This window comes from Streptomyces sp. NPDC058295, from assembly GCF_042880655.1.
In the GTDB taxonomy this organism is placed as follows: Bacteria; Actinomycetota; Actinomycetes; order Streptomycetales; family Streptomycetaceae; genus Streptomyces; species Streptomyces coriariae.
On the sequence record NZ_JBHVYO010000025.1, the window covers coordinates 1 to 114,565 of the forward strand.

The following is a 114,565-nucleotide window of genomic DNA, read 5'->3' on the forward strand; positions in this document are numbered from 1 at the left end:
GGTCCGCACTGTGGGTGCGGACCCCGCCCGGCCGGGTCGGTCACCGGAGGATCATCCGGCGTTCTTGCGGTAGGCGCGCATGGCCAGCGGGAAGAAGACGGCGATCACACCGGCCATCCAGGCGAAGGTGCCGGCCAGGGAACCGGCGACCGGGCCGCCGTTGAGCAGGCCGCGGACCGTGTCGGCCACCAGGGAGACCGGGTTGACGTCGGACCAGGCCTGGAGCCAGCCGGCCATGTCGTCCCGGGGGACGAAGACGTTGCTGGCGAAGGTGAGCGGCAGGATCAGGATGGTCATGAGGCCCTGTACGGAGGCGGGGTTCTTGATCAGCATCCCGAGGTACACCGAGATCCAGGAGAAGCTGAGGGCGAAGCCGACGAGCAGGGCGAGCGCGGCGAGCGAGGCGACCGGGCCGGTCTCCACGCGGTAACCCATGACCAGGGCGAGGATGACCAAGGTGCCCAGGCAGACGACATAGCGGACGATGTCGGCAAGGACGGCGCCGATCAGCGGGCTGGAGCGGGCGATCGGCATGCTGCGGAACCGGTCGAAGATCCCGGTACTGGCGTCCGCGCAGAGCGAGGCACCGATGCCGACGCTGGCCTGGAAGACGGCCATGACCATGACGCCCGGAGTGACGAGCTGTAGGTAGCGGTCGGTGTCACCGCCGGACATGGCCTCCCCGAAGAGGTAGATGAACATCAGCAGGCTGATGATCGGGGTGAGGATCACGTCGACCAACTGGATCGGCGACTTCATGAACTTGGTGACGCCGCGGCCGGCGAGGGCGAGGCTGTGCCGGGCGGTCTGCGCGAGGCCGATACGGCCGGGGAGCTCGGCGTGGGCGATGACGGGCTGGGCGCTCATGACGGGGTCCTCTCGGGAATGTCTGTGCGGAAGCAGCGGAAGCAGGGGAGCCGGGGGAGCTCGGGGAGCCGGGGGCTCAGACGGCGACGGGCTGGTCGCCGGTGACAGCGGGCGCGTGTCCGGTCAGAGCGAGGAAGACCTCGTCCAAGCTGGGCAGCCGCAGGCCGAGTTCGTCGGCGGTGATGCCGACGCCGTCCAGGCGGCGCGCGACCGCGGCGACGATCATCGGGTCGTCGGCGGGCACGGTGAGTACGCCGGAGTTCCGGGCGGGGGCGTGTCCGGTCAGCTCGGCGAGCATCGCGGCGACCTGCGGCACATCGGCGGCCACAGTGGGCCGGACCTGGAGGATCTGGCCGCCCACGCGGCGCTTGAGCTCACCGGGGCGGCCTTCGGCGACCTTGCGGCCCTGGTCGAAAACGGTGATGGAGTCGGCGAGCTGATCGGCCTCCTCCAGGTACTGGGTGGTGAGCAGCACCGTGGAACCGTCGGCGACCAACTGCCGTACCACATCCCAGACTTCCTGTCGGGCGTGCGGGTCCAGACCGGTGGTGGGCTCGTCCAGGTAGAGCACCTGGGGCCGGCCTACCAGGGAGGCGGCCAGGTCCAGACGCCGTCGCATTCCGCCGGAGAAGGTGGCGATCGGCTTGCGTGCCGCCTCGGCGAGGGAGAAGTTCTCCAGGAGCGTGGTGGCCCTCGCCTTCGCATCGCGCCGGGACAGGCCGAGCAGCCTCCCGATGAGCACCAGGTTCTCGGCGCCGGACAGGCTCTCGTCCACGGAGGCGTACTGACCGGTCAGCCCGATCAGTTGCCGGACCTTGACCGGGTCCTTGACGATGTCGTGGCCGCCGACGGTGGCGTGTCCGCCGTCGGGGCGCATCAGCGTGGCCAGGATGCGCACGGTGGTGGTTTTGCCGGCTCCGTTGGGACCCAGGACGCCGACGATCTTGCCGGCCGGGACCTCCAGGTCGACGCCGTCCAGGGCGGTGAAATCGCCGTACTTCTTGACCAGTCCCTCGGCCCGGATCGCGTACGCCATGTTCAACAACTCCTCGTCAGGTCCTCGTCGTTCTCGATGACCATGACGATGCCGGACCCGGCTGACAGCCCGTGGACAGCACGCTGACACCGGTCGCCGACGCCTGTCAGGCGGTGTCAGGGGATTTCGCCGGCATGTGGTGCGAAGCGTGGGTTTCGACGTTGCGCGCACACCTCGCGTCGAGCGTCCCGACAGCGGGTGACGGGTCTCCGGCGGCCGCACCGGCCGGGAGCGCTGCTGGCAATGGTGTGAGCAGGGCCGCTCACAGGCGGGTTCGGCGGCGGACGGAGAGGACGCGCAGCGTCAGCGCGACGGCCAGGAGGATCCAGGCCGCGATGCCGTATGCCCACGCCGCCTCGTCCCGTACGGCGCCGACGGAGCTCCAGATCGCCCAGACCGCCAGGACGACACAGAGAGCCGTCCACGCGATGTCCGAGATTCGGGTACGCAGTTGAGCACGTTGCCTGGTGCCGGGCTCCAGATCGCCGAGTCCGGACGATCCGGGCGCCTCCCGCGGTGTCATGCGTCGCCTCCTTGCCGGTGTGCGGTGTGGTGAGCGCGAGCGGGGATGTCCTCGCCGTCGAGGGACGCCTGCATGGCGCGCAGGCGTCGATGCTGGAGGTTGCCGTTGCCGACACTCCAAGCGAGGAAGACCACGGTGAGCAGGGTGAAGCCGATCGTCTGCCTGGGGCCCGAGGTGAGGGCCACCAGTACCGTCACGGTGCAGAACAGGACCGCGAGGAACACCAGGGCCGCTACGCGGTGACGCGTGCGGTGCAGACGCTGTGCGACCAGAGCGCGCATCGCTTCGCGCTCGGCCGGGTCGACGGGCACCTCACCCCTGCGCAGTTTCCCGTCCAGCGAGACGAGGCTGTTCGTGCTGCCGCCGGCGGCCTTCCTTTCCCGGCGGCGCCCGACGAGCACGACGACGATGCCACCGAGGGAGACGAAGGCGGTACGCAGCACGACCGAGAGTGCCGAGCGCCCCGGGTACAGGAGCATGACCAGGGCGCTGGCGCAGAGGATCGACAGCACGAACTGCAGCCACAGGTGTTTGCCCAGAAAGGCGTTGACACGTTCCACAGTTGACGGCTCCTTCCGTGTGGATTCGCCCGTCCGCGTACCCCGGCTCGGTTTACACAATCCGGCAAGTCGAGTCGGTGAAACGGAAGTTGACGGTCCGATAGGTGGGCCTGGCCGCGCTGTGGCGGAAGGGCTCGGGCTGCCGGACCACCGAACCATTGACCGACGGCCCGCGTGAACGCTTCACGGTCAGCGGCTCGATCACCGGCCCAGGCGGCGCTCGAGGGTGTACGGAGCGACAGCCTCCGACAAGCCACCGACGGGACTCCACGGCTACGCCGCCCGACCAGCCCGGACAGCGCACCCCGCCGCGGATCCACGGATCGCACCGATGCGGCAGGAGCCACACACGCCGCGATCAGTGCGAGGAGCGGACCACCCGCCTGCCCCAGGCGCCTGACGACATCCGGTGCGTGACGAGAGCCGAAGTCCGGTCGGCCCTCGGCCTCCCTGGCTGACGGCGGCTCAGGCGGGACAAGCGGAACCGTTCTGCGGGCCCCTGTTTGAGCGATGTGTGGCGTATCACGCCACCAGAGGCCGCCCAAGTTGTCTGAATCACAGCGTAAATGTCCATTTAGCGTCCATGCTCGATGGCGACAGCGACTCCCGGAAGGGAGCCCATCGGCATGGGCGTCAAGCTCCAAAGTGGCCCATGGCGCAGCCCTCGTGACGTTCCTCCCCGTTCCCTTGGAAAGGTGCCCAACATGGCCGCTTACCTCTCTCCCCCTGCCGTGATACACGGCGAGCACGCCGTGGAGACCAGCCAGATCGTGGCGGAGGTGCGCGACCGGCATCCGCACGCGGCGTGGGCGCCGCGGATCGACGGCATCGCGGCCAGTACGGGCATCGAGACCCGCGGGTGGATGCTGCCGCTGGAGACCGCCGTCGCGCCCGGCAACGGCAGCGGCCTGCGGGATGTCGGCACCGGGCCCGCCCAAGAGGCGCTGACGCGCGACGGGTTCAGCCGGCAGGAGGTGGACCGTGTGATCGCCGCTCTCGAAGCGATACCCGCGCCGCAGACCGTGCAGGAGCGCACCGCGCCGGCCTGGGAGGCCGTGCAGGCCTACGGGGAGCGTGCGGCGCGCGGTGCCCTGCAGATCGCCGGGCTGGACGCCTCGGACATCGACTGCCTGATCACCAGTCACTCCACCACCCCGGCACTGCCGGGCCTGGACATCGCTGTGGCCAACAAGCTCGAGCTGCGCGGCGACGTGATGCTGCTGCCGGCCACGCAGTGGGCCTGTGTCGCGGGGACCCGCTCCCTGGCCCTGGCGGCGGATCTCGTGGCCGCGGATCCCGACCGGGTGGTCCTGGTCGTGATCGCGGAGGCGCTGAGCACGACCTACCAGCCCGCGGACGACACCATCGAGTCCCTGATCGTCCGGTTGCTGTTCGCGGACACCGCGGTCGCCGCGGTGGTCACGGGCCGTCCGAGGGACGAGTCGGTGCTGCGGCTGGACGCCGCCTGGCACCACACCCTGCCCGGCACCCAGGACCTGCACCGTCTGGACACGCGGGCGGACGGCACCCACTTCGTGATGGACCGGCGCGGGCCGCGCGCCGTACAGGAGACGGTCACCGCGATGTGGGAGTGGCTGCGCGTCCGTTACCAGGACGACCCCGACTCCTGGCACCCCGACGTGCTGCTCGCGCACCCCGGCGGTACCCGGGTGCTGGAGTACATGGAGCAGACGATGCCCGACGCGTGGCCGTCGGGACTGCTGGACTACAGCCGGGACAGCTACACCAGCGGCAACCGCGGAGGCGCCGCCGTGTTCGACATCCTGCGGCGGGCGCACGACGCCGGGCAGAAGTCGGGCAGTCGCGCCGTCCTGTACGCGGCGGCACCGGGCCTCACCGCCACCGCCCTGGAAGGGGAATGGCTCTAGAGCGAGCCCCTGCCGCGCTCGCGCACCCGGGCCGCGCCCCGCACCCGCGGCCGCGTCACCTCGCGACCTCCGCCCAGACCACCTTGCCGGTGTCCGTCCACCGCACCCCCCACCGGGTGGTGAGCCTGTGCACGATGTGCAGGCCACGCCCGGCGTCATCGAGGAGATCGCCCCGGCCCAGACGTGGCCTGCCGTTGCCGGTGTCGCCCACCTCGCACAGCAGTCCGTGACCCGACCTGATCAGTCGTACCGTGATGGGGCCGGCGGCAAAGCGCACCGCGTTCGTGACCAGCTCGCTGACCAGCAGCGTCACATCGTCCTGGGTGTCGCTCCTGCTGTCCCATTGCCGCAGCAGCGCCAGGACATGCGCGCGGGCACGAGCGGGCGCGTCTGCGCGAGCGGGCAGCCGCCAGGTCGCGGTGTCCCCCTTGCGGTAGCCGATCATGCGCGCGAGCAGCAGGGTCACATCGTCGCGCTGGCGCACCGGCGCCAGCGTGGAGACGACATGCCGTGCGGCCTGCTGGAGGGTGTCCCAGGGGTGCACCGTGGCCACGGTGTCCGCCAGCCTGCCGATGCCCTCGTCGATCGACAGGGCCGGATCCTCCACCAGGCCGTCGGTGTAGAGGGCGAGCAGGGAGCCCGGGGGCGCGTCGAACGTGTGCACGTCGAACGGCTCCCGCAGCGCGAACTCGGCGCCCAGGCCGGGGTGGGGGCGGACCCCGAGCGGGCCCCCCTGCCCGTCCGGAAGCACCAGGACCGGTGGGAGATGGCCGGCGCTGGCGAGCGTCACGTGGTGGCTGACCGGGTCGTAAAGGGCGATGCAGCAGGTGGAGCCGAGGGCGCTGTAGCCGGCCGTCAGCCCGGACTCCGCGTCGTCCAGCAGCGTCACGGTCTCGTCCAGGTGTTCGAGCACCTCGTCGGGTGCCAGCCCCGCGGACAGCAGCGCGCGGGCCTCCATGCTCAGCTGGCCCATGGTCGCCGCGGCGCCCAGGCCGTGCCCGACGACGTCACCGACCACCAGCGCCGTGCGCCCGTCCGGCAGTGGAAAGCTGTTCACCCAGTCGCCGCCGACGCCCGCGCTGTCGGGGGTGGCGGGCTGGTAGACGCTGGCGATCTCCACGGTGTGGCCGCCGGTCCGGGGCAGCAGCCGACGTTGCAACGCCAGCACCTGCGTGTGCTCGCGCTGGTGCTGACGGGCCAGGTCGACGTGATGAGCGGTCCTGGCCACCAGTTCCTGCAGGTCGAACAACTCGCCGTCACGGAAGGGGCAGTCCTCCCGCCGCCAGACCTCCGCCACGCCCAGCACGACGGGCGGCGCGCTGTCCAGCACCAGGGGCATGCACGCCACACTCGCCGACCGGTCACCGGGCACCAGGGCACGGATCACTCGCGGGCTGCCGAGCAGCCGCTCGACCGCCTTCCGGTCGGGGATGACGATGGCCTGCGGGGCGTCGTCCCGCAGCACCGCCTGCGCCAGCAGGCGACTCGCGTCGCTCGGAAGGTCGCCGCCCGGCGTCACGTACCCCTCGGGCCATGCCCGGTCCGGCACCAGGGCCGCCCGCCGCAGCCGGATGCGCCCCTGCGCCTGCTCGGTGACTCCCTCGCCCGTCCACACGGCGAAGTCCAGGTCGACGGCGGCCACGTCTCCCCAGGCCAGCAGGGACTCCGCCAGTGACTGTGCGGTCTCGCCGATGTCCAGCGAGGTGCCGATCGCGGTCTCGGCGGCGTACAGGTGCAGCCTCCTGGCCATGGCGATCAGGGAGACGGTCAAGCCCTCCTGAGGCGCCGCGGCGGGCAGGATGCTCAGCGAGACCACCAGCTCCGACCCGTCGGCGCGCCGCAGGCGCTGGATCCGCGCGACGTGCGCCTCACCGATCTCCAGGACCTGCCGCAATCGCCGGGTGACCGTCGGTACGTCCCCGGGAGGCAGGAGATCGGCGAACAGGGTCCCGGCCCCGGCGTCCAGACCCGCGAATACGGCGGCGTCCAGATTGCTGCGGGTGATTCTCAGCTCCCTGTCCAGGTTCACCACGCCGAGAATCTGATCGTGACGGTCGTCTGCCGGGCCGTCGGCTCCGCGTCGGCCGGAGGTGCGCTCGCCCTGCGCGTTGTCAGGACCGGCGGCCGCTGCCGCTCCGCCGCGCGGGACGTAGCGCCCCAGGGCGCTGCTGACCAGCTCGAACGGCGACGAGGACGAGGGCGACGGCGTAGAGTCCATGCGGCTCTCTCGGCAATCCCCGGCACAGCACCGGGGCCGTACTCGGACCCGTGCGATGAGGCCCCGAGATCCCTGACCGCACACTTCATTGAATAACACCGGGGGTCGCTTCGCCCACCAGTGGATCGCGCGGATCGCTCGGTGAGCGCCGGGCGCAAGGAATCCCGCGGCCGGTGAGGCCGTGCTCACGATGCCGGGGGAGAGGAGGGGGCGTCACCCGCCTGTACTCGACGACCGCCGCCGGTGACGGCCGGTCCGAGTCCGCTGCACAGGCGCGAGCACAGGAGCAGGATGAGCGCGCAGGCCGGCCCGGTCGGCGTCGACCCCCAGCCCGATCCCGCCGCAGGATCTCGGTCGCCGCCGGCTGGTGAGCGTTGCCCGCCCCCGCGCTCCGTCGCCGTACGAGCGCTGATGTTGTCGCGTGACCCGGGCGGGCTCGGCCTTCCGCCGAGCCCGCCAAGCCGGCTCCGTACCGGAGCGGGATTCGTGTCACGCCGTCAGCGCTGCAGTGTCAGCAGACCCGGGCGGTAGGGCAGGAGGCCGTAGTCGCCGCCGGAGCTGGGGCTGCGCCCCTGGTAGAGCAACTGCAGATTGCAGGGATCGACGGTCATGGTCTGATCGGGGCTGGTGCGGATCAGTTCGCCATGGCTGATGTCGTTGGTCCAGGTGGCACCACTGTTGGCCTTGCCGGCGAAGGGATTGCTCTCGGTCGCGGCCTGGGGTGTCCATGAGCCGTTCAGACTGGTGGCCGTGAACGAGCGGAAGTAGCGGCCCTGCGAGCCGATCGCTTCGACGATCATGAGGTAGCGGTTCTGGCCCTGCAGCTTGTAGACCTGAGGGGCTTCGAACAGGTTGTTCGTCGTATCGCTCATGATCACTGTCGAGGTCGTGCCGAAGCTGCCCGGGAAGTTCCCGATCGGCATGCCGGCCCGGTAGATTTTGCCGTTGTCGCCGGCGAAGAACAGGTACATGTTCGTCCCGTCACCGATGAGCGTCTGGTCGATGGGTCCTGTTCCGGATCCGGAGATGCTTCCGGAGAAGAGCACCTGCTGGGACGACCAGCCATTCGGGTTGGTGGGATCGCTCGACGTCCGGTAGGAGAAGGCGGTCCCGCCCCACTGGTAGGCGAGCACCCAGATGTTCTTCGGCGCGAAGTAGAAGAGCGTGGGCGCGACGGTGGAAGCCGACATCGTGTTCTGGCCGGCCGAGGCCATCTCCGACCAATTGGTGAACAGGCCGAAGTTCATCGAACCCCAACTCGTCCCCGTGTCGTGCGTCGTCGCATAGACGAGTTGCCTGCCGTTGTAGGGGACGACGGTGAAGTCCTTGAGCGAGACCCACCCCGACTTGGGCTGCGCCAGCGCGCCCGTCGATGTCCAGCGGTATGCCGACGGAAGATCGCACGGGCCGGAGGTGTCGCCGCCGACCTTGACGAGCTGCCACTGCTGGTTGGTGCCGCCCCAGTCGTCGTACTGGACGACGTTCGCGCTGTCGGCGGTGGAGGCGCCTTGCACTTCGAGAGCCTTGTTGCTGTGGCGCGAGATGAGCCTCACGTAGCCGTCCGAGCTGTCGGCCAGCCGCCACTGCTGGTTGGTGGCGTTCAGGTCGGTCCACTGGACGATCGAGCCGCCGTTCGCGGTGGACCAGTTGTAGACGTCCAGCACCTTGCCCGAGTGGCGGGACTTGATGCGGTAGTAGCCGCCCCCGGAATCGACGAACTGCCACTGCTGCTGGATCTGATCGTTCCTGGACCACTGGGTGATGCGGGCGCCGTCGTCGGTCGCCAGGTTGTAGACGTCCAGGGCCTTGCCGCTGTTGCGGTTGACCAGCACATACGAGGCGTTGGGGTCTACGGTCGCGGCGCCGGCGGGCTGGGCGCCGAGGAAGGTGGCCACGAGCAGAAAGGGCGCGAGGACGGCGAGTAAGCGTCTCAGACGGACCGGGGACGAGGGGCGAAACCACATCAGAGGGCCTCCTTCGGGGAGCGGGGTGAGGTGACCCCGATGAACCGCGGAGCGGACGTGCCGGGGGACAGGGATAATCTCGAATGTTTCGAAGAATTCCCGGATGCTTCGACGCCACAAGCTAGGAATGTGGGGCCCTCTGGTCAAGGCCTGGCGCCGATCTGTCCACAAACAGCGCTTCCCTTCGGGCTTGCCGAGCTGTCGCGCCGACGGGAACCTCTCCGGAGTTCGCGGACGCAGCTCACCAGTCCAAGGCGTCCGCGGGGAGGGGAGAAACCGGGTGGCAGCGTCCGCACACTCGGCCTGGCCCGCCCTTGCGGGCATCCCCGACAGTGGCGCCGAGGTTGCGTATTCCGGCTCACCAGGTTTCCGGAAGTTTCGGGCCAGGAATCGAAACTTCTTCTGCGAGGAGTATTGACGATCCATCGTCAACACCTCAATCATCCCTGTCTGAGAAACCGGCCGCAGTTCGATATACCGAACAGTGTCGCCCCGGGGCCATCTGTGCTGCCGGGTTCCGGTCCGCCCGCCCGTCTGCCGAGTGGGAGCGGCCGACGCATTCCTCTGCGCTTCAGTCCTTCCGTGATCTCTACCTTGGAGGCACAGTCATGGGCTCGTATGCCCTTCCCGGACCCGATATCCGCCGGAAGATCCGCGGCCTGCTGTTGGCGCTGCTCGTCGGCGCCCTCGGTACGGTCGCCGCACTGGTCGCGCCGCCGACCGCCCACGCCGCCGAGAACACGCTCGGCGCCGCGGCTGCGCAGAGCGGCCGGTACTTCGGCACCGCCATCGCCTCGGGCAGGCTGGGCGACTCGGCGTACACGACGATCGCGGGCCGTGAGTTCAACTCGGTGACGGCCGAGAACGAGATGAAGATCGACGCCACCGAACCGCAACGGGGCCAGTTCAACTTCACCGCCGGTGACCGCGTCCACAACTGGGCGGTGCAGAACGGCAAGCAGGTGCGCGGCCACACCCTGGCCTGGCACTCCCAGCAGCCCGGCTGGATGCAGAGCCTCAGCGGCAGCACCCTGCGCCAGGCGATGATCGACCACATCAACGGCGTGATGGCCCACTACAAGGGCAAGATCGCCCAGTGGGACGTGGTGAACGAGGCCTTCGCCGACGGCAGTTCGGGAGCCCGGCGCGACTCCAACCTGCAGCGCACCGGCAACGACTGGATCGAGGTCGCCTTCCGTACCGCGCGCGCCGCCGACCCGGCCGCCAAGCTCTGCTACAACGACTACAACGTCGAGAACTGGACCTGGGCCAAAACCCAGGCCATGTACGCCATGGTCCGGGACTTCAAGCAGCGCGGCGTGCCGATCGACTGCGTCGGCTTCCAGTCGCACTTCAACAGCGGCAGCCCCTACAACAGCAACTTCCGCACCACCCTGCAGAACTTCGCCGCCCTCGGTGTCGACGTGGCCATCACCGAACTCGACATCCAGGGCGCCCCGGCCACGACGTACGCCAACGTGACCAACGACTGCCTGGCCGTCCCGCGCTGCCTCGGCATCACCGTCTGGGGGGTGCGCGACACCGACTCCTGGCGATCACAGGACACGCCGCTGCTGTTCAACGGCGACGGCAGCAAGAAGCCCGCCTACACCGCCGTCCTCAACGCACTCAACGGCGGTACCACCACGCCCCCTTCGGGTTCCGGACAGGTCAAGGGCGTCGGGTCGGGCCGCTGCCTGGACGTGCCCAGCAGCAGCACCACCGACGGCACCCAGCTCCAGCTGTGGGACTGCAACAACGGCACCAACCAGCAGTGGACGTACACCGCCGCCGGTGAACTCAGGGTCTACGGCAACAAGTGCCTGGACGCCGGCGGCACCGCCAACGGCACCAGGGTCCAGATCTACAGCTGCTGGGGCGGCGACAACCAGAAGTGGCGCCTCAACTCCGACGGATCCATCGTCGGCGTCCAGTCCGGCCTCTGCCTCGACGCCGTCGCGGCCGGCACCGCCAACGGCACCCTGATCCAGCTCTACTCCTGCTCGAACGGCAGCAACCAACACTGGACCCGCACCTGATGGGACCTGCCACCAACGAAGGAGTGAATCGATGACGACCTACGGTGCGGCTCCCGCCCCTCCACCAAGGCATCGCTGGTGGTCCCGGATCGCCGCCGTGGTGGCGGCGGCCCTCGCGATCGGCATGCTCGCCGTGGTGAACCCGGCACCCGCCGAGGCGGCGACGGTGGACACCAATGCCTGGTACGTCCTGGTCAACCGCAACAGCGGGAAGGCGCTGGACGTCTCGGACACGTCCACCGCCGACGGCGCGCGGGTCAGCCAGTGGACGCGCCACGACGGAGCCAACCAGCAGTGGCAGTTTGTGGACTCCGGCGGCGGCTTCTACCGGCTCAAGGCGCGGCATTCGGGCAAGGTCCTCGACGTGGCCGGCGCCTCGACCGCGGACGGTGCCGCGATCCAGCAGTGGGCCGACCAGAACGGGGCCAACCAGCAGTTCCGCCTGGCGGACTCCGACGCGGGCCACGTCCGGCTGATCAACCGCACCAGCGGCAAGGCGGTGGAGGTGCAGGGCGCCTCCACCGCCGACGGCGGCAACGTCGTCCAGTACTCCGACTGGGGCGGCGCCAACCAGCAGTGGCAGATGGTCAAGCTGTCGTCCGGTGGCGGTGACGGCAGCGGATGCGGCAGCGCCCCGACTCTGGCGAGCGGCACGCACACGATGCAGAGCGGCGGCAAGAGCCGCAGCTTCATCCTCAGGGTCCCCGCCAACTACGACAACAGCCACCGCTACCGGCTGATCTTCGCGTTCCACTGGCGGGGCGGAACCGCCGGCGACGTCGCCTCGGGCGGCACGAGCGGAAACGCCTGGTCCTACTACGGCCAACAGGAACAGTCGAACAACGGCGCTATCCTCGTCGCCCCCCAGGGCCTCGGCAACGGCTGGGCCAATGCGGGCGGTGAGGACATCGCCTTCGTCGACGACATGATCCGGCGAATCGAGGGCGGCCTCTGTGTCAACCCGGCACAGCGTTTCGCCACGGGGTTCAGCTGGGGCGGCGGTATGAGCTACGCACTCGCCTGCAGCCGGGCGAACGTCTTCAGGGCCGTCGCGGTCATGTCCGGAGCCGAGATCAGCGGGTGCGGCGGCGGCACCCAGCCCATCGCCTACTTCGGAATCCACGGCGTCAGCGACTCCGTGCTCAACATCGCGCAAGGGCGATCCCTGCGCGACAGATTCGTCGGCAACAACGGCTGCACCCCTCAGAGCCCGCGCGAGCCCGCGTCGGGCAGCCGAACGCACATCACCACGACCTACTCGGGCTGCCGTGCCGGATACCCCGTCCAATGGGCCGCGTTCGACGGAGACCACATACCCGGTCCGGTCGACGGCTCCGCCGGCGAAAGCGGCGTCGCCACCTGGACCAAGGCAGCGATCTGGAGGTTCTTCGCACAGTTCCAGTGACCCGCCCACACCACGGAGTGGAGCCAGGACGGTCCTGGCTCCACTCCGTCGACGTCTGGGCAGTGCGGCGCATCGGCTCGGTACAGCCGTGGATGAGTGGGTTGTCCGGGCCGACTCTCGCCCCTGACCCGGTACCGGTACCGCGCCCGAGCGGTCCGGATCAGTAGCCGTAGATCATCTTGTAGGCGACCTCGGGGAGGAACTGTCCGGCTGAGGAGCCGCTTCCTACTCCGCAGTTGCCGTCGGACTCGCCCGGGACCTTGATCCACAGAAGCATCTCGGCGCCTCCCCCCAGCCGACTGGGGGTGCCGATACGGCGGCCTGAAGGGTTGCACCACTGGCCGTTCGAGCCGTTGCCGTTACGGCTGGTGTCCACGACGAACGGCTTGGTGTAGCCGTACCGGGCGTTGAGTTCACTGTTGACGGCGTTGCCGTACGCGGTGTTCTCGGCCGTGGTCAGATAGTTGGAGACGTTGAGCGAGAAGCCGTGGGCCTGTCGGAGGCCGGCTTCGTGGAGGCGCCGGGCCATGGTCGCCGCGCTCTCCCAGGCCGGGTTGCCGGAGTCGAGGTAGACCCAGGTGTGGGGAGCCTGGCGGTTGAACTCGGCGAGCGCGCCGGTGAGCATGGCCTCGCGTTCGTCGATCTGGGCCTGGTTCATGCAGCCGTAGTCCCCGAGGGAGTCCGGTTCGAGGACGACGACGGCCGGGCGGTTTCCGATCCCGCCCGCGAACTGGGCGATCCAGTTCGTGTAGGCGGACGGCGAGGAGGCTCCGCCCGCGGAGTGCCCGCCGCAGTAGTCGCGGTTGTAGATGTTGTAGGCGACAAGGATGGGCAGCTTGTCCCGGGCGTCCGCGGCGCCCACGTACGCGCCGGTGGCGGTGCCGATGGTGCCGCTCCAGGAGCCGAGCCAGCGGGCCGTCGGGGTGTTGGCGATGGAGGCGTTGATCGCGGGCGCCCGGCCGTCGCCGGGGTTGGCGGTCACCCACCGCTTCGCGCTGGAGTCGGGGTCGACATAGAACCCGTTGGTCATGGTCGTCGGGTCCGCCGCCTGGGCGGACGGGGCTGCGGCGAGTGCCAGCGGCAGCGCGAGGAGGGCTGATGCCAGGGCGAGCAGTCTGCGGCGCACGACGGTACCTCGGTTCTCTGACGGGGATGTGTCCGATGGTCGGTGGTGAGCGTGGGGAGCACTCCGTCGGGAGTGCTCCCCACGGAGCGGTCGGTCAGCAGGTCGAGTTGGTCTGGGTCAGGAGGCCGAGCCGCCACGGGAGGAGGTTGTAGTCGCCGCCCGCGTTGGGATTCAGGCCCTGGTAGAGGTACTGGAGGCGACAGGCCGGAATGGTGAGTGTCTGGTCGTAGCCCGCGCGGATCATCTCGCCGTGGCTGATGTCCCGGGTCCAGGCGCCCGCGGGGAAGCCGACGTTGTTGGCCCGGGCGAAGGGATTGCTCTCGGATGCGGCGAGCTGCGTCCAGGAGCCGGCGAGACCGGGGGCGGTCCAGGAACGGAAGTAGCGCCGACCGTCGGATCCGATGGCCTCGACGAGGAGCAGATACTGGTTGCTGCCCTGCACCTTGTACACGTTGCTCGCTTCGAACAGCGCGTTCTTCGAGTCCTGCAGTGCGATGACGGTGTTCGTGAAGCCGTTCGGGAACTGGCCGACGGTCGTCTGCGAGCGGTACAGGTGTCCGTTGTCGTCGGAGGAGAACAGGTAGCAGTTGGCGCTGTCGCAGATCACCCACATGTCGACCCAGTAGCCGTTGCCGATGTTCTGCCGGATGATGTCCGGCATCGACGAGTAGAAGTTGCGCGGGGCGCTCCACCCGTTGGGGTTGCTGATGTCGGGGTTGGTGGAGTACGAGGCGTTGCCGGTCTGGTAGACGAGGTACCACAGGCGCTGCGGCGCGTTGTAGAAGACCTGCGGCGCGGCGCGGTAACCGGCGCCGATGGCGGTGCGGTCGAGGTAGTGGTGGGTGGCCGAGCCCGCTTGGGACCAGTCGCTGAAGTTCAGGTAGACCAGGTTGTAGCCGGAGGAGCTCGCGGTGCTGGCGAACACGTGGTACTTGCCGTTGTAGTAGACGACCGTCGGGTCCTTGATGCCGGCGATGTTGTGCGTCGCGTCGGACTTCGGCGCGATCAGCTGACCGCTGGAGCTCCAGGAGTAACGGCTGGGCAGGGCACGCGCGTCGGGGGTGCTGCCCGTGGTCGCGGGCGCGGCGGGGGCGCTGCGTGTGGTGGCGGGCGTGCCGCCCAGTGTGGTCAGCGCCGTGTTGTACGCCGACTTCTTGTTGCCGTTGCGGTCGAACAGCAGCGGGTTCTCGCTGCTGCGCCAGGAGTCGCTGTCGCGGATGCCCCAGACCGTGATGCCGGTGCAGCGCGCGACGTTCATGCAGGCCCTGACCGTGTTCGCGTACGCGGTCGGTGACGCCTGCGCGATGTCCAGTTCGGTGATCTGGACGTCCACGCCGAGGGCGGCGAAGCTCGACAGCGTCGTCTGGAAGCTGCCGGGGGGACCGCCGGCGCCGAAGTGGGCCTGGAGGCCGACGCAGTCGATGGGGACACCGCGTGCCTTGAAGTCGCGCACCATGCGGTAGACGCCCTGGGTCTTGGCGGCGTTCCAGTCCTCGATGTTGTAGTCGTTGTAGCAGAGCTTGGCCGCCGGGTCGGCCGTACGGGCCGTACGGAACGCCTGCTCCAGGAAGCCGTCGCCCAGTACGTCCCGGAAGACCGAGCTGCGGAGCTGACCACTGGAGCCGTCGGCGAAGGCCTCGTTGACCACGTCCCAGGAGTGGATCCGGCCCTTGTAGTGGTTCATCACGGTGGTGATGTGGTTGTTCATCACGCCGCGCAGGGTGCCCGCGTCCCTGATCGAGCCGACCCAGCCGGGCAGTTGGGAGTGCCACACCAGGGTGTGGCCACGCATGCGCTGACCGTGGGACGACGCGCGGTTGACGATCTGGTCTCCGGGGCCGAAGTTGAACGAGCCGCGGGACGGCTCGATCGTGTCCCACTTCATCTCGTTCTCGGGTGTGACCGAGTTGAACTCACGGTCCAGGATGCGGGTGTATGTTCCGTCGCCGAGCCGGCCCGCGGCCACGGCAGTTCCGAAGTACCGTCCGGACTGGGCCGCCTGGGCGCCCAGGGTGGAGGCCCGAACGGTGCCGGACCCGTCGGGCGCGTCGGGTGCACCGGTCGCACCGGTCGCACCGGTCGCGGTCCCAGGTGTCGCCAGGACGGTCGCGGCCAGCAGGCCCAGGACCGAGGCTCGGCGACAGCCGAGCCGTTTCAGCGGGTTCATGGTTCTCCTCGTGGGGTGGGTGGGGGGGTTGCCTGGTGCGATCGGTGGGCCTCGTCAGGGCGTGGTCAGCTCGAACCGTGTGAAGCGGACCGCGCCGCCGAGTGCCTGGGTGGCGTGGTTGAAGAGGGCGAATCGGTAGCCCATGAAGAACCGCCAGTCGTTGCCCAGCGAGAAGGCCGGCCCGAGGCGGGTGAAGGTGGTGCCGTCGGTGCTGTAGGAGAAGGTGCCGAGGCGTCCGGTGCCGGGTCGAATGTCCGCGTTCGCGCGCAGCCAGACGCGGCCGCCCGAGACGGCCGCGCTCGCGACCTCGGTGCCGGTGCCGGTGGTGTTCCAGTCGGTGTCCATGGTCAGCCCGTTGACCATGGACACGCGCGTGCCGGTGCCGTCGCGCCTGATGCCGATCCATGCGGAGGAGTCGCGCAGCAGTGCGAGTCCGGCCCGGTCGCCGTTGCGCATCTCGGTGTGGTCGAGCTGGACCGTGGCGGTGGAGGTGGGGCCCTGGATGCGGTGCGTCAGTGTGTTGCGGGCCCAGTAGAGGTCGTCAGTGACGGTCGCGGTCCGCAGGATCAGGCCGTTGTTCACCGACCACCTGGTGTTGTCCGGGTTGTGGTTCCACTCCCATTTCGGTTTGAGCGTTGTGCCGTCGAAGGTGTCGACGCCGGTCATGGGGGTGACCTGGCGGGGTGGAGGGGGCACGGTCGGGCCCGGATACGAGGTGCCCCATGCGCCGTTGACGAGTTGGACGACCGGCCAGCCGTCCGCGGTCCAGGTGACCGGCGCCAGCGCGGGCATCCGGCCACCGGGGTACGCGTCGACGAAGGCCAGGTAGTACCAGGCGCCGCTCCGCGTCTGCACCAGCCCGCCCTGGTGGGGGACTCCACCGCCGGCGATCGGCCCGGGCAGGTCGAGGAGGACCTGCCGCATCGTGTAGGGACCGAAGGGGCCGCTCGACGATTTGAGGATGTACTGGCCGTTCGCGGGGCGGGTCAGGAAGATGTAGTACTGCCCGTTGATCTTGTAGAAGCGGGAGCCCTCGAGGGTGCCGACGCTCGACGGAGTGGTGAACACCTGCTGCGTGCGGACCTGGTTGCGGCCGTCGGGCGAGAGCTGGGCCACGCTGATCGTGGTGTTCCCGTACGCCACGTACAGGGTGTCGTCACTGTCGACGAGCAGTCCCGCGTCGTAGTAGGGCGTGCTGATCGTCGTGAGCCGGCTCCACGGCCCCTCGGCGGCGGTGGCCGTGTAGACGTACGTCCTGGCGAAGTCGATCTGGCCGAGCCAGTAGAACGTCCTGTTGCTCGGCCTGTAAGCCAGCGACGACGCCCAGATGCCCCGGACATAGCCGCGGGCACCGTTCAGGTCGTATTTGGCACCGAAGTCGAGCACGGGCACCGAGTGACCGGCGATCTCCCAGTTGACCAGGTCGTACGACCGCAGGACGGGTGCGCCCGGCGAGTAGTGCATGGTCGAGGCAGAGGCGTAGAAGGTGTCACCGACGCGGATGACGTCGATGTCCGCGAAGTCCTGCCAGATCACCGGGTTCGTGAAGGCCGCCGCGGTCGCGACGGCCGGCCCCTGGGTGGAGGCGGCGCCGTGGGCCGCTGTCGGAGGGAGCAGGGCACCGGCGGCCAGGCCGGTGGCGGTCGTCAGTGCGCGGCGACGGGACAGCATGTGATGAGTCCATGACATTTGCACAGGTGGCGTTCTCCTTCTGTGGCCCAGCCGTCGGGGGAGGTTGGAGTTGCCCGGAGGTGCCCTGCTGGTTCGCGTGAACGGCCGTCCTGCATACGAAATCTCGAACAGGGATCGGCTTGTCGAGCATTCTGGATGATAGAAGGCGGAGGAATCTCGTCAATCCTTCGCGCATGAATCGTTGAATGCTTCGAAACATTCGAAACCTCTGATGCGTCGTTATCGCAGGCCAGTTGTCCGGATGGTGCAGATGAGCCACTTCCGGGCGTCTGTATGGCCAGATCGTGGAGGTGATTCGACGATGGGGTTGACATGTTCGATCGCCTCCCTAGTATCCGAGAGGCCTTGAATTTCCGACTGGTTAACGAAATTTCGAACCGACCTTCTCTTCTGCTTAGTGTCATGGACGTGACATCGATCTTCCTGTCGCCCGCCCTTGACGCCCTTCCGGAAAGGGAGCACCTGGTGCCCAGACGATCAAGAGGACGACTGCTCCATCTCCTCGTTGCGGCCGCGTTGACGCTCACCGCGGCCGTCACGGCTTCCGCTCACTCCACCGCCTCGGCCGCGCCCGGCAGCCCGGCGCTCACGCCACCACTGGGCTGGAACAGCTGGAACAGTTTCGGGTGCGGGATCACGGAGGCTCAGGTCCGCCAGGCCGCCGACGCGATGGTGTCCTCGGGCATGCGGGACGCCGGCTACCGGTACGTGGTCGTCGACGACTGCTGGTTCGACCCGCAGCGCGACACGGCAGGCAACCTGCGGGCCAATGCGACCACGTTCCCCAGCGGGATGAAGGCGCTCGGGGACTACATACACGGCAAGGGCCTGAAGTTCGGGATCTACCAGGTGCCGGCCGAACGCACCTGCGCGCAGACCAGCGGCGCCTATCCCGGGTCGACGGGCAGCAGGGGACACGAGGCCCAGGACGCCGCCACGTTCGCCTCGTGGGGGGTCGACTACCTCAAGTACGACTGGTGTTCCTCCAGCGGCACCCGCGACGAGCAGGTCGCGCGGTTCACGCTCATGCGCGACGCCCTGCGCGCCACCGGGCGGCCGATCGTCTACAGCATCAACCCCAACAGCTTCCACGCCATCACCGGCGCCACGTACAACTGGGGCGAGGTCGCCGACCTGTGGCGGACGACCGAGGATCTGCTCGACATCTGGCAGAACGGCAACACCAACAGCTATCCGATGGGCGTCGGCAACGTCCTGGACGTCACCGCGCCGCTGGCGGCGCAGTCGGGTCCCGGACACTGGAACGACCCGGACATGCTGGTCGTGGGCCGTCCCGGCCTGTCGCTGACCGAGTCCCGCTCGCACTTCGCTCTCTGGGCGCTGCTGGGTGCCCCGCTCATGGCCGGCAACGACATCCGCACCATGTCCGCCGACGTGAGCGCGATCCTGCGCAGCCCGCGCCTGCTGGCGGTGAACCAGGATCCACTGGGCGCGGGAGGGCGCAGGGTGCGCGACGACGGCAGTGCCGAGGTGTTCGCCAAGCAGATGTCCGACGGTTCGGTCGCGGTGGGCCTGTTCAACCGGGGAGGCAGCACCGCGACGCTCTCCACCACCGGGGCGCAAGTCGGCCTGTCCGGCGGGCCGTTCACCCTCACCGACCTGTGGACCGGCGGCACGTCGAGCACGTCCGGCCAGATCTCGGCGAGCGTTCCCGCGCACGGCGTGGCCGTGTTCCGGGTGAGCGGTGGCAGCCCGCTGGCCGGCACCACCTCGCGGCTGCGCGGCAACGCGTCCGGCCGTTGTCTGGACGTGGACAACGCCTCCACCGCTGCCGGGGCCACGGCACTGCTCTGGGACTGTCATACGGCCGCCAACCAGCTGTGGACCACGTGGGCAGGCGGCGAGATCCGCGTCTTCGGCGACAAGTGCCTGGACGCCTACGACCAGGGCACCGCCAACGGCACCCGGGTCATCACCTGGCCTTGCAACGGCCAGAACAACCAGAAGTGGACCGTCGGCTCCGACGGGTCGATCCGCAACGTCCACGCCGGGCTGTGCCTCGACGTCGACCGGGCCGGCAGCACCAACGGAACCCCGCTGGTCCTGTGGAGTTGCAACGGCCAGGCCGGCCAGAAGTGGACCCGGGCGTGAGCACTCGCGGCTCCGGTCCGGCGCCGCCATGTCGTACGCGTTCGCCTGTTCGCCCGGGACCCGCAGGACGGGGCCGCAGGTGACAGCGGATCCAGGACCTGGCTGCCGGCCGAGGTGGGAAGTTCTTCACACAGTTGAAGCCCTCCGACCCGCCGCCGGGGACGGTGACTGTGCCGAAGTGAACCGGCGTTCCACCGGGCGTACCGCCCGCGGGCGCATCCCCCTGTCGACCCACGGACTGTTGGGCGACGGACTTTCCGACGCCGGGCCGTCGCGACCACATTGTTGGTTAGGGTGACAGGCAGAGACGGAGTCCGATGCCCCTGACCAGGGCCATGGACAGGCCGGCGAGCCCTTTCCGGCAGTGCGCAGCCCGTACATCCGACGATCCGGCCAGGTCGGCCGGCGGTAGCGGGCAGTGCTCGGGGACGGGGCATCGCGGCAGCGGCGCAGCGGCGGGTGACACGGGGTCCGCCCCGACGGGAGGGCGCGGTGCATCGCAGCTGCCGGATGGACAGCGACGGCGTGCGGCGGGTGCCGCACGCGCTCGTCGGCCCGGGCGGTGGCGGCCACGACGAGGGCCTGGAGCAGGGGAGACGGGAAGCCGCCGCGGGTCGACCGCACGCGGTGGCCGGGTGACCGGCCGTCCGGCGCCGGCTGTGCTGCCCCCATCGCTGCGCGGGCGGCTCGGGCTGATCGGGGCCCTCGCCGCGCTGGTGGTCGTCGCGCTCGGGGTCCTGTACGCCGGCCACAGCGAGCCCGGCAGGGTGGACAGGTGGATCATCCGGCCGACGGCGGACAGCGTGCGGCCGCCGTGGCGGCATGTCGCCCTGGCCACGGACTTCTTGGGAGAGCCCGCCGGAGCGGCGATGCTGGTCGTGGCCGCCGTGACGGCCTGGCTACTGCTTCGGCGTCCTCGCGCGGCGGTGCTCGTCGTCGGCGGCGTCGGCATGTCCGTGGTGACGGCGACGCTGCTCAAGTCCCTGGTGGGGCGGACCATCCACGGCGACGGCAACCTGTCCTACCCGAGCGGGCACACCGCCTTTCTCACCGCGCTCGCCCTCGTGGTGGCGCTGCTCACGGCCGGCCGGCTCGGCCTCGGCAGGACGGGCGGCACGGTGCTCGTGCTCGCCGCGGCGCTGGTCGCCGGCGCCGCCATGGGCTGGGCGCAGGTCGCCCTGGGCGCGCACTACCCGACCGACGTCCTCGGGGGCTGGTGCACCGCGCTCGCGGTGGTACCGGCGACCGCGTGGCTGACCGACCGGACCGCCGACCGGCTGAGCGCCGGGCGGGCCGACCGGTCGGCCGATCGGATGGCCGACGCCGGTCGGCGGGAGCGGCGCTGACCTGACGTGATGTGACGTGACGTCACATCACGTCAGGTCCCCTCACGCCAAGCGGCGGAATACGGGTTTCACCGGACGTCCGGCCAGCCAGGGGGTGGGGTCGGCGGCGTCCAGTGCCTTCCGGTACACCGCACATGCCTGGGCGACCACGTCGACGGTGCGATCGATGTCGGCGTCGTCGAGCGCGCTGCTCACCACGAACGACGGGGCCAGCACCCCGCCCGCGAGGAGCCGGCGCAGGAACAGGGTGCGGTACCGCTGCGACGGCTGTCCGTGCTCGTCGAGGGTGGCGAAGACCAGGTTGCTCGGCCGGCCCCGGACGACGATGTGGTCGCCGACTCCCATGCCGGCCGCGGCGTCGCGGACACCGGCGGCCAGCCGCTCGCCGAGGGCGTGCAGCCGCGCGGTGACACCCTCCTCGACGTAGGTGGCCTGGACCGCCATCGCGGCTGCCAGGGAGTGCGTTTCGGCACCGTGCGTGGTGGACAGCAGGAACACCCGGTCGCCGGAGTGACGCAGCCCGCCCAGCTCCATCAGGTCGCGGCGCCCGGCCAGCGCGGAGACGGCGCATCCGTTGCCCAGCGCCTTGCCGAACGTGGAGAGGTCGGGGACGACGCCGTACAGGCCCTGGGCGCCCGCCTCGGACCAGCGGAAGCCGGTGATCATCTCATCGAAGATCAGTACGCAGCCGTGCCGGTCGGCCAGCGCGCGCAGGCCGGCGAGGTACCCGGGCGGCGGCTCGGTGTGGGTGGCCGGTTCGAGGATCAGACAGGCGACCTCGTCCCGGTACCGGGTGAGCAGCTCCTCCGTGGCGGCCAGGTCCCCGTAAGGGAACGCCACGGTGAGCTCGTTGGTCGCCGCCGGAATACCGGCGGACATCGGCGTGGTGCCGATGAACCAGTCGTCGACGGAGAAGAACGGATGGTCGCCGCAGAGGGCCACCCGCGGGCGCCCGGTGGCGGCGCGGGCGAGGCGTACCGCGGCGGTGGTGGCGTCGGAGCCGTTCTTCGCGAACTTCACCATCTCGGCGGTCGGCACCGTGGCCAGGAAGCGTTCCGCGGCTTCGACCTCCACGATGGACGGCCGGACGAAGTTGCTGCCGCGGTCGAGCTCGTGTCGCACCGCCTCGACGACGCGTGGGTGGGCGTGGCCGAGGCTGACCGACCGCAGACCGGAGCCGTACTCGATGTAGCGGTTGCCGTCGATGTCCCACACGTGGGCACCGCGGCCGTGGCTGATGACCGGGGCCAGGTCCTCGGGGTACTGGTCGTCGCCCTTGGCGTAGGTGTGCGCGCCCCCCGGGATCAGGGCGTGCAGCCGCTCGTTCGCCCGCCGCGACCGGGGCAGGAGGAACTCCGCGCTCTCCTCGGTGTCTTCGGTGTCCACGCCGGCCCTCACTCTTCTCTCTGCTTCAGGACCTCGGCGAGGCTCGGCGCCTCCCGGTCCCGCTGGGACATCGAGGTGGCCGGCAGCGGCCAGGGAATGGCGAGCTCCGGGTCGTCGAAGGCGATCGTCACGTCCTCGGCCGGATCGTGCGGGCGGTCGATCCGGTACGAGGTGTCGGCGGTTCCCGTCAGCGCCTGGAAGCCGTGCGCGCATCCCGCCGGGATGTACAGGGTCGTCTGCGTCTCGTCGGACAACTCGAAGAAGGCCCGGTTGCGGTAGGTCGGCGAGTCCGCGCGCAGGTCCACGACGACGTCGAAGATCCTCCCGTACGAGCAGCGCACCAGCTTGGCCTCGCCGGCGCCGGAGCGCAGGTGCAGGCCGCGCAGCACGCCCCGGACCGAGCGGGACAGGCTGTCCTGGACGAAGGCGTCCGGGTCGAGGCCCACCGAGCGGACCACTTCGGCGTCGAAGGTACGGCAGAAGAAGCCGCGCTCGTCGGCGTACGGCGTCGGCTCGAACAGGTACGCGCCGGCGATCGCCGGGACTTCGGTCGCTTTCATGGAGCCTCTCGCAGGGCGTGGTCGTGGGCGTGTGCGTGGTCGGTTGCCGGGAACAGGGCCGCGGTCAAGGCGGTGAACTGGTGCTGGAGGCGCCGGGCGGCGGCCAGGTTCCGCTCGGTGAGGGTGCGTCGCAGCTCCGCCGACTGCTTCTCCACCGCCCGGAACTGTTCGAGCAGCCGGTCGGCGTCGACCTCGCGAGCCGGATGGCAGTACGCGCCGAGACCCATCTGGGCCATGAGCGCGTCGCTCTTCGCCGCATAGCTGAGTGCGAGCGTCGGTGTGCCGACCTTCAGCGCGCAGACGAGGTTGTGATAGCGGGTCGCCACCACGGTGTCGGCTGCCGCGATTTCCTTCATCAGGTCGGCCAGCGAGGCGGCTTCGGCAGCGGTGACCAGTGGCGAGTCCACCGCGTCGAGGATCGCGGCGACCACCGCCGCGTCGCACTCGTCGCCGGTGAGCAGCCTGACCGCCCTGCCGTCCTCGACCAGCGCGCGGACGAACCGGGTCGTCCCGTCGAGGTAGCGCCGGTGGATCTCCTCGGCCCGGGCGCGGTCGTCGTCACCGCCGTGGAAGTCCATGACGCCGACGCAGACCGGGCCCGGCACCGGCGGGGGCGCGCTCGCCTGCGGCGTCGGCAGGGCGAAGGCGAGGTCCGGGTAGACCTCGTCCCGCGCGGTGTCCACGCCCATCGCCCGCATCGCGTCGCGCGACAGGGCGTCCCGGTAGGACCGGTAGGTGGCCAGCCGCGCCGACCAGCGCACCAGGGTCCGCGTCGGCCGGTTGCCGATCGCGGCGGCGCCGACACCGACCAGCGCGACCCGGGTGCCGAAAAGCCGGCCGGTCGCGCAGAGCAGGAACAGTGAATAAGGGAAGCCCCACGGCCGCAGCGGCAGCGTGGCCTCCAGCACGCCCATGCCCGGCACGATCACCACGTCGTGCCGGCGCACCCAGGCAGCGGTACGAAAGACGTCGACGAGTTTGCCCAGGCCCTTCCCCCCGATCGCGCCGGCCCGTGACGCGGTCCGGTACTCGCCGCGGTACCAGTGCAGCCGCGTCGCGGGGATCCCGAACCGGGTCGTCACGGCCTCGGGTCCGCCGCACAGCGCGTCCACGGCCGCCTCCGGATGCGCGGCGCGGAGGTACCCGAGCACGGCCTCGAGCGACCCGTCGTTGCCGAGGTTGCCCGACCCGAGCAGGCCGAACACCCCGACGCGCACCGGAGTCTCGTCCGCGGACGTCATGCCCGCCTCCCCTCGCGGCCCGCGACGAGGGCGTCGACGGAGACGGTGAGCACGCCCGGATCGACCGGGGCACGGTCCTCGACCCGCTCACCGGCGCCCGGCCGGACCCGGCTGGTCATCCACGCGCCCAGGTGCCGGTAGCACGCGCGCCGGTCGGCCGGGGACAACGGCGCCCGTCGGATCGCCGAGACGAAACCCCAGACGTACTCGGCGAGCAGCCGGGGCGTCGGGTGCAGCGGGCCCGCCCGGCGCGGGTCCAGGTTGACGCACCGGGAGCGCTTGGAAGGGTTCGCCCGCTCGGCGCGGGTGGGGTGGTCGCGCCGGAAGTACAGCAGCTCCGGCACCTGGTGGAAGGCCCCGTGCAGGGTGATCTCGGCGACGAACGTGCGGTCCGCGTGGTGGTAGCTGTCGTGCGGCTTCACCCGGCGCAGCACGTCGGCCCGCATCACCCCGTAGAAGTCGTCGCCACCGGGCTCGAACAGCAGGCTGCGGAAGCGCTCCGGCGCGTGCGGCGAGTCGGTGGCGAGCCCGTACTCGTAGGGCACCTTCACCTGGCCGTCGCCGTCGATGACCGCCTGGCCGCTGTGCGCGAGGACCACGTCGGGCCGCTCGTCCAGCGCCTCGACGCAGCGCCGCAGCAGGTCACGGGCGTACAGGTCGTCGTGCGAGGCCCACTTGAACAACTCGCCGCGGCACTCGGTGAAGACGTGGTTGTGGTTCGGCGCGGCACCGATGTTCCGGGGCAGCCGCAGGTAGCGGATGCGTGAGTCCTTCGCGGCGTACCGGCGGCAGATGTCCTGGGTCCCGTCGGTCGAGGCGTTGTCGGAGACGACCAGCTCGAAGTCCTCGTACGTCTGGCCGAGCAGGGCGTCGAACGACTCGGCCAGGTACTCCTCGCCGTTGTACACGGGCAGGCCGATGCTCAGCCTGGGTTGCGCGGTCATGAGGTCCTCACTTCGGGAATGGGGTGGTGATGGCGCTCACGCAGGGCGGATCGCAGGTGCAGCCACCACACGGCCGAGCTGCAGACGGTCGCGGCGGCGACGCCCCAGGCCGAGCCCACCGTGCCGGCCACGGCCGCCCCGCCGAGCCCGCCGCCGACATAACACGAGGAGGCGAACAACTGGCTGCGCAGGCTGCGCCGGGCCGCGCCGAGTGCACGCAGCCCGGCCGCCGCGCCGGTGCCGAGACCGGCGCCCGCGACGCCGAGCGTGGCCGGCACGATGAGCTGCGAGGCGGAGCCCCAGACGTCGCCGAGCACGAGCTCGCCGAACCGGTCCGGCACCAGCAGCAGCGCCGCGCCCCAGAGCAGCGCGGCGACGGCCTGCCCGGCGCCGAGCAGGAGGCAGAACTTGGCGAGTCGGTGCGGGGCCCGCCGCAGCACCCGTGCCGCCTCCGCGACGGTCACCAGCGAAAGACCCATCAGCACGGCGAGGAACGGGCCGAGCAGCAGCTCCGCGCCCCGGACCGCACCGACCGCGCCCACCCCGACGATCGCGCCGAGCCCGTACGCCCGCAACTGGCTCGCGCCGCTGACGCCGACGTTCTCGACCAGGTACCGGTAGCTGAGATCGCGCTGCTCGCGCAGCCACTCGCGCGCCCCGGCCATCCGGGGCCGGATGCCGGACTGGAACCAGCCGTACACCGCGGCCACCGCGGCGGACACGCCCCACGCGAGGACGAAGGCGGCCACGGTGCCCACCCGGGCCGCCACCACCATGGCCGGAACGAGCGCGACGCCCCACACGAGGTCGTTGACGAACGCCTTCCGGCCGTCGCCGGCGGCGAAGAACGAGTACCGCCAGGCATCCTGCAGCAACAGCCCCGGCAGCATGACGCCGAGGCAGGCGAACGCGGGCCCCACACTGCCGCCGAGGGCGAGGCCGACCACCAGACACGCCGCGCCGATGGCGGCGCCGACGTCGAGCGCGGTACCCGACGACCGGGCCACCGCCCCGCGCCAGGCCGCGTCCGACACGCCGCTGAAACGCACCACGAGCGGGTCGGTGGCCAGCCCCCGGGACACGCTGAGCACCACGCCGTAGGTCACCCAGGCCAGGCCGAACACGCCGAACGCGGTCACGCCCAGCGAGCGGGCCACATAGATACCCACCGCGAAGTTGGTCATGCTGGAGGCCGCCTGGTCGGCCAGTCCCCAGGACAACCGGCCGACGACGGCCCGCCGGGCCGATCCGGCCGGCCTCGTCGTCTTCGCCCCCTCGGTGGTCATCGGCGTCATGCCTTGATCAGCCCGGCGCCGTGCAGGGCGTCCGCCGCGGCGGCGACGGCGCCGAACGGCAGCCCGGACCGCTCGGCGACGTCCAGCAGACTGTGCTCGCCGTCGGAGAGGTTGAGCACCCAGAGCATGGCCATCTGCGCCTGCTTGGTGTCGCTGCGGCCGCCGAGCGCGTCGTACAACCCACGCCGCCCCAACTGCGGCTCGCCGTAAGGGCTGAGATTGACGTACCGACGGTTGCGGTCAAGGACGTCGAATGCCTCGCGGCAGACGGCGAGCGTGTCCGCCATCGCCTCCGGGGAGACGAAGTCCAGGTTGTCCGCCGAGGTGTGGTACTCGGGATAGCCGGCGTACGGGGTCCGGCTGAGCGAGCCCACGCCGAGATCGAACCCGGGCGAGCAGAACTGCCGCTCGTCGTAGCCGTACGGAGTGAACTCGGTGATGTGGTGCGGGCGTTCGGAGGCGGGCAGTACATGTCGCAGCACCCGGTCGATCTCCGCGTCGCCTCGCCTGCTCTGCTTGTACGTCAGCCGGCCCCGGTCGCCGGCGCAGGCCAGCACCAGACCGTGCTTGACCCGCTCCACCCGCTCCGCGTTGCGGGCGAGCCAGGTGATCGCCCCGATGGTGCCGGGCGCGAAGATGAACCGGTAGGTGTAGTACGGCGTCTGCTCGGCCAGCGCCCGGGCCAGGAACGTCGCCACCGCGATGCCGGCCAGGTTGTCGTTGGCCAGCGACGGGTGGCAGACATGGCTCGAGACGATCACCTCTTCGGGGACCTGCCCAGGAACCACATGCTCGGCATAGGTGAGGTGACCGTCCGCGAGGGTGGAGTCGATACACACCTCGTAGTCGCCGTCCGGCAGCGCGTCCAAGGTCTCCTGGGCCAGGCAGAACCCCCACTCCGGCTTGTAGTAGCTGGTGCGGTACGGCACCCAGGCCGGGTGGTCCGGCAGGGTGTGCAGATGTCCACGCAGCTCGGCCAGCGGCATCGTCGCCGACACCGGCACGCTGTAGCCGAGCACATGCAGGCTGGACGCGGCGAAGTCGACGACCCGGTGACCGGAGGCGTCGGCGACATACGCGTCGCGGATGTTCCACTCCTGCGGCACCGTCCAGTCGAGCACCTGGGTCCCGGTCGGCACCTCGTGCACCTGCAGCGGGACGTACTCGTCGACGATCTCCAGGGTGGCGCGCACACCGTCGCCCGTGATGCTCCGGCACAGCGGGTACAACCGCTCCACCAGCGCGTACATCTGCTCGCCGGCCGCGGTCATCGGCGCCACCGCAGGGTGTCGTCGACGGCGCCGGCGTCGGACGCCGCGCGCAGCACGGCCAGCCGGGTGAAGCGTCGCTCGAAGTCCTCCCGGGTCAGCCCGTGTTCGCGGTAGGCGTCGGCGAGTTCGAGCGCGCCCTGCTTCACCGTCCACTCGCAGTCGAAGCCGGGCACCGCGGCACGGAACCGGGAGAAGTCCACCCGGTACGACCGCGGATCGGCGCCGTTCTCCCCGGTGATCACCACCTTCGCGCCGGACACCGCCTCGGCGACCTGGTCGGCGATCTCGGCGACCGTGACGTTGTTGACCTCACTGCCGATGTTGAACGCCCGGTCGTGCACCGCCTCGCGCGGCGCCGTCAGCGCGGCCGTGAAGGCCCGAGCGATGTCGCCGGCGTGCACCAGCGGGCGCCAAGGCGTGCCGTCGGAGAGCACCAGCACCTCGCCGGACAGGAGCGCGTGGCCCACCAGGTTGTTCAGAACGATGTCGGCGCGCAGCCGGGGCGAGTAGCCGAAGGCGGTGGCGTTGCGCATGTACACCGGACTGAAGTCGCCGTCGGACAGCGCGTGCAGGTCGTCCTCCACCCGCACCTTGGACTCCGCGTACGGCGTCACCGGGCGCAGCGGGGCGTCCTCCGCCACCAGGTCGTCCCCGCCCGCGGCACCGTAGACGGAGCACGTCGACGCGTACAGGAAGCGCCGCACTCCGGCGTCACGGGCCAGCCGGGCCAGCCGCACGGAGGCGTGGTGGTTGATGTCGTAGGTGAGATCCGGCGCCAGCGAACCCAGCGGGTCGTTGGACAGCGCGGCCAGGTGGATCACGGCGTCCACCCCGGCCACGTGCTCGGCCGTGACATCCCGCAGGTCCACCCGATGCCCCTGCGGGTCCGCGGGCGGCGGGCCGAGGACACAGTCGGCGAACAGGCCGGCGTCAAGACCGACGACCTCGTGCCCGGCGGCCGCGAGGACCGGGGCCATCACGGTGCCCAGGTAGCCCTGATGTCCGGTCAGCAGTACGCGCAAGGTTCATTCCCCCAGGTCGAGAGTGAGTTTGGTGACGGCGAACGCCTCGGCGTAGCGCGCGTGGCATTCGATACCGCGAATCCGGGCCAGACCGAGGAAGGCCTCCCGGTCGTACCAGGGCCGGTGCCGCTGCGAGGGGTAGTGCTCCTGCAGCAGCCGGACCTTCTGTTCGGCGATCTCCGGCGACAGCGGCTGGTACACCGTCGGACGGCCGAGATCGCCGTCCCACTTGACGATCTCGTAGCCGAGCACGAGATGGTCACGGAATGCGGTGGGAATCAGCTTCGCCAGACCGCGGTGATCCTGGTGCGCGTCAGTGGTACGCGGGGCCAGCACGAGATCCGGCTCGGTCTGCCCGCGAAGCTCCTCGACCGCCGCCTTGGCCTCCTCCCAGTGCGCCGGCAGCCGGCCGTCCGGCAGCTTGTGCACGGTCAGCCGCAGGTCGGCACCCGGGCAGAAGGCGGTGAGCGCGGCCTGCTCCTCCTGCTCGCGCTCACCGCCACCACCGGAGAGCACCAACGCGTCGACCCGGACACCCGGGTGCGCCAGGCACAGCGTCAGCAGCGTGCCACCGGCGCCGATGGCGATGTCGTCGCAGTGCGCGCCCACCGCGACGATCCGGTCAAGGCTCCCGGCCCCGAGCCGGATCACGCCCTCGCTCCGGAGCCGCCCCTGGCGACGGCCGCGCTCGCTCCCGCGCCGTCCCGTTCCCACACGGCCCACGGGCGGTCGCCCCGGGCGTAGGCGTCGTCGAGCGCGGCCCGCTCCTTCACGGTGTCGGTCGGCTTCCAGAAGCCGCGGTGCTGGTGCGCCACCAGCCGCCCGTGCTTGGCCAGTTGGCCGCATCCGTCGGCGACCAGGTCCCCGTTCTCCGGGATGTGGTCGAAGATCTCCTGGCGCAGCACGAAGTAGCCGCCGTTCTCCCACAACGGCAGTTCGCTCACCGCGGTGATGCCCCCCACCAGACCGTCCTCGCCCAGGTCCACGCAGTGGAACGACGATTGCGGCGGCACCACCATCATCGACGCACCGGCGTCACGCCGGGCGAACCGGTCGATCATCTCCGGCAGCGGGGCATCGGTGAGCACGTCGGCGTAGTTGGCGAGGAACATCTCGTCGCCGTCCAGATGGTGCCGCACCCGGCGCAGCCGCTCCCCGATCGGTGACTCGATGCCGGTCTGCGCGAACGTGATCGTCCAGGAGGCGATGTCGGTGGAGAGCAACTCGGTCTGCCCCTTGCGCAGCACGAAGTCGTTGGACGTCGTCTCCTCGTAGTTGAGGAAGAAGTTCTTGATGTGGTGAGCCCCGTACCCGAGGCACAGGATGAACTCCGTGTGCCCGAAGTGCGCGTAGTAGCGCATGACATGCCAGATCAGCGGTCTCGGGCCGACCATCGCCATCGGCTTGGGCACATCGTCGGAGGCACCGTTGCGCATCCGCATCCCGTAGCCGCCGCAGAACAGAACGACCTTCATGCCTTGACCTCGACAATGCTCAGTTCCGGTATGGGAAAGACCAGTCGGCCGCCCCAGTCGTGCACGAAGGACAGCTGCTCGACCAGCTCGGCCCGCAGGTTCCACGGCAGGACGAGGACGTAGTCCGGTTCGTCGGCGGCTATCTGCTCGGGCGACAGGATCGGGATGCGGGTGCCCGGGGTGAACCTGCCGTGCTTGTAGGGGTTGCGGTCGACCGTGTACGGGAGCAGGTCGGGCCGGATGCCGCAGTGGTTGAGCAGGGTGTTGCCCTTGCCCGGGGCGCCGTAGCCGACGACCGTCTCGCCGCGCTCGGCCGCCTCGATGAGGAACCGCAGCAGATCCCGGCGCACCTTGGCCACCCGGGCGGAGAACTCGGTGTACCCGGACAGCTCCTGCAGCCCGGCGGCCTTCTCCCGGGCCAGCACGTCGGCCACCCGCCCGGTCGGCTCGCCGGCCACCTCGGCCGGCCGGGCCCACAGCCGGATCGAGCCGCCGTGCGTGGGCAGCAACTCGACGTCCACGAGCGTGAGTCCGCCGCTCGCCAGCGCCCGGGTCGCGGACGCGACCGTGTAGTACTGGAAGTGCTCGTGGTAGATCGTGTCGTACTGGTTCTCCTCGATCAGGGTCAGCAGGTGCTGCACCTCGATGGAGACCCAGCCGTCGTCGGCGACGAGGGCGCGCAGCCCCTTGGTGAACCTGACGACGTCGGGGATGTGCGCGTACACGTTGTTGGCCACGACCAGGTCCGCCGGGCCGTGCTCGGCGCGGACGTCGGCGCCGATGGCCGGGTCCAGGAAGTCGGTGCGCGTGGGCACACCCGCCTCGCGCGCCGCCGCGCCGACGTTCACCGAGGGCTCGACGCCGAGGCAGCGGATCCCCCGGTCCACCACATGCCTCAGCAGGTAGCCGTCGTTGCTCGCGACCTCGACCACGAAGGCGTCGGTCTCCAGACCCAGCCGCTGCACGGTGTCGGTGACGAACGTGCGCGCGTGCTCCACCCAGGAGGTCGAGTAGGAGGAGAAGTACGCGTACTCGCTGAACGTCTCCTCCGGCGTGATCAGCGGAGGTATCTGCGCGAGCCAGCAGTCGGTGCAGACCCGCAGGTGCAGCGGGTACGCCGGCTCCGGCCGGTCCAGTTGGTCCGCGGCGAGAAAGCTTTCGCACGGCGGAGTCGCCCCCAGGTCGACGACGCTCTCCAGCGCCGCCGAGCCGCAGAGTCGGCATCGTGTCATCTGCTGCCCCCATCCCGCTCGCGCGGGTGTCCCCGCCGCGAGCCAGTGCTGTTGTCCCCCATCGGCGACGGGCTGTCCCCGCCGCCGGACCGACCCGCGAGCGCGGTGCGGTACCCCTCCACCAGGCGCTCCAGCCCGACGGCCGGGCTGAAGTCCTGCTCGTAACGGCGCCGGGCCGCCTGGCCCATCTCCCGGTTGCGGGCCGAGTCGGTTGTGATCCGGCGCAGGCAGGAGGCGAGCGAGGCGGGTTCGCCCGGCCGGTGCAACAGCCCGGTCGCCCCCTCCTCGACGAGTTCGACGAAGGCGCCGTGACCGGCGGCGACGACCGGGACCCCCGCCGCCATCGCCTCCACGACCACGAGCCCGAAAGCCTCCAGCCACGTGGAGGGAGCCACCACGGCGACCGAGCGCGCGATGGCCTGCCGGCACTGCGCCGAGTCGTACAGGCCGACGTACCGCACGTCGTCCCGGCCCGCCGCCCAGGCGGCCACCTCGGCCTCCAGCGGCCCCGTGCCGGCGATCACGAGCGGTACGCCCACACCGCCGCAGACGGCGATCTCGTCCCACGCGGTCATGAGCAACCGCACGCCCTTGGCCTCCGCGAGCCGGCCGAGATAGAGCAGATGCTCGCCGGTGCCCGTCCGGCGGGCGTCCGGGTCGGGCACGAAGTTGTGCTTCACCGCCAGCCGTTCGGCCGGCATGCCGGACCGCACCAGGACGTCGCGCTGTGCCGCGGAGATGCAGAAGAAGCGCTCCACGCCGGACCACCACCGCCGCCGGTTGACCGACAGGCTGACCGCGAGCGGCACCGTCGCCAGCCGGGAGCCGCGGTAGCAGCCGTGCCGGACGGCGGGCAGCGGCGTGGATCCGACGCACTCGGTGCACGGCCGGCCGTCCCGCTGGAGTGTGCCGGGCGGGCAGACCTGGGTGTAGTTGTGCAGCGTGGCGACGGCGGGAACGCCCGCGTCGGCGCAGGCGGCCAGCACCGCCGGCGACAGGAGCGGGAAGACGTTGTGGATGTGCACCACGTCCGGCCGTTCGGTGCGGAGCCGGGCGGCGAGCTCCGTGCGGACCGCCGGGTTCCACGGCACAAGCAGCGGTATCGCGGCCTTGCTCAACAGGGACCGGGCGGCGATGTCGTCGCTGCGCCGCTCGAACGTCTCGACCCGGTGGCCGGCCCCGCGCAGCAGCGCCACCTCCTGGTCGACGACCTTGTTCTCCCCGCTCGGCTGCGCCGAGGCGTAGCGGTTGTGCACCACAAGGACGTGCATGCTCAGGTCACCTCCGATCTTCGGGCCCCTCGCGGGATGGGTCGTCCGGGGACTTCGGGCGTCGTGAGGGGGGTGGCCGCGGCAGGAGCCACCAGCAGCGAGGCGGCCACGGTGAGATGCAGCAGATACGGCGAGGCGTCGCCCAGTCCGGCCTCGGTGTAGGACGCGATCGCGCAGTAGCTGATGAGGAAGATCGCGCAGGCCCTCGACAGTGACGGTGGCCGCAGCAGCGCGACACCGCCCAGCACGATGATGATCGCCGCCACCAGGGCGACGCCGGTCATGCCCTGCTCGTGGTAGACGGCCAGCCAGCTGTTGTCGATCGGCAGCCCGCCGAACGACTTGTCGCCCAGGCCCGCGCCGAACAGGTACTCCGAGGTGGTGCGGGGTGCCGCCAGCAGGGCGTGCCAGACCTTGGCCCGGCCGGTGAGGCTGGTGAAGTTCTCCTGGCTCTGTCCGCGCAGGAACCACGCCTGCAGCGCGGAGCCGAAGCCCACCGCGGCCACGGCGGCGCACACCACCGCCCAGGCGAAGAACCGGCGGGCGGCGGCGCTGGTCAGGACGAGCGAGCCGATCGCCAGCGCCAAGCCGACGAGGAGGCCGAGCGTGGCGGTCCGGGTATGGGTCAGCGCGAGCAGGACGAGTGCCGGCACGATGACCACGGCCGCGCTGGCCCTGTCGGTCCGGCGGCCCAGGACGAGCAGCACGCTGAGCCCGATGATCACCGCGGCGTACTGGCCGATCTGCGGCGGGGTGAGTGGCCACAACGCGCCCACCAGCCGCCCGCCGTAGAGCTCGGGCATGGCGGCGCCCGGTGAGATGATCGCGCCGGCGGCCACCGACCCGAGGACCACGAAGTAGATCCTGATGTGGTGCCGGACGAAGGTCAGGCCGCCGTCCCACCAGCGGCTGAGCAGCCACAGTGTGCCGACGAAGAGTGCCAGGCGGGCGCAGCGGAACAGCGCGCCGAACCCGGACTCCAGGTCCGCGCTGGAGATCACGCTCGGCACCAGCAGCAGGGTGAGCAGGAAGCCGAAGGCGCTGGCTCGGATGCGCAGCCGGAGGTTGACGGCGAGCGCCAGCGCGAACGCGGCGACGAGCGCGCCCATGGTGACCATCTGGATGAGGGAGCGGGGCAGCGGGATGATGGTCTTCGCCCCGGCGGAGCCGAGCGTGTTGAGGATCAGCAGTCCCCAGACCGTCCCGACGATCTTCGACGTGTGGTCTGTGCGGTCCATGTGGTCCATGTGAGCCGGGCTCATCTCAACCACCGTCCCGTGCGCGGAAGGTGCTGCCCATGTCCTGCTGGTACGGCGTGCCCTGCCACTGCACGGAGTCGAGTATCCGGCTGGGGTCGTGGGCTACGAATTTCCATGGTCCGAGGTAGACGTTGTCGTGCCAGCGGTTCTGCTGCTCGCGGGTGATCGCCTCGGCCACCCGTTCGCCCTGGTACGGCGACCAGTCCGGATAGGTGCCGTAGTTGGCCAGCACCGCCATGCGGTCGCATCTCACCGTGCAGTCCACGACGGCCTTGTCCAGCACGAAGCGGTTGCCGTGGATGTCCACCCGCTGGGTCTTCCACCGGCAGTCGGTGTAGAGGGGTGCGGTGGCGATCGCCGGCTGTGCGCACCGGTCGGTGTTCTTCACCAGCAACGTGCAGTCACCGGAGGAGGTGTTGGCGGGGCTGTTGCAGAACCGGTCGGCGTTTTCCCAGAGGGTGATCCCGGACCAGTTGTTCTCCAGTACGTTCCGGTAGATGTCGATCTTGTCCGTGCGGGCTCGGATCCGTGGTTCGCCGCCGGACTCGGACAGATAGATGGTCGCGAAGGGGAAGTTGTCGCCCCGGTCGGCGTATCTGCGGCCCTCGACCCAGTTGTTCCGCCGGATGGTGTTCTTCCGGATGACGGCGTTGTAGCTGGTCTCGTAGATCAGCGCGGCACCGTCGTTGGCCTCGAGCAGGTTGTCCTCGATGCGGAAGTCGTTGTTGTTGGTGTCCGCCCATAACCCGGCTCCCCGGTTGTCGTGCACCCAGTTGCCGCGTATGTCGGCGCCGTCGACGGCCCAGAACTTGACGCCTCCGGTGCAGCCGCAGCCGGGCCGCCGCCGCTCCCAGTCGTCCTTGTTGTTGCCCACGATCTCGTTGCCCTCGACCACCAGGCCGCTGATACGGCCGGAGGCCTTGTACGCGTTCATGCCGTACTGACCGTTGTCGCGCAGGCAGCTGGCGCTGACCCGCTGTCGGGCACCGGCCATCAGCCCGGCGCCGGAGTTGTTCTGGATCGTCGCGTGCTCGATCACCCACCCGTCGGCCGAGTCGTGGTTGACCACGCCCTCGTCATGGGGCGCGACGAAACCCTGCACGGTCAGGTAGCGGAGGGTGACGTCGGGAGCGGTGCCGCCGAACGCGTACTGGTTGGTCTTGTGGCCGTCGAGTACCGCGCCGGGCGCGCCGAGGTAGGTGTCCCCCTTCTTGGGGATGACCTGGGCGTAGCGGTCCGGTTCGAGCCTGTGCGTGCCAGGTCGAAGCCAGAACGTCGTGTTCGGGGGACTGCTCTTGGTCTTCGCGGCCAGGTCTCCGGCCACCGCGGGGTCGACCGTGACCGCGCCGGCCGGTGCCTTGGCCGGCCCGGCCGCGGGCTTGGCGCACACCCGGGCCACGGACGTGGCCGGCGTCGAGGTCGGCTTCGGCCGTGCGCCCGACGTGCTCTCACAGCCGGTCGCCGCCAGCAGGGTCAGCGCCAGCGGTGCCGCCGCCAACGCCCAGTGCCGCCTCTTGATCCCCACGCGCCCCCCCTAGCCGTGGAACCTGAGGACGGTGGTGAACCCCACCGCGCCGTCGGCGAATCCGGTGCCGACCAGCGTGGTGGTGGGTTCCTTGCGTCCGAAGCCGGGGGAGTACCAGCCCAGCGGCGGGTCACTCTCGCCGCGATGGGCCCGCCAGTTCAGCTGTCCGGGCAGGTCGAGCGCCGCGGAGCGGTCCTCGCCGTCCCGGGTCCAGGCGAGCTGTGCCCGGTTCCCCGCCAGGTCCGCGGTGATCGTCGGACCGAGGTGGAACGCCAGCCGGACGGCGCGGCGCGGGCCGCGCACCTCGTCGACCACTCTCAACTCCTGGCTCGCGTAGGTCAGTTCGACCCGCCGACGATGCACGGAGCGCTGGTAGCCGTCGTGCTCGGCGCACCAGCGGGCGGTTCCCCCGGTGGAGGCGTCGGAGGCCTCGGAGGTGTCCACGGCCAGGACGCGGCTGCGCGCATGCCGGGTCCACAGGAACGGGCCGCCGGAGACGGACTGGTCACCGCCGTCGAGTTGCAGGGTGTTGTGGCCGAGGGTCGACCGGAAGTAGTGCCGCCACTCGGGCTGGCCGTGGTAGCAGTACGTCCCCGGGTCGGCGAGCACGTCGACCCCGTCGTGCCGGGCCTCCACGGACAGCGCGTCCGCGTGGGCATGCGCCGCGATGGACAGGAATCCGTGCGGACCGCCGTCGCAGCGGCACCAGATCTCTCCCGGACCGCGCAGGATGGTCATGCCCGCGTCGGCGAAATGGGCCGGCCGGGTTGCCGGGCGGGACACGGCCGGTGCCGTTGCGTCCTTCGGGTACGGCCGGATGAGCGCGGCCAGCAGCGGGGTGCGCACATCGGTGCCGGTCACCGTCGGCCACCAGGCGAGCCGGCCGAACACGGCGTCCCCGGTGGCCAGCAGCGAGGCCCAGCGGTCGGTGCCCTCGCCGTCCACGATCAGACCGTGCCCGTCGTCCGCGTCGCCCTGGCGCGGCGGCCGTAGCCGGTTGTCCACGACGGCCGCGAGCGCGTCGGTCATCCGCAGCAGTACCCGCCGGATCGACGCGGGGACCGGCACACCGGCGGCATCCGCCTCGGCCGTCGCGGCCAGGCCGAGCTCCAGCACCAGTCCGTGGTACTCGGTGGCCAGCTCGCGGTTGAGGCCGGAGTCGAAGGTGTTGCCGCGCAGTTGCAGCTCCAGCGACCGCAGCGCGTCGGCTCGCCAGCGCGCCGAGGAGGGGAACCATCCGAACGCGCAGGCAGCGGCGAACTGCCCGGCGGCCTCGGCGATGATGTGGTTGTTCGCCGAAGACCCCCGGCTGGGGAAGGCGGCCAGCCAGCGCTGGTGGTGCCAGATCTGGCGGAGCGCCACCGGGTTGTCCTCGAACAGGCCGGCTACGCCCGGCCAGTCGTCGAGCAGCCGCCGGATCCACACCCAGGACAGCAGCCGGATCCCCAGCTCGATGCCGCTGGTCCAGTGCACCCCGCGCAGCGGGGCGTTGCCCGCCCACCACGACCGCAGGTGCTCCGCCACCCGCTCGGCGTAGCGCTCGTCGCCGGTGACCGCGTAGGCGGCGGCGAGCACCGTGAGGTACTGATGCCGGGACAGCTCCCAGATCTGCTTGATGTCCCCGACCGCGTCCTCGTCGCGGTACGGCACGTCGAAGGCGTAGCCCCATGGAGCCCGGCGTCCGGTCTTCGGGTCGTACCACCAGTCCGGGTCGGCCAGGTCGTCGCGCTCCACCCCGAAGAACTCGGCGTGCCCGGCCATCAACCGGTCCGCCTCGGCGACGAGACGTTTGACGGCGTCCGGTGGCACCGCGGCGATCGTCCCCGCGGGAAGTACCGCGGTGAACCGGGCGCCGGTCACGCTCGGGCTCTCCGGCCGCGCCGACCGCCACCGACGCCTGCGCACCGCGTCGCCCGCCCGGCCGCCGACCTCCCGCGGCCCCATCCGGGACAGCCTCCGCAGGTACCAGCCAGGACTCCCCGAGTTCACGGTCATCGCGCTCTCGCCAACGTCACCGGCGCGCCACCGGCCAGGCCGGTCTGCACGGCGAGGGTGGCCGCCGTGGTGGCGACCAGCGACTCCAGCGGCACCGGCATCGGCCCGCCGGTCCGCACGGCCTTGACGAACGCGGCCAGCTCGGCGGACTGGCCCTTGTCCCGGGCCTTGGGCAGCCGCGAGCTGACCCACCGCTTGCGGCTGCCGTCGTAGACAGCGGCACGGACGAAGTCGTCGAGCCGCAGCACCTTGCCGTCCGCGACCAGGTCCAGCGTCTCCTTGGGGAAGCCGGCGGAGCCGGTGGTGACGTAGCTGATGGTGGCGGTGGACCCGTCCGGGTAGCGCAGCACGACCTGGAGGTCCTCGTTGCCGGAGGCGGCGACCGCGTACACCGAGACCGGGTCGGCCTGAAGCAGCCAGCTCGCCGTGTCGATGAAGTGTCCGCCCTCACCGGCGAACCGCGAGCCCTCGGCGCCCTGTTGGAGGTACCAGCTGCCGTGCTGCAGCCGGCCCGCATTGACCAGGTAGCGCAGGCTCGCCGGGCCGCTTCGGCTGCCGAACCGCTGCCTCGCCTCCTGCAACAGCGGCGCGAACCGGCGGTTGAAGCCCACCTGCAGCCGGTCGTTGCCGGACTCCTCCACCGCCGCGAGCACACCGGCCAGCTCGTCCTCGGTGAGGGCCAGGGGCTTCTCGACGAACACCGCCTTGCCGGCCAGCAGTGCCCTGCGGGTCAGTTCGGCGTGCGAGCTGTGCCGGGTGACCACGAACACCGCGTCGATGGACTTGTCGCCGAGCACGGCGTCGAGATCGGTGGTCGCCTCGGCGAAGCCGAACTTCCGCTGCGCGTTGGCCGCGGACAGCGCCGTCGTGGTGACGACCGTCGACAACGCGACGCCTTCGCGCTGTGCCAGGTGCGGCAGCAGCATCGACGTCGCGTAGTTCCCCGCGCCGACGAACGCCAGCCGCACCGGCGCCTTGGCGGGCCGGGCCGGGGCGGACGCTCTGGCGCCGCGCGGCACCGCGGGCACCGCCACCGCCGGGGGCTCCGCCTCCTGCGTCTGTCCGGGGTAGCGGAACAGCACGGCCACGGCCTTCAGCTCACCGTCCTTCAGGCGCTGGTACGTCTCGACGGCGTCGTCGAAGTCGGCGATGTGGGAGACCAGGGGCTCCACGTCGACGCTGCCGCGGGCCACGAGATCGAGGAAGCACGCCAGGTTGCGGCGCTCGGTCCAGCGCACATAGCCGATCGGGTAGTCCCGCCCCTCGAGCTCGTACTCCGGGTCGTAGCGCCCGGGGCCGTAACTGCGCGAGAACCGGACGTCGAGTTCCTTCTCGTAGTACGCGTTCCACGGCAGGTCCAGGCGGCACTTGCCGATGTCGACGACCCGGCCGCGGTCCCGGCTCAACCGGGCGGCCAGTTCGACGGGCTGGTTGCTGCCGCCGCCGGCGGCCAGGTACACCTGATCCACGCCGTGCCCGCCGGTGAGTTCGGCGACGGCGACCTCCACGGCCGCGGACGCGGGATCCCCGCAGGCCGCGGCGCCCAGGCGTTCGGCGAGCTCGCAGCGCACCGGGTCGGGGTCGACCCCGACGACGCGGACTCCCGAGGCGGCCAGCAACTGCACCACCAACTGCCCGATCAGGCCGAGGCCGATGACCAGCGCCACCTCGCCGAGTTGCGGCTCGCCGCGGCGAACACCCTGCATCGCGATCGACCCGACGGTGCCGAAGGCCGCGTGCCGCGGCGCGAGGCCGTCCGGTACCGGGGCGTAGAGGTTCTTCGGCACCCAGTTCAGCTCGGCGTGCAACGCGTGCTCATTGCCGGCGCAGGCCACGAGGTCGCCGACCTTCACATCGTCGATCCCGCTGCCGACCTGCTCGACCACCCCGCACAGCGAGTAGCCCAGCGGCGTGTAGGAGTCCAGCTTGCCCATCACCTTGCGATAGGTGGCGGGCACCCCGTTGGTGGCCACGCTCTGCACGACCTTGGCCACCTGGTCCGGCCGGGAGCGGGCCTTGCCGAGCATCGACATGCCGGCCTCGGACACCTTCATGAGCTCGGTCCCGGTGGATATCAGCGAGAAGGCGCTACGGACCAGCACACCGTCCGGCTTGCACCCCGGCACCGGCACGTCGAGCAGCGCCAGCTCGCCACTCTTGTAGTTCTGCACAACCTGTTTCACTCGAAGTCCTCTGTCTCTACGCCGTCTAGTGAGAGTTCTGGCCGGCCCGCGAGGTCGCGTCGCGGTACCAGTACTCGAGGGTCAGCACGTGCCACAGATGCTTGGAGAAGTCCCGCTGCCCGGCGGCGTCCTCGGCGACCATGCGCGCCAGCGCGTCGCGGCGCAGGAGCCCGGAACCGACGAGCACGCCGTCGTTCACCACCTCGCGTACCAGCGGTGCCAGGTCCCGGCTCATCCAGGCGCGCAGCGGGGCACTGAACAGGCCCTTGGGCCGGTACACGATCTCCCGGGGCAGGATCGAGGAGGCCGCCTCCTTGAGGACGGCCTTGCCCTGTCGTCCGACGATCTTGCGGTCGCCGGGTATGGCGAACGCCGCCTTGACCACCTCTACGTCCACGTACGGCACCCGCACCTCGGTCGAGGCGGCCATGCTCGACCGGTCGGTGTAGGCGAGGTTCAGACCCGGCAGGAACATCCGGGCGTCGCCCAGGCACATGCGGTTGACGAAGTCGTCGAGGTCGTTGTCCTGGTAGGTGTCCGCATGCTCGGTCAGCACGTCGTCGACCGTCCCGGCCAGGTCGGGATCGACCAGGGCGAGCAGCTCGTCCTGGTCGTACATGGTGTAGCTGCGCCGGAACGCGGTCTCCTCCGGCAGATCGGCGAAGGAGAGGAACCGCTTCGCGAAGCGCACCGACCGGTAGCCCCGCCGGGCCGTGGCGACCGGCAGCCGGTCCACGGCCCGGGACAGGCCGCGCCGCAGGGGCCGCGGGACGCGCTGATAGCGCAGCGCGAGCAGGTTGGCCAGGTGCTTGCGGTACCCGGCGAACAGCTCGTCGGCACCCATCCCCGAGAGCATCACCTTGACCCCGGCCTCCCGGGCGGCCGAGCAGATCAGGAACGTGTTGATCGCGGCGGGGTCGCCGATCGGCTCGTCCAGGTGGTACGTCATCTGCGGCAGCAGGTCGAGCACGTTCGGGGCGATCTCGATCTCGTGCAGGTCGACACCGAACCGCTCGGCCACCTGCCGGGCGTAGCGCAGGTCGTCCGGCATCGCCTCGAATTTGGCGTCCTCGGCACGGAACCCGATCGTGTAGGCGGAGATCCCGGGTCGGTCGCGGGCCGCGAGCGCGGTCAGGTAGCTGGAGTCCAGCCCGCCGGAGAGGAAGGTCGCCACGGGCACGTCGGAGAGCAGGTGGCGCCGCGTCGACTCCTCGACGACGGCGGCCAGATCCGGCTGTTCGCCGCTGAGGGCCCGCTCCTGCCCCTCGGCGGCGACGTCCTTCAGGTGCCAGAACCGGCCGCGCTCCACCCGGCCGTCGGGCCGGCACCGGAGCCAGCTGCCCGGCGGCAGCTTCTCCGCCTCGCGGAACGCGCACCGCGAGTCCGGCACCCAGTAGTACAACAACGAGGCCACCAGCGCCGCATGGTCCACCTCCAGCGACCCGCCGGTCGCGGCGGCGAGTGCCTTCAGCTCGGAGGCGAACATCAGGCCCTCGCCGCGCCGGAGCAGGAACAGCGGCTTGATGCCGAGCTGGTCGCGGGCGAGCACCAGGTCACCGGTTCGCTCGTCGAAGATCCCGAACGCGAACATGCCGCGCAGCCGGGGCAGGCAGTCGGTGCCCCAGCGCCGCCAGGCCTCCAGCAGCACCTCGGTGTCGGAGGTACCGCGGAAGCGCACCCCGGCGGCTGCCAGCTCGGCCCGCAGCTCGGGCGCGTTGTACAGCTCGCCGTTGTACGTCAGGACGAGGCCGCCCGAGACCATCGGCTGGGCGCCGGTCTCGGACAGGTCGATGATGGCCAGCCGGCGGTGCCCGAGGTGCACTTCGCCGTCACCGACGGGGTGGCCGTACCGGCCCGCCCCGTCCGGACCGCGGTGGGCGAGGGTTTCGGTGAGCCGGTCGGTCACGATCTTTCCGTCCGGCCATCGGTAGGTTCCTGCGATGCCACACATGTCTAGCGCGCCTCCTGGTCGCTGTCCGGGACGCGTGCCGCCCACATCGGCTGTCGCTCGGTCCGCCGCGAGCCTTCCCCCACTGCCTGAACGCCGTGGGAGGTACCCCCACCCTTCTGTCGGGCCGGCGGCTCGTTCTGGCCGCGCGGCGCGGTGTGCGGCCCCTCCCACAGCGTGCCGTCGGTCCGGTCACGCGGATCGGGGTCGATCAGCACCACACCGATCACCGGTATGCGCTGGTCCGCGAGCTGCCGCGCCACGGTGTGCAGCCACGCGGTGCTGCCGTGCCCGGCACGCACGACGAGCACGGTCCGGGTGCCGAGGTACTGGAGGTCGGTCCACGCCGTGCCGGGCGCCACCGAGCCGACACCGAGCCGACGTTCCTGAGGCGACACCGTCGCGGCGCGCTCGCCGCTGACCACGGTCGGGTCTCCCGGCTTCGGGCGCCGGCCTGCGAGCCGCAGGCCGGGCAGGCCGTCGACGACGACGACGGGCCCCTCCGCCGCCAGTGCCCCGGCGAGGTCCAGGGCGAGCGCGCCCGTGCCGCGCGCACAGCCCAGTTCCAGCAGCGACACCGGTTCCGCGGAGCCGCGCACGGTGCGGGCCAGGGACACGGTGAGCCGTTCGCGTGCCGCCCGGACCCGTCGGCGCTGCCACAACTTGGCCGACCGGTAGGGCAGTTCCGCGATGACCGAGGCGCCGAGGTGCGCCGCGACGTCCCGGCGCAGTACCGGGCGGTCCGCCACCACCGTGCGGACCGCGGCGATCGCGAGCCCGAGGGCGAGTCCGAGGACGAGCCCGACCACGCCGTTGGTGGCAGCGCTCCTGGGCAGGGAGTGCCGCACCGCGCGAGGGGCGTCCACGATCTGTGTGCCGGCGATCAGCTGGGGAGTGCCGATGCGCGCCTCCGCGGCGCGCTGGTCGAAATCGGAGATCCGCGAGGTGAGTTCGGCCCGGCGGGCGAAGAGCGACTCCAGGTTCGCGGCCGCCTTCGGCCCGCTGTCCAGCGATGCCTCGCCGATCTCCTTGTTGACCTGGGCGAGTTCGCCCTGTATCCGGTCACGCTGGTCGAGCAGGGCCTTGGCCTCGGCGTTCGCGGCCTGCTGGATGCGTCTCACATGGTCCGAGACGAATGCGTCGGCCAGTGCCTTGGCGCGGGCCACCGCTTCCGCGTCGCTGCCACCTGTCACATTGATCTGCAGCAGATTGTTGGTCAAGCCGATACCCCCGTAGTCCTGCATGAAGTCCTCCGGTTTCTCCGGAGACTCGAGGGACCGCAGGGCCGCACCGGCGATCCGCGTGGTCTGCAGCAGCGCGACGTCGGTGCGGATCAGCGTTCCGGGGTCGTTCGGCTGGTCCTCCTGGTGCGCGACCAGCACCTTGGTCACCGCGGTCGGCGACGGCGGCATCAGGACCGCCACCGCCACGCCGACGAGCAGCCCCAGCAGTGCCAGGGAGCACCAGAAGCGGCGCCGCCTGCGCACGGACACCACCAGCGCCTGCAGGTCCAGCAGCGGAGCGGCGGCCGACGACTCCGAGGTCGTATGCGTCGTCACTGTGAACCTCCTGTCGCGTCGTCGCCGGCCGCGAGCACCGGCGTGGCGGCATGGCGAGGATGGCCGGCTGACCGCGTCGGACGCGCCCAGACCGTGCCGGCGAGGACGATGCCGACGACCTCGTGCTTGGCGTCCGCACACGCCTCGGCGATGCCGGCGAGCTCCCCTGCGGTCCAGCTGCCCGCGCTGAGCACGACCAGGGCACCGGACTCGTTGTCGCGGTCCGGCACCATCGGCTGGGACACCGAAACCTCCACCACCCGCAGCAGCGGATCGCTCCCGGCCTCGGCGACGAGCTGCCCGGCGGCCCGGCGGGCGATCTCGTCGCCTTCCGGGACGACCACCAGCAGCCGCCGGGGGGCGGGGAGTCGGTCCCGGACGCGGGCGCACACCCGCCGGTAGCGGATCTGCCTGCTGGCCTCGTCGCCGGAGGTCTGCGGAGCGGGTACGTCCCACCGGACGTCGACGCCCAGCAGCCGGCGGATCCGGTCCCGCGGGCCACGGCTCTCCGGCCGGTGCGCGGGCCGTTCACCGGGTACGTCGACGGTACCCAGCAGCGCCGAGCCCAGCGCCGCGGCGATCTCCGGTTCGGTGCGCAGCCGGCGGCTCATCCGTGCGGCGGTGAGATGGCCGATGACCGCGAGCAGGAAGAACAGCAGCGCTCCGGCGACGATGAGCTGGATCCTCGTCGGCGGTGCCTCGCCGGCCGGCCGGGCCGCCGAACCCATGACGACCATGTTGGCCTGGGTGGCGGCCGGGTCGGTCTGGTCCAGCTGGTTGATGGCTTCCTGCAGCGCGGTGCGCAGTTTCGAGAGCTCGGTGCGGGTCTGCACGCTCTCCACGGTCTGCCCCGGACCGGCCGCGTCGGCCAGCTCGGTGATGCGGCGGCTGGTCTGCACCACCATCTGCCGCAGCGCCTCGGGCGCCGCCGCTTCGGGGTCGGTGCTGTCGCCTGCGATCTGCGTGGCGAAGGCGACGAACTGCTGGGCCACCTGGTCGGAGAGCTGCTGTGCGCGTTCGGGGGTGTCGGCCGTGCCCGAGATCTTGATGATGTTCCCGTCGGCGGCCTTGGCGCTCACCCGGTCCCGCAGCTCGCTGCCGCTGACCCCGGCCCAGTCGAGCGTGGCGGCCGCGCGGTCGACCACCACCGAACTGGTCGCGATCTCCGCCTGGGTCACCAGCTCGCGCTCCTCCCACGCCCCCGGCAGCAGTACCGACGCCGACGTCGTGTATCGCGGCGGAAACAGCAAGGAGGTGCCGTAGCCGACGAGCGCGCCCACCACGACGAGGATGGTGAGAAGCCGTCGGCGCCGACGGATGATCCGCCCGATCGTGACCAGGCGTATGGTGTCATCGCTCAACGACGCTGCCTCTTCCCTGCCCGGTGCGGTTCGCCCGCCGACAGCGGAGCGTGGTCACGGCAGGCGGCGGCGTAGGCGGCCAGCAGCGATCGCTGGGAGTTCCGCCAGGAGAGCGGCCCGCTGACCCGCTCCTGGCCGATCTTGCCCATCCGGGCCCGCATCTCCGGATCGTCCAGCAGCAGCGTGATGAGCTCGGCGAACTCGGCCTCGTCGTTCGCGGCCGCGTAGACGGCGGCCTCACCGGCGGAGACTCGCGCCTCCCGGAGGTCGAACGAGACGATCGGCCGGCCCATCGCCATGTACTCCAGGACCTTGTTCATGGTCGACACGTCGTTGAGCGGATTGCGCGGGTCGGGGGAGAGGCACACGTCCGCCGTGGACAGGTAGCGCACCAGGTCGGCGTCCGGAATGCGCCCGGTGAACTCCACTTGGTCGGAGAGCCCGAGCCGCCGGGACAGCTCCACCATCGCGTCGAAGGCGTCGCCCGCACCGACGAACACCGCATGCCAGTCCGTCCGTCCGAGCTCGTCGCGCAGCTTCGCGAGGGCGCGCAGGGCGTAGTCGACGCCGTCCTGCGGGCCCATGACGCCCAGGTAGCACAGCAGATGAGGCTTGCCGCGCTTCAACTCGGGCTCGGGCGGCACCGGTTGGAACCGGTCGGTCTGCGGCGCGCTGCGCACCACGAACACGTCCTCCGGGAGTCGACCGCCACGGCGCACCGCGACGTCCCGGTAGCTCTCGTTCGTGGCGAGCACGATGTCCGCGGCCCGGTAGGTCAGTCGTTCCAGCGCGCACACGGCGCGGTAGAGCAGATCCTCGCCGCGGTCGAACCGGGAGAGGTACAGCTCGGGTACCAGGTCGTGCTGGTCGAAGACGAACCGCGCTCCGCGCCGCTTCAGCCACAAGGCCGGCAGGAACAGCAGGTCGGGCGGGTTGCAGGCGTGGACCACGTCGACCGGGCCGACCTTCCGGGCCAGCCGGACCGTGTGCCACAACGCCGATCCGTACTCCCGCAGATAGCCGGCCGGCCCTCCGGTGGCCGCGCGCAACGGGTAGCGATGGATCCGCACCCCGTCGATCTCCACCTCCGGCTCTGTGTCCCGCTTGCTCCCCTGGGGACAGATGACGTGCACCTTCCACCCCGCGTCACGCAGCGTCGTGCACTCCTGCCACACCCGCCGGTCGAACGGCACCGACAGGTTCTCCACCAGGATCAGCGCGCGCCGGTCCGGCCGGTCGTCGTCGGCTCTGTCACCGAACGATGTGTCACCAAGCAAGGCCCACGTACCCCGGTTCGGCCCGGCGCGCTTCGGCGTCGGGAAGGTGGATGAGGTCGACGATCACCGTGCCGTCGCCATGGGGCAGCGCCGCCAGCACGGCCGGATCCCTGGTCCCGACCAGGCACACCTCGGCGTGCTCGAGCACCTCCTCGACGGAATCCGCGAGCAGCTGCCCGAGATGCGGCAACCGGGTCTCGATGTACTCGCGGTTCGCGCCGAGCAGCCGGGAGAGGCTCACGTTGGCGTCGTGGATCTTCAGGTCGTACCCCTTGCCGAAGAGCCGCTCCGCCAGCTCGACGAGCGGGCTCTCGCGGAGGTCGTCGGTGCCGGGTTTGAAGGACAGCCCGAACAGGCCCACCCGGCGTTTGCCGGTGCGCTCGACCAGCTCCACCGCGCGCTGCAGATGGTCGGAGTTGGAGGGCAGTACATGGGAGAGGATGGGCACCGAGACGTCGGCCCGCTGCGCCGCGTGGACCAGGCTGCGCAGGTCCTTGGGCAGGCAGGAGCCGCCGAAGGCGAAGCCGGGCCGCAGGTAGGCGGGGCTGATGTTCAGCTTGCGGTCGGCCAGGAACACGTCCATCACCTGGTGCGAGTCGACCCCGAGCGCCCGGTACACCGCGCCCAGCTCGTTCGCGAAGCCGATCTTGAGGCCGTGGAACGCGTTGTCCGCGTATTTGATCGCCTCGGCCGTCGGCACCGGCACCCGGAACACCTCGCCGGGCAAGCCCTCGTACAGTGCCAGCACCGCGTCGCCGCTTGCCGGGTCGAGCTCGCCGATGACGGTCTTGGGCGGGTCGAAGAAGTCCCGCACGCTCGTGCCCTCGCGCAGGAACTCCGGGTTGACCGCGACCCCGACGTCCACCCCGGCCGTGCCGCCGACGTACTTCTCCAGGATCGGGACCAGCAGGTTCAGGCAGGTGCCCGGGAGCATGGTGCTGCGGAACACGACGGTGTGCCGCCCGCCCCGCTCGGCCAGCGCGGCGCCGATCTCCTCGGTGACCCGCTCCAAGTAGGTGGTGCACAGGCTGCCGTTGGGCTCCGACGGCGTGCCCACGCAGACCAGCGAGATCTCGCTGTCCATGATCGCCTCACGGACGTCGCCGGTGGCTCTTAAGGCCCCGGTTCTCACGACGTCGGCGATGAGCTCGCCGATCCGCTCCTCGACCACCGGGGCCTTGCCGTCGTTGACCAGGTCGACCTTCACCTGGTTGACGTCCACCCCGATGACCTCGTGACCCATGCTGGCCAGGCACGCGGCCGACACGCAGCCCACATAGCCGAGCCCGAAAACGCTGACCCTCATGTCCCGTTCCTCCCCCCAGGCAGGCCCTTGTGGCCTGCGGTCCGCGCGTCGGCGGGACCGTCGAGTTGCAGACTCCCGCGCATCAGTAGGCCCCCTGCCCGTAGAGCACCGCACGCAGCGTCTTCCACAAGATCACTGAGTCCAGGGCGAGCGACCAGTCCTCCACGTACCGCAGGTCCAGCCGGACCGCCTCCTCCCACGACAGGTCGCTGCGTCCGCTGATCTGCCACAGGCCGGTGAGCCCGGGCTTGACCAGCAGCCGCCGCCTGATGTCCGGGCCGTACGCGGCGGACTCCTCCGGCAACGGAGGCCGCGGACCGACGAGCGACATCGATCCGGTGAGTACGTTGAAAAGCTGCGGGAGCTCGTCGATCGAGTACCGGCGCAGCACGGTTCCCAGCCGGGTCACCCGGGGGTCCCGGCGGAGCTTGAACAGCAGGCCGGCGCCCTCGTTGCGGTCGGCCAGCTCGGCACGCGCCCGGTCGGCCCCGGCGACCATGGTGCGGAACTTGAGAATGGTGAACTCGCGGCCGTCCTTGCCGACTCTTCGCTGGCGGTAGAACGCCCCACCCCGGCTGTCCGTCATCACGAGGAGCGCGACGATCACCATCAGTGGCGCGAAAAGCATCAGCAGAATCGTTGCGCCTATCCGGTCGACCACCCCTTTCACCGCCCGGCGGCCCCCGGTGAAGGTCGGCATGCTGACCCGCAGCAGCGGGATCCCGAGCACCGCGTCGATGTGCAGCCGCGGGCCGGCCACCTCCATCAGCACGGGGGCCACGACCATCTCGGCGTCGCTGCCTTCGAGGTTCCAGGCCAGCCGCTGCAGCCGGTCCGGTGACCAGTGCGGGTCCGGGGTGACCGCGACGACACGGTAGCCGTCGCGGTGGACGTGGCCCGCGACGTCCGCCAGCCGGCCGACGATCGGCACCCCGTCCAGTTCGTCACCCTCGAGCCCGAGACCGTCCGTCGTGCACACCCCGTCCACCCTCCAGCCGAGGTGCGGCAACTTGCGGGTTCGGGTGATCAGGTCGCGCACGGTGGCCGGGCTGCCGGCGGCGAGCACCGGTCGCAGGCACTGGCCTTCCTTGCGTTGTTTGTGCAGCCAGAGGCGCAGCAGATACCGCGCGGTCATGGTGACGAGCGCGATCGCGGGGATCGCGACGAAGATCCAGAGCTTGATATTGCGCGAGGTGAGAGCGATCCCGCCGAGGGCCAGGACGACGGTCGCGGTGAAGAGCGAGCGGCCTAACCGGCGGAATTCCTCGGCGCCCTGACCGAGTACGGCCGGCGCCCACGACCGGCTCACCGCGAGCGCCCCCAGCACCAGCAACTCGGTGCCGAATGCGAGGATCCCCCACTTCTCGTGCCAGTTGGCCGCGTCCCGAGCCCCGAAGAAGTTGCCGATCGCCGCCACCACGAAGGCGGTGGCCACGGTGTCGCTGGTGATCACGGAGCGGCGGTAGCGCTGCTCCCAGTCGGTCGCGGGCTGTCTGATCACGCCGTTCGGCAGACGCCCGTCCGTCGCCGGAAACGGGCTGACCAATCCCCCTTGCCGCACAGAACCCCCCAAGGTCCCCAGTGGTTCGACGTGTTCGCCTAACACTGTTCCTCCCCCCGGGAGGCCCCCGCCCCCCGTACTGTCCCTCCCCTCGGGAGGCCCCCGCCTCCCGCACTGCTCCCCCCGGGAGACCCCCGCCTCCCCCGCTGTTCCTCCCCTCCGAAAGGCCCCCGCCTGCGCACATGACGTCCCGGCTGTTTCAGAGGTACGTGAACAACCCGCCCTGGCGGCAGTGGACTTGCATGTCCCGCCGGACTGTCGAGGTGCGCGCGAACTTGTCGAAATCTCGGGTGCTCCCCGCACCCGAGGCCCTCTCGGGCTCTACGAATCGATCGCCCCGACGCCGGGCGCCGGGGACGCGACTGCTGGCTCTACGTAGCGCCGGACCAATAGATGATTACGGGTCGCCTCATGTCCGAACCGCTGAAGCACGGTCAATCTAGACCATCCGGGCCAGTATGGAGAGAGGGTGTGGGTAATTTGTGTTCAAGCTTTGGGACTTGATCCATCGCTCGGTGACCACCTACGAATGCTTTGCGCCATCGGGTGTTCCGTTTGCTGGCCATGCCCCGGCCGCGGCTACCGTCGAGGAGGGGATCAGGTCCGTCCGGGCATGGTCATCCAGCGCCACTGGGTGAACAGTTCGAGGCTGGCTGTGCCGCCGATGCGGGATCCGTTTCCGGAGATGCCCATGCCCCCGAAGGGAGCGTTCGCGGCGTCCTTGGCGGTGACGTCGTTGATATGGGCCATGCCGGTGCGCAGTTGCTCGGCCACGGCGGTCGCCCTGGGTACCGAGTGGGAGTGGACCGCGGCCGTCAGGCCGTAGGCGGTGTCATTGGCGAGTTCGATCGCTTCTGCCTCGCTGTGGAAGGGGATGACCGGAGCCACGGGCCCGAAGATCTCCTCGGTGAAGGCCGGTGCGGTGCGTGTTACGCGGTCCAGCACGGTGGGCGGGTAGAAGAGCCCGTCACGTCGGCCGCCGGTGAGCAGCCGTGCCCCGGCGGCCAGGCTGTCGTCGACGATGCGCTCGATCCGTGCGGCCTGCCGCTCGCTGATGACGGGACCGAGCGTGACGCCCTCCGTGCGGGGGTCGCCGAGGCGCATGGCCTTCGCGTGGCTGACCAGCGCGTCGGTGTAGGCCTCGACCAGACCGGCGTGGACGAGGTGGCGGCCGGTGGCGACGCAGGCCTGACCCTGGTAGCCGAACGAGCCGGCCGCTCCGGCCGTGGCGGCAGCCTCGACGTCCGCGTCCTCGAGCACGATGATCGAGTTCTTTCCGCCGAGCTCGAGGGAGACCCGTTTCAGGCCCTCGCCCGCCATGCGGGCCACCGCACGGCCGGCCTCGGTGGAGCCGGTGAAGGAGACCATGGCGACATGGGGATCGGCCGCGACCGCCTGCCCCGCCTCGGCGCCTCCGGGCAGGACGTGCAGCACGCCTTCCGGCAGCCCGGCCTCCTCGAATAGTTGTGCGACGAGGATGCCTCCGGAGACGGGCGTGAGCGGGTCGGGCTTGAGCAGTACGGCATTGCCCAGCGCGAGGGCGGGCGCCAGCGCGCGCATCGCGAAGAGCAGGGGAGCGTTCCACGGGGTGATGACGCCGACGACCCCCAGCGGCACCCGCCACGCCAGACTCCCGCCGCCGGAGATCTGCGGTGCCAGGACCTCACCCTGGGGCAGGGACGCGAGTGCGACGGAGTGGGTCAGCTGGGCGAGGGCGGCGGCGATCTCGTAGTCACCCTTGGCCGGGACGCCGGCCGATTCACGGACGATCCAGTCGCGGACCGTCGCACTGTGCCCCCGCAGGGCGGCGGAGACCCGCAGCAGGATCTCGATCCGTCGGGAAGGAGTCGCCGCGGCCCAGCCCCCGGCCGCGTGCGCCGCCCTCGCACCGGCCCGTGCGACGTCCGCGGGGCTTGCCACGCCCACTTCGGCCAGCGTGCGGCCCGTGGCCGGTTCGATCACCTGCTGGGTACCGCCCTCGGAGTCGCGCCAGCCCCCGCTGTAGATCTTCCCGGCCCACCCGGCCGGAGCCGGCCACGTCTCCTCGCCGATGACAGCCATGGCTGCCGCCCTCCGTCCGGGGTCGGTGTTGCCGTCCTGCCGCGAAGACCGATTCGCGGGCATCTGTCACTGTTGTTGTCTAGTGTCGTGATAAATGCAGGTGTGGCGCACCTGGGCCCCGGATCGATCCCGGGCGGCCGGCCCCCAGACATGAGGGAGGCGAGAGGAAGTCATGACCGCAACGGCGTCCGCCGGGGACGAGGGCCGCGGCGCTTCGTCGCAGGACATCGTCGACGAGGCGTCCACGGCGAGTGTCACGGTGGACGGACACGGCATCGTCACCGCCTGGAACGAGGGCGCACGACGACTGCTCGGCTACCGGGCCGCCGAGGTCATCGGCCGGAGCGTGGCCGCGCTCCTCCCGGACGCGGCTCCCACCGAACTGCCACGGTCCGTGACGGGCCTGCGCAGGTGGAGCGGGACGGTGACGCTGCTGCACCGTGACGGCCGGCCGCTCACGGTCGGTCTGCTGGCTCACCGCCGGGACGGCGACGGCGACGGGTGGCTCCTGGTGTCACCGGTGAACCGCCCGGCGCCGCTGCCCGAGGACGACTCGTTCGTCCGGCGGAGTTTCACCCAGGCCCCCTGCACCATGGCCCTGTACGACACCGGACTGCGGTTGCGCCGGGCGAACGCGGACATGGAGCGGGTGATGGGCCTGTCCGAGGAGGCGATGCGCGGGCTGCGGGTGACGGAGCTCGTCCGCGATCCGGAGAGCGAACGGACCGAAGCAGGTATGAGGCGGGTCCTGGAGACCGGCCGGCGCCAGGAGCTCGGGGCCGCGCTGCACCTCGTCGGCCAGGAGCGCCAGAGCGTGTGGTCGATGTCCTTCGCGCCCGTGCGGGACGCCGAGGGGCGGATGGAGGGGGTCCTGCTCACGGCACACGACGTGACGGAACAGCACTTGGCGCGGCGGCGGTTGGTACTGCTGAACGACGCCAGCGTGCGCATCGGCAGCACCCTGGACCTGGCGCGCACGGCCCAGGAACTGGCCGACGTCGCCGTCCCGTGGTTCGCGGACTTCGTCACCGTCGATCTCCTGCCGACGATCGAGGGCGGTGAGGACCCGCCGCAGGGGCCGCCGCACGGCCCGGTGATGCTGCGCCGGGTGGCCTGCCAGTCGGTCCTGGACGACTGCCCCGAAGCCGTGGTGCGGCGTGGGGCGGTGGCTGCGTATCCGGCCGGCTCGACCGCTGCCGAGTGCCTGGCCGCAGGCCGGCCGCTCATCGAGCACATGACACCCGAAGCCTTGGACGAGGTGGAGCGGCACACCCCGCAGCGCGCCGAACGCATGCGGAGATTCGGATTCCACTCGGTGCTCGCGGTGCCGATGCGGGCCCGTGGGCTCACCCTCGGTGTGGCCACGTTCTCCCGCCACCGGCAGCCCAAGCTCTTCGAACAGGATGATCTGCTGCTGGGGGAGGAGATCACCGCCCGCGCCGCCGTCTGCATCGACAACGCCCGCCGCTACACCCGCGAACGTTCCATCTCCCTCACACTGCAGAGCAGCCTGCTGCCCCAGGGAGTCCCCGAGCAGGCAGCCCTGGAAGTCGCCTCCCGCTATCTGCCCGCCGGCAGCCGGGCCGGAGTCGGCGGAGACTGGTTCGACGTCATTCCGCTGTCCGGTGCCCGGGTGGCACTGGTCGTCGGAGACGTCGTCGGTCACGGCATCCAGGCTTCGGCCACCATGGGACGGCTCCGCACCGCCGTACGCACCCTCGCCGACGTCGACCTGCCCCCCGACGAGTTGCTGACCCACCTCGACGACCTGGTGAACCGTCTCGCCGCCGGGGCCGACAGCACGGCCGTGACCGCCGGTGACATCGGGGCCACCTGTCTGTACGCCGTCTACGATCCCGTCTCCCGGCACTGCACCGTCGCCCGCGCCGGCCACCCTGTGCCTGCCCTCGTGACGCCGGGCGGCGGGGTCGAGTTCCTGGACGTTCCGGCGGGCCCTCCGCTGGGCCTCGGCGGCCTGCCCTTCGAGTCGACGGAGCTGGAGTTGGCGGAGGGCAGCCTGCTCGTCCTTTACACGAACGGCCTCATCGAGGCCCGCGGTCGCGACATCGACGAGGGCATCGACGCGCTCAGCGAGGTGCTGCGCCGGCCGACCGGGGAGCTGGAGGCGACCTGCGACGCCCTGCTGCGGACCATGCTCACCGACCACCCTTCCGACGACGTCGCTCTGCTCGTGGCCCGTACCCACGCCCTCGACGCCTCCCACGTGGCCACCTGGCAGGTACCGCCCGACCCTGTCATGGTCGCCGATGCGCGGAAGAACGCCTCCCGGCAACTGTCCGAGTGGGGCCTGGACGAGGCCGCGTTCGTCACCGAGCTGGTCGTCAGTGAACTGGTCACCAACGCCATCCGGCACGCCCGACCCCCCATCGAGCTCAGACTGATCCACGACCGCACCCTGATCTGCGAAGTCTCCGACGGCAGCAGCACCGCACCCCACCTGCGCCGGGCCCGCACCTTCGACGAGGGCGGCCGCGGGCTGCTCCTGGTCGCCCAGCTCACCCAGGCCTGGGGCACCCGCCAGACCGTGGACGGCAAGATCATCTGGACCGAGCAGGAACTTCCCGCCGGTGGCAGCGGATGAACGTCGGCTCGTCCTGCTCGGAGCACCGACTCACCGTGGGAGAGGATTCCCTCGGTCGGCGAAGGCCCAAGTACGAAGGCCCAAGTACGAAGGCTCCCCGCCTCGCCGTCCCGGAGGACGCTCAGTCGAGACAGAACTCGTTGCCCTCGATGTCCTGCATCGCGATACACGACTCGTTCTTGTCATCGGCAAGCAGCAGTTGCACGCGCACCGCGCCGAGCGCGACCAGTCGTGCGCACTCGGCCTCGAGCGTGGCCAGGCGCTCCTCACCCACGAGTCCGGTGCCGACGCGCACGTCGAGATGCACCCGATTCTTGACGACCCTGCCCTCCGGAACGCGCTGGAAGTACAGTCGCGGCCCGAGACCTGAGGGATCAACGCAGGCGAACCAGGCACCCCGGTCCTCCGGAGGCAGAGAGCGGTCGAAATCGCCCCACGTCGCGAACCCCTGCGGTGGCGGCGGCACCACGTACCCCAACACCTCGCACCAAAAGCGAGCGACGCGCTCGGGTTCCGCACAGTCGAAGGTGACCTGGAACTGCTTGATCGATGACATCGGCGCACCATAGCAGGGGGCCTCTGTTGCTCATTTCCCCTTGGGAATCCGCATGGTGAACGGAGAACGGCCGCCTTCGACGGGACCGCGAGAACCTCTGGGGCCAGGAAGCTCCCGTCCTAGACGAGCCAGCGGAGACAGCGCCATCAGTACCGGCGACGCCATCATGCCCGCGGCCGTCACCAGGAGACTGGTGCGCAACCCCCACTGCTCTGCGAGGAATCCGCCGAGCAGGGAGCCGAGCGGGGTCAGCCCTATGCCCACGAACGTGATCGTCGCGGCCGCGCGCCCTTGCATCCCGTCCGGAGTGACGGCCTGCCGGACGGCCATGACCGTGACGTTCACCAACTGGCCGCCGGCGCCGAACACGAAGTTGACCGCCAGGAGGACGGGAAGCGTCACCGCAGCGGAGCCGTGCAGGGCGGGCACACCCAGGAACGCGCCGTCGCCGAGAGCCGCCGCGGACATGAGCACCACGCCATAGCCGAACCGGCGCGGCAGCCGGGCGGCCAGCACGGAGCCCAGGAGCGCACCCGGCCCCATGGCGGCGATCGCCAGCCCGACGGCGGTGCCCGACAGGTGCAACTCCCGTGGCAGGAAGAGCAGATAGACGGTCATCAGGGCGGCGAAGGAGAACTGGAAGGCGGCCGAGGCGAGGCACACGGTTCGCAACGAGGTTTCGCCGACGACGAAACGGAGGCCCTCATAGATCCGACGCCATACACGAGGGGGACGATCCGAGCGCTCCGGGATCGACTCGACCCGACGGATCCGCCGGATCGACAGGAACGACAGCGTGAAGAACAGCGCGCTGGAGGCGGCAGCGATCGGCGCCGACAGCAGTGACACCAGCGCGCCACCGAGGGCGGGACCGCCGATCTGTGCCGCGGAGCGGCTGCCCTCGAGCGTGCTGTTGCCCCGCAGCAACTGATCAGACGTCACCAGCCTTACGACAGACACCTGGTAGGCCACGTCGAAGAACACGGACAGGCCCCCGACGACGAAGGCGATCACGAACAGTCCCGACAGACCGAGCCCATCGAGGAGACCGGCCACGGCGGCGGCGCCCAGGGCCAGGGTCCGGCCGGCATCCGTGAGCACCATCACCGTGCGGGTCCGCCAGCTGTCCACCCACGCGCCGACGAAGAGCGAGAGCAACAGGACAGGAGCCTGCCCCACCGCGCGCAGGACGCCCAGCTGGCCGGCACCGGCGTCGAGCGTCAGGACGGCGAAGAGCGGCAGAACCACCAGACTTGCGTGTTCGCCGAGTTGGGAGGCGGTCTGACCCACCCAGAGCCTGCGGAAGTCGCCGTCCCGCCACAAACGGGACGGAACAGGCCGACCGGAATCGGACACAGCCGAGGAAGAAGAGGACGCGGACGGCACAGGGGCCCCTTGGATTGCCGACGACGAGGACCGCCACCTGGCGCACAGCAGGCGCACTCACGGTTCAGGCGGGAAGGCTCGCGGTGCCGCAACATACGGGGCAGCACGCGATGACAGGCCGATCACGGCCTACAGCGTCAACGCGCGCTCTGACGACCGATCATGTCTTCGCTCCTCGTGGCTCACTCGTCGCAGCCGCACACTAGCTCTCGGCGGCCCGGCGCGAAAGGCGACGGTCCCGGGGCGGACAGCAAGGCCACGCAGTCCTCACCCGTGGGCCGCCACCGCTCCCGTCCGTGAGCCCGAGGAACTCCACGGGCCCCCGGACCGCCCACCCGCCACCGACAGTTCACGGCTCCGCGGGGCGGCCGGCGACCCGTACTCGGCGCCTACAGAGCGAACACGCGGCGAGCGGCCTCCAGCGCGGACACCGTGACGGCAACGGGCAGTTGCTCCTCCGGCAGGCCGCGGCCGGTCCAGCGGCGCAGTGACTCCAACATCTCGTGCTGGGAATGGCGCAACGCCGGGTGCTGCATCCACGCGTCGACGACGGACATGTCTCCCGCTCCTCTCTCAGCGGCGCATGCCCGGTCCACGTCCTACTGAGCAGTCGCTTACCGGGAGGCTAGCGGTGGGACGCGAGGGAAGCCACAGGCCAGTCTCCTGGCGACCCTGCACGGCGGAAAGCCCCCCAGGCTCTACCTGATCTTCTTGTGGCGCTTTCGCGTGGTGCTTTGGCGTCGCGCCGAGCGCGGCTTGCCGTGCCGGTCCGGGACAGGCGTACCGGAGGCATCGCCCCTGCATGGATACTCGGTGATGACGACCGCCCGCGGGCAGCCGGCCGTGCGACGCCGCTCACGGCAGGAGGATGCTCCGGACCAGCATCGACAGGGCGGTCAGGTGTGCATGGCCTGCTCGACGGTCGGGTGACAGGGAATGAGGGCGTCAATGCCGACCAGTCGCAGGACGTGCAGCACGGAATCCTGCGCGGCGGCGATACGCAGCCACCCGTCGGTGGCACTGACAGCCTGGTGGGCGGCGACGAAGACGTTGATACCGCTGGAGTCCATGAAGGTCACGCCGCTGAGGTCCACCACGATGCGCGCCGGCTGTGCCGCGCCGTCCCCGATCAGCAGGGCGTCACCCAAGACGTTCTTGACGTCGTGGTCGATCTCGCCCTGAACCGTCACGACACGGACGCCGTCCACCACGCGATGCTCGACGGAGAGCCGGCCCGGCCGGCCCGCTTGTTCGATGTCGGTCACCGTCTCCTCGACTGTGCTCGGCCTTGCCCCGATCCGGGTGTGCACGGACGATTCTGCCCCACCGCCCGGGCCAAATACACTCGGGCGGCTGTGCCGAACAACATGCCTCTGACATGTATGACGGGATCGGGGGTAGCGCGCGTTAAACGGGGAATGAGGGCGAGGCCAGTGGGATCCCATGCCGATGGTGACGGTTGTACGGCGCCGGACGAACATCTGATGCGCGTCGGCCACGCGCTGGGCGGAGACGACGGCTGTATCGCCGACGCCCGTCACCACGCCGCCGACTTCCTCGATCAAGCGGGCGCCGACCACCGCGTGCCCGTATCCGCGCGGGTCAAGGACCTGACCCAGCTGGTGGTCAGCGAGCTGGTCACCAACGCCCGCAAATACGCCCCCGGGCCCGTCCTGATGGAACTGCGCATCACCACCCGCGCCGTGGACGTCGTCGTGTGGGACAGCGACCCCGTCGTTCCCGCGGCCCGGCCCGCCGATCCCGACAGAATCGGCCAGCACGGCCTGGAGATCGTCAAGGCCGTCACCCAGGACCTCTTCATCGAGCAGCGGCCCGTCGGCAAACGCATCACGGCCCGCATCACCCTGCTGGACCCCATGGCAGCGACACCGCCCCCCGCGGTCTGACGTAGCGGCCGCCCCGGCCCGGTGCCGCGCGACGCGTGCCCAGGCTCCGCCCGCCGGCCATGGCCCCCACGGCTTTCGCCGTGCGACGATGGGCGGACACGAGACTGGCCGGCGCCCCGGAAGCCGACCTCTGGGTCCTGGACATCGCCCCCTCCACGGGCATCCAACTCCCGCCATCGCCGGCCGCCTCCCCTCGGGGCGCCTCGCCTTTGGGCTCACCACCCCCAGAACGGATCCGGGTGGCAGCGGGGCGGACGGTTTCCGCATCCCGGAACGGCCGCGAGGTCTGTACCTACGATAGGAAGCGCGCGATGGCACCGGTCCTCGCCCCTGATCACCGGGAGGAACGCAGACCATGAGCAGCCAACGCGATCGCTGGGCGGAACTGACGGGCGGACAAGCCGGCGAGGAGTACGCCCTGCGGTTCGCGCGGCTGGCGGAATCGGGTCACGACGTCCACGGCGAGGCCGCCTTCTGCGACGCGCTGCTGGAACCTGCCGGGCGGGTACTCGACGCCGGCTGTGGCACCGGGCGGATCGCGATCCGGCTCGGCACGCTGGGTCACCTCTGTACGGGCGTGGACCTCGACCGCTCCATGCTCGCCGTCGCGCGCCGCACCGCCCCCGACCTGGAATGGCTCGACGGTGACCTGGCCCGTCTGGACGACCTCGGTCTGGAACCCGGCTTCGACCTTGCGCTCGCCGCCGGAAACGTCATTCCCTTGCTGGCCCCCGGTACCGGACCGGCTGTTGTCCGGCAGCTGGCCGCCGTACTGCGCGTCGGCGGACTGCTGGTCACCGGCATGGGACTGGACGCGGAACACCTGCCCCTGCCGGAGCCGACCGTGACACTGACGGAGTTCGACCACTGGTGCGCGCAGGCCGGACTGACCCTGCGGCAGCGCTTCGCCACCTGGGGCGGCGACCCGTACGTCCCGGACGGCGGCTACGCCGTCAGCGTGCACTCCCGCTCCACCGACTGAACGCGAGAGCGCCCGCCGCAGGCCCCGCCCAGGGCGCCGCGCCGGCCGAGGCGCCGACCGGCGATCGGGGGAGTTCCGGCAGGTCACGCGCACAACCTGTGACCGGCCTTTGCCGGTGCGCATTTCGGCGTAACCCACCCGCACCACTCCGTTAACATGTTCGAACTCGCGACGAACGCCCCCCATGCCCGTCCATCGCCAGGAAAGCGCGCCATTTGGTGTGCTCAGTAATGTGGTCAGTCAAAATCGAACAAATTGGTTAAGCAATTGATATACATAGCAATGCGGGCGTTTTCGCGAATAAAAGGTAGAACCGCCCGCTCTGTGGGGCGTCATCCTCGGGCGATACTGTGGGCCGCGGTAGGTGTGGTCGCCCTCGGATTCCTCATCGCGCTGGAAGTCGCGGCGCGTCGCTGCGGCCTGCCGGGGCCGATCAGCAACCAGGTGGCGGAGCTGATATTCCCGCCCAAATCGGGTTTCCTGCTGTACGCCAGCCTGGCGTTGATGATGGTGGTCCTCACCTGGCGGCAACGGTTCATCGCGGCCGGTGCCGCGATCGGCATCGACGCCGTGTTCTTCCTCGTCCGCCGGGCGGTCGACGCCAAGGTGATCGAAGGCCACCCCTTCGGCAACGGCGCGTTGTGGGTGATGCTGGGCTGTGCGGTCATCGCGGTCACGCGCCGCACCGGCCAGGAACGTGCCCTGCTGCTGAAGGGTGTCGGGCTGGGCCTGCTGCTGGTGGCCGGCCGAAAGACCGGCGACATCTGGCTGATCATCACCTCGAAGACCCGTCCCATGGTGCTCGACCAGTACGTGGCGACCGCCGACCACGCGCTGGGCGAACCGTCCTGGCTGGCAGGCCGGATCATTACCGCCACCGGCTCGATCGGCTTCAACTTCCTCGACATCGTCTACGGCCAGCTCGCGGTGGCCGCGGTCGTCGTCGCGTTGTACCAACTGCGCAACGTGGCGGTCGAGCGTCGCTTCCCGGGGCACCATCTGGTGCGCACCTTCCTGGTGATCGGCCTCCTCGGGCCGGCCATCTACATGATCTTCCCGGTCGTCGGACCGGTCTTCGCCTATGGCACCGGCGCCGAGCACTGGGCGTCGGTCAGCCTGTGGTCGCACACGCCGTCCAGCGAGCAGTGGGCGGTGGCCGACCTGTGGCCGGTGACTCCGTCGCCGATCGCCGGCCCGCGCCATATGCCCTTCGATGAGATCACCCCACGCAACTGCATGCCCAGCCTGCACACGGCCTGGGCTACCGCGATCTTCATCCATAGCCGGAAGGGCCCGCGATTTCTGCGATTCGCCGGCACGTTCTGGCTGATTGCCACGCTCACTGCAACGCTGGGATTCGGCTACCACTACGGAGTGGATCTCATTGCCGGCGTGGTGTTCGCCTGCACGATCGAGGCAGGTCTGCGCTCGCTCGACCGCGGCTGGGATCGAGCGGGAATCCAGCTGGTCGCTTACGGTGCCGCGGTCTTCGTAGCGCTCCTGGTGTCCTACCGCTACCTGCCGCTGCCGATGGCGGAGCACCCGTGGGTGTCCGGACCGCTTCTCCTGCTGGCGATGACCTCAGTGATCTACGGCTACGCACGGACCACCGCCCTGTGGGAACAGAAGACCGCACCAGCCCGGCAACCGGAACCGCAGCCCGAACTCATCTGAATCGTGTGCCGTCTGGCTGCGGGCCGAGCACCGCGCGGGTGGGTCGCGATGCTGCTGTCCTGCGGAGGTGGAGGCGGCGGCGCAGCAGCTCAGGACGGGCAGCCGGCCCCGGGGGACTCGCGGGCAGGGCGCCGCCCACCACCCACACGCCGCCCGGGTAGCGGACGAGCCTCAGCGTGACCGGTCGCCTTGCGACGGCGAAGAGCCCAGAGCATGGTCGAGCGCCCGTGGCAGACGCTCGGACACCTGGTCGCCGAGCCGTTCGAACTCGCGCTGCAGCAGGGGACCGGCCAGCCGAGCCAGGCCGTGGAAATCGACATGCGCCCGATAGGTCAGCTGCGTGACTCCCGCGCGGTCCTCGAAGCGCATGTCGTCGGTGGAGGTGGCCGTCTTGTTCCGTCCCAAGAAGGTGAGGCGGTCCGGCTCCCACCGGACGAGCCGGTACCGCAGCTCCGTGCGACGCCCTCGGAACTCCGACACGTTCCGCCACTCCGTCCCCACGGACACCGGGCCGCCGCCCAGCCGTTCACAGGTGACGGTGCCCGGGTCCCACATCTCGGCGTGCGAGAAGTCCGCGAGGTACCGCACGACCTCGTCCAAGGGATGGTGGACGGTCAGGACACGCTCGACTTCGACCACGATTGCCTCTCTTCGCTCGCTGAAATGATGGCGCTGACCGGTCGCGTCACCTTCTGTTTCCGTGGTCGGACGGCCGACGGATGCACGACATGTCCAGGTTGCCGTGTCGGCCGCACCGCGGTCACCCGGGATACAGCAGACGTTCCAGGGGACCCTCCCAGCTCATGCGGGCGGATTCCTCCCCCGCAGGCACCGACGCGAACGTCTCGTCCAGCCAGTCACGAAGCGGGTCGGCCGGCACGAACAGCACCGCAGCGGCGAAACTGCTCCGCAGCAGGATCCGGACGCTGCCCAGGCCATGGCAGGGACAGGGCGGCCAGACCCGCACATCACCCTCACCGGACGGCACGCGCAGACCGGCGTACAGCAGATCGCGCGAGAACATCCAGGGCACGATGTCCTCGGGTGAGCCGGGGAACTCCATGCGGACGACGAGCGGATCGGCGGGGTCGTGGACGAAGCAGACCCTGAGCCGAACGGCCTCGTCGGCGCTGAGGAGCACCCGGATGGACAGAGTGCGCCGCAGCACTTCGGGCTCCCGCACGAAGCGGCAACCGTTCGTCGGGTCGGTCGGATGGTGCATGACGCCTCCCGGACGGGGTGAGGCCACCTCTGCCGGCCCGTCCGACCACAGCCGGGCGAGCCTCTCACCCTCCCTTCGCCGTGACCGGGCAGAGCAGATGCGTTTCGTGCAGCCCTACGGGTGTTCGCGGAGTTGCAGGAGTCCGGCGACGGAGAAGCACAGGGCGCCGGCCAGGGTGCTCCCGTTGGCGATGTCGGCGTTGACCAGGCTGCCCGTAGCGGGGCGCGTGTAGGCGGCGAGCGCCGAGACCATGAACAGGACGGAGCCGAGTTGGTTCACGGCGACGATCCACCAGCCGAGACTCCGCGGGCGTACGCAGGGCTGCCCGTGGCAGATCTCGACGAAGCCCAGATGTCCGGAGACCAGGAAGAGCAGGCAGCCGATCACGTCGGGCGCCCAGATCAGCCGGTTGACCTGGTGCACGTTCAGGCCCTGGAGGAAGGAGTCCAGCAGGTCGACGGCGAAGACGAGCGTGCCCGCGAAGAGGACGAAGGCGCTCAGCCAGTCCACTCGCATCGGCTCGTAGCTCCACCACCGCCAGGGGTGGGTGACCAGCGGACCTTCGCCGCCGACGACATGGCGAGGTGCGTTGATCACCTGGAGCAGTGAGACGTAGCCACCGGTGTTGAAGAAGAGGCCGCCCGCGAAGTAGATCGAGGCGCACTGCGTGCCGTTGCCGGAGCCGAACTGCGCAAAGGCGGCGCCGGTCGCGAAAAGTGCCCCGCCGATGACAAAGGCGACCGCCGCGACGGCGTTGAGTCTGCGCAGCCTGGCGATGCCCACGGCGTCCGCACGGGTGCGCCGAGCGGTCGCCGCGCCCGGGGGACGGACGGCGAGCAGTCCGCGCCGCCGCGCAAGCCGTGAATCCCACACCGCGGTGCCGCCGCCGGGAAGGCGCCAGGTGAGCCGGGTGGTGAACGGTCCCGCGCCCTCGGCGCGCTGCTCAGGCTGCTCCACGGGCCGAGCGTAGACCGGGGGCCGACGCTCGAATCGGGCGCAACGCCGCAATGCCGCAACGCCCGGGCTCGCGGCACTCATGACCGGATCCCCTTCGCCGTGGCAAACCCCGAGAAGGGCCGGAGTGACTGGAAGGACCGGTCCCGGCCGGCCATGCGCCCAGGTGTCCCCGGCAGGCCTGACGCTCACCCCGACCGGACCAGACCCGACCAGACCACAACGGCGGTCGCAGCGCAGAGCCGTTCAGTCGGGGTGCGCCGAACCCGGATCCCGTTCCGCTGCCTCGGCGACGCGTTTGATGTTCGCCAACCGCCGGTCCCAGTCGGCCGCGAGCGAGGACATCCATCGCGCCGTCGTGTCCAGCGCCGCGGGCCGCACCGCGTAGCGAACCTCGCGTCCGACCCGGCCGCCGGAAACCAGCCCGGCGGCGTCCAGGACGGCGAGGTGTTTGACCACCGCCTGCCGTGAGACGGGCAGGCGTTCGGCGAGGGTCGTGGCAGTGGCCTCGCCCTGTGCGGCGAGGAGGTCGAGCAGTTGGCGTCGCGTCGGGTCGGCCAGCGCGCCGAGGACGCTGTCGACGACCTCGGCGGCTCCGGGACGTTCTTCCGTCACGTGGCGGACTGTTCAGCACGTGCCTTGAGCGCGTCGAGTTCCAGAGGCCAGCCCGCGCTGTGGTCCTTCAGGTTCTGACTGCGCAGTTCCTCGGAACCCGCCAGCGCCGCGAACCCGCTCTCGACGACGCGGAGTCGGGTCCGGTCGCCCTCCTGGGTCAACGTGAACTCCACGAGGGTGCTGTTGTCCTCGCGCAGTTCCTCTCCGGGGAACGCGCTGGTCCAGCGATACGACAGGTAGGTCGGCGGCTCGACCTTCTCCACACGCACCGGGAAGTCGCCGTGCTCGGGGTGCTTCGCCACCATCGACTCGCCCTCCCTGGCCACGGTGCCGGGCAGGCTCGCTTTGTCGGCCACCCAGAAACCGGGCTGGGCCACCAGCGACCAGACCCGTTCCAGGGGTGCCGCGATCAGGGTTTCGCGTTCGATCCGGTCCTCGCTCATGAGGGACTCCTTCTTCGTCGCCATCTGATGCAACTCCAGGGTTGCACATCGACCCCCGAGGTGCAACTGAAGGGTTGCGTCTTGGCGTGCCACCTCGCCGGCCCCTCGGTGTCGGGCGCGCGGGAGGACCGGGCGGCCCCGAGTGCTGGGGCCGCCCGGCAGGTCGGCTCCGACGTCAGGTGTCAGGGCCGCGCACGCGGAGTGCGGGCGGGGACTGTTCGAGGAGCTCCGCGTGCGAGCCCATGGCCAGGACGATGTCCGCCTGAGCCCAGAAGCGGTGGTACGTGAACACGGGCGCGGCTCCGCCCGCGAGCGCAGCCGGCGACGGTGACGTGAAGTCCCGTGTTGGGGCGGTGACTTGACGCGTTCCAGGCGTCGGGCCGGTGCGTTTGCGTCCAGGATCCATGTGCTGGTTCCTCCTTGCGGCGTACGGCTCGGGGAGAAGTCAGTTCCTGAACCAGTGGGAGCGCTCCCATCAGTTCGTCAAGGTCGCCACCACCAACGGCGCGAGCGTGGACGACGTGGCCGGCTTCATCGTCAACACCGCCAACTACAGCCTCAAGGAGCCGTACCTCAAGATCACCGACAGCGTCAACGGTCAGGCGGTGCGCCAGTCCAAGTGGCTGGACTGGAACCAGTACGCGGACGAGCAGTCCTACGCCCAGGCGCTGCGCGACAAGTTGGTCGCGGCCGGCTTCAAGCCGGGCATCGGCATGCTGATCGACACCTCCCGCAACGGCTGGGGCGGCTCGGCCAGGCCCGCCGGGCCGGGTGCGCAGACCTCCGTCGACGGCTATGTCGACAGCAGTCGCGTCGACCGGCGCATCCACGCAGGCAACTGGTGCAACCAGAGCGGCGCGGGAATCGGCGAACGGCCTACCGCGGGCCCGGCCGCCGGAATCGACGCCTACGTGTGGGTGAAGCCGCCGAGGGAGCCGGACGGGTCCAGCTCGGCCGTCTCCAACGACGAGGGCAAGGGTTTCGACCGGATGTGCGACCCCACCTACGGAGGCAACGCCCGTAACGGCAACAACCCCACCGGCGCTCTGTCGAACTCGCCGCTGGCCGGGCACTGGTTCTCCGCCCAGTTCCAGCAGCTGATGCGGAACGCCTACCCGCCCCTGTCGTAGTCGGACGAGCGGGCCCACCGGGGCCGGTCCTGCCGAAGGAGCGGTAGGGCCGGCCCCGGCGGGTCGTCCGTTCCAAGCAGTTGGCCGTCCGGCCGCTGACCAGCCCCGCGACGCCGGCCGTCCGCCCCCACGCCGCCGACCGCTGTCGCCCGCACCGCCCGCAGGCCGCGGTGGACAGCCACCGCCACTGTCACAGTGACCACCTCGGCCGCAAGCCGAGACGAACGACGACTCACGCCGCGAGACGAAACCGGGATCAGACCACCAACAGGGCGCCCTACGGCGGCTCGGCATGCCGCCGAGCCGCCGACAACATGTACCGCGGGTTCGGCGGATCCTGTTCTCGGCCGAGGACAGCGGGCGGTGGCACGCACTCCTCTCGTCACCTGATCACCAGGCAGGCCCTCCCCGCCCGCGCCTGAGCCCCGCCGGCCGGCTTCTGGGCAACGCCCGGTCGGCCGGTCCGGCCACGGCCACCGCAGACGCAGTCGGCTCCGGCCGCAACACCTCCCAGCACCGCGCGGCGCTCCACGCAACGCTCATGCCACCGCCGGGTGTTGCGTTCGGAAGACTCCGACGACGGCCGCGCACGGGTTCGCGGGCCTCGGACCAGCCGGGTTACGAACCCGTGCCTCGACTCGCGCACCGTGCCGGACCGTCGCGAGGTCACCGAGGACGCCGAACGGCACGTAGACGGATCTCCGCTCGTCTCGTGGTCCGCCACGCCTCGCGGCGTCCGTTCGCCCGGTGGTTCGGCCATGCCGCCGGGGAAGCCTGTGTGCCGGGTTGGGTCCCGCCGTAGGATTTGGTGATCTCGTGGGGGAGGTGGTCATGGGCAGACGACGTCCTGGGGGGCCGACGCTGGAGGAGGTGGCCGTCCGCGCGGGGGTGGGGCGGGGCACGGTCTCTCGCGTCATCAACAACGCGGCCGGTGTGAAGGCGTCGACGCGCCGGGCTGTGCAGCGTGCTGTCGAGGAACTCGGGTACGTGCCCAATCTCGCCGCGCGGTCTCTGGCCGGGCGACGGGCCGATGCCGTGGCCCTGGTCCTGACGGAGCCGGACTGGAGGCAGTTCGCGGAGCCGTTCTTCTCCGAGATCGTCCGCTCGCTGGGGGATGCGCTGGCGGACACCGGGATGCAGTTGCTGCTGACCCTGGTCCGTTCGGACGCGGAGCGGCAGCGTTTCCTGGAGTACGCGCGGGGCGGCCGGGTCGACGGGGCGTTGCTGGTGTCCGTGCATGCCGGGGACCCGCTGCCGGACATGCTCGCCGAGGCGCGGTTGCCGACGGTGATGCTGGGACGCCGCTCGGGCGACGAGCACGTCAGCTACGTCGACGCGGACAACGTCGGCGGTGCCCGCAGCGCCGTCGCCCACCTGCTGAAACGGGGCCGCAAAGAGATTGCCACCATCACCGGGCCGCTCGACATGTACGTCGCCCAGTGCCGATTGCGCGGCTACCGCGAGGCGCTGGCCACGGCGGGGGGTCACGGGGGCGAGCGGTCCTGGGTCGCCGAGAGCGACTTCACGCAGGAGAGCGGGCGCCGTGCCATGGCCGAACTCCTCGAACGGCATCCGGAGATCGACGGGGTCCTTGCCGCGTCGGACACTACGGCCGTTGGCGCTCTGCAGGCGCTGCGCGCGGCGGGACGGCGGGTGCCCGAGGACGTCGCCGTGATCGGTTTCGACGACTTTCCGCTGGCCGAGCAGACCGAGCCGCGGCTGACCACGGTCCGTCAGCCGCTGGAGGAGATCGGGCGGGCCATGATCCGGCTGCTCCTGGAGGAGATGGAGGAGCCCGCCGTCGCCTGGCGCCACGTCATCCTCCGCACCGAACTGGTGGTCCGCGAGTCGTCCTGACCGCCCCCGGACCGTCCCTGACCACCGCCGGCCGGTCGTGTCCTGACCGCCCTCGGCCGGTCGTGCTGACCACCGCCGGCCGGTCGTGCCTTGACCGCCCTCGGCCGGTCGTGCTGACCACCGCCGGCCGGTCGTGCCTTGACCGCCCTCGGCCGGTCGTCCTGACCGCCGCCGACCGGTCGTCCTGACCGCCGCCGGTCGATCCGGAGGCCCCGTTCAGTGCAATGCTCCCGGTTCAGTGCAATGCTCCCGGCCGCAGGCGCCTCGGGAGCGCTCCCAACTGGCGCGTGACGACAGGCCGCGCACTTCCTCCGGCCTGGCATCCTCGGAAACTCCGGCCCGGCATCCTCGATGACTTTCGACGGGTTCCTGCCCGCAGTCTTGTCAGGAACATGGAGCCTCCCTAGAGTCCCTGCCGAACCGAGGGAATGGGAGCGCTCCCATTGTCGCCGTCGTGGGAGCACTCTCGCACCTACTTCCCCCACTCCCTTCGGAGAGGATCCGCATGCGACCGTCAACGCACCATGCCCGCAGGGCGCGTGGCCTGTTCGGCGCCCTGCTCACCTCGCTCGTCTCGCTGGCCGCGCTGCTGACCACCGCCTCGGCGGCACAGGCCGACACCACCCTCTGTGAGCAGTTCGGGTCGACCACGATCCAGGGCCGCTACGTCGTCCAGAACAACCGCTGGGGCACCAGCGAGACGCAGTGCATCAGCGTGAGCGACTCGGGATTCCGGATCACCCAGGCCGACGGCTCGGTCCCCACGAACGGCGCCCCGAAGTCCTACCCGTCCGTCTACAACGGCTGCCACTACACCAACTGCTCACCGGGAACCAACCTTCCCGCCCGGCTCAGCACCATCTCCAGCGCGCCCACCGGCATTTCCTACAGCTACGTCAGCAACGCGGCGTACGACGCCGCCTACGACATCTGGCTCGACCCCACGCCCCGCACCGACGGCGTCAACCGGACCGAGATCATGATCTGGTTCGACAAGGTCGGATCCGTCCAGCCCGTGGGCTCAGCGGTCGGCACGGCCACCGTGGCCGGGCGCCAGTGGCAGGTGTGGTCCGGCAACAACGGCTCCAACGACGTGCTGTCGTTCGTCGCACCGTCGACGATCAGCAGCTGGAACTTCGATGTCATGGAGTTCGCCCGGCAGGCCGTCTCCCGCGGCCTCGCCCAGAACAACTGGTATCTGACCAGCGTCCAGGCGGGCTTCGAGCCCTGGCAGAACGGCGCCGGCCTCGCCGTGACCTCGTTCTCCTCCATCGTCAACACCGGTGGCAACCCCGGTGACCCCGGCACCCCCGGTGGCTCCACCGCCTGCAAGGTGGCCTACGCGACGAGCGTCTGGCAGGGCGGTTTCACCGCCGATGTCACCGTCACCAACACCTCCACCTCCCCGGTCAACGGCTGGAAGCTCGGGTTCGCCCTGCCCCCCGGACAGCAGATCACCAGCAGCTGGAGCGCCGGCGTCTCCCCGTCCTCCGGAGCGGTCACGGCCGGCAACCTGGCCTACAACGCGCAGATCGCGCCCGGCGGGCAGGTGTCCTTCGGCTTCCAGGGCAGCTATGCGGGCTCCTTCACCAAGCCCGCGGCCTTCAGCCTCAACGGCACCTCCTGCACCACCACCTGACACCTCCGCTCATTCCGGGACCCGCCCGTCCACCCGCCCTCGCCGTGGAGCGGGCGGGCCCGGCCACGCACTGCGCCGGCCCCCACCCTCCCCGCCCCCACCGGAAAGGCCCCACCCATGCGCCTTCTGACCGGCCGTCGCGGCCCGGTGACGGCCGCTCTGGCTCTGTGCGTCGCCGCCCTGACCCTCGTCGGACCGGCCGCCGCCGTTCCGGAACCCGCACCCCGCGCCGCCGTCGCCGGCCTTTCCTACCAGGACGCCTCCTTACCGGTCGCCGACCGCGTCGACGACCTCATGTCGCGCATGACGCTGGACGACAAGCTCGGCCAGATGACGCAGATCGAGAAGGACGCCCTCGTCCCGCGGTCCGACCTCGCCACCTACCGCATCGGGTCCGTGCTGTCCGGAGGTGACTCCACGGTCAGCCCCAACAACGCGCAGACCTGGGCCGACACGTACGACAGCATTCAGCGCACCGCTCTGACCACCTCGCTCGGCATTCCGATGATCTACGGGATCGACGCCGTGCACGGCCACAACGCGGTGCGCGGCGCCACTCTCTTCCCGCACAACATCGGACTGGGCGCGACCCGTGACCCCGCCCTCGTCCAGCGCGTCGGACGGGCGGTCGCCGAGGAGATGTCCGGCACCGGCATCGACTGGGACTTCGCCCCCTGCCTGTGCGTGGCCCGCAACGATCGCTGGGGCCGTACGTACGAGTCGTACGGCGAGACAGCGGAACTGCCCTCCGTCATGACGACGTTCGTCAGCGGACTCCAGGGTGACACCCTGGGCGCCGGCCCCGCCTCCGTGCTCGCCACCGCCAAGCACTACCTCGGCGACGGTGGCACCACCGGCGGCGTGGACCAGGGCAACACCGAGCTGTCCGAGGCCGAGCTGCGGGCGATCCACCTGCCGCCGTTCAAGGAGGCCGTGCGCCGTGGTGTGGGGTCGGTGATGCTGTCGTACAGCAGCTGGAACGGCGTCAGGTCCCATGCGAACAGGTACCTGGTGACCGATGTCCTCAAGGGTGAGCTGGGATTCACCGGGTTCGTCGTCTCCGACTGGGCAGCCGTCGACCAACTGGACGGGCAGAGCGGGTTCACCGGTGCCGAGATCAGCACCGCCGTCAACGCGGGCGTCGACATGGTGATGGTGCCGCACGACTACAGGAAGTTCCTCACCCTGCTGCGCGGCGAGGTCACCGCGGGCCGCGTCCCGCAGTCCCGGATCGACGACGCGAACCGCCGCGTCCTGACGAAGAAGTTCCAACTCGGGCTGTTCGAAAGGCCGTTCACCGACCGGTCGTACACCGCCACGGTCGGCTCGGTCACCCACCGGGACCTGGCCCGGCAGGCGGTCCGCGAGTCCCAGGTGCTGGTGAAGAACGAGGGCGGGATCCTGCCGCTGGCCAAGTCCGCGAAGCTCTTCGTCGCCGGCAAGTCCGCCGACGACATCGGCAACCAGAGCGGGGGCTGGACCGTGGGCTGGCAGGGCGGCAGCGGCCCCGTCACCGACGGCACCACCGTCCTGCGGGGCATCCGCGCCGCTGCCACCGACGCGTCCCGGGTCACCTACGACCGCTATGGCAACGGCATCGACGCGAGCTACGGCGCCGCTGTCGCCGTCGTCGGCGAGGCGCCGTACGCCGAAGGCAAGGGCGACCGGCCGAACGGCATGACGCTGGACCAGGAGGATCTGCAGACCCTCGCTCGGCTGAAGGCGAGCGGGGTGCCGGTCGTGGTGGTGCTGGTCTCCGGCCGGCCTCTCGACATCTCCGCCCAGTTGCCCGACTGGAAGGCGCTGCTCGCCTCCTGGCTGCCCGGCACCGAGGGAGCCGGAGTCTCCGACGTCCTGTTCGGCGACTACGCCCCCACCGGCAAGCTGCCGGTGACCTGGATGAAGAGCGTCTCGCAGCAGCCCATCAACAAGGGCGACGGCAAGACCGCCCTCTTCCCGTACGGGTACGGGCTGACGTACGACGCCACAGCTCCGGACCCGGACCCGACGCCGACCCCGACGCACGGCGCGTGCACCGCGCAGTTCCGTACCGTTTCCTCCTGGCAGGGCGGTTACCAGGCGGAGGTCACGGTCAAGAACACCGGCTCCGCCGCGCTGACTGGCTGGTCGGTGGCCTGGGATCCGGCGGGCTCGACCGTCTCCAGCCTGTGGAACGGCTTGCTGACCACCGCCCAGGACCGGGCCACCGTGCGCAACGCCGCCTTCAACGGCTCCGTGCTCCCGGGCGCCACCACCTCGTTCGGCTTCACCGCGAGCGGCACGGCAGGCACACCGGCCTCGCAGTGCACGCCCGGCTGACCGCACGTGGCGGGCGGTGAGGTCCATCAGTGAGAACGCGCCGTCGTGGATGCGCAGGGCGAGAGGGTCGGCGTGCAGGACGGCGAGCACGTCGAGGATGTGCCCGGTGCCGCGGGTGCCGACAACGGCCCTACACCCCGGTACGGTGCACCAGGCCGTTCAGGATGAGGGCGAGGCCCGCCTCGAACGCCGACTCGTGTCGATCACCGGCACGTCTGCCGATAGCTCCGCGCCGGTCACCGGAGCCGGAGCCGGAATCGGAGTCCGCCGTCGGGGGGCGCCGATGCTCTCGCCGGGCATCAGGACGGGAATGCCGGGCGGAGTGACGGTGACCATGGCGGCGGCCACCTGGCCCGGCGCCTCCGTCAACCGTAGGCGGTGGGTGCCGCCGCGGATCAGGCGCTGATAGCCCGCTGCTGCGTTACCTCTCCGCCCTGGAATCCTTCGACCGCCGCTTTCCCGGGTTCCGCAGCGAGACCCATGGCGTGACCCTCGCCCCTGACACCGGCGACTACCTCATCGAATGCCTGCGACCGGCCGCCGGCGAGGAACCAAGCTCGGACGCGCAGGAACCCCGGACCGCGACACCGGCCCCACGCAGCCACCCGGAGGAAACCCGGATCAAGGGCAGGTAGAGCGGCCCGGGCTCGGCTCCGCTCCACTACTCCGTGCCTGAGCCGACGGGATGACCGAGGGCCGTCTGCATCACGGTCTTCCGGGCGCCGGTCACCGACGCAGATTGGACTTTCGGCAGTGTCGGACGGCTCCTGATGTCCGTACCGTCCTTTCCGTGGACAGCATGGTGATCGACAATGGGACTCCGGATCCGGCTCCGACTGCGACTGCGGCCGGAACGGCTGATCGCCGGCAGACACCTGATCGCCGGCAGACTTCTTGTCCAGGAGGTCTTCTGGCAGCGGGCGCGCTGACGGCCGCCGGCCTGAGCATGGTGAACCTCTGGTGGGTTGTCCCGACTGTCGTCGCCGCGTTCCTGGCCGGACGGCGGCCCGGACGGATGGCGCCGACCGTGCTCGCTCTGGTCGGGCTTCTCTCGGCCGGTGTGGTGGCCTTGTCCGTGGTGCCTGCCTGGCTGCCGTTGGCCGGCCGGTTTGTGGCAGTTGTGGTGGTCGCCACGATGCTGCCCTGGTTCGCGGGCCGGTTCTGGTGCCACTACCAGCAGCTCGTACGGGCCGGTTGGGAGCGCGCCGGGCAACTGCAACGCGAGCAGCAGCTGATCGCGGAGCAGGCCAGGCTTCGCGAGCGGGCGCGTATCGCCCAGGACATGCATGACGTACTGGGCCATGACCTCAGCCTGATCGCCCTGTCGGCCGGTGCCCTGAAGCTCGCACCGGACCTCGCAGAACCTCATCGAAGGGCCGCAGGTGACATCAGGGCCAAGGCGGCGGCCGCGGTGGAGCGTCTCGGCGAGGTGATCGGTGTCCTGCGTGAGGAGCTCGGTGAGGCGCCGACGGACCCTGACGGCGCCAGTCTCGCGGGCCTGATCGCGGAGGCCTCCGCGGCCGGACTCGCCGTGGAGTTCCGCGCCGAAGGCAAGGCGGACGACCTGCCACCGGTGGTCGAGCGGGCGGTGCATCGGGTCGTACAGGAAGCGCTGACCAACATTGCCAAGCACGCGCCCGGAGCGACGGCGACCGTCCAAGTGAGGCATGTGGCAACGGAGTCGGAAGTCCTCGTGGCGAACGGCCCGCCACCGTCCGAGGTCAACCTGCAGCCCCGGCCCCGGAGCGGGGGGCATGGCCTCATCGGTCTCGAGGAACGGGTGCGGCTGGCCGGCGGTTCTTTCGACCACGGTCCGCGCGACGGGGGCTTTGCGGTCGCCGCACGGATCCCGCACGCGCCCCCGGCACCGCCGTCACGGCTCCTCGCGCCCGCGGTCGCCCCGGCCGGCAACGAGGTGCCGCAGGAACACCGCCGTGCTCGGCGCCGCGTCGGCCGGGCCCTGGTGGCCGCGGTCATGGTGCCCCTGGTGACGGGGGCGGCGCTGAGCGGAGCGCTCATGGGGTGGGAGATGCTGTCGGCGTCTCGATCGGTGCTGGAACCTGGTGACTACACCCGCCTGCGAGTGGGGCAAGATCGTTCTGAGGTGGAGCGATTCCTGCCGGACCGGCAGACGAACCACCGACCGCTGACGCCCGAGCCGACAGGAGACGGCACAACGTGCGAGTACTACGCGATAACGGCCGACCGGTTCGACGACCGGTCCGGCGACGCGTACCGGCTCTGCTTCCGGGACGGCACCCTGGTGTCCCGGGACACGCTCACCCCGTGAAGGCCGGTGTCCCGGGACATGCTCACCCCGTGAGGGTCCGATGATCCGGGTGCTGATCGCCGACGACGAGCCGATGATCCGGGCGGGAGTACGCGCCGTTCTCGCCTCGGATCCGGGCATCGAGGTCGTCGCCGAGGCCGGTGACGGGCGCGAGGCCGTGGAACTGGTCCGGCGTCACCGCCCTGCGGTGGCTGTGCTGGACATCCGTATGCCGGGGATGAACGGTATCGACGCGGCAGCGGAGATCCACGGCACCGCGCCCGGCACGGGCGTCGTCATGCTGACGACGTTCGGCGAGGACGACTACATCCTGCGGGCACTCGGTGGTGGCGCGGCCGGCTTCCTGATCAAGTCGGGCGAACCCGAGGAACTGGTCACCGGCGTCCGGGCGGTGGCCGACGGCGCCGCCTACCTGTCACCGAAGGTCGCGGCCCGGGTCGTCGCGCATCTTGCCGCTACGGGCGCGGGCGCTCTGGCCGGTCGGCGCTCAGCCGCCCGCGCCCGAGTCGACTCCCTGACCACCCGGGAACGGGAGGTACTGGCCTTCCTCGGCAGGGGGCTGTCCAACGGGCAGATCGCCCGGCGGTTGCATGTGGTGGAGGGGACGGTGAAGGCCCATGTGAGTTCCATCCTGGCGAGGCTGGGCGTGGACAACCGGGCCGCTGCCGCGGTCGTCGCCCACGAGGCCGGGATCGTTCCTCCGCCCTCCCAGCCGTGATGCCGCCCACTGAGCCGGCGGCGAGAACGTGAGCAGTACGGCCACCACCACCGTGGCGCCGAGGATCGCGCCGGCGAGCACGTCGTGCGGGTAGTGGACGCCCGTCGACACGCGCAGCAGCGCGGCGGCCCCGGCCAGCGGCAGCGTAGCTGCGGCAAGACGCGGCCGCAGCACGGCCAGGCCGACGGCCATCCCGGCGGCGAGGGTGGCGTGGTTGCTCGGGAAGGACCAGTCTCCCGCGCCGGGGCACTCCGCGACGAGGTCGGCCCCCGTGCGCACCGCGCGGCAGGGTCGCTCCTCGTCCACGACCAGCTTCACCGCTTCGCTCACCGCGTAGGCCGCGACGGTGCCTAGACCGGTCAGCACGGACTCGACGACCCCTCGCAGGTCTTTGCGTCGGACTGCTGTCCACCACGTCCAGGCCAGCATCAAGGCGAGAACCACCAGGGTGCCGGCGGTGGCCGCTTCCAGGAGCGAGCCCAGCCACGACGGCGCACCTGCCACCGTCCGGGTCACCGACCGGTACACGGACGCGGACGTTCCTCCGGTGACCTGGACGGCATCGGCTTCGCCCAGCCCACCCGGGGAGAGCCAGACGACCGCTCCGGCCCCCACACCCAGGGCGCCCGTGGCACCGAGCAGCCGACCGGCTCTGATCTTCTCTCGTGGTTCCTGTTCCATGAGGCCTGAACGTAGAAGCGGGGTCAGCCGGGAACCCGAGCCGAACGGCAACAGCGGCCCCTGACGATCGTCGGGGTTGACGACCACGGAAACCCTCGGCGGGCAGCTCGACGGTCGTCCGCGCTGCGGCCGCCACCGCCGTGGTTCCGCCACCCTGCCGGAGTTCCGGTCCACGGCCAGACCGACGCCCGTCGCCGACCAGAGCTTCCAGGAGCGCCGCGCCGACGTCACCCCGCCAGACACCCCGACGCCGGTCTCCTGACAAGCCGCCCGAGTTCGCCCAGGACCACTGACCGTCGGCGGGGTCCTGCGCGCACGGGACGCGTGGCTGTGCGGCTGGGCCGAGGGGCCGTCCCCAGTTCCACGGGCGGGTGTTCAGGAGGCCCTGGTCCGGTGACGGCGTACCGACCTCGGGCCTAAGGTGTGCTGGTGATCTTCAAGAGAAGGCGGGAGGCTAGGGGCTTCGCCGCCATCGTGACCGAGCTGGAGGGGGCGGTGGCCGCTCGCGACGGCGACCGCACCGGGTCCGCCTTCACCGCCGTGATGAACCGTGTGCAGTCGGCGTCGGACGCCGAACGCCGCCTGGCAGGACCCCGGTTGGCTGCGCTGCTCCCTGCCTTCCCGCCCACCGGCCCGCGGCCGATGCTGGCGATGGCGGCCGGGTTCTGCGTCGAGCGCGGGGCCGATCCGGTGGCCTGCGCCGAGCCGATCCTCGGCGGTGTCCGGCAGGACCTGCTCGACGCCCTGGAGTTCGCCCGCCGCTGGACCGCCACCGGCGCGGCCGAGGACGAACTGCCGGAGCCGGACGAGGAGATCATCGATGACGCGTTGCCGGCCCGCCTCGGCGGCGACGTGTACGAGGCCACGCGGCTGGCGCTGGCCTGGTGCTCGGTCGAGGAGTGGCAGCCGCCCGCGCTGGCCGTGCTGTGCCGCAGCGCCGACGTGCGCCGCGGGCACGCCTCCGCGATCCTCCCCGCCTGCCGCGACCTGGCGGCCCTGGAGCGGCACGACCTCAAGTGCCTGGCCTACGCGCTGGCGGTTCTGGACGACGAGCCCCTTGTGGTGCTGCACAGGCCCACTGGGACCGGGTTCGAGGTACGCATCGGCGGCATCGGGGACAACTTCCAGTTGCACACACTGCTTGCCCACGTCCTCGTCGGCGGTGGCCATGTGCCCGGCACCGCGCCTTCGGCGGAGAGCGTCCGCCTGGCCACGGACCCCGAGCCCGCCCAGGGGCGCACCCGGACCACCGCGACCGGCGCCTTCGAACTTCTCGCCCCGGACGGCGAGCGGATATGGAACGAGGGGCTGCCCGACGACATCCCCGTGGTGGAGGGACGCCGTCTGCTGGTGCTCGACGATCCGACATACCAGCGCAGTTGGAACGCCGACCGGTTCTTCCCGCACCTTCCCGGCACGGCCGAACTGACCCGCGTCCTGACCGCGGACGAGACCCGGGCCTGGTTCGCCCGCACGTCGCCCGGCAACGAAATCCGCCGGCCTTCCTGAATCGGTGGGACCGGGTGGGACCGGGCCGTCACCACTGCGGGTCGGCGGCGGGCGGGGTCGGCCGCGAGTGGGGCCGGCGGGAAGCCGGAGCGGGCCGGGGAGGCGGTGGGCCGGGCCCGGTGCGCCCCTTGTCAGTGCCGCGCGCTTCACTGTCCGTCATGGTGCTCACCCAATCGATGCTCAACGACCTGCTGGCCCGGCTCACCGCCCCAAGCGGATCCTTGTACCTGCCTCCGGACAGCGACCCGCATACGCTCGTCGAGTCGCTGGCCGACCGTCACGGGGCTCCACGCACCCTCGTCCTGGACGGCTTCACGGACCCGACCGTGGACGATTCCTGCGGCGCGGCCCTCCTCGACCTCCTCGAAGGCCGAGGCGTGACGATACGGGCCTGGGCGTACGGGGATCAGTGGATCGGCGCCGGGACCGCGCGGGACGCGGAAGGCGTCGTCCGGCCGGTGCTGGCGACCGCCCCGCGGCGGACGCAGGCGCCGCGGACGGAGGCACTCGTGGGGATGCCCGGCGGCGGGGACGAGGACTGGGTCGAGCGGCTCGTCGCCATCACCGGCTGGACCCTGTCCCCTCGGCGGCCGGACGTCGACTGGGCACAGATCGAAGCGCGCCTGGGCACGCGTCTTCCCGGCGACTACAAACGCATGGTGGAGACGTTCGGGGAGGGCGCCTTCGACGCATACCTCGCGCTGAACCAGGAGCCGTGGACCGACCTCAGGGAGGACGGCCTGCTCGTCTGGGCGGGCACCGAGCACGAGGACCTGTACTGCTGGCGGACGGACGACGGCGACCCCGACGGCTGGCACGTGGCGGTCCAGACCTTCGACGGCGAGGTCGTTCCCTTCGACTGCTCGGCCGCGGAGTTCGTCTGCCGCATCCTCCTCGACCCGCACCACCCGTTCACGATGGCTCGCTACTTCGACACCCACTGGTTCTTGACTTCCTCCCCCTCCTGAAGGAGGGGGATTCCTACGGCTCGCGCCGTGGGGGTTTCTGCTTCATCGCCGACTGCCCCGTCCGGGAGGACTCCCGTTGAGGTCTTACACCAGCTCCCCAGACAGACACCGCCAGCCCGGCGGCCAGAAGATTGTTCGCCGCGTTCACGTCCCGGTCATGGACCGCACCGCACGCGCACGTCCAGGTACGGACGTTCAGCGGCAGCTTCGCCCGGATCGTGCCGCAGGCACCGCACAGTTTCGAGCTGGGGAAGAAGCGGTCGACGACCACGAGTTCCCGCCCGTACCAGGCGCTCTTGTACTCCAGCATCGTCCGCAGCTCTCTCCACGAGGCGTCGGAGACCGCACGCGCGAGCCGGTGGTTTCTCACCATGTTGCGGACGGTGAGGTCCTCGATCACGACCGTTTGGTTCTCACGGACGAGCCGAGTGGTCAGCTTGTGCAGGAAGTCCCGGCGCCGGTCGGCGATCCGGGCATGTACGCGGGCAACCTTCAGGCGCGCCTTGGCCCGGTTGGCCCCGTCACCCCTGGCCTTGCGGGACAGTTCCCGCTGGGCCCTGGCCAGCCGGGTGCGGTCCTTGCGCTCATGCCGGGGGTTGGTGATCTTCTCTCCGGTGGAGAGCGTCAGCAGGGACGTGATCCCCGCGTCGACACCGACCGCGTTCATGGTGGCCGGGGCCGGGAGGATGGTGTCGTCGCAGAGCAGCGACACAAACCAGCGTCCCGCCGCGTCCTGGGACACGGTCACTGTGGACGGCGTGGCGCCCTCGGGAAGCGGCCGCGACCACACGATGCGCAGCGGCTCCGCCATCTTGGCGAGGGTCAGCCTGCCCTCACGGAAGCGGAAACCGCTGGTGGTGTACTCCGCGCTCCGGCGGGACTTCTTCTTCGACTTGAAGCGTGGGTACTGCGCCTGCTTGCCGAAGAAGTTCGTGAACGCCACCTGAAGGTGCCGCAAAGCCTGCTGGAGCGGAACGCTGGACACCTCGCCCAGGTAGGCCAGTTCCTCGGTCTTCTTCCACGCGGTGAGCATCGCGGAGGTCTGGTTGTAGTTGATCCGCTCCTGCCGCGCCCACGCCCGCGTACGGGCGTCGAGCGCCAGATTGTAGACCTTCCGCACGCACCCGAAGGTGCGCGACAGCTCAGCCGCCTGCGCATCCGTCGGACAGAAGCGGTACTTGAACGCCCGCTTCACCTGCTTCGTGGCCACCCTCACAAACTAGTGCCATTGCTGGTCACGCTCAAACCTGCGGGCCAGAGCACTGCGATCCGCCCTGGCAGCGAACCCCAGCTCCCTGCCCCGCGCCGCAGGAGTCCGATTCCTCCCCGGCCTGAAGACAGGGGTTTCCTCGGAGGTATCCATGAACTACCGGGAGAGCGTCTGACCACAGCCCGCCGATGACAGCGTCCGCAGCCCGGTTCGCGGTGCCCCGGCATGCCATCGGTCGCGGTGCTGGCCCTTGCCGGGTGCCCGACAGAGGCCCGGCCCGTCGGTGGTGTGCCGGCCGGCCGTCCAGGTCTTCGGCATGTCAGAGGCGGCCAGTAGCCTCTGGCGCCATGGGCATTCAGATCGATGTGGTGGCGGGTTACCCGGTCAACGACGAGATGGAGAGGGTGCTCGGGCTGGCCGAGGCGGTCGGTGAGCCCGTCAATGTCACGTTCATGTGGGAGGGAATCGAAGCGGCGGAGTGCGCTGTGCTGGTGCCCGCGGCCACGCTGGCGCTCTGGGAGCATTGGGCCCCGACCACCTACCCGTCGAGTGACGCCGGGAACGGGAACCGGGCTGAGGCGGAGGAGCCGGAACTGGCCCACCCGAGGGAGTTCGGCGCGTTCACGCTCCTTCGCCGTCGCGTAGGGGGACGCACGGCGGTCGCTCGCGGAGGCGTGGTGGTCGCCGAGCTGCTGGACCCCGGCGAGGCGCACTGGCTCCAGGAGCAGGCCCGCACTGTCCGCCAAGGTTTCATGGATCCGAAGCAGAAGGCGGCGTTCGAGGAGTTCCTTGCCCGGCAGTCAGCCCTCGATGAGCAGTGATACGCCCTACTCGTGCTTCGGCCCACCGCAGTGCTGGGAGCACGCCCAGATCCTCGCGGCTGATGTCTGCGAGGCTGCTGTGTCCGGGGCTGCTGTGCCGCTCCGAACCGTGCTGGTCGTAGTCCCCAACGAACGGCTGTGACCAGCACTTTCCCCGTAGCCCCCACTCCCGCTCCGCAGCTCCTGCGACGGAGCCCTCGGTCGTCGGAGCCGTCAGGCAGGTGGCCGACATGGCCAGCTCTGCAGGGCCATGTCGGCCACCTGCTGGAGTCGGTCGCGGGTGGTGCCGCCGGCGGCTTGGACGGCGATGCCGTTCGCCACGGTGTTCGCGACGCTGCAACAGGTCACCGAGGAGCACTTCGAGGAGACTCTCGTCGTCAACGTCCGGGGCACGTTGTTCACTGTTCAGAAGGCGCTGCCGCTGCTCAACGAGGGCGCGTCGGTGATCCTGAACTCCCGGTGCGCGCCGATGACGGTGTCGCGGCGTTCGGCGCGTACGCGGCCTCGAAGGCGGCGATCCGGTCCTTCGCCCGGACCTGGGCCAACGAGCTCAAGGACCGCGGTATCCGGTCAACGCGATCTCCCCCGGCACCATCGACACTCCGGGACTCGACGCCGTGGCCGCGGGAGACATGACCCTCACCAAGTCACAGTTCGCCGCAGGTGTCCCACTGGGCCGGATCGGACGCCCGGACGAGGTCGCCGCCGTGGTGGCCTTCCTCGCGTCCGAGCAGAGCAGCTTCATCCTCGGAGCCAACCTGTACGTCGACGGCGGCGAGAACCAGATCTGACCCACCGGCGGCCGGAGCCGACCCGGACACGTACGGAGGTCGTGTCAGGCGACGAGCTCGGCGATGCTCCGGGCCGTCAGCCACAGGCCGAGGAGCAGCGAGAGCCCGACGATCAGCTGTTCCTGGTGCTGCTCCAGCCAGGTCCGCAGGGCGTTCAACCGGGCGTTCGCGACCGCGGGCGCCCAGACCACGTACAACTCCATGACGACAAGGCTGAGCGTGGCCAGCAGACAGTAGCCGGTCAGCGCCAGCCAGTCGGTAAGGGTGGAGAGGTTCGCGTCGACGGCGGTCGCTGCGCCGGCGCCGACCATTGCCCAGGGCTGCAACAGCCATGCCAGGCCGGCTGCCGTGACCGGGGAGGCGTTGTCGATCCGGGCGGTCCAGCGTGGCGGGCCGTGCGGGCGGGGCGGTCGGCGGTGCCGGTATGCGCTGTACAGCACCAGTGCCAGGCCGATCGCGAGCTTCACATCGACCGCGGCAGTCGAGGGCGCGCTGTGATGGGCCGGGGGCTGACCGCCGGTCAGCAGCACCACACAGGCGATCACCGCAATCAGGTTGGCCAGCCACGACAACAGGAACGCCAGACCCTGGCGAACGCCACGCCGTGACGAGAGCAGCAGGATGAAGGCGCTGTTGTGCAAAGGCCCCAGGCTGATGGCCGTACCGATCACCACCAGGTCGAGAACCATCGGATCAGCCGCTCCTGGGTGTCGGGGCCGCCTGCCACCTGGGGACGGGCGGACCGATCGGCGCAGTGAGGCGGCGTTGCCGCGGTGCCGCATCCCGACTTTGCAGGCGGCGGCCAGGCAGGTCAAGCAGGCCACGCCCGCAAGGCGGCACCGGCTGCCCGGCGGGCTCCATGCGGCGCCCAAGCCCCGGCGGTGCGGGCCTGCTTCGATCCTGCCCCGGAGGCTTCGGGCAGCGGTGCTCATGGAAACATGCCTCAGGCGGGGCGGTGCCGCCTTCCGCGTACGAACCAGTCGAAGGGGTGCTCACGTGGGAGACATATCAGCCGAGCGGCGTCGCATCCTGCAGTCGCCTCCGCCCGAGCTGGTCGCGGAGGCGGCCGCGAACCCGGGCGGCTCGGTTGCGGTGATCGACCCCGACCTCATCGGTGACCCTGACGGCTACGTCCCGGCGGAAGCCGTCCAGGGCGTCTGGCGGGTCGGCGAGGACGGCAAGCTGACCGGCGAGTTCGTGGAGAATCCGAACTACGGCCCGCCCAAGGACGACTTCGCCAAGCTCACGGACTCCGAGCACTGGCTGGACTGGCTCGGTGGACAGCCCGCCGTTGCCGTGCGCGACTCCATCGCGGGCATCCTGGACGAACAGGTCCCCGGAGCGGTCGTGGAGTGGATCAAGGTCCTAGACGTTCCTCGCTACCTCACCGGAGGCCGCTCCCAACCGGACGACGAGAGCAACATGATCGTCACCCGGGCCGGCATCGCCCTGCCCTTCGCGCTCTCCGTGACCAGCCCCGGACGCAGACGGGAGATCCTCCAGGGCGCGTTCTCCTGGGTCGCCGTCGGACTCGACCAGCCCGGCAAGCGCAAGGACCAGGTCTGGCTCGACCTACGAGCCGAACTGGACTGGGCGGAGAGGGAACTGCGCAACCGGATCTACGTCGTCGGCCAGACCCCGGCCCGCGGCTCCGCCACCTGAACCTGCCCCGTCCGCATGCCGCGTCGACACGACATGCCTGGCCTGGCCCTCCCCGGCCTGCTGAGATCCTTGACCGGTACCCCGGGCAGTGCGTCAGGCTGCCACGGCGACGCCGATGCCGATGGCGATGAACAACCAGCCGGTCGTCAGCTCCCAGCGGTGGCGGACCTTCGGGCGGGCGAGGAACGCCCGTAGCCGCGCGGCGACGGCTACCAGGGCGAACCAGTAGGCGACGCCGATGACGATGTCCAGGGTGCCGAGGAAGAAGATCTGCCGCGATGTCGAGCCGCCGCCGTCGACGAACTGCGGCAGGATGCTGAGGAAGAACAGCGCCGCCTTGGGGTTCAGCACATTGGTGAGGAAGCCCTGGGTGAAGCCGGACCGCCACCGGCCGTGGGCCGGGCCGTCCGCCGCCGGAGTTCGCGGGTCGGCGCCGTCCGCCGGGCCGCCGTCCGCCGGGCCGCCGGCCGCCTCTCGCCCGGCCGCCCGCTCACGGGCGGCCCGTCGTGCGGCCAGCACGGCCCGGACTCCCAGGTAGACGAGGTAGGCCGCGCCCAGCAGCTTGATGGTGTCGAAGACCGCCGGTGAGCGGGCGGCGATCAGCGCAAGTCCGACCGCGGCGGCGACCATGTGCACGCCCAGTCCGGACTGGGCGCCCAGCGCCGCGGCCCGCCCCTTGGCGGGATGCTCGGCGGCCGACCTCACGACCACGAGGAAGTCCGGGCCGGGCACCACATACGCCACCAGCACTACGCCGAGGAAACCGACGAGGTCGACCGACATCCGTTCTCCCTTTCGTTGGCCCCGCGGCCGGTTCATCACCGGCCCCCTGGCCGGTTCACCGCGCGAGGGTCTTCATCCAAGAGGTGGTTGCCCGGGTCCGGTCAGGCCGCGAAGGCCCGCCTGCCGACTGCGAGACGACGGAATCGTCGACTGTGCCGAGGCCCGGTTCCAGCTGTTCGTCCGTCACGGTCAGCGGCGGCAGGACCTCGGCCACCTCGTCGCGAGTTCCGGCCGTCTCCAGCAGCGGACCGCCCGGGTATGGACCAGAGCAGCTCCAGCGCCCGGCCGGCGGTGACAAACGTCGGAACGTCGGTTGTAGTCACGGAAGGTGTCGTTGTGCTCGGCGGGCTGCCATACGTCGTACTCGGGACGCATCAGCGTGAGGGCCATGGGCATCCCGTACCCGCAGATGGACTTGGACAGGCAGACGATGTCGGGGACTGTTCCGGCCGGTTCGCAGGAGAAGAACGGTCCGGCGCACCCGGTCGATGAGCGACGCACCGTTCGACGTATCGATGGTCTGTCCTTCGCTCCAGAGAGTCCGAAGAGACAGGCGGGGGAGTGTCAGACCGCTGAGGCAGACTGTCGGGCCATGAACGCAGTTGACGAATACCGTGCGGCGGCTCGCAAGCGAGACGTGCCCGAGCCCCTGCTCGACAGGGCGCTCCGGCTTGCCCGTCCGCGCTTTGAGCTGCGGTCGATGGACGACTCCGAGGCTCCTGTCGTCGGACGGTACGGAGGCCATCCGCAACTTCCCCCGGACGTCGAATGGTCCGGCTTTCCGGCTTTCATCGCGTCGGTCGACTGTGCCGCCGTTCCGGTCGGCGACCTGGACATCCCGCTGCCGGAGGACGGGCATCTCCTGTTCTTCGCCAACAACAGCGAGCCGAGCTACGTCCCGGGGCCTACGAAAGCAGGCCGGGTGGTGTACGTCCCGGCCGGAACGGCAACGACGGAGCGGGTCCCTTCCGCAGAGGACGCGTCCTACACGTTCGAGTCGTACCCCCTCCGAGGTCGGCTCGACTGGTTCACGCCGGATACCAACAACGACATCGCCGACCAGGAAACCGTGCGTCTCATCCACCCGTACCGGCTGGATTACTTGGACGAGACCATGAACGGCGAACTCACGCTGGGCGGTTACCCAAGCGTGATACATCACGATCCGGCCCCCTGGCCCGTCACCGATGACGAAGCATTCATCTTGCTGGCACACGCGGACTACGAGTTCGTGGATACCCCGCTCAGCTGCGCCGCGTCCTGGTTGATCCACCTCCGGGACCTGGCTGAGGGGAACTTCGAGAACGTGCAGCTCGATATCCAGGCATATATGTGAGACCTGGTACTCCAGTCGTAGATCGCCATGTGCCGTGACCTTGGGGCTGTCTGCGCCGGCGGAAACTCGGATGGCTTCAGCGCACCTTCTGGGTAGGGTCGGGCGGTGCCCGAGTTGAAACAGCTGCATGCCGGCCATGCCCCGGCGGTCCTGGCCTTCGAGCTGGCGAACCGCGCCTACTTCGCTGCCTCGGTCTCCGACCGCGGCGACGAGTACTACGACCGGTTCACCGACCGGTACAGCGCCTTGCTGGCTGAGCAGGAGGCGGGCATCTGTGCCTTCTACGTGCTCGTCGGCGAGGACGGCTCGATTCTGGGCCGGTTCAACCTCTACGACTTGAAGGACGGCACTGCCGAGCTCGGCTACCGGGTTGCGCAGCACGTCGCGGGCCGCGGCGTGGCGACGACGACCGTCCGGGAGCTGTGCCGGCTGGCGGCGGCGCGGCACGGGCTGCGCACACTGCGGGCGGGGACCTCCCGCGAGAACGTCGCGTCCCAGAAGGTGCTGACCAAGGCTGGGTTCGCCCCGGCTGGCCCGGCCGACCTCGGGGGTAAGCCTGGCACTTGGTACCAGCGTGACCTAACTGTCCAGCCGTAGAACGTGATTGGTCTTGTCGGTGGACAGGCCGCAGGCGACAGCGCGGAACCTGCGACCGGCCAGGCCGTCACGCCTGCGGTGGCTGCCCCGTCACTCCTGCGGTGTCTGCCGGATCTTGGCAAGCGTCAGGACCCCGCCGCCGATGCCCCAACCGGCGTCGGCGACCTCTTCGACCAGTACGAGGGTGGTGGCTCGGGCGCGGTCGCCGAAGATCTCGGCGTACAGGTCGGTGGTGCGCGTGATGATCTGCTCCTTCTGTTCTGCGGTGAGGGTGCCGGCGGGGACCTTGAAGTTCGCGAATGGCATGGTGCTCTCTCTTCTGTAGGGGGGCACCGGAGCTGCTCACCACGAGCAGGAGGCGGACCCTGATGGGGCAACCATCTGCCCGAGTCACCAGCTCTGGCCAGGGCTGAGCCCACCCAGGGGTCACCAGCCCCTGGCTCGGACGCCGTCGGACAGGTGACGATGAGCGGGTGAACCTTCCCGAGCTTGCGGCGTTCCTCAGGTCCCGGCGTGACCGGATCCGGCCGGCCGACGTCGGCCTGCCCACCGGACCCCGGCGCAGGGTGCCCGGCCTGCGACGGGAGGAGGTTGCGCAACTGGCGGGCCTGTCGGCCGACTACTACACCGAGCTGGAGCGCGGACGCGGCGCCCAGCCCTCGTCCCAGACACTGGCCGCCCTCGCCAGGGCGCTGCGGCTGGACGGCGATCAGCGTGATCACCTGTTCCATCTCGCCGACCGGCCGCTCCCCGCGTCGGCGCACGGCGCGAGCACGCGGCACGTCCAGCCCGCCCTGCTCGGGTTGCTGGACCGGCTGACGACGACCCCGGCCCAGGTCATCACCGACCTGCACGAGACCCTCGTCCAGAACGAGCTGGCCGTGGCGCTGCTCGGCCGGGCTCCGGAACCCCGTGGCCCCGCGACCGGTTTCGCGTACCGCTGGTTCACCGATCCGGCTGCCCGCGCGATCTACCCGCCCGAGGACCATCCGCACCACTCACGGGTCTTCGTCGCCGACCTGCAGGCAGTCGCCGCCCGCCGGAGCCGCGACACCGAAGTCGCGGGGATGACGGCCGCCCTGCGGCGGCGGAGCGCGGAGTTCGCTGCCCTGTGGGACACCCACGACGTCGGCCTGCGCCGCACCGATCACAAGCGCATCGTGCACGCCACGCTGGGCGTCGTCGAGTTGGACTGCCACAGTCTGTTCAGCGAGGACGGCCGCCAGCGCCTCCTGTGGTTCACGGCCCCGCCCGGTACCGAGGGCGCCGCTCGGCTTGAGCTGCTCCGCGTCATCGGCACGCAGGACATGGCGGCGACCGAGGGCGCCTCCCGCACCGAAGACGACGTCCACGCGGGCTGAGAACAAACGGCCGGCCCTGGAACCGCCCGTGGGAAGCGGGCAGGCCCCCGCTCCCCACGGGCATCGCCACCCGCGCGGCGGCAGGGGGTAGCTCTCGGCGGCAATGGCGCTCGGGTTCATCGCCCAGGACGGCGGCGGACCGGACGTTTTTCGCCCCCTGCTCCACTACTCCAACGTCTCCGGCAACGGCTACCGGGAGCCGGTGGGGGGAGGGCCGGTCACCTTCGACGTGACCCAGGGGCAGAAGGAGCCGCAGGTCGAGGACCCGTCCGGGGCTGGGCTGAGACGGCCGTACGACGCAGCACCCCGTGGATCACGTGTAGGGTGGCATCACCGACGCGGGGTGGAGCAGCTCGGTAGCTCGCTGGGCTCATAACCCAGAGGTCGCAGGTTCAAATCCTGTCCCCGCTACAAAGGTAAGGGGCCCGGCACTGCTGGGCCCCTTCCGCATTTCGCCTAACTTCCGCTCAGCGGGTCCTCCTGTCAGTGGGCCTCGCGGCTGGCCAACCCGAAGATCGGCTGGTGGTTCGGGTGGCTGACCTTCTGCTACCTGGCGATCGGTGTAGTGGCCGTCGACAACGCACTGGCGAGCCAGGCGTTCATGCCGCTCGCCGGTCTCGAGCCGGACGAGGGCACGGCGCGTCTGATCACCCTCGCGGTGCTGCTCATCCAGACCGTGCCGGCCGTGGCCTCCACCCGCCTCGTCAGCATGATCAACACGGGCGCGGTGGGGCTCGAACTGGCACTCGTCGTCGTGCTGGCGATCGCGCTCATCGCCGTCGTGGCGATCACGGACAACGGCTCAGTCGGCAACCTCACCTCGCGCGGTGTCGTCGCAAACGCGCCCGACTACTGCTCGGTCAGTCCTGCGGAGTGAGCAGGACGATCGGGATTTCGCGGTCGGTCTTCTGCGCGTACTCGTCGTAGAGGGGGAAGATGCGCGCCATCTGGAGCCAGAGGGGCTCACGTTCGGCAGGGGTCGCGACCCGGGCGCGAGCGGTGAAGCAACGGGCGCCGACCTGCACCCCGACGCTCGGGTTCGTCTGGAGGTTCTTGAACCACGCGGGATCGTCGTCGGCTCCACCCTTGGAGGCGACGACGACGAAGTTCTCGCCTGCGGTGCCGTAGATCAGGCACGTGCGACGCGGAATGCCGGTTCTGCGTCCGGTCGTGGCGAGCACGAGCGTATAGACGCCGTTCGACTCGTGTCCCTCGGTGCCACCCGAGGCCAGATACGCACGAGTCTGCTCAGCGACCCAGTCCCATTGCGAGTCGGTGGCGTGGTCAAGGTCATCGGCGACAGCCATGACGAAGGTCCTTTCTGGAACGGAAGCCTGGTAGTGAAGGATGCCCGGGGTGTTCGTCGGAGTCCTCGGCGCGAGGCTGGTGGCCACCGGCGTGTGGAACGTCGACAGGTCGACCCGGCCGTCGCCGTCCGGGGTCCGTACGACGGCGATGTCCGCGCGGACGTCGTCCAGCCCGACGAGCTGGTCCACCCCTTCACCCTCGACCGTTGCTTCGCCCTCCAGCTCCGGGCCCGGTTCGAGAAGAACGCGACAGCGGCCGCTGGATCCTCGACCACAACGCCGGCGTGATCCATCCGGTAGGTCATCGTTTCTCCCGCGTCACGCGGCCCGTCGTGGCCGCTCATGCCCCTGGGACGGAGCTGGCGCAGTGTTCTCGACATGGCTACGTCTGTGATGGCTCGGCAATTGTCGACGCGGAGGCGGCCTGGGCGGCGAGCGAGGGCACAAACCGCCTGGCTAAAAGGGTAGTTACCAGCGTGTTCGCGTTTGGCCATGCTTACCGGCAGCCAGGGCGAGCGTCTGCCGGACTGGCTCGATACCGTCAGACGGGACGACCTGCCCCGCTGTCCTGGATCTCTGGAGTCGTCGAAGGTCACGTCAACCGGATCAAGATGCCCAAGCGCCAGATGTTCGGCAGGGCCGGCGGCTTCCAGCTACTGCGGAAGCGAGTCCTGCTCGCAGGTTGATCTCTCGCGCTGCGCGATAGATTACGGGCGACACGAGAGAAGAGTTCGCATGGACTCCCGTATCCCGCGGCTGCGACGCAAGCTGGCATACATCCCCTACGCACCCAGTCGGAGCCATTCCTTCGGCGAAGAGCGGCACGCATTTCGTCTCGGCCCCCGCCTGCCCGAAGCTCGGGCAGACGCCTTTGAAGCCGAGCATGACGTGGAACTCCCACAGCCCTATCGAGACTTCCTCACGAACCTGGGCGGCAGCGGTGCGTCCCCGTACTACGGGCTGATCCCGCTGGAGAGTTGCACCTTGTTCACGATGAACCCCGGTGGTGCCGACACCGGTTCAAGAGGATTCAGCCGGGCCTACCGCCCCACACGCGACGGTCACCTCTTCCTGCACGTCGCCGAACGCGGTTGCAGCGATCTCGTCCTCATCGGCGTAACCGGCCCTCTCACCGGGCGCATGCTCATCGGCAACGCCGACGGCTTCTGGGGCCCGAACGTCTCCTCGGCCTCGGACTTTCTCGCCTGGTACGAACGGTGGCTCGACCACATGGCCGCCGGACTGGACAATCGAGCCCTGGAACTCACCTCACCCCGACTCCAGGCTCATCCACATCGGTACCGGCTCGCTTCGAAGATCTGACTACCGGTGACCACTCCACAAGCACTGAGCCAGAACCCGAGAAGTGACGGCAGCGCTGTGTCGCCCGATCGCCTGGATGATGCTCATAATCCTCATGCACGTTCAGCGCCGGCCACGCGTCACGGCGGTTGGCGAGTGCAGGACGAGGGCTGGTGCCTCGAGCGGTGCTCGCCATGACAAGCTGTGCTTTCCACTGCCCAGTCCCAGGAGGTCACCATGGCCGCAGAGTCTCCATTGCCCGAAGGCTCGGAGCCGGTTGACGGCGAGAGCATTGCCCTCTCGCCCGACGATGACGGACAGGACGACTTGAAGCGCAAGTTCCGGGAGGCCCTGGACCGCAAGCGGGGTAAGCAGGCGGACGCCGCGGACGTGGCTGCGAGCACCGACACGTCGAAGGTCCACGGCGCGCACGGGCCGGCCGCGAGTCAGCGGTCGTTCCGTCGAAAGAGCGGCGGCTGAGCCCAAACGCCCTATAGACGGAACTCGGCAGGCTCAGGCGACGGCTGGGAGGTAGGGGCCGAGTTCCGCAGGGCTTCGACGCCGCTGTGCTCTAGGCCCAGGCCTTCAACCTGCTTCAGCCGAACGTCGCCGACCGCGTCCGCGCTGTCCTCCCCGTCCCGGGCAGCCCGGCCGGTCTCGCCGCCGAACCGGCCGGGTACGCGTGTACGCGATGCACCTGCGGACAGTCACCTGACATGGTGCTGCTCGCGCCGGTCACTTCCGTTCCAGCGCGGCCAGCCGCAGCTCGAGCTGGTCAACCCGGTGCCGTAGCAGGGTGACCTGGGCTTCCAGGCTGACTTCCCGTTCCGCCCTGCGCTGAATGCGCGGTGACGCGGCGGCGCGCTCGATCACCGCGTCCAACTGGACCAGGCGCTGCGGCCCGTTCGGGCCGTCCACCAGCCGCGACCGGATCTCGCCATTGCGATACCAGGACCGCAGGGCGGAGCGGGAAACGCCGGTCTCCGCTTCCGCCTTGGCCAGGGTGACCCAGGGTGTCTCATCCAGCTGCTCGAACAGCTCCAGCTCATTCTGCCAGCGCGCGAGCCGGCCCTCCCAGTCCGACGGTGTCTCCATCACACCCTCCCTTCAGCATGGTGACCCTATCAATAGCAGTGTATTGACAGGGTTGAGACCATAAAACCATGCCATTTGAAAGGTTCACAGTGGAAGCCCGCAAGGTGGTCGTCACGGCTCAGGAGGAGGCGAGGCTGCTCAATCACCACTACATCGGCACGGAGCACATCCTGCTGGGACTGCTCGACGCGCCCGACAGCATGGCCGCGAAGGTTCTGCATCAGCTCGGCTACGACAAGGAGGCGGCGCGGGTCGATATCGCCGCGGTGGTCAAGCCCGGTACGCAGCAGCTGAGCGGTCATATCCCGTTCGCGCCGCGCGCGAAGAAGACGCTGGATCTCGCCCTACGCGAGGCGCTGCAACTGCACCACACCTACATCGGTACGGAACACATCCTGCTCGCCCTTGTCAGGGAAGGGGAGGGCGTCGGCGCGAAGGTACTTGCCGAGCGGATCAATCCGATCGGCAAGATCCGTGCCGCGGTGCTGGCGTCTTCGCAGGGATCGCAGGGATCGCAGGACGTCACGGCCGGCCCTTGGCCGGCCGGCACAGCTGCCACCGAGGACACCGTGTCCGCCGCCAGCGCGCTGGCCGGTGGCGCACCGGTCGGCAGCCATCACCTGCTGGAGGCGATGCTGCGGGCGGAGAACAGCATGGCGGCCAAGGTGCTGCGCGAACTCGGGGTCGACCCGGACGCGGTCGCCGCCAAGATCGACGAACTGGATCCGGAGACGACCTCCGACGCGAACCCGGAGGAGGCCGCCGCGCGCAAGATGGAAATCCGGCTGGTCGACGACGAGGTGCACTTGATCCTGCGGGACCCGGCAACGGTCACGATCGCCAAGAAGGTCACCGAGCTGTCCAACGGCCCGATCCAGGGCGTCGGGCCGGTGGCCGGCATGTTCGTCCCGCTCTGGCGGTCGACCAACCAGCTGCTGCTGCAGGTCCAGGGTGTGCTGGAACCGGAACCCGGAGAAGAGGACGGATCCGCCGCGAACAACGTCGCCAAGGTCGTGCGCACGGTCCTCGCGCCTCGGCTCCGCCGGTGAGTCGACTGATCACCGGGCCCGAACCCGTCGGTGGGACAGGCGAGGACGGGAGCGCGGTGAGCGACGACGCGCCGACACCGTTCTCGCCGTCGGCAAGGAGTTCGTTCACAGGCGCGTCCCGCCGTGCTCACCGAGGCGCAGCGCGGCGCCTGCCAGGTCGTCGCCGTCGGCCGGCACGCGCTGGTAGTCGCGCCTCATCGAGCCGGCCGACCCGGTCGAGGGGCCAGCTGACCACAAGTCCCGGCCAAGGTGATCGGCGAGTGGGGGAGGGCGTTGGGCGCCCCGCCGATGGTGGGCCGCGCGCACCACGGGTCGATCTCTCGCGAGTAGCCAATGCCGTGCATCGGAGGCAAGCATGACCACCACCACGACCACCATCACCATCGTCGGAGCCGGCTTGGGTGGCCTGGCCCTTGCCCGCGTGCTGCACGTGAACGGCATCGACGCCGTCGTGTACGAACGGGAATCGTCGCGCGGCGCGCGCGTGGCCAGGGCGGCATGCTCGATCTGCACTCCGGGACCGGGCAACGGGCGTTACGCGAGGCCGGTCTGATCGACCGGTTCCACGCGATTGCCCGTCGTGAAGGCCAGGACCTGCGCCTTCTCGAGCCGGACGGCACCCTGCTGCTGCAGGAGGACACACCCGACGACGCCCCCTCGAGCGACCCGAGGTCGACCGGGCCGATCTGCGCAACCTCCTGCTGGACTCCCTCCCCGAACACGCCGTGCGCTGGGGGCACGCGGTGGAATCCGCCGACCATGGCCTGCTGCACTTCGCCGACGGCAGCAGTGCGGCGTATGACCTGCTGGTCGGCGCCGACGGCGCGAACTCCCGGGTCCGCGCGCTGCTCACCGACGCCCGACCAGCCCACACCGGCCAGAACGTCGTTGAGCTCAGCATCGCCGACATCGACCGTACCCACCCCGACCTCGCGGCGATGGTGGGGCGCGGCAACTACTGGGTGCTCGGCGACGGACAATCGCTGTCGGCGCAGCGAAACGGCGACGGCCGCGTATGTATCGGCCTCAGCTTCCACACCGATGAGGGTTGGTTCGCCACCAGCGGGATCCCGTTCGACGACCCGGTCGCCGCTCGGGGGGCGGCTGATCGACCTGTTCACGGGCTGGGACCCACGGTTCACCGCTTTGATCGCCGCCTGCGACGACACGGTCCTGCCGCGGTCGATCACGACTCTTCCGGTCGGCCTGACCTGGCCGTCGATGCCCGACGTCACGCTGCTCGGCGATGCCGCGCATCTGATGCCGCCGGTGGGGCAGGGCGCCAACATGGCGCTGCTCGACGGCGCCCTGCTCGGCCTCGCGCTGGCCGCGCACCCGGACGACTTTCCGGCCGCAGTCAGAGAATACGAACGCGAGATGTTCGAACGCACCAGCGCCGCCGGTCGGCAGTCCGCGTTCGTCCAGGAAATACTGGCGTCGCCGGACGCCGGCCAGAAGGTGCTCGCGTTCTTCCAACCGGGCTGAAGGTAGATGAAGTTGACGGAAAGCAGAAAGCGACCAAGCAACCGGCCGCCCAGACAGCACGATCACCCGCGGTCCAGGTGTCACGGCCGCCTCACGGGCCGTCACAGGGCATGAGTCCCAGTGCCCGGACAGAGGCCAGGGGCTGGCCCGCGGGGGAGCCGGGATGCTCTCGCTGGTCCGGGACAACCACAAGGGGCGCACATGGCGCCGTGTCCGGCGAACGCCCAGGTGAGCAGCCTGGTTCGAGGAGCATCTCGACTCATCGATAGCCTGCGTCCTCATGACGCGCACTTGGATCCTGCCGATACTGCTTGTGCTCTGCGGCTCAGTCGTTGCGACCGGGCTGGTCTTCAGCGGGAGCCCCGGCGAGGCCGCAGCACTCCTGCTGGTATTTGTGCTGCTCGCAAGCGTGAACTCGCCTCTGGTCTTCCCGAGATCGATCGGTGCGCTGGAGGCACAACGCCGCAGCGCGGTCGACGGACGGCCGGTCGTCTACTGGCGGGCAGGATGCACGTACTGCTTGCGACTGCGCATCCGGTTGGGCCGTAGCGCCCGCGAGTTGCATTGGGTCAACATCTGGCATGACCCGGCAGGAGCGGCGGTGGTGAGGGCAGCCAACGAGGGCAACGAGACCGTGCCGACCGTCGTCGTGGCGGGTCAGCCGCACACCAACCCCGATCCTGAATGGGTGCGCGAACGGGTCTCCCCTTCCGCGTGATCGGGAGAGATACCGCGTGTGTCGATGGACGGAGAGTCGAACGGCAGCGGAGGGATCCTCAGGCGACGGCCGCCGGAGCACGTCGTCCTTCGGCTCGCGCCGAACAGAACACGTGGGGTGGGTGGTCCTGGTAGGAAGTCTCTTATGGGGGATCATCTCGCGCGGGCGGTACGGCGGTTGCGGTTGCAAGCAGGGCTGACGCAGGAGGCCTTGGCGGAGCGTTCGGGTGTTTCGGTCAGCACGATCCGCGGCGTGGAGACCGGTAAGCGCCGTAATCCGCAGCTCGCGTCGGTGCGTCAGCTGGCTGCGGCACTGGAACTGGGGCCGGCCCAACTCGATGAGTTGCTGGCAGCGGCGGCGGGCATGGCGGAGCCATCGGCGGTTCCGGTACCGCGTCAATTGCCCGCTGACCCAGGGCCGTTCGTGGGCCGTGAGGATGAGCTGGCCCGATTGGACGCGGTGTTGCGGGCGGGTTCGGGTTCGGGTGCGGCGGGCACGGTCGTCGTATCCGCCATTGCCGGTGCCGGCGGGGTGGGCAAGTCGTGGCTGGTGCTGCACTGGGCGCACCGTAACGCCGACCGGTTCCCCGACGGCCAACTTTTCGTCGATCTGCGGGGCTTCAGTCCGGACAGTGATCCGATGGACCCGGCGGTCGCGGTGCGCGGATTCCTCGACGCGTTGGGTGTCGAGCCCGGCCGTATCCCGGTCGCCGCGCATGCGCAGACGGCGCTGTTGCGCAGTCTGGTGGCGGACAAGCGGATGCTGCTGGTGCTCGACAACGCCGTCGACACCGCCCAAGTCACTTCTCTGTTGCCGGGCGGCAGCACCTGCACCGTGGTGGTCACCAGCCGCAACCGTCTGTCCGGTCTTGTCACGGGCCATGGCGCCCATCACCTGTCGGTGGACACGCTCACCGACACCGAGGCCCGCACGCTGCTCGCCGCCCGGCTCGGCACGGCACGCATCGAGGCCGAGCCTGGGGCGGTGGACGAGCTGGTCAGCCGGTGTGCTGGGTTTCCGCTGGCGCTGAGCATCGTCGCCGGCCGCGCTCACACCGATCCGCACCTGTCGCTGGCCGAACTCGCCGACGACCTGCGCGACGGCGCGCTCGATGTACTTGACGACGCCGATCCGGCCGCGAGCCTGCCCGCGGTGCTCTCGCTCTCTCACCGTGCGTTGAGCGACGAGGAGGCCGAGGTGTTCGGGCTGCTGGCGATCGCGCCGGGATCCGACATCGGCCTTCCTGCCGCCGTCAGCCTCACCGGCCGCGGCCGAAGCCGGACCAGGGCTCTGCTGCGCCGGCTGGAACAGGCATCGCTGATCGGCAAGGACGCGGCCGGCCGTTACCGCATGCACGACCTGATCCGCCGTTACGCCGCCACCGCTCACGACCTGGCCGACGGCGCACGCACGGCGGCGCTGCGACGGGTGCTGGATTTCTACACCCACACCGCGTACGCCGCCGACCGTCTCCTGGAGTTCCACCGGGAGCCCATCGAGCTCTCTCCGCCGGTGCCCGGCTGCCACCCCCAGACGCTCTCCGACATCCCGGCGGCGATGGACTGGTTCGAGGCCGAGCACCGGAACCTGCTCGCCGCCCAGCACACGGCCGCCGCACACGCCTTGCACAGCACGTCCTGGCAGCTGGCCTGGACGCTGAACAACTTCCACTACCGGCGAGGACACCGCCACGATCAGCTCGCCGTGTGGAGACTCGCGGTCGACTCCGCGGGCCGACTGCCCGATCCGGGCGCCCAGATCCTCACCTACCGGCTCCTGGGACGCGCCCACGTCGTGCTCGGGCACCACCAGGAGGCGATCAAAGCCCTGAACGAGGCTCTCGCGCTGAGCGAGCAGCAGGACGACCGCGCCCTGCAGGCCCAGGCGCACTACACGCTCGCATCGATCTGGCCGGACGGTCGGCGGGCACTGGAACACGCCAGACGCGCACTGGATCTCTACCACGGCCTCGATCAGCCGATTGCGGAAGCCAACGCGCGCAACGCCGTGGGCTGGTACGCCGCGCGCGTGGGCGAGCACGACACCGGCCGTGAGCACTGCCAGGCCGCCCTCGCCCTCTTTGAGGAGCACCAGGACATAGACGGTCAGGCGCAGACCCTGGACAGCCTCGGCTACATCGAGCACCACAGCGGCCGCCACCACGACGCCATCCGGTACTACGGCCGAGCCATCAGCCTCTACCGCGACCTCGGCAACGCCTATGAAACCGCAGACACCCTCGAGAGGCTCGGTCATACCCACACCGCCCTGGGCCACCCCGACCAGGCCCTCACGGTGTGGCGGGAAGCACTCGGGCTGTATCGGCAGCAAGGACGGGATCAGGAAGCCGAGCAGGTGGAGCGACAGCTCGACACCCTCGTCGAACAGGACACCCCGGACAGCGCCCGCTGATATCACGTGCGGTCGCACACTCCCGCAAGCGATCAATCGGGGCGCGGGGGAGGTACCGACCGCACGCATCGCCAGCAGTCCGAGGAACATCAGCTAGAGCTCGAGGTCGACCAGCGGACCGCTTCCGGCTCTACCTTGGCACCCTCATCGAGGGCCGCGGACGGCGGCCGTCTGTCGACCTGCCAGTCGGTGAGGCCCCGGCAGGCAGCAGTCGGCGTAAGGCGACAGCCAAGTAGTCTGCCCCTGCCCGGACTTGGACCGGTTCGACGCGGCGGACGCACGCTGGTGGTCCACGGGCCGGCTTCTACGGGCCGGCTTCTACGGGCCGAGGGGCGGCGTCTTCTTGAGATCGGTGCTCGCTGGGTTCGTCAGGATCGCGCTTGTGACAACGTCGAAGAGGTGGTCGGCGCGCGGGGCGAGCGAGGGCTGATCGCTGAGCCACGCGAGCCCTGCCACCAGCGCGAACAGATCGGTGCCGTCAATGTCGGTCCGGGCCGTGCCCGTGGCTTGGGCACGTGCAAGGAGCCGGGCACCGGCCGCACGCAACGTGACGCACGAAGCGTGGAGCGCGGAGTCGGTGTCCTCGATGGCTGCTGTCATCAGCGCGGTCACACCCTGATACTCGGTCGTCCATGCGACGCAGTCGCGCAGCCACGAAACGAGAGCATCTTCGGGCGAGCTCGACGTCTCGAGCTCGTCTGCCCTTGCCGTCAGCCGATTGAAGCTCGTGCGCAGCAAGGCTTCGAGCAGCGCCTCGCGCGTCGGGAAGTGACGCAGCAGCGTCGCGAGTCCGACGTCGGCCCTGCGCGCGATGTCGCGCATGGACACCTCGGAGCCGTGCTCGGTGATGGCGGTTCCCGCGACGGCGAGCACGTGGTCGCGGTTCTTCCTGGCGTCGGCCCGCATGTGTCCCCTCTTGACTATCCGGATCAGTGGTCCATATATTCGGATCAGTGGTCCGTTTATGTGGAGCGCTGATCCGGATAAGTCTATCCCGCGGCGCGGGCAGGAGAAAATGATGCCGATACACACGATGAGGGCGGTCCGGCTGCATGAGCACGGCGGCCCGGAGGTCCTGCGCTACGAGGAGGTGCCGATGCCCGAGCCGGGGCCGGGTGAGGTGCTCGTTCGCGTTCACGCGGTCGGCGTCAATCCTCCGGACTGGTACCTGCGCGGCGGGCTGACCAGGATGCCCGGGGAGACGGAATCGACCGTCAGGCTGCCGGTGATTCCGGGGACGGACATGTCGGGAGTCGTCGAAGCCGTCGCCGCGGACGTGGATGGCCTCGCCGTAGGGGATGAAGTCTTCGGTCTTCTGCGTTTTCCCAGCTTCGACGGCAGCGCATACGCCGAGTACGTGGCCGCGCCTGCGGCGGACCTCGCACGCAAGCCGGCCGGCATCGACCACGTGCACGCCGCCGGGGCGCCCATGGCCGGGCTGACGGCGTGGCAGTTCCTGATCGATGTCGGACACGGCCACCCCTCGCCCTTCCAGGTTGCGCCACATCGCCCGACGGCACTGGACGCCGACACGACGGTGCTCGTCAACGGCGCCGCGGGCGGCGTGGGGCACTTCGCGCTACAGCTCGCGAAATGGAAGGGTGCACATGTCACAGCGGTGGCATCGGGCGCGCATGAATCGTTCCTGCGCGAACTCGGTGTCGACCAGTTCATCGACTACACCAAGAGTCGTCCAGAGGAACTCGTGCACGACGTCGACCTCGTCCTCGACACTGTCGGCGGGCCCGACAGCAAGCGATTCCTGCGTACGCTCAAGCGCGGTGGCGCCCAGTTCCCCGTGCTTCCCGGGGACTTCGACGAAGAAGAGACCGCGAAGCTGGGCGTCACGGTCTCGAGCGCCCAGGTTCGCTCGAACGGCGCGCAGCTTGCTGAACTGGGGCGTCTGCTCGACGCGGGCAAGGTCCGCGTCGCGATCGACAGCACGTTCGCGCTCGCCGATGCCAAAGCAGCGCACGAGCGCGCCGCCCACGGGCACATCCAGGGCAAAATCGTGCTCACGGCCGCTTGCAACGGCTGACGCAATGAGGGGGTGGGCCCTGATTGCCGTGTCCGGGGCGGTAGTTGGGCGGGTGCGCGCAGGTCCGGCAGGCCTGCGGCGGCTCCGTCCCGCGCCGGTCGACGCGTTCTCGCCTCCGGCGTGGCTCACGTGAGCACGTGATCAACTGGCTCACCCGGCATCGCCGGTGCGAGCTGGATGGACTCGTCGTAGGGCACCTGGTTGCCGCGGGCCATGACGTTGTTGACGTTCACGCGATGGGTGCGGGGGTGTGGGTTCCGGTAGCGCCTCGTGCGAGTGCCTGTTCTGCCTGTGCGAGTCTGCGGATCGCCTGGACCAGTTGACTCGAAGGAAGCGTGTACGGCAGTCGGATGTTGCGTTCGAACGCACCCCCGATGCCGAATCGAGGTCCGGCCGCGATGGTCACTCCGTGGTCCGGTGCCATGGCTGCCAGCCGTGAGCTGACGGGCTCGGGGAAGGTTGCCCAGAGCGTCACACCGCCGGGCGGTTGCAGGGCATGGACGTCCGGCAGGTGCTCGGTGAGCGCTTGCCGCAGGGCGTCACGTTGTGACCTGAGCTGCTGGAGCGTGTCCGGCCGCTGGGTTTGGTGCGCGTTCAGGAGGACGGCTGTGGCGAGCTGTTCGACGACGGGGGTGCCGAGGTCTGTCGTGGGACGGGCCTTTTCGACGCGTTCCAGGAGAGAGGGCACCGCGCGAATCCAGCCTATGCGTAGGCCGCCCCAGACGCTCTTGGACACAGAACCGATGCTGATGGCTGCCGGCATGTGCAGCGCGAGGGGTTCGGGGCTCGGAACGTCCAGAGCCAGATCGGCCATGGTCTCGTCGACGACCGTGGGGCACGCAAGAGTGAGCTGTTGGCGCACGCCGGCTGGCATGCACATCCCGGTCGGGTTGTGAAAGTCAGGTATCAGGTAGGCCAGGTGCGCGGCTTTCCCCGCTGCTCGGAGCTGCTCGGTGTCCCAGCCGGAAGACGTCACGGCGACGGGGAGAAGCCGGGCGCGCGCTTGAGTGAATGTCGTGATCGCGTGTGGGTAGGTCGGATGGTCGATGAGGACTCTGTCGCGTGGCGACAGGAGTACTCGCGTCAGAAGAGCGAGCGCGTGCTGTGCGCCGTTGGTGATCAGGACGTGATCGGGTCGGGTGGGCAGTCCTCGCCGCTCATACCAGTGGGCGACTGCTTCGCGCAGCTCCGCGGTGCCGTATCGGTCATAACCGTGCCGCTCGAAATGTCGTGGCAGTTGTTCGAGAGCGGTCGCGAACGCGGCGTGCAGGATTTCTACCGGCGCGGCCGGCGCGGCGAAGGACAGGTCGATGGTCTCCCTGTCCCTGCCGGCCGGCTGCTCGGACGTGGTGCCATCAGGCAGCCGTACCGTCGCCCTGGTACGCGCCTGTGTGGTGAGGTATCCGTGCTCGACCAGCGTGCGGAACGCGGTGCCGACGGTGGTTCTGCTGGTGCCGAGGGCGACAGCCAGATCACGCTCGCTGGGCAGGGCCGCGCCAAGGGAGAGGCGTCCATCCAGGATGAGCAGACGCAACCTGTCGGAGAGACGTTGATGCGCCGGCCCCGGCCCCTCGTGCCAGGTCCCCAACATCCGCGCCACCGCGTGCGAGCTGATTTTCACCGAACCAGACTAATCAATCTGGCTATGGATTCCAGGTCCAGATGACCCGGAGACTCGCCCCATGGCACCTCGTCCTTCCGCAACGCACACCTCCGTCCCGGCTCGTCACGACTCACCCGCACTGCCGCGCATGAACGCATTTGCCCAGCTCCGGGCAGCCCGAAAGGCGCGTCGGATCCCCCAGCTCCTGCTCGGCCTGATGGGATACGGGGCCGCTGTCATGCTGCTCGTCCAGTCCGGCCTTGGTGCGGCCAGTTGGAACGTGCTCACGGAGGGCACGGCCAAATCCCTCGACATCTCGTTCGGTTGGGCGACGAACCTGATCTCGCTGCTTGTGCTCATTGCATGGATCCCGCTGCGAGAACTGCCTGGGCTCGGCACGCTCCTCAACGTCGCGATCGTCGGCTTTACCGCAGATGCCACCGCGACTGTGCTCCCCGACCCCCAAGGGCCACTTGCCGAGATCGGATATCTCGCTCTCGGTCTTGTCGCTCTGGCATTCTTTGACGCGCTCTACCTCGGCGCGCAGTTCGGGTCGGGACCACGCGACGGCATCATGACCGGACTCGTTCGGCTCACCCGCCTACCCGTCGCCCTTGTTCGCACCGGCATCGAAGTCGCTGTTGCCTGTGCCGGCTGGCTACTGGGTGGGACGGTCGGGGTCGGCACTGTGCTGATCGCACTGTGCATGGGGCCCCTCGTCGGCTGCTTCCTGCCGCGGGTAGCGGTTCGCCTTCCTGCCGATTGCGCACCCCACGGCACCCCCGCTGACCGTGAAAAGACCGTCGCTGCACCGCAACGCCCCGCTGTCCGTTGAACTTTCACGGCAGAGTCCCGGCGAGGGATGCGTCGCCGTCGTGGCGGAACAAGGCTTCCCCCCTACGCGGCTACCAGGGAACTTCCCCGTTCTCGTCCTGGAAGGTTCCTGTCGGACCGTCCGCGTCGAGAGTGGCGAGACGCACGACGACCCTGGCACTCTCCTCCGGCGTCCTTCCGACTCCGAATGCCGCGGTCAGGTCGGTCGCGGTGGTGCCGGGCTCGACTGCGTTGAACTTGATGCCCGGCTGGGACTTGGCGTACTGGACCGTGAGCATGGTGGCTGCGGACTTGGACGCGGAGTAGAGCGCCAACGGCAAGCCGAACTCCGGCCGGTCCGGATTGGTCACTGCCCAGAAGGACCCGGCACTGCTGGAAACGGTGACCACGGTGGGGTTCGAGGACTTGCGCAGCAGGGGAAGTGCCGCCTCCGTGACGCGCACGATTCCCACCGCGTTGGTGTCGAAGGCCCGGAGTGCCGTGGGACCGTCGGTGACCCCGTGCCCCAAGATGCCCGCGTTGTTCACCAGGACGTCGAGCCGGCCCTCGGCCGAGTCGATCGCCGCCAGCGCGCTGGTCACCGATGCGTCGTCGGTCACGTCGAGCTGCACGAACCGTGCGCCGAGCGTCGCCGCCGCCTTCTCGCCTCGCTCGGCGTCACGCGCGCCGATGTAGACGGTGTGGCCCAGCGACAGAAGCTGTCTGGCTGTCTCGAAGCCGATGCCCTTGTTGGCCCCGGTGATCAGTGTGATGGGCATGCGTATCCTCACGAGTTATGCGGCTCGAATGGGCCGTCGGTGATGCGCGGACTGTTCATTGATGTGCTGACGCTGAACCCTTAGGTCAGCCGGTCAGCCGGTCAGCTGCCGGTGCAGTTCGCCGGCGTCGTGCAGGGCGGTCATGTGCACGAACCGTCCGTTGCGGACCTGGTAAATGGCGTACTCGACGATCTCGAACGAGGCGCCGGTGGGAGCCACGCCGAGCCATGTCTTCACCGGGGTACCCGTGTTGACCAGGCGCGCGGCCAGACGGTCACCGTCGAAGAGCAGTTCCTCGAGTTCCCAGTGGAGATCCGGAACCGCGTCCACGTCATGCTTTTGAACGGCGAGGAGGTCGTCCCGGGTGGCCGGCTCACCGTTCAGGGTGGTCCGGTCGCCGATGAATTCGTCCATACCGTCGAACTTGTGGGCGTTGAGCGCCTCGATATAGCGCAGGTAGAACGCGCGCAGATCACTGTCGGACATGAAGACGACCCTTCTGTGGGCAGCTCCGGATCGGGGCTGCGAGGGGGTGTAGGCAGGGGGCGTAGAAGAGGCGCGACACTCTCCACGGCCTTGGCGTGCCGGCCATCGCCGAGGGAGAGGTCCGCCGGCCAGGGTCACCCCTGGCCGATGCGCCGCGCTCTCGGCAAGGGCGTACACGGTCTCGGGTCCCCGAGAGTTGGCGATGACGACTTCGTATCCATTGACCAGTGCCGCACGGGCGATCTGGCTGCCGACCTCGCCCGCGCCGATGATCCCCATGGTTGTCATACCTGGTCGCGCCTTTCAGATCTGGTTCAGGCCGCCGTCGATGTACAGGCTCGAACCGGTGATGAAGCTGCTCTGCTCGGAGGCGAGGAAGGCCACGGCGGCGGCGATCTCCTCCGGGCGCGCGAGCCGGCCCAGCGGCACACGCGCCGCCAGTTGCTGCTTGAAGCGCTCCGGGGTGGGGGTGAGCCCCGAGAGCGCAGGGGTGTCGGTGGGGCCGGGCGTGACGGTGTTGACCCGGATGCCGCGTCCCTTGAGTTCGTTGGCCCAGGTTCGGGAGAACGATCGGGTGGCGGCCTTGGTCGCCGCGTAGACGCCGAGCGCCTCATCGCCGACGTCCACGTTCGTAGAGCCGTTCAGGATGACCGAAGCGCCGTCGTTGAGCAGGGGCAGCGCCTTCTGAACAGTGAACAGCGTGCCCCGGACGTTGACGCCGAAGAGGGTTTCGAAGTGCTCCTCGGTGACCTGCTCCAGCGGCACGAGCGAGGCGACGGACGCGTTCGCGAACAGTACGTCCAGGCCCCGGTCCCGGCTGCGGATCGTCTCGTAGAGCCGGTCCAGGTCGGCCAGTTTCGAGATGTCGCCGGTCACCGCGGTGGCCGCTGGACCGATCATTTCGACAGCGGCGTCGAGTTCGGTCCTGCGTCGGCCGGTGATGAACACGTGCGCGCCCTCGGACGCCAGCCTGACGGCACTGGCCAGGCCGATCCCGGTGCTGCCCCCGGTGACGAGAGCGGTCTTTCCCTCAAGTAATCCCACGTGAGTAGCCCCTTCCGTTTCTGCAGCGATCGCTGCAGAAGTGGAACGGTAACACTTCTGCAGCGATCGCTGCAGAAAGGTAGGCTGCGAACGTGGAGACGAAACAGAGCGGCCCTGTCGGCCGGCCGCGAGGATTCGACGCCGACGAAGCTCTCGAGCGCGCCATGCTGGTTTTCTGGAAGCACGGCTACGAGGGGGCCAGCACGGCCAGCCTGACGAACGCGATGGGTATCTCCACCACCAGCATGTACGCGGCCTTCGGCAACAAGGAGAAGCTGTTCCGCAAGGCCCTGGAGCGCTATACCGAAGGCCCGAGCGCATACCTGGCCCGAGCTTTGGAGGAGCCGACCGCTCTCGGCGTCGCCACCGCAATCCTGGCCGGCACCGTTCGTACCACCACCCGCCCGGCCCATCCCCACGGATGCCTGGGCGTCCAGAGCGCCCTGACCACCAGCGACTCCGGGCAGGAAGTCCGTGACCTCCTCGTCGCCTGGCGCACCAACGGCTACACCTGCGTCCGGGAGCGGTTCCAGCGCGCCGTAGACGACGGCGACCTGCCGCCGCAGACCGATCCGGGGCTACTGGCCCGCTACCTCACCACCTTCGCCTACGGCCTCGCCGTGCAAGCGGCGAGCGGTGTCTGCCGCGACGAACTCCAGAAGCTGGCCGACGCCGCCCTGCGTAACTGGCCACTCACCTGAGACCCGCCGGGCATACGTCTTCCGGCCATGGCCGGAGGGCGACCCGCACTCGTCTGCCTGACCCTGGGCCGGCCGCCCTGGTGGTGCACACGACGCTGGGGTGGGAGTTTCGGTTTTTCAACAGCGCTCTTCGCGATCCTGGACTGTGGGTGATGGGGTTGGTGTTGTGGCGATGCCAGGGCCGAGGCTTCGTCGGCCCTTGTGGCCGGCCAGGTCCTGAAGCTCGGCTCCTTCCAGGAGCGCATCAGGGGTGACTCGTTCGGCGGGCAGAAGCCGCGGGCCGGTGTCCGTTGTCGGCGCGCTCGTGGTGGTGTTCGGGCCCGTGCCGAGTCGGCGTCGCGTGGTGCTCATGGACGGGAGTCTGCCCCCAAACCGGTGCGAGCGGGGTGCAGGAGACGTGTCCGTGTCGTCGTTTCGCACGCACGGAGGGGTGTTCGCGCGCACGTAGGGGCGCCAGTGCGCACGTAAAGACGTGCGCACGTACAAGAAGCTCTCGAAACCCTTACAAGGCGCTGTGCGACCCGGACATGGCCCACAGAGTCAAGCCATCCCGGCGGACACCGATCTTCGTCCACCTCGCCGACACCGGGGAAGTCGGCGACCTTGCCCGCACAGCGACGACGACCGGCAGTTCCGCTGGGCCGCCGCGCACGGCCACTCCGCAGCCCAACCCACCCGTGACCGCCCCGATGGGGCGGTCACGGCCACCGCTGCCCCGTGTCGGTGGGCAGGTGAGCCGGTGCGCCTACTGGACCTCACGGCCTGAGGTAGCAGGAACCGCGCACGATCCCGTCGTCCGGCGGATCCGCAGCTGCGGCACCCGCCGACGGGGGTGGGAGCGCCGGGCCTCGGGGACCGCGCGTGACCGGGAGCAGCGACGCGTCAGCAGTAGTCGAGCAGGCTGTAGACGTTGTCCCAGCCCCACTGGTCGAGGTAGACCTCGCTGACGTAGACGTTGCGGTTGCCGCTGTCGTCGTCGGTGAGAAGCCAGTAGCGGCTCCGGCGCCCGTTGTCGGAGTAGTAGACGCCTTCCTTGATGCAGTAGAAGTAGTTCGATCCCGCGTACAGCCACCCCGCGTGAGTGGAGTCGTAGTAGTCCGGGGCCCAGTGTGTCCACTGATTGACCACCGTGTTGAGGTACACCCTGGGGTACGCGGCGGCCTTGGCCGCCGTTGCGGATGTCTGAACCGAGGCGGCCGCCGCCGTGCCGGAATCCGCTGTTGCGGCATGCCCCACGCCTGCCGTACCCATCACCAGGCCGGCCGCGAGCAGACCTCCGAGAAGGCGGCCCGTCATACGAGTTCGCACCTGAATCTCCCTTTTCCCGAAGGGCTCTGTCAGTCCGGGAGCCTATTGACGCGCGAGGTCGGCTGCCTCCTGGCAGTTGGCGGGTTGTGGTGCCGCCCTCCGGCTGGTAGGGCCGTGACGCGCGGGAGACTGCCGAGCCTGCCACGCCGCGGGTCCTGCTTGGGCATCGCGGACTCGCCGATGGTGAACGCTTTCGAAGCGCTGCGATCCGGGCGCGTCACCGCCGTGCCCGCGATCACCGCCGACTCCTTGACATCTGTCACCCCCTCAACGGCAGGGGCGGCTCTGGCTGGGCGACCGGCCGAGTGCCGCTCTGCGTCAACCCGCGAAAATCAGGTAACCGCCGGCGAAGACGGCTCCCAGACCCCCCAGGATGAAGCACACCCGGTTGTAGTTCACGCCGTGCAGGTGGCGCAGACCGCTCCACACCTCCACCTTGTCGGCATCCCACGTGGCCAGCGGCTTGCCTATGAGCACCATTGCTAATCCGGACAGTCCGATGAGGATCCCGCTGAGAATCTGCATGGCGCCCCGATGCCCTGCGGACGCCGATTCAGACCTGTGTCGACCGATCTCTGCCGTGATGTGGACCCTTATGCGGGACCGTCGTTGGGCTCTGCGACGCGTGCATCTCCCCGCGTGCGGCAGACAAGCCCGACCTGCGCCCGGCTCGGGCCCCTCTGCGGAATGACGGGCACGGCTTCATTCCCCCGGGTGTGATCAAGAAACTGTCCCGGGTCACCGCAGTCCTTGGTCTCGCGCTGCTGTTCCCCGCCCTCCGGATAACCGGAAGAACTTCGCCTGTAGGCGGCGAGGACCGGTGGGGCTATGGGCGCTGTTTCATCCGGTCGACGATCGCCCAGTCCACCACGTGTGACAGCTGGATGTACGTCTTGTCGCCGGACGCCGAAGTCCGTTCGTCGCGGAAGCCCAGGAATTCATAGGATTCCGGGTCGAAGATGAGGTACTTGCCCTCCGCGAACGGGCTCTCGGGGTAGGAAATCCCCACTCCGGTGCGCCCGGCGGAGTCCTTCACTCCCGGAACTGCCTTGACACCGGGCACCAGGGCCAGCGCCTTGTACGCGGCGGGACGCAGCCCCTGGGGCAGCACCGGCCATTTCAGGAGCTCACCGAGCATGAAGTAGGCGTGGGACCATTCCAGTGCGGTGAAGTCACTGATCGAGCTGCTGGACGGTCCTCCGCCGGCGATGTCCGGAATGAGTTTCTTCGGGTCGGTGGGCAGCTTCTTCAGCTTGCTCCACTCCCGAGGCGGCCACACGCTCTCGCCCTTCTTCAAGGGCTCCTCCCAGATCACCCGGCCGAGTTCCATGGTCAAGGAGCGCTTGGAGCCGTCCACCGAGTCCCAGCTCACGTCCTCGTAGGTCTTGACCGCGCCGGTCTTGCGTTCCGTCTCCTTGATGATCCGCTTCGAGTAGATGAACTGGTCGTCGCGCGGCGCCACAGGCTTCTCGTACGTGCCCGCCTGCGCTGCCGCCCCGTTCAGCACCGTCACGGCGCTGACGTTACCCATCCTCGGGGTCGCCGTGCCCGATACGCGGTCGGCGTGGTCGGGGTGATCGCCCTCGCCGGTGCCGCCCTCAGCGATCAGTACCGCCGTTCCCGTAACCGCCACGGCGACTACCGCAGCCGTCGCGAGGCGGAGTGCGTGGCGGCGGCTGGGAGCCGCGTCGGGGTGCTGCTGCGCGCGCGCAATCGCGTTGAGCAGTCGGTGGCGGGCCTTCGCCCGGGCCGGGTCGGTGAGCGGGGCGGCGTCCGTGTCCCAGACCCGCAGGAGTTCGAGTTCGTCAGTCATGGCCGGGTACCTCTCGCTGTGTCGTCGGATCGGATCCGCCCAACGCTTGGCGTAACTTGCTGCGAGCCCGGTGCAGCCGTGATCTGACCGTGCCGATGGGGACGCCGAGGGCCTGGGCCACCTCCTCGTAGCCGAGACCGCCCCACGCCACCAGCAGCAGCACGTCCCGGTGCCGTGCGGGCAGGGCGGCCAGTGCCGCTGCCAGCTCGCGCCGTACGGCCTGAGCCCCCACCCGGGCCGCGGCACGGTCGGCCAGCGGCTCCTCGTGATCGGCCGGGGCCGGGATGCGGGCCATGGCTTTGAAGCGGCGACCCTCGGCCCGCCGGTGTCGGCCGACCAGGTTGGTCGCTATACCGAACAGCCAGGGCCGGGCGCCGTCGCCGGTGGCCCTCGAGGGGTTGTACCGGTGCCGGTGCTGGAAAGCGGTGGTGAAGGTCTCTGCCATGAGGTCGTCGGCCGGCTCGCCACCGAGCCTGCGGGCCAGATAGCGATGTACCTCATCCGCGTATCGGTCGAAAAGGACGGCGAATGCTTCGGGCTCATCCCGGGACCGCGCAATCACCGAGGCATCGCTCTCCGCCCCCGCGCGGACGCCTGGCTCGACGGTCATCGGGGCTCCTCTCGTTCAAGGGAACATGCTTTGAAGGCTGGGCTTCTATCTCTCCTTCGCCGCTCGCCTCCGGCGAGTTCCCTCGGGTTGAGGGGCGACGGCGTCTGGTTCAAGGGCGTCCGCTTGCGCGGGCCGCCGCGCGCCGGTGGCCGGTGGCCGCCGCCCGCTCCTGTCTGCCGCCCCGCTGGCGACGTCCACCGGCCACTCGGCGCGCAGATCCGGAGAGCATGAGGCGGACTATCAAGCGCAGCCCCTCCGGTCCGATCGCTCCGCAGCAGGCAGGCGGGCCCCGAGGGCCGTCCGGCGGGCCCGTGCCGCGCGTCGGCACTTGGGCAGAGCTGCCGTCCCGGACGAGTGGGCCTGGTGCCGGGCTGGGGCCGTGACGATGGAGACAACCGGGTTGGTGCCGGTGCTGGGTTGAGCGAGACACACGTGGCGGGTGACCGGCCGGCGCACCCGCCCTCGTGGCTGACTTTCTGCGGCTGAGGCCAGAACCTCAGTGCCATGGGCACGGCAGCAGATGAAGGCCGGTCCCTGCCGGGGCTGACGAGCACGGGGGAGCCCCGACCGGTTGCGCCGGGCAGGAACGGGAGTCGGGTGGGTCAGTGCGGCGGGGATCCCGGGTCAGGAGAGTGGTTCACGTCTTCCGCCAGGTTCGCCAGGGCAGGGTGAAGATCTCCCGGCAGGCGTGGTGGGACGGGTTTTGGCCGCAGTGCCGCAGCACCCAGTCCTGCGGTTCGGCACAGTCCTCGCTTGCCGGCGAGGTCTCTCCGCCCACGGCGTACTGCATCGCGTACAAGACCGGATCCGCGTCCGGCTCGAGGTCGGGCTGGAGAGTCCGGGTCTCGTAGCGCGGGACCGAGCGAGGGGTCACCGCCCCCACCTCCGGTTGGCCACGGCCACCTTGGCGCTCAACTCCTCCGCCGGGGTCGGCGGACGTACATCCTGGGGCGGTACGTCCCACTCCCCACAGTGCGGCGGCCGAAGCTGCACGTAGGGCCCCACGTGCCCGCCGTCTGGTCGACCCCGTTGTAGGCCCTGTGCGGCGCCACCGGGGAGATTGGTGCTGAGGACGACCGCCCCGTTTCCAGGTTGGTCTCTGCACCGAAAAGACGGGCGCATCGACATCCGTCATGGCAACCGGAGGCTGGACGTACGCCGCCCTCGCCACGCACGGCCCGCGCTGGACAGAGCTGGGCGACAGCGGTGAACCGGGTGATGCGCGAAACGGAACTGCTGGTGGACCGAGTCGAGCACGCGAGCTCGTTCAACACTTCTCCTCGCACGAGATCCGCCTGCGCGGTCTCGTCTGCACCGGCAGCACGAAGGCCGCGATGCGGCTGGTGCAGACAAGTCCCGTTCCTACGACCATCGTTGCTCCACAGTGGCGTGTCATCGAGCTGATCACCGTGGCGCCCAGCAAGCACCCACCTCGTCGACGGCCAACCGGCCGAAGCCTTCGCGGTCGCCCGGCCTGTGTCGATGTCCCGAAGGGATCGGTACGTCACTGAGGTCGCCCTCCCCGCGACGGGCACGTGGAAGGGCCCGGCGCGGGGTGTGCGCTTGCAGACACCAGCCTCATCGCCCCGAAGGCCAGGCGACCGCTGTTGTCCGTCGAGGCCGACGACTGCACCGAGGAAGCCCCGGTCGGCGCAGCCGAGTTCGGCAAGCACACGCGTCACTTGTGCCGTGAGGTGAAGGACACCGACGGCCGGCCCCGTCGCTCGATGAGCTCCTCAGGGCGCCCAGGGCCCGAGCATGTTCTTCATCGCATCCGTCATCGCGAACTGCAGCAGCGGGCCGTAGGTGATCCGGCCGACGCCCAGGCGGCGGAAGCGCTCAAGATCGTGCCTGACGGGATGGGCCGTGGAGTTCACGGGAACGGCGACGGCGCCGGTCACCGCCACGAGCAGGTCGTCGTCGTCCTGAATACCCACCGGGTAGACGCTGTCGGCGCCGGCCTGCTCCAGGGCTCGCAGTCGCTCGATCGCCTCGTCGAGGACGCCGGAAGCATCCTTCGTGTGCAGGAAGAGGTCGGTGCGCCCGTTCACCCAGACCGGAACTCCGGCGTCGTCAGCCGCCGCGCGCAGGCCGGCGATGTAGCTCGCGTGCTCCTGTGTGCTGCGCACACGGCCGCCGTCCGAATGGACGGTGTCCTCGATGTTGAGGCCGGCGCCGCCGACCTCGATGAGCCCGGCAACGAGATCCGCGGGCTTCTGTCCGTATCCGGCCTCCAGGTCCACGGACACGGGTACGTCGACCGCCGCGATGATCGGCCTGACGGCGGTGAGTACTTCCTCGAAGGTCTGCCCCTCGTGGTCGTCGGCCCCCCGGGAGTCGGCGAGCGGATGACTGCCGACCGTCAGCGCGGGGAACCCGGCGGCGGCTGCCGTCCGCGCGGACCAGACGTCCCAGACGGTCGGCAGCACGAGCGGCTTGTACTCGGCGTGCAGCTGCCTGAGGCGTTGAGCGCGTTCAACAGTGGTGCGAGAGTCCATGTCAAGGACGCTACACCTGGATTGCCGCAATAACGTGCTGGTGGGGCGCCGCCCGGTGACGGACAGATGCAGCCTGGTTCCTTCCTGGGTTGCTGACGTGGACAGGGCGCGGGGCGATCTGAGGGATGCCGCATCTGGCTCCGAACATGATCGGCTTCATGGTTTTGGCTGGCCGGTGGTCCTGTAACTGAGGGCGGTCTCACCAGTGGCTTCGCCGAGCTGCCGTGCCATCCCCTCGATGATAGGGTCGGCGGTTTCCAGCGAGGCGGCGCCCTCGACGTGTACGGCCCAGATACCCGCGAGCTACCAGGTGACCGAGATCAGGGCTGTTCCTGCACGGAAGGAATGATCACCCTCCGCCTCGGCCGGCTGGCAGACAGTGAGCGAGATTGATGCTGCCCCGGGCGGTTCGGGTTGCCGGCTGGCGCTCACCGAAGGCTCGGCCGACGTCGGGAAGCGAAAAACTTGGTGTGCGGAGCCGACGGGACCGGGTAACGTCTTGGGCATGTTCTTCCAGACGCCGATTTACGAGTGAGGGCGTGATGGGCCCCTGCTGACGTCCTTCGACGTAGCCGCGCCCGTCCCCCACTGATGAATCCGTAGATCACTTCACATCATTCCGGGAGAACCCGTGAGCAAGAACATCAACAACCCCGTGGGCATGGGCGGCGGCCAGCGCAAGAAGCTGTCCCGCGCCGAACGGCAGGACAACGGTCCGCACCGCAACCTCGACCGCCAGAGTGCCGCCGATCAGAAGGCGGAGCTGGTGCGCAAGATGCGCGAGAAGGCAGGCGCAGCCGAAGGCGCCGAGCAGACGGGCGACAACACCGCACAGAGCTGACGCGCCGCCGCCGCAGGGTGGCAGCGCACGGGGCAGGGCCCGGATCGCGACACGTGATCCGGGCCCTGCTGCCGTACCGGACGTGGACTGCCCCGTTCAGCTCTCGGCCGAGCACCCGCGTCTCAGCCGGCCAACCGGGGCAGCTGGACCCGGCAGTTCCGTCACGTCACCACCCCGGGTGGTACCAGCAGCGTCACCACCCACGCGTTCCCCGTGCCCAGCTCGGGCGACACGGCCTCGCTGAGTTGGCCAGCGTCGACGCGCGGCAGCGGGCCTCTTCGAGTCTGAGTCGGGTGGAGCAAGCCGTCGACAGAGGTTCGAGTGCCTCCGGCGGCGGGCCCGGTGGGCGGAACTGACCGCTGTCGTCGCCGTTGGCGGTCAGTACGTGGCCGGCGCGGATCACGCGCGGCAGGCGAACGGCACGAGAGGCGTACTTGCAGGCGTCGAAGTCGGCGAGTGAGCGGATGAAGTCGGCGGAGAGCTTTTCTGCCGACGCCCGCGAGCAACTTCGTCGGCGCAGCGGGCCTTCACCTTCCTCCCCACCGGATCTCCCCACCCTAGAGGTGAGGCGGGGGACGGGGCTGGTTGCGCCGATCGGCTGACCGTGTCGAACTTCCGGCCGGGGCGCGGGCGGCGCAGGACCGAATGCCTGGTGCGGCAGCTCCAGCGTGTCGGCGAAGCAGCGCAGTAGAGCTGGGCCGTGAAGTAGCCGGTGTGCTTGCCGAGTTCGGCGAGGAGCACGGCTTTCGGTGGTTCCTGGGCCAGGACGTCCTTGTGCGTGAGGACGCTGGTGCGGTCATCCTGGCCCGCGGCCGGACGACAGCGGCTCTCGACCGCGTTCGCGGCCTGATCCCGGGCGACTGGCTCAACGACTATCGCTGACCAAGTCCCAGGCTTCTGCCAATCGGGCAGCCAGATTGGTCCGTCACAGTGTCGGGGAAGGGGATGACCCGGTTTCGGCGCGAGCAAACAGCGTCCAGGCGCTCGGAAGCCACCGCGGCACCGGCGCCCCGGCGGAAGTCGCCGCGGACTGCCCGCCCGTAGTGGACCCCCGCTTCCGAGTGTGTCGGGTCGGCGGGTTATTGTCCCGCTGCTTGTTCACTTTTTCTCACAGGAGCCTCATGCGCCTCAGACAGGTCTCCCTGGTCGCGACCCTCTCGCTCGTGGCCGGCCTGACCACCACCGTCGGACTGGCCGGCTCCGCGGTGTACGCCGACGACACGGCCGCGCTGCCGCTGTCCGGCTACGCACACCTGGTGGTCGACCCCGCCCACCAGCACGTGTTCGTCAGCCAGGGCGCCGGCTCGACAGGCATCGTGGTGACCGATCTGTCCGGCACCCCGATCACCACCGTTGCGGGGGAGCAGGGCGCCACCAGCCTGGCGCTGTCGCCCGACGGCGGCACGCTGTACGCGGCGCTGGCGGACGGCGGCGCGATCGCCGCGATCGACACAGCGACGCTCACCGAGACCGCCCGCTGGTCCACCGGCGCGGGCAGTTCCCCCGTCTCCATCGCGGTGGCGGGCGGCCGCGTCTGGTACGGCTACACGGCAGACGGCAAAGGCGGCATCGGCTCGGTCGACCCGTCCGCGACCGCGCCGGCAGCGATCCCGCAGCCTGCCCTGTCACAGTGGATGACCGCACCGCTGCTCGCCACCGGCGGCGATGTGCTCGCGGCCGAGGAACCGCAGGGCAACCTCAGTCACGTGGCGACCTTCGGCGTCGCTTCGGGCACGGCGTCGGTCAAGGCGGACACCCTGGTCCACGGCGGCACGGCAACCGGGCTCGCCGTCACCGGCGACGGCACGCGGGTGCTGCTGGCCGCCCCGCAGCAGCTCGCCCTGCAGGCGTACCGCAGCACGGACCTCGCGGCCGCAGACCCCGCCGCGTACTTCACCGGTGGCTCCGGCTCCGCGCCTGGCTCGGTGGTCGTCGACGTCGACGGCACGGTCGCCGTCGCCGGCACCTCCGGCGTCTACCTCTACGCCGGCCCGAACACCCTCGCCGAGAACCACCTCACCTTGCCGTCCGGCACGGTCGCCCCGGACGGCCTGGAGTGGGGTGTCGACGGCACGACCCTCTACGCCGTCACCAAGGACGCCTCGGGTGCCTACAGCCTGAACGTGCTGGGCGCCCCGAAGCTGACGGACAGCGAACTCGCCCTGAGGCACCCGCAGTACGCGGTGCCGACCGAGCGGTACACGGTCAGTGGCTCGCTGAGCACCCGCGGCCTCCTGCCGGCGGGCGCCGCGCTGAAGGTCACCCGCGACGGCACTGCCCTGCCCGACACCACACTCGGCGCGGACGGCACGTTCACGTTCACCGACCTCCGGCAGGACGAGGGCACGTACACCTACCAGGTGGCATACGCCGGTGACGCCACCCACCGGCCCGCGACAGCCTCACTGATCGTGAACGTGGCGAAGCTGCCGACTGATGTCGTGGGCACCGACATCACCTCGGCGAACCCCGGCTCGGTCGTCCTCACCGGCCGCCTCATGGCCCAACTGGGCCTGGGTACCTTCCCGCAGGGCACCACCGTCCAGGTGGCCCGGCGCGACGAGAGCACCCAGCAGACCGTGCCGCTGGGATCCGTACCCGTGGACCCGACTACCCTCCGGTTCACCGTCACCGACGCCCCGGGCGTCGCCGGCTCGTTCATGTACGTCTTCACGTACGTCGGGGACGCCACCCACCAGCCGTCCGAGAGCGGCATGAGCCTCGTGGTCGCCCCGTACGCCCCGGCGCTGACGCTGAGCGCCCCGGCGACCGCCGTCCGAGGGGCGGCCCTGTCCTTTGGCGGCAAGCTCGGTGACGGCCCGTACGCCGCCGGCCGGACGGTCACCGTCTCCCGCAAGGACGCCGCCCACAGCACCCCGGTGACCTGGACCTCGCCGGTGGCCGCCGACGGCACCGTCACGGTGCAGAACACGCCCGACATCGGCGGCGCCAACACCTACACGGTCACCTACCCGGGTGACGCCTCCCACAAGGCGGCCACCGCGGTCGCCACCGTCCAGGTGTCCCGCGCGGCGACCGCCCTGACCGTCACCAGCAACGCGCCCTCATACGCGTACGGCGCGACGGCCACCGTCACCGCGCACCTGGGCACCACCTACAACGGCCGCACGGTGTCGATCTACGCCACGCCCTACGGCGGGGCGAAGACCCTGGTAACGACGGGCACTGTGGACGCCTACGGCAACCTGAAGACCACTTACAAGGTCACCCGCAACACCACCTTCACCGCGTCCTTCGCGGGCGACTACCGCTACGCCCCCGCGACGGCCACCCGCGCCGTCAACGGCTACGTGAAGATCGCGACGGCGCTCGGCGGCTACTACACGAGCACCACGTACAGCGGGAGCACCTACCGCGTCTTCCACAAGACGGTGAAGCCCACGGTGACCGCGACCCTCACGCCCAACAAAGCCGGCCAGTGCGAGCGCTTCCAGGTCCAGCGGTACTACAGCGCCGCCTGGCACACGCTCACCACGTCGGGCTGCTACGTCCTGTCGTCGACGAGCAGCGCGAAGGCGCAGCTCAGCCTCACCAACGCGCTCAACCAGAAGTTCCGCGTCCGCTCCGAGTACGAGCGCTCCACGAAGGACCTCAGCAACGTGAGCACATGGGGCGGCTGGCTCTACTTCGTGGTGCGCACCTGAAACTGACCTGGCCGGACGCCGCTCGGACGACGCTGGGCTGTGCCCCCGTGTGCAGCCTGGCGTACGCCGCACTGGCCCTGTCGGACCAGGGCACGGGCCCGGTCCAGGCGCCGGTGGTGATGGTGTTGGCCCGCTGGTGACAGGAACGGCACCGTGGCTGGGGGCATCCGCGTCCCGAGCGGCTCTACGACCGCCTCCAGCAGCGTCAGGACAAGACAGTCACCCGGTAGACGACATCCCGGCGCGGGTGCTTTTCCGGCCGGCCGCCGGCCCGAGTCTCGCAGGCCGGGGCCGGCAGCAGCGGTTCGATCAGGGCTCATTCGGCGCTCGTGGTGTCGGAGGCGGGTAGCGGCGGCCCATCGAGGCCTCCGCTTCCGGGCCTCCCCGCCGGGTGGCGGATGGTGCAGATCCGGTTCCACGGGGCGGCGGTTCAGGAGCTGGCGATGAGGTCGAGGGTCGATTCGATGGAGTTGACTGGGCGACGATGTGACGGACCCACCTGTCGCCCGAGTGGGCGGCGGCATGCGGGACGACGGTGCCGGTGAGGAACCGGCGAACCTCTGTCAGCTTTCGTCTAACTGCTCCGGCGCCTGAGGTGGATGGCTGTTCGGCCGACTCTGGTGCTGGCGTCTCACCCGGCGCGCTTCTGCACTAGGGTGCTCGCTGCGCCGAGCCCAAGGGAGATCATGAAGACCGCCGCCGCGTCACCGGAGATCATCAGCACACCGTTGAGGATCGGGGCCTTCCGCCGGTTCGCGTCGGCCAGTCTCATCTCGGCGACCGGGTCTGCGATGGCCCCTCTCGCGCTGGCCTACTCCGTCATTCAGCAGGGTGGAGGAGCCGGATCTCTCGGCCTGGTCCTCGCCACGAACACCGTCCCCACGATCGTGTTCCTGCTCATGGGTGGCCTCTTCGCCGACCGCTTGTCCCGAAGCCGGCTCCTCTTCCTCGGGAACTTGCTGGCCGCAGGTGCACAGGGTGCCCTGGCCGTCACCGTGGCCACGGGGCATGCGACGACTGCGTCGATTGCGGCGTGCGGCTTCGTCTCGGGAACGGCGGCGTCGTTCATCGTTCCAGCCACGCAAGGCGCCGTCGCGCAGATCGTTCCCGAGGAGCACCTGCAGCAGGCCAACGCGTTGCTCAGGCTCCCGAGCAACGCGGTGAGGGTGCTGGGGCCGGTCGCCGGCGGATTCGTCGTCGCCGCGAGCGGCGCGTCGTGGGCACTGGCCTGGGACGCGTTCACGTTCGCCGTCGCGGCTGTCCTGTTTCTTGGTCTGCGCCTGGAAGCCCCGCCCATTACGTCCGCCGGCGTCCTGGCCGATCTGCGGGCAGGCTGGACAGGCTTTTGGTCCCGTACCTGGCTGTGGACCTATACCGCCGCCGGCACAGTCCTCGTCGCCGCATGGCTGGCGGGCTTCCAGCTTCTTGGCCCCCTTGTTGCCGCTCGGCAATACGCCGGAGCACGTGACTGGGGTCTGATCCAGGCGGCCTTCGCCTCCGGCCTGCTGGCGGGAACCCTCGTATGCCTTCGCTGGAAGCCGCACCGGCTGCTCGCCGTCGCGGTGATCACGGCCGGCGCCCTCGCGCTCCCCCTGGCGGCCATGGCCTGCGGTCTGTCTCTGCCACTCGTTCTGGTGGCCGCCTTGCTGGCAGGTATCGGACTCGATGTCGCGATCGTTACCTGGAGCACCGCATTCCAACAGCATGTGCCCCAGGTCGAACAGGGCCGCATGAGTGCGTTCAACGGCATCGGGGAACGCCTCGCCATCCCCCTCGGCTACCTCATCACCGCCGTCGCCGCCCACTCGTGGAACAGCCAGGCAGTCCTCCTGGCCTGCGCCGCAATGATCACGGTCGCCACCGTCCTCAACCTCTGCGTCCCGGACGTACACCGTGTCAACCGGCTCACTCCGAGCCACCCGTCGAGGGCATCGCATGACGATCGCGAGATGGAGCAGGCGTAGCGGACATTCCTGCCGGCGAAGAAGTGTTGTCGGAGCAGTGCGGAGCAACCTCCTTCGGGCGCGCGGGCCAGATCACCCCTGGACACCGAGCGCCGTATGCGCGCCCATCCCGCCTGTGCCGCGAAGGCCCGCGACGTGCAGACCGAGCCCGGCGGGGTTCTGGGGAGGGGCCGGGCCCTACCACGAGCAGCAGTTGAGACAGCAGCAAGCTCCCATCGGCTGGACGCAGTACATCGCCTCCGCCGACACATCGCCTCCGCCGACTTCTGGAGCCGCAGCCTTCAGAACTGGCAGTCCGAGCTCTTGGCCGTCGCGTCCATGGCCATCCTCTTCGTCTACCTGCGC

General features: G+C 70.0%; 94 protein-coding genes, 1 tRNA gene and 10 pseudogenes (1 of these 105 cut by a window edge). 43 read left to right on the forward strand and 62 right to left on the reverse strand.

Annotated features, from left to right (window positions below; all coding sequences use genetic code 11):
• Window positions 1-51: 51 nt before the first annotated feature.
• The 4 genes from ACFVYS_RS25390 to ACFVYS_RS25405 form a co-directional block, all read right to left on the reverse strand.
• On the reverse strand, window positions 52-867 hold the full coding sequence (locus ACFVYS_RS25390; protein ID WP_389505488.1) for an ABC transporter permease: 816 nt from the start codon (window positions 865-867) through the stop codon (window positions 52-54).
• A gap of 76 nt (window positions 868-943) precedes the next feature.
• Window positions 944-1,903, reverse strand: a complete 960-nt coding sequence (locus ACFVYS_RS25395; protein WP_389505490.1) for an ATP-binding cassette domain-containing protein — start codon at window positions 1,901-1,903, stop codon at window positions 944-946.
• 262 nt (window positions 1,904-2,165) lie between these two features.
• Window positions 2,166-2,426, reverse strand: coding sequence for a hypothetical protein (locus ACFVYS_RS25400; protein ID WP_389505492.1), 261 nt, complete (start codon window positions 2,424-2,426; stop codon window positions 2,166-2,168).
• A complete protein-coding gene (locus ACFVYS_RS25405) occupies window positions 2,423-2,986 on the reverse strand; it encodes a hypothetical protein (protein WP_389505493.1) in 564 nt (187 codons plus the stop codon). Before ACFVYS_RS25405 ends, ACFVYS_RS25400 begins: the two co-directional genes overlap by 4 nt.
• A 704-nt stretch (window positions 2,987-3,690) precedes the next feature.
• Between ACFVYS_RS25405 and ACFVYS_RS25410 the strand changes: the two genes are divergently transcribed.
• The gene (locus tag ACFVYS_RS25410) at window positions 3,691-4,875 is read left to right on the forward strand and encodes a type III polyketide synthase (protein WP_389505495.1); all 1,185 of its coding nucleotides are present in this window, start codon (window positions 3,691-3,693) and stop codon (window positions 4,873-4,875) included.
• A 55-nt stretch (window positions 4,876-4,930) separates the two neighbouring features.
• On the opposite strand, the gene ACFVYS_RS25415 is transcribed toward ACFVYS_RS25410, so the two are convergent.
• Together ACFVYS_RS25415 and ACFVYS_RS25420 are read right to left on the reverse strand one after the other, a co-directional pair.
• Window positions 4,931-7,093 (reverse strand): SpoIIE family protein phosphatase, encoded by a 2,163-nt coding sequence (locus tag ACFVYS_RS25415; RefSeq protein ID WP_389505497.1) that lies wholly within the window; start codon window positions 7,091-7,093, stop codon window positions 4,931-4,933.
• 497 nt (window positions 7,094-7,590) lie between these two features.
• On the reverse strand, window positions 7,591-9,057 hold the full coding sequence (locus tag ACFVYS_RS25420) for a non-reducing end alpha-L-arabinofuranosidase family hydrolase (RefSeq protein ID WP_389505499.1): 1,467 nt from the start codon (window positions 9,055-9,057) through the stop codon (window positions 7,591-7,593).
• 608 nt (window positions 9,058-9,665) lie between these two features.
• Between ACFVYS_RS25420 and ACFVYS_RS25425 the strand changes: the two genes are divergently transcribed.
• Both ACFVYS_RS25425 and ACFVYS_RS25430 read left to right on the forward strand, forming a co-directional pair.
• Entirely contained in the window at window positions 9,666-11,096 is a 1,431-nt protein-coding gene (locus ACFVYS_RS25425; RefSeq protein WP_389505501.1) for an endo-1,4-beta-xylanase, read from the forward strand.
• Between the two features lie 97 nt (window positions 11,097-11,193).
• Window positions 11,194-12,501 (forward strand): RICIN domain-containing protein, encoded by a 1,308-nt coding sequence (locus ACFVYS_RS25430; protein WP_389505689.1) that lies wholly within the window; start codon window positions 11,194-11,196, stop codon window positions 12,499-12,501.
• 160 nt (window positions 12,502-12,661) lie between these two features.
• Here the strand turns inward: ACFVYS_RS25430 and ACFVYS_RS25435 are convergent, their stop codons facing one another.
• From ACFVYS_RS25435 to ACFVYS_RS25445, 3 genes are all read right to left on the reverse strand, one after another.
• The gene (locus ACFVYS_RS25435; RefSeq protein ID WP_389505503.1) at window positions 12,662-13,627 is read right to left on the reverse strand and encodes a glycoside hydrolase family 6 protein; all 966 of its coding nucleotides are present in this window, start codon (window positions 13,625-13,627) and stop codon (window positions 12,662-12,664) included.
• Window positions 13,628-13,721: 94 nt separating this feature from the next.
• The gene (locus tag ACFVYS_RS25440) at window positions 13,722-15,794 is read right to left on the reverse strand and encodes a non-reducing end alpha-L-arabinofuranosidase family hydrolase (RefSeq protein WP_389505505.1); all 2,073 of its coding nucleotides are present in this window, start codon (window positions 15,792-15,794) and stop codon (window positions 13,722-13,724) included.
• A 54-nt stretch (window positions 15,795-15,848) separates the two neighbouring features.
• Window positions 15,849-17,465: a glycoside hydrolase 43 family protein gene (locus tag ACFVYS_RS25445; protein ID WP_389505507.1), complete on the reverse strand. Its 1,617-nt coding sequence runs from the start codon at window positions 17,463-17,465 to the stop codon at window positions 15,849-15,851.
• Between the two features lie 486 nt (window positions 17,466-17,951).
• On the opposite strand from ACFVYS_RS25445, the gene ACFVYS_RS25450 reads away from it, so the two are divergent.
• From ACFVYS_RS25450 to ACFVYS_RS25460, 3 genes are all read left to right on the forward strand, one after another.
• Entirely contained in the window at window positions 17,952-19,598 is a 1,647-nt protein-coding gene (locus tag ACFVYS_RS25450) for a glycoside hydrolase family 27 protein (protein WP_389505509.1), read from the forward strand.
• A gap of 492 nt (window positions 19,599-20,090) precedes the next feature.
• Window positions 20,091-20,237: a hypothetical protein gene (locus ACFVYS_RS25455; protein ID WP_389505511.1), complete on the forward strand. Its 147-nt coding sequence runs from the start codon at window positions 20,091-20,093 to the stop codon at window positions 20,235-20,237.
• Complete coding sequence (locus ACFVYS_RS25460; protein ID WP_389505513.1) at window positions 20,234-20,944, forward strand: phosphatase PAP2 family protein; 711 nt, start codon at window positions 20,234-20,236, stop codon at window positions 20,942-20,944. The genes ACFVYS_RS25455 and ACFVYS_RS25460 overlap by 4 nt, the downstream gene beginning before the upstream one ends.
• 42 nt (window positions 20,945-20,986) lie before the next feature.
• On the opposite strand, the gene ACFVYS_RS25465 is transcribed toward ACFVYS_RS25460, so the two are convergent.
• From ACFVYS_RS25465 to ACFVYS_RS25570, 22 genes are all read right to left on the reverse strand, one after another.
• The gene (locus tag ACFVYS_RS25465) at window positions 20,987-22,330 is read right to left on the reverse strand and encodes a glutamate-1-semialdehyde 2,1-aminomutase (RefSeq protein WP_389505515.1); all 1,344 of its coding nucleotides are present in this window, start codon (window positions 22,328-22,330) and stop codon (window positions 20,987-20,989) included.
• Window positions 22,331-22,338: 8 nt separating this feature from the next.
• Complete coding sequence (gene rfbC, locus ACFVYS_RS25470; protein WP_389505517.1) at window positions 22,339-22,890, reverse strand: dTDP-4-dehydrorhamnose 3,5-epimerase; 552 nt, start codon at window positions 22,888-22,890, stop codon at window positions 22,339-22,341.
• The gene (locus ACFVYS_RS25475) at window positions 22,887-24,131 is read right to left on the reverse strand and encodes a polysaccharide pyruvyl transferase family protein (protein WP_389505519.1); all 1,245 of its coding nucleotides are present in this window, start codon (window positions 24,129-24,131) and stop codon (window positions 22,887-22,889) included. The genes rfbC and ACFVYS_RS25475 overlap by 4 nt, the downstream gene beginning before the upstream one ends.
• Complete coding sequence (locus tag ACFVYS_RS25480; RefSeq protein WP_389505521.1) at window positions 24,128-25,075, reverse strand: glycosyltransferase family 2 protein; 948 nt, start codon at window positions 25,073-25,075, stop codon at window positions 24,128-24,130. The genes ACFVYS_RS25475 and ACFVYS_RS25480 overlap by 4 nt, the downstream gene beginning before the upstream one ends.
• A complete protein-coding gene (locus tag ACFVYS_RS25485; RefSeq protein ID WP_389505523.1) occupies window positions 25,072-26,370 on the reverse strand; it encodes a hypothetical protein in 1,299 nt (432 codons plus the stop codon). Before ACFVYS_RS25485 ends, ACFVYS_RS25480 begins: the two co-directional genes overlap by 4 nt.
• A complete protein-coding gene (locus ACFVYS_RS25490) occupies window positions 26,367-27,650 on the reverse strand; it encodes a DUF4910 domain-containing protein (RefSeq protein ID WP_389505525.1) in 1,284 nt (427 codons plus the stop codon). Before ACFVYS_RS25490 ends, ACFVYS_RS25485 begins: the two co-directional genes overlap by 4 nt.
• The gene (locus ACFVYS_RS25495; protein WP_389505527.1) at window positions 27,638-28,663 is read right to left on the reverse strand and encodes an NAD-dependent epimerase/dehydratase family protein; all 1,026 of its coding nucleotides are present in this window, start codon (window positions 28,661-28,663) and stop codon (window positions 27,638-27,640) included. Before ACFVYS_RS25495 ends, ACFVYS_RS25490 begins: the two co-directional genes overlap by 13 nt.
• A 3-nt stretch (window positions 28,664-28,666) precedes the next feature.
• Window positions 28,667-29,314: a PIG-L deacetylase family protein gene (locus ACFVYS_RS25500; protein WP_389505529.1), complete on the reverse strand. Its 648-nt coding sequence runs from the start codon at window positions 29,312-29,314 to the stop codon at window positions 28,667-28,669.
• Window positions 29,311-30,138, reverse strand: coding sequence for a glucose-1-phosphate cytidylyltransferase (locus ACFVYS_RS25505; RefSeq protein ID WP_389505531.1), 828 nt, complete (start codon window positions 30,136-30,138; stop codon window positions 29,311-29,313). Before ACFVYS_RS25505 ends, ACFVYS_RS25500 begins: the two co-directional genes overlap by 4 nt.
• A complete protein-coding gene (locus ACFVYS_RS25510) occupies window positions 30,135-31,370 on the reverse strand; it encodes a class I SAM-dependent methyltransferase (RefSeq protein WP_389505533.1) in 1,236 nt (411 codons plus the stop codon). Before ACFVYS_RS25510 ends, ACFVYS_RS25505 begins: the two co-directional genes overlap by 4 nt.
• Window positions 31,367-32,641 carry a glycosyltransferase gene (locus tag ACFVYS_RS25515; RefSeq protein WP_389505535.1) on the reverse strand — a complete coding sequence of 425 codons (1,275 nt, stop codon included), beginning with the start codon at window positions 32,639-32,641 and terminating at the stop codon, window positions 31,367-31,369. Before ACFVYS_RS25515 ends, ACFVYS_RS25510 begins: the two co-directional genes overlap by 4 nt.
• Window positions 32,642-32,643: 2 nt before the next feature.
• Complete coding sequence (locus tag ACFVYS_RS25520; protein ID WP_389505537.1) at window positions 32,644-33,879, reverse strand: O-antigen ligase domain-containing protein; 1,236 nt, start codon at window positions 33,877-33,879, stop codon at window positions 32,644-32,646.
• A 25-nt stretch (window positions 33,880-33,904) separates the two neighbouring features.
• A complete protein-coding gene (locus tag ACFVYS_RS25525; RefSeq protein WP_389505539.1) occupies window positions 33,905-35,425 on the reverse strand; it encodes a right-handed parallel beta-helix repeat-containing protein in 1,521 nt (506 codons plus the stop codon).
• Window positions 35,426-35,434: 9 nt separating this feature from the next.
• Window positions 35,435-37,420 carry an alginate lyase family protein gene (locus ACFVYS_RS25530; protein ID WP_389505541.1) on the reverse strand — a complete coding sequence of 662 codons (1,986 nt, stop codon included), beginning with the start codon at window positions 37,418-37,420 and terminating at the stop codon, window positions 35,435-35,437.
• Window positions 37,417-39,603 carry a bi-domain-containing oxidoreductase gene (locus ACFVYS_RS25535; protein WP_389505543.1) on the reverse strand — a complete coding sequence of 729 codons (2,187 nt, stop codon included), beginning with the start codon at window positions 39,601-39,603 and terminating at the stop codon, window positions 37,417-37,419. The genes ACFVYS_RS25530 and ACFVYS_RS25535 overlap by 4 nt, the downstream gene beginning before the upstream one ends.
• A gap of 25 nt (window positions 39,604-39,628) precedes the next feature.
• Window positions 39,629-41,554 carry an asparagine synthase (glutamine-hydrolyzing) gene (gene asnB / locus ACFVYS_RS25540; RefSeq protein WP_389505545.1) on the reverse strand — a complete coding sequence of 642 codons (1,926 nt, stop codon included), beginning with the start codon at window positions 41,552-41,554 and terminating at the stop codon, window positions 39,629-39,631.
• A gap of 2 nt (window positions 41,555-41,556) precedes the next feature.
• Window positions 41,557-43,110 carry a Wzz/FepE/Etk N-terminal domain-containing protein gene (locus ACFVYS_RS25545; RefSeq protein WP_389505547.1) on the reverse strand — a complete coding sequence of 518 codons (1,554 nt, stop codon included), beginning with the start codon at window positions 43,108-43,110 and terminating at the stop codon, window positions 41,557-41,559.
• A complete protein-coding gene (locus ACFVYS_RS25550) occupies window positions 43,107-44,471 on the reverse strand; it encodes a Wzz/FepE/Etk N-terminal domain-containing protein (RefSeq protein WP_389505549.1) in 1,365 nt (454 codons plus the stop codon). The genes ACFVYS_RS25545 and ACFVYS_RS25550 overlap by 4 nt, the downstream gene beginning before the upstream one ends.
• Window positions 44,468-45,748 carry a glycosyltransferase family 4 protein gene (locus ACFVYS_RS25555; protein WP_389505550.1) on the reverse strand — a complete coding sequence of 427 codons (1,281 nt, stop codon included), beginning with the start codon at window positions 45,746-45,748 and terminating at the stop codon, window positions 44,468-44,470. Before ACFVYS_RS25555 ends, ACFVYS_RS25550 begins: the two co-directional genes overlap by 4 nt.
• Window positions 45,738-47,054, reverse strand: a complete 1,317-nt coding sequence (locus tag ACFVYS_RS25560; RefSeq protein WP_389505552.1) for a nucleotide sugar dehydrogenase — start codon at window positions 47,052-47,054, stop codon at window positions 45,738-45,740. Before ACFVYS_RS25560 ends, ACFVYS_RS25555 begins: the two co-directional genes overlap by 11 nt.
• An 82-nt stretch (window positions 47,055-47,136) precedes the next feature.
• Window positions 47,137-48,615 carry a sugar transferase gene (locus ACFVYS_RS25565; protein WP_389505553.1) on the reverse strand — a complete coding sequence of 493 codons (1,479 nt, stop codon included), beginning with the start codon at window positions 48,613-48,615 and terminating at the stop codon, window positions 47,137-47,139.
• Between the two features lie 597 nt (window positions 48,616-49,212).
• The gene (locus tag ACFVYS_RS25570; protein WP_389505555.1) at window positions 49,213-50,676 is read right to left on the reverse strand and encodes an aldehyde dehydrogenase family protein; all 1,464 of its coding nucleotides are present in this window, start codon (window positions 50,674-50,676) and stop codon (window positions 49,213-49,215) included.
• A 172-nt stretch (window positions 50,677-50,848) separates the two neighbouring features.
• On the opposite strand from ACFVYS_RS25570, the gene ACFVYS_RS25575 reads away from it, so the two are divergent.
• A complete protein-coding gene (locus ACFVYS_RS25575; protein WP_389505557.1) occupies window positions 50,849-53,278 on the forward strand; it encodes a SpoIIE family protein phosphatase in 2,430 nt (809 codons plus the stop codon).
• A 121-nt stretch (window positions 53,279-53,399) separates the two neighbouring features.
• Here the strand turns inward: ACFVYS_RS25575 and ACFVYS_RS25580 are convergent, their stop codons facing one another.
• From ACFVYS_RS25580 to ACFVYS_RS25595, 4 genes are all read right to left on the reverse strand, one after another.
• Window positions 53,400-53,834, reverse strand: coding sequence for a VOC family protein (locus ACFVYS_RS25580; RefSeq protein ID WP_389505559.1), 435 nt, complete (start codon window positions 53,832-53,834; stop codon window positions 53,400-53,402).
• Between the two features lie 30 nt (window positions 53,835-53,864).
• A complete protein-coding gene (locus ACFVYS_RS25585; RefSeq protein ID WP_389505561.1) occupies window positions 53,865-55,220 on the reverse strand; it encodes an MFS transporter in 1,356 nt (451 codons plus the stop codon).
• Window positions 55,221-55,609: 389 nt separating this feature from the next.
• A complete protein-coding gene (locus ACFVYS_RS25590) occupies window positions 55,610-55,777 on the reverse strand; it encodes a hypothetical protein (RefSeq protein ID WP_389505562.1) in 168 nt (55 codons plus the stop codon).
• 339 nt (window positions 55,778-56,116) lie between these two features.
• The gene (locus ACFVYS_RS25595; RefSeq protein WP_389505564.1) at window positions 56,117-56,485 is read right to left on the reverse strand and encodes an STAS domain-containing protein; all 369 of its coding nucleotides are present in this window, start codon (window positions 56,483-56,485) and stop codon (window positions 56,117-56,119) included.
• 219 nt (window positions 56,486-56,704) lie between these two features.
• Between ACFVYS_RS25595 and ACFVYS_RS25600 the strand changes: the two genes are divergently transcribed.
• From ACFVYS_RS25600 to ACFVYS_RS25610, 3 genes are all read left to right on the forward strand, one after another.
• Complete coding sequence (locus tag ACFVYS_RS25600; protein ID WP_389505565.1) at window positions 56,705-57,127, forward strand: ATP-binding protein; 423 nt, start codon at window positions 56,705-56,707, stop codon at window positions 57,125-57,127.
• 355 nt (window positions 57,128-57,482) lie between these two features.
• Window positions 57,483-58,109 carry a class I SAM-dependent methyltransferase gene (locus tag ACFVYS_RS25605; protein WP_389505567.1) on the forward strand — a complete coding sequence of 209 codons (627 nt, stop codon included), beginning with the start codon at window positions 57,483-57,485 and terminating at the stop codon, window positions 58,107-58,109.
• A 282-nt stretch (window positions 58,110-58,391) separates the two neighbouring features.
• On the forward strand, window positions 58,392-59,783 hold the full coding sequence (locus tag ACFVYS_RS25610; protein ID WP_389505569.1) for a phosphatase PAP2 family protein: 1,392 nt from the start codon (window positions 58,392-58,394) through the stop codon (window positions 59,781-59,783).
• A gap of 171 nt (window positions 59,784-59,954) precedes the next feature.
• Here ACFVYS_RS25610 and ACFVYS_RS25615 read toward each other — a convergent pair whose 3' ends face one another.
• The 6 genes and pseudogenes from ACFVYS_RS25615 to ACFVYS_RS25640 form a co-directional block, all read right to left on the reverse strand.
• Window positions 59,955-60,422, reverse strand: coding sequence for an SRPBCC family protein (locus tag ACFVYS_RS25615; RefSeq protein WP_389505571.1), 468 nt, complete (start codon window positions 60,420-60,422; stop codon window positions 59,955-59,957).
• 121 nt (window positions 60,423-60,543) lie between these two features.
• Window positions 60,544-61,005, reverse strand: coding sequence for an SsgA family sporulation/cell division regulator (locus ACFVYS_RS25620; RefSeq protein WP_389505573.1), 462 nt, complete (start codon window positions 61,003-61,005; stop codon window positions 60,544-60,546).
• Between the two features lie 114 nt (window positions 61,006-61,119).
• On the reverse strand, window positions 61,120-61,962 hold the full coding sequence (locus ACFVYS_RS25625; protein ID WP_389505575.1) for a hypothetical protein: 843 nt from the start codon (window positions 61,960-61,962) through the stop codon (window positions 61,120-61,122).
• A 243-nt stretch (window positions 61,963-62,205) separates the two neighbouring features.
• Window positions 62,206-62,574, reverse strand: a complete 369-nt coding sequence (locus tag ACFVYS_RS25630) for an ArsR/SmtB family transcription factor (RefSeq protein WP_389505577.1) — start codon at window positions 62,572-62,574, stop codon at window positions 62,206-62,208.
• Window positions 62,571-63,017, reverse strand: coding sequence for an SRPBCC domain-containing protein (locus tag ACFVYS_RS25635; RefSeq protein WP_389505579.1), 447 nt, complete (start codon window positions 63,015-63,017; stop codon window positions 62,571-62,573). Before ACFVYS_RS25635 ends, ACFVYS_RS25630 begins: the two co-directional genes overlap by 4 nt.
• Window positions 63,018-63,192: 175 nt before the next feature.
• Window positions 63,193-63,333, reverse strand: a pseudogene (locus ACFVYS_RS25640) (glycoside hydrolase family 48 protein); the annotation flags it as partial.
• A 160-nt stretch (window positions 63,334-63,493) separates the two neighbouring features.
• Between ACFVYS_RS25640 and ACFVYS_RS25645 the strand changes: the two are divergent.
• The 4 genes and pseudogenes from ACFVYS_RS25645 to ACFVYS_RS25660 all read left to right on the forward strand — a co-directional run.
• Window positions 63,494-64,147, forward strand: a pseudogene (locus ACFVYS_RS25645) (glycoside hydrolase family 6 protein); the annotation flags it as partial.
• Between the two features lie 831 nt (window positions 64,148-64,978).
• A complete protein-coding gene (locus ACFVYS_RS25650; RefSeq protein ID WP_389505581.1) occupies window positions 64,979-66,004 on the forward strand; it encodes a LacI family DNA-binding transcriptional regulator in 1,026 nt (341 codons plus the stop codon).
• 505 nt (window positions 66,005-66,509) lie between these two features.
• Window positions 66,510-67,643 carry a cellulose binding domain-containing protein gene (locus ACFVYS_RS25655; RefSeq protein WP_389505583.1) on the forward strand — a complete coding sequence of 378 codons (1,134 nt, stop codon included), beginning with the start codon at window positions 66,510-66,512 and terminating at the stop codon, window positions 67,641-67,643.
• Window positions 67,644-67,760: 117 nt separating this feature from the next.
• The gene (locus ACFVYS_RS25660) at window positions 67,761-69,962 is read left to right on the forward strand and encodes a glycoside hydrolase family 3 N-terminal domain-containing protein (RefSeq protein ID WP_389505585.1); all 2,202 of its coding nucleotides are present in this window, start codon (window positions 67,761-67,763) and stop codon (window positions 69,960-69,962) included.
• 159 nt (window positions 69,963-70,121) lie between these two features.
• On the opposite strand, the gene ACFVYS_RS25665 is transcribed toward ACFVYS_RS25660, so the two are convergent.
• Window positions 70,122-70,331, reverse strand: coding sequence for a hypothetical protein (locus ACFVYS_RS25665; RefSeq protein WP_389505587.1), 210 nt, complete (start codon window positions 70,329-70,331; stop codon window positions 70,122-70,124).
• 65 nt (window positions 70,332-70,396) lie between these two features.
• Here ACFVYS_RS25665 and ACFVYS_RS25670 point away from each other — a divergent pair, with 65 nt between their 5' ends.
• From ACFVYS_RS25670 to ACFVYS_RS25680, 3 genes are all read left to right on the forward strand, one after another.
• Complete coding sequence (locus tag ACFVYS_RS25670) at window positions 70,397-70,597, forward strand: hypothetical protein (protein WP_389505691.1); 201 nt, start codon at window positions 70,397-70,399, stop codon at window positions 70,595-70,597.
• 164 nt (window positions 70,598-70,761) lie between these two features.
• Window positions 70,762-72,252, forward strand: coding sequence for a sensor histidine kinase (locus tag ACFVYS_RS25675; RefSeq protein WP_389505693.1), 1,491 nt, complete (start codon window positions 70,762-70,764; stop codon window positions 72,250-72,252).
• A 40-nt stretch (window positions 72,253-72,292) separates the two neighbouring features.
• Window positions 72,293-72,970: a response regulator gene (locus ACFVYS_RS25680; protein ID WP_389505589.1), complete on the forward strand. Its 678-nt coding sequence runs from the start codon at window positions 72,293-72,295 to the stop codon at window positions 72,968-72,970.
• A gap of 39 nt (window positions 72,971-73,009) precedes the next feature.
• Here ACFVYS_RS25680 and ACFVYS_RS25685 read toward each other — a convergent pair.
• Window positions 73,010-73,651 (reverse strand): annotated as a pseudogene (locus ACFVYS_RS25685) (phosphatase PAP2 family protein); the annotation flags it as partial.
• Window positions 73,652-73,727: 76 nt separating this feature from the next.
• Here ACFVYS_RS25685 and ACFVYS_RS25690 point away from each other — a divergent pair.
• The 3 genes from ACFVYS_RS25690 (at window position 73,728) to ACFVYS_RS25700 (ending at window position 76,128) form a co-directional block, all read left to right on the forward strand.
• Window positions 73,728-73,913, forward strand: coding sequence for a hypothetical protein (locus ACFVYS_RS25690; RefSeq protein ID WP_389505591.1), 186 nt, complete (start codon window positions 73,728-73,730; stop codon window positions 73,911-73,913).
• Window positions 73,914-74,080: 167 nt separating this feature from the next.
• Complete coding sequence (locus ACFVYS_RS25695) at window positions 74,081-75,160, forward strand: hypothetical protein (protein ID WP_389505593.1); 1,080 nt, start codon at window positions 74,081-74,083, stop codon at window positions 75,158-75,160.
• A 158-nt stretch (window positions 75,161-75,318) separates the two neighbouring features.
• A complete protein-coding gene (locus tag ACFVYS_RS25700) occupies window positions 75,319-76,128 on the forward strand; it encodes a hypothetical protein (protein WP_389505594.1) in 810 nt (269 codons plus the stop codon).
• A 13-nt stretch (window positions 76,129-76,141) separates the two neighbouring features.
• Here the strand turns inward: ACFVYS_RS25700 and ACFVYS_RS25705 are convergent, their stop codons facing one another.
• A complete protein-coding gene (locus ACFVYS_RS25705; protein WP_389505596.1) occupies window positions 76,142-77,344 on the reverse strand; it encodes an RNA-guided endonuclease InsQ/TnpB family protein in 1,203 nt (400 codons plus the stop codon).
• 341 nt (window positions 77,345-77,685) lie between these two features.
• On the opposite strand from ACFVYS_RS25705, the gene ACFVYS_RS25710 reads away from it, so the two are divergent.
• The gene (locus tag ACFVYS_RS25710) at window positions 77,686-78,159 is read left to right on the forward strand and encodes a hypothetical protein (protein ID WP_389505598.1); all 474 of its coding nucleotides are present in this window, start codon (window positions 77,686-77,688) and stop codon (window positions 78,157-78,159) included.
• A gap of 325 nt (window positions 78,160-78,484) precedes the next feature.
• Window positions 78,485-78,950 (forward strand): annotated as a pseudogene (locus ACFVYS_RS25715) (SDR family NAD(P)-dependent oxidoreductase); the annotation flags it as partial.
• 44 nt (window positions 78,951-78,994) lie between these two features.
• Here the strand turns inward: ACFVYS_RS25715 and ACFVYS_RS25720 are convergent.
• Window positions 78,995-79,639, reverse strand: a complete 645-nt coding sequence (locus ACFVYS_RS25720; protein WP_389505600.1) for a GAP family protein — start codon at window positions 79,637-79,639, stop codon at window positions 78,995-78,997.
• 307 nt (window positions 79,640-79,946) lie between these two features.
• On the opposite strand from ACFVYS_RS25720, the gene ACFVYS_RS25725 reads away from it, so the two are divergent.
• Window positions 79,947-80,612 (forward strand): hypothetical protein, encoded by a 666-nt coding sequence (locus ACFVYS_RS25725; RefSeq protein WP_389505602.1) that lies wholly within the window; start codon window positions 79,947-79,949, stop codon window positions 80,610-80,612.
• 93 nt (window positions 80,613-80,705) lie between these two features.
• Here ACFVYS_RS25725 and ACFVYS_RS25730 read toward each other — a convergent pair whose 3' ends face one another.
• Window positions 80,706-81,395 carry a LysE family translocator gene (locus ACFVYS_RS25730; protein ID WP_389505604.1) on the reverse strand — a complete coding sequence of 230 codons (690 nt, stop codon included), beginning with the start codon at window positions 81,393-81,395 and terminating at the stop codon, window positions 80,706-80,708.
• 592 nt (window positions 81,396-81,987) lie between these two features.
• Between ACFVYS_RS25730 and ACFVYS_RS25735 the strand changes: the two genes are divergently transcribed.
• Together ACFVYS_RS25735 and ACFVYS_RS25740 are read left to right on the forward strand one after the other, a co-directional pair.
• Entirely contained in the window at window positions 81,988-82,731 is a 744-nt protein-coding gene (locus ACFVYS_RS25735; RefSeq protein WP_389505605.1) for a DUF1963 domain-containing protein, read from the forward strand.
• A gap of 105 nt (window positions 82,732-82,836) precedes the next feature.
• Window positions 82,837-83,328, forward strand: a complete 492-nt coding sequence (locus ACFVYS_RS25740) for a GNAT family N-acetyltransferase (RefSeq protein WP_389505606.1) — start codon at window positions 82,837-82,839, stop codon at window positions 83,326-83,328.
• A 90-nt stretch (window positions 83,329-83,418) separates the two neighbouring features.
• On the opposite strand, the gene ACFVYS_RS25745 is transcribed toward ACFVYS_RS25740, so the two are convergent.
• The gene (locus ACFVYS_RS25745) at window positions 83,419-83,634 is read right to left on the reverse strand and encodes a tautomerase family protein (RefSeq protein WP_389505607.1); all 216 of its coding nucleotides are present in this window, start codon (window positions 83,632-83,634) and stop codon (window positions 83,419-83,421) included.
• 167 nt (window positions 83,635-83,801) lie between these two features.
• Between ACFVYS_RS25745 and ACFVYS_RS25750 the strand changes: the two genes are divergently transcribed.
• The 4 genes and pseudogenes from ACFVYS_RS25750 to ACFVYS_RS25765 form a co-directional block, all read left to right on the forward strand.
• The gene (locus ACFVYS_RS25750; RefSeq protein ID WP_389505608.1) at window positions 83,802-84,689 is read left to right on the forward strand and encodes a helix-turn-helix domain-containing protein; all 888 of its coding nucleotides are present in this window, start codon (window positions 83,802-83,804) and stop codon (window positions 84,687-84,689) included.
• 103 nt (window positions 84,690-84,792) lie between these two features.
• A pseudogene (locus ACFVYS_RS25755) lies at window positions 84,793-84,954 on the forward strand (cold-shock protein); the annotation flags it as partial.
• A 72-nt stretch (window positions 84,955-85,026) separates the two neighbouring features.
• Window positions 85,027-85,100: transfer RNA gene (locus ACFVYS_RS25760), tRNA-Met, on the forward strand.
• Between the two features lie 64 nt (window positions 85,101-85,164).
• Window positions 85,165-85,566 (forward strand): annotated as a pseudogene (locus ACFVYS_RS25765) (amino acid permease); the annotation flags it as partial.
• Here the strand turns inward: ACFVYS_RS25765 and ACFVYS_RS25770 are convergent.
• Window positions 85,550-86,185 (reverse strand): nitroreductase/quinone reductase family protein, encoded by a 636-nt coding sequence (locus ACFVYS_RS25770; protein ID WP_389505609.1) that lies wholly within the window; start codon window positions 86,183-86,185, stop codon window positions 85,550-85,552. The pseudogene ACFVYS_RS25765 and the gene ACFVYS_RS25770 overlap by 17 nt on opposite strands.
• Before the next feature lie 546 nt (window positions 86,186-86,731).
• Between ACFVYS_RS25770 and ACFVYS_RS25775 the strand changes: the two genes are divergently transcribed.
• Together ACFVYS_RS25775 and ACFVYS_RS25780 are read left to right on the forward strand one after the other, a co-directional pair.
• Window positions 86,732-87,319 (forward strand): SMI1/KNR4 family protein, encoded by a 588-nt coding sequence (locus ACFVYS_RS25775; RefSeq protein ID WP_389505610.1) that lies wholly within the window; start codon window positions 86,732-86,734, stop codon window positions 87,317-87,319.
• 216 nt (window positions 87,320-87,535) lie between these two features.
• Window positions 87,536-87,778, forward strand: coding sequence for a DUF5302 domain-containing protein (locus tag ACFVYS_RS25780; RefSeq protein WP_389505611.1), 243 nt, complete (start codon window positions 87,536-87,538; stop codon window positions 87,776-87,778).
• A gap of 255 nt (window positions 87,779-88,033) precedes the next feature.
• On the opposite strand, the gene ACFVYS_RS25785 is transcribed toward ACFVYS_RS25780, so the two are convergent.
• On the reverse strand, window positions 88,034-88,393 hold the full coding sequence (locus ACFVYS_RS25785) for an excisionase (RefSeq protein ID WP_389505613.1): 360 nt from the start codon (window positions 88,391-88,393) through the stop codon (window positions 88,034-88,036).
• Between the two features lie 68 nt (window positions 88,394-88,461).
• Between ACFVYS_RS25785 and ACFVYS_RS25790 the strand changes: the two genes are divergently transcribed.
• The 4 genes and pseudogenes from ACFVYS_RS25790 (at window position 88,462) to ACFVYS_RS25805 (ending at window position 94,057) form a co-directional block, all read left to right on the forward strand.
• Entirely contained in the window at window positions 88,462-89,442 is a 981-nt protein-coding gene (locus ACFVYS_RS25790; protein ID WP_389505615.1) for a Clp protease N-terminal domain-containing protein, read from the forward strand.
• Window positions 89,443-89,797: 355 nt separating this feature from the next.
• A pseudogene (locus ACFVYS_RS25795) lies at window positions 89,798-90,927 on the forward strand (FAD-dependent oxidoreductase).
• Window positions 90,928-91,207: 280 nt separating this feature from the next.
• On the forward strand, window positions 91,208-91,645 hold the full coding sequence (locus ACFVYS_RS25800; RefSeq protein ID WP_389505617.1) for a glutaredoxin domain-containing protein: 438 nt from the start codon (window positions 91,208-91,210) through the stop codon (window positions 91,643-91,645).
• A 144-nt stretch (window positions 91,646-91,789) separates the two neighbouring features.
• Window positions 91,790-94,057 carry an ATP-binding protein gene (locus tag ACFVYS_RS25805; RefSeq protein WP_389505695.1) on the forward strand — a complete coding sequence of 756 codons (2,268 nt, stop codon included), beginning with the start codon at window positions 91,790-91,792 and terminating at the stop codon, window positions 94,055-94,057.
• A gap of 318 nt (window positions 94,058-94,375) precedes the next feature.
• On the opposite strand, the gene ACFVYS_RS25810 is transcribed toward ACFVYS_RS25805, so the two are convergent.
• A complete protein-coding gene (locus ACFVYS_RS25810; protein WP_389505619.1) occupies window positions 94,376-94,963 on the reverse strand; it encodes a TetR/AcrR family transcriptional regulator in 588 nt (195 codons plus the stop codon).
• A 112-nt stretch (window positions 94,964-95,075) separates the two neighbouring features.
• Between ACFVYS_RS25810 and ACFVYS_RS25815 the strand changes: the two genes are divergently transcribed.
• The gene (locus tag ACFVYS_RS25815; protein ID WP_389505697.1) at window positions 95,076-96,095 is read left to right on the forward strand and encodes an NADP-dependent oxidoreductase; all 1,020 of its coding nucleotides are present in this window, start codon (window positions 95,076-95,078) and stop codon (window positions 96,093-96,095) included.
• Window positions 96,096-96,324: 229 nt separating this feature from the next.
• On the opposite strand, the gene ACFVYS_RS25820 is transcribed toward ACFVYS_RS25815, so the two are convergent.
• Window positions 96,325-97,716, reverse strand: a complete 1,392-nt coding sequence (locus ACFVYS_RS25820) for a PLP-dependent aminotransferase family protein (RefSeq protein ID WP_389505621.1) — start codon at window positions 97,714-97,716, stop codon at window positions 96,325-96,327.
• A 130-nt stretch (window positions 97,717-97,846) separates the two neighbouring features.
• Between ACFVYS_RS25820 and ACFVYS_RS25825 the strand changes: the two genes are divergently transcribed.
• A complete protein-coding gene (locus tag ACFVYS_RS25825; protein ID WP_389505622.1) occupies window positions 97,847-98,533 on the forward strand; it encodes a YitT family protein in 687 nt (228 codons plus the stop codon).
• Between the two features lie 70 nt (window positions 98,534-98,603).
• On the opposite strand, the gene ACFVYS_RS25830 is transcribed toward ACFVYS_RS25825, so the two are convergent.
• From ACFVYS_RS25830 to ACFVYS_RS25845, 4 genes and pseudogenes are all read right to left on the reverse strand, one after another.
• A complete protein-coding gene (locus ACFVYS_RS25830; RefSeq protein ID WP_389505624.1) occupies window positions 98,604-99,290 on the reverse strand; it encodes an SDR family NAD(P)-dependent oxidoreductase in 687 nt (228 codons plus the stop codon).
• A 93-nt stretch (window positions 99,291-99,383) separates the two neighbouring features.
• Window positions 99,384-99,776: an ester cyclase gene (locus ACFVYS_RS25835; RefSeq protein WP_389505699.1), complete on the reverse strand. Its 393-nt coding sequence runs from the start codon at window positions 99,774-99,776 to the stop codon at window positions 99,384-99,386.
• Window positions 99,777-99,986: 210 nt separating this feature from the next.
• Window positions 99,987-100,064: pseudogene (locus ACFVYS_RS25840) on the reverse strand (NADP oxidoreductase); the annotation flags it as partial.
• 15 nt (window positions 100,065-100,079) lie between these two features.
• Window positions 100,080-100,820, reverse strand: coding sequence for an SDR family NAD(P)-dependent oxidoreductase (locus ACFVYS_RS25845; RefSeq protein ID WP_389505625.1), 741 nt, complete (start codon window positions 100,818-100,820; stop codon window positions 100,080-100,082).
• Between the two features lie 92 nt (window positions 100,821-100,912).
• Between ACFVYS_RS25845 and ACFVYS_RS25850 the strand changes: the two genes are divergently transcribed.
• Window positions 100,913-101,521, forward strand: a complete 609-nt coding sequence (locus tag ACFVYS_RS25850; RefSeq protein ID WP_389505627.1) for a TetR/AcrR family transcriptional regulator — start codon at window positions 100,913-100,915, stop codon at window positions 101,519-101,521.
• Window positions 101,522-102,403: 882 nt separating this feature from the next.
• On the opposite strand, the gene ACFVYS_RS25855 is transcribed toward ACFVYS_RS25850, so the two are convergent.
• The 6 genes from ACFVYS_RS25855 to ACFVYS_RS25880 form a co-directional block, all read right to left on the reverse strand.
• A complete protein-coding gene (locus tag ACFVYS_RS25855) occupies window positions 102,404-102,817 on the reverse strand; it encodes a hypothetical protein (RefSeq protein WP_389505629.1) in 414 nt (137 codons plus the stop codon).
• A 330-nt stretch (window positions 102,818-103,147) separates the two neighbouring features.
• A complete protein-coding gene (locus tag ACFVYS_RS25860) occupies window positions 103,148-103,354 on the reverse strand; it encodes a hypothetical protein (protein ID WP_389505631.1) in 207 nt (68 codons plus the stop codon).
• 301 nt (window positions 103,355-103,655) lie between these two features.
• Window positions 103,656-104,642: a CU044_5270 family protein gene (locus ACFVYS_RS25865; protein ID WP_389505633.1), complete on the reverse strand. Its 987-nt coding sequence runs from the start codon at window positions 104,640-104,642 to the stop codon at window positions 103,656-103,658.
• Complete coding sequence (locus ACFVYS_RS25870; protein ID WP_389505635.1) at window positions 104,635-105,252, reverse strand: RNA polymerase sigma factor; 618 nt, start codon at window positions 105,250-105,252, stop codon at window positions 104,635-104,637. Before ACFVYS_RS25870 ends, ACFVYS_RS25865 begins: the two co-directional genes overlap by 8 nt.
• 637 nt (window positions 105,253-105,889) lie before the next feature.
• Complete coding sequence (locus tag ACFVYS_RS25875; protein WP_389505636.1) at window positions 105,890-106,126, reverse strand: hypothetical protein; 237 nt, start codon at window positions 106,124-106,126, stop codon at window positions 105,890-105,892.
• Window positions 106,127-106,988: 862 nt separating this feature from the next.
• The gene (locus ACFVYS_RS25880) at window positions 106,989-107,750 is read right to left on the reverse strand and encodes an isocitrate lyase/phosphoenolpyruvate mutase family protein (protein WP_389505638.1); all 762 of its coding nucleotides are present in this window, start codon (window positions 107,748-107,750) and stop codon (window positions 106,989-106,991) included.
• 631 nt (window positions 107,751-108,381) lie between these two features.
• Here ACFVYS_RS25880 and ACFVYS_RS25885 point away from each other — a divergent pair.
• The 3 genes from ACFVYS_RS25885 (at window position 108,382) to ACFVYS_RS25895 (ending at window position 112,256) form a co-directional block, all read left to right on the forward strand.
• Complete coding sequence (locus tag ACFVYS_RS25885; protein WP_389505639.1) at window positions 108,382-108,591, forward strand: DUF6243 family protein; 210 nt, start codon at window positions 108,382-108,384, stop codon at window positions 108,589-108,591.
• Between the two features lie 714 nt (window positions 108,592-109,305).
• Window positions 109,306-109,473 carry a hypothetical protein gene (locus ACFVYS_RS25890; RefSeq protein ID WP_389505641.1) on the forward strand — a complete coding sequence of 56 codons (168 nt, stop codon included), beginning with the start codon at window positions 109,306-109,308 and terminating at the stop codon, window positions 109,471-109,473.
• Window positions 109,474-109,712: 239 nt separating this feature from the next.
• Entirely contained in the window at window positions 109,713-112,256 is a 2,544-nt protein-coding gene (locus ACFVYS_RS25895) for a hypothetical protein (RefSeq protein ID WP_389505643.1), read from the forward strand.
• 430 nt (window positions 112,257-112,686) lie between these two features.
• Here the strand turns inward: ACFVYS_RS25895 and ACFVYS_RS25900 are convergent.
• Window positions 112,687-112,835 (reverse strand): annotated as a pseudogene (locus tag ACFVYS_RS25900) (RacP protein); the annotation flags it as partial.
• Window positions 112,836-112,942: 107 nt separating this feature from the next.
• Here ACFVYS_RS25900 and ACFVYS_RS25905 point away from each other — a divergent pair.
• Window positions 112,943-114,220 carry an MFS transporter gene (locus ACFVYS_RS25905; RefSeq protein ID WP_389505645.1) on the forward strand — a complete coding sequence of 426 codons (1,278 nt, stop codon included), beginning with the start codon at window positions 112,943-112,945 and terminating at the stop codon, window positions 114,218-114,220.
• Between the two features lie 166 nt (window positions 114,221-114,386).
• Window positions 114,387-114,565: pseudogene (locus ACFVYS_RS25910) on the forward strand (DUF6766 family protein); its annotated part runs 64 nt beyond the window's last position; the annotation flags it as partial.

Bases quoted from the DNA above. Each gene is read 5' to 3' on its own strand.
- ACFVYS_RS25865 (WP_389505633.1), bottom strand. From the start codon at position 104,642: ATGACTGACGAACTCGAACTCCTGCGGGTCTGGGACACGGACGCCGCC.
- ACFVYS_RS25420 (WP_389505499.1), bottom strand. From the start codon at position 9,057: ATGTGGTTTCGCCCCTCGTCCCCGGTCCGTCTGAGACGCTTACTCGCC.
- ACFVYS_RS25480 (WP_389505521.1), bottom strand. From the start codon at position 25,075: ATGACCGCGCAACCCAGGCTGAGCATCGGCCTGCCCGTGTACAACGGC.
- ACFVYS_RS25610 (WP_389505569.1), top strand. From the start codon at position 58,392: ATGCGGGCGTTTTCGCGAATAAAAGGTAGAACCGCCCGCTCTGTGGGG.
- ACFVYS_RS25660 (WP_389505585.1), top strand. From the start codon at position 67,761: ATGCGCCTTCTGACCGGCCGTCGCGGCCCGGTGACGGCCGCTCTGGCT.
- ACFVYS_RS25600 (WP_389505565.1), top strand. From the start codon at position 56,705: ATGCGCGTCGGCCACGCGCTGGGCGGAGACGACGGCTGTATCGCCGAC.
- ACFVYS_RS25515 (WP_389505535.1), bottom strand. From the start codon at position 32,641: ATGCACGTCCTTGTGGTGCACAACCGCTACGCCTCGGCGCAGCCGAGC.
- ACFVYS_RS25880 (WP_389505638.1), bottom strand. From the start codon at position 107,750: ATGGACTCTCGCACCACTGTTGAACGCGCTCAACGCCTCAGGCAGCTG.
- ACFVYS_RS25860 (WP_389505631.1), bottom strand. From the start codon at position 103,354: ATGCAGATTCTCAGCGGGATCCTCATCGGACTGTCCGGATTAGCAATG.
- ACFVYS_RS25905 (WP_389505645.1), top strand. From the start codon at position 112,943: ATGAAGACCGCCGCCGCGTCACCGGAGATCATCAGCACACCGTTGAGG.
- ACFVYS_RS25590 (WP_389505562.1), bottom strand. From the start codon at position 55,777: ATGTCCGTCGTCGACGCGTGGATGCAGCACCCGGCGTTGCGCCATTCC.
- ACFVYS_RS25800 (WP_389505617.1), top strand. From the start codon at position 91,208: ATGACGCGCACTTGGATCCTGCCGATACTGCTTGTGCTCTGCGGCTCA.
- ACFVYS_RS25790 (WP_389505615.1), top strand. From the start codon at position 88,462: ATGCCATTTGAAAGGTTCACAGTGGAAGCCCGCAAGGTGGTCGTCACG.
- ACFVYS_RS25505 (WP_389505531.1), bottom strand. From the start codon at position 30,138: ATGAAGGTCGTTCTGTTCTGCGGCGGCTACGGGATGCGGATGCGCAAC.
- ACFVYS_RS25485 (WP_389505523.1), bottom strand. From the start codon at position 26,370: ATGACGCCGATGACCACCGAGGGGGCGAAGACGACGAGGCCGGCCGGA.
- ACFVYS_RS25775 (WP_389505610.1), top strand. From the start codon at position 86,732: ATGGACTCCCGTATCCCGCGGCTGCGACGCAAGCTGGCATACATCCCC.
- ACFVYS_RS25575 (WP_389505557.1), top strand. From the start codon at position 50,849: ATGACCGCAACGGCGTCCGCCGGGGACGAGGGCCGCGGCGCTTCGTCG.
- ACFVYS_RS25425 (WP_389505501.1), top strand. From the start codon at position 9,666: ATGGGCTCGTATGCCCTTCCCGGACCCGATATCCGCCGGAAGATCCGC.
- ACFVYS_RS25440 (WP_389505505.1), bottom strand. From the start codon at position 15,794: ATGAACCCGCTGAAACGGCTCGGCTGTCGCCGAGCCTCGGTCCTGGGC.
- ACFVYS_RS25675 (WP_389505693.1), top strand. From the start codon at position 70,762: ATGGTGATCGACAATGGGACTCCGGATCCGGCTCCGACTGCGACTGCG.
- ACFVYS_RS25810 (WP_389505619.1), bottom strand. From the start codon at position 94,963: ATGCGGGCCGACGCCAGGAAGAACCGCGACCACGTGCTCGCCGTCGCG.
- ACFVYS_RS25605 (WP_389505567.1), top strand. From the start codon at position 57,483: ATGAGCAGCCAACGCGATCGCTGGGCGGAACTGACGGGCGGACAAGCC.
- ACFVYS_RS25415 (WP_389505497.1), bottom strand. From the start codon at position 7,093: ATGGACTCTACGCCGTCGCCCTCGTCCTCGTCGCCGTTCGAGCTGGTC.
- ACFVYS_RS25475 (WP_389505519.1), bottom strand. From the start codon at position 24,131: ATGACGTCCGCGGACGAGACTCCGGTGCGCGTCGGGGTGTTCGGCCTG.
- ACFVYS_RS25510 (WP_389505533.1), bottom strand. From the start codon at position 31,370: ATGACACGATGCCGACTCTGCGGCTCGGCGGCGCTGGAGAGCGTCGTC.
- ACFVYS_RS25635 (WP_389505579.1), bottom strand. From the start codon at position 63,017: ATGAGCGAGGACCGGATCGAACGCGAAACCCTGATCGCGGCACCCCTG.
- ACFVYS_RS25780 (WP_389505611.1), top strand. From the start codon at position 87,536: ATGGCCGCAGAGTCTCCATTGCCCGAAGGCTCGGAGCCGGTTGACGGC.
- ACFVYS_RS25400 (WP_389505492.1), bottom strand. From the start codon at position 2,426: ATGACACCGCGGGAGGCGCCCGGATCGTCCGGACTCGGCGATCTGGAG.
- ACFVYS_RS25700 (WP_389505594.1), top strand. From the start codon at position 75,319: ATGGTGCTCACCCAATCGATGCTCAACGACCTGCTGGCCCGGCTCACC.
- ACFVYS_RS25445 (WP_389505507.1), bottom strand. From the start codon at position 17,465: ATGCTGTCCCGTCGCCGCGCACTGACGACCGCCACCGGCCTGGCCGCC.
- rfbC (WP_389505517.1), bottom strand. From the start codon at position 22,890: ATGAAAGCGACCGAAGTCCCGGCGATCGCCGGCGCGTACCTGTTCGAG.
- ACFVYS_RS25390 (WP_389505488.1), bottom strand. From the start codon at position 867: ATGAGCGCCCAGCCCGTCATCGCCCACGCCGAGCTCCCCGGCCGTATC.
- ACFVYS_RS25870 (WP_389505635.1), bottom strand. From the start codon at position 105,252: ATGACCGTCGAGCCAGGCGTCCGCGCGGGGGCGGAGAGCGATGCCTCG.
- ACFVYS_RS25530 (WP_389505541.1), bottom strand. From the start codon at position 37,420: ATGACCGTGAACTCGGGGAGTCCTGGCTGGTACCTGCGGAGGCTGTCC.
- ACFVYS_RS25835 (WP_389505699.1), bottom strand. From the start codon at position 99,776: ATGTCCGACAGTGATCTGCGCGCGTTCTACCTGCGCTATATCGAGGCG.
- ACFVYS_RS25655 (WP_389505583.1), top strand. From the start codon at position 66,510: ATGCGACCGTCAACGCACCATGCCCGCAGGGCGCGTGGCCTGTTCGGC.
- ACFVYS_RS25830 (WP_389505624.1), bottom strand. From the start codon at position 99,290: ATGCCCATCACACTGATCACCGGGGCCAACAAGGGCATCGGCTTCGAG.
- ACFVYS_RS25815 (WP_389505697.1), top strand. From the start codon at position 95,076: ATGCCGATACACACGATGAGGGCGGTCCGGCTGCATGAGCACGGCGGC.
- ACFVYS_RS25620 (WP_389505573.1), bottom strand. From the start codon at position 61,005: ATGCACCATCCGACCGACCCGACGAACGGTTGCCGCTTCGTGCGGGAG.
- ACFVYS_RS25785 (WP_389505613.1), bottom strand. From the start codon at position 88,393: ATGGAGACACCGTCGGACTGGGAGGGCCGGCTCGCGCGCTGGCAGAAT.
- ACFVYS_RS25410 (WP_389505495.1), top strand. From the start codon at position 3,691: ATGGCCGCTTACCTCTCTCCCCCTGCCGTGATACACGGCGAGCACGCC.
- ACFVYS_RS25395 (WP_389505490.1), bottom strand. From the start codon at position 1,903: ATGGCGTACGCGATCCGGGCCGAGGGACTGGTCAAGAAGTACGGCGAT.
- ACFVYS_RS25520 (WP_389505537.1), bottom strand. From the start codon at position 33,879: ATGGACCGCACAGACCACACGTCGAAGATCGTCGGGACGGTCTGGGGA.
- ACFVYS_RS25730 (WP_389505604.1), bottom strand. From the start codon at position 81,395: ATGTCGGTCGACCTCGTCGGTTTCCTCGGCGTAGTGCTGGTGGCGTAT.
- ACFVYS_RS25710 (WP_389505598.1), top strand. From the start codon at position 77,686: ATGGGCATTCAGATCGATGTGGTGGCGGGTTACCCGGTCAACGACGAG.
- ACFVYS_RS25745 (WP_389505607.1), bottom strand. From the start codon at position 83,634: ATGCCATTCGCGAACTTCAAGGTCCCCGCCGGCACCCTCACCGCAGAA.
- ACFVYS_RS25735 (WP_389505605.1), top strand. From the start codon at position 81,988: ATGAACGCAGTTGACGAATACCGTGCGGCGGCTCGCAAGCGAGACGTG.
- ACFVYS_RS25825 (WP_389505622.1), top strand. From the start codon at position 97,847: ATGAACGCATTTGCCCAGCTCCGGGCAGCCCGAAAGGCGCGTCGGATC.
- asnB (WP_389505545.1), bottom strand. From the start codon at position 41,554: ATGTGTGGCATCGCAGGAACCTACCGATGGCCGGACGGAAAGATCGTG.
- ACFVYS_RS25560 (WP_389505552.1), bottom strand. From the start codon at position 47,054: ATGAGGGTCAGCGTTTTCGGGCTCGGCTATGTGGGCTGCGTGTCGGCC.
- ACFVYS_RS25720 (WP_389505600.1), bottom strand. From the start codon at position 79,639: ATGGTTCTCGACCTGGTGGTGATCGGTACGGCCATCAGCCTGGGGCCT.
- ACFVYS_RS25570 (WP_389505555.1), bottom strand. From the start codon at position 50,676: ATGGCTGTCATCGGCGAGGAGACGTGGCCGGCTCCGGCCGGGTGGGCC.
- ACFVYS_RS25650 (WP_389505581.1), top strand. From the start codon at position 64,979: ATGGGCAGACGACGTCCTGGGGGGCCGACGCTGGAGGAGGTGGCCGTC.
- ACFVYS_RS25895 (WP_389505643.1), top strand. From the start codon at position 109,713: ATGCGCCTCAGACAGGTCTCCCTGGTCGCGACCCTCTCGCTCGTGGCC.
- ACFVYS_RS25855 (WP_389505629.1), bottom strand. From the start codon at position 102,817: ATGACGGGCCGCCTTCTCGGAGGTCTGCTCGCGGCCGGCCTGGTGATG.
- ACFVYS_RS25580 (WP_389505559.1), bottom strand. From the start codon at position 53,834: ATGTCATCGATCAAGCAGTTCCAGGTCACCTTCGACTGTGCGGAACCC.
- ACFVYS_RS25805 (WP_389505695.1), top strand. From the start codon at position 91,790: ATGGGGGATCATCTCGCGCGGGCGGTACGGCGGTTGCGGTTGCAAGCA.
- ACFVYS_RS25680 (WP_389505589.1), top strand. From the start codon at position 72,293: ATGATCCGGGTGCTGATCGCCGACGACGAGCCGATGATCCGGGCGGGA.